Annotated in this window: 95 protein-coding genes and 7 pseudogenes (2 of these 102 only partly in view); 14 read left to right on the top strand and 88 right to left on the bottom strand. The window is 40.3% G+C overall.

The window, feature by feature from the left end:
* Window positions 1-1,010: pseudogene (locus OVN21_RS02475) on the top strand (transposase) (it extends 51 nt beyond the left edge of the window).
* Between the two features lie 226 nt (window positions 1,011-1,236).
* Here the strand turns inward: OVN21_RS02475 and OVN21_RS02470 are convergent.
* Both OVN21_RS02470 and OVN21_RS02465 read right to left on the bottom strand, forming a co-directional pair.
* Window positions 1,237-2,415: a pyridoxal phosphate-dependent aminotransferase gene (locus OVN21_RS02470; protein ID WP_267247132.1), complete on the bottom strand. Its 1,179-nt coding sequence runs from the start codon at window positions 2,413-2,415 to the stop codon at window positions 1,237-1,239.
* A gap of 9 nt (window positions 2,416-2,424) precedes the next feature.
* Entirely contained in the window at window positions 2,425-2,901 is a 477-nt protein-coding gene (locus tag OVN21_RS02465) for a DUF5590 domain-containing protein (protein WP_267247131.1), read from the bottom strand.
* A gap of 118 nt (window positions 2,902-3,019) precedes the next feature.
* On the opposite strand from OVN21_RS02465, the gene OVN21_RS02460 reads away from it, so the two are divergent.
* Window positions 3,020-3,466, top strand: coding sequence for a MarR family winged helix-turn-helix transcriptional regulator (locus OVN21_RS02460; RefSeq protein WP_267247130.1), 447 nt, complete (start codon window positions 3,020-3,022; stop codon window positions 3,464-3,466).
* A 91-nt stretch (window positions 3,467-3,557) separates the two neighbouring features.
* Complete coding sequence (locus OVN21_RS02455; RefSeq protein ID WP_267247129.1) at window positions 3,558-4,106, top strand: NADPH-dependent FMN reductase; 549 nt, start codon at window positions 3,558-3,560, stop codon at window positions 4,104-4,106.
* Window positions 4,107-4,137: 31 nt separating this feature from the next.
* Here the strand turns inward: OVN21_RS02455 and yaaA are convergent, their stop codons facing one another.
* From yaaA to OVN21_RS02420, 7 genes are all read right to left on the bottom strand, one after another.
* Window positions 4,138-4,866, bottom strand: a complete 729-nt coding sequence (gene yaaA, locus OVN21_RS02450) for a peroxide stress protein YaaA (RefSeq protein ID WP_267247128.1) — start codon at window positions 4,864-4,866, stop codon at window positions 4,138-4,140.
* Between the two features lie 79 nt (window positions 4,867-4,945).
* Window positions 4,946-5,110, bottom strand: a complete 165-nt coding sequence (locus OVN21_RS02445) for a DUF3953 domain-containing protein (RefSeq protein WP_267247127.1) — start codon at window positions 5,108-5,110, stop codon at window positions 4,946-4,948.
* A 66-nt stretch (window positions 5,111-5,176) separates the two neighbouring features.
* A complete protein-coding gene (locus tag OVN21_RS02440; protein ID WP_267247126.1) occupies window positions 5,177-6,772 on the bottom strand; it encodes a hypothetical protein in 1,596 nt (531 codons plus the stop codon).
* A gap of 11 nt (window positions 6,773-6,783) precedes the next feature.
* The gene (locus OVN21_RS02435) at window positions 6,784-7,194 is read right to left on the bottom strand and encodes a peptide deformylase (protein WP_267247125.1); all 411 of its coding nucleotides are present in this window, start codon (window positions 7,192-7,194) and stop codon (window positions 6,784-6,786) included.
* A 104-nt stretch (window positions 7,195-7,298) separates the two neighbouring features.
* Window positions 7,299-9,995 (bottom strand): cation-translocating P-type ATPase, encoded by a 2,697-nt coding sequence (locus OVN21_RS02430; RefSeq protein WP_267247124.1) that lies wholly within the window; start codon window positions 9,993-9,995, stop codon window positions 7,299-7,301.
* A gap of 226 nt (window positions 9,996-10,221) precedes the next feature.
* A complete protein-coding gene (locus OVN21_RS02425; protein WP_267247123.1) occupies window positions 10,222-11,193 on the bottom strand; it encodes a glycosyltransferase family 2 protein in 972 nt (323 codons plus the stop codon).
* 1 nt (window position 11,194) lies between these two features.
* Window positions 11,195-12,637: a hypothetical protein gene (locus tag OVN21_RS02420; protein ID WP_267247122.1), complete on the bottom strand. Its 1,443-nt coding sequence runs from the start codon at window positions 12,635-12,637 to the stop codon at window positions 11,195-11,197.
* A gap of 149 nt (window positions 12,638-12,786) precedes the next feature.
* Here OVN21_RS02420 and mntE point away from each other — a divergent pair, with 149 nt between their 5' ends.
* Window positions 12,787-13,971, top strand: a complete 1,185-nt coding sequence (gene mntE / locus OVN21_RS02415; protein ID WP_267247121.1) for a CDF family manganese efflux transporter MntE — start codon at window positions 12,787-12,789, stop codon at window positions 13,969-13,971.
* A 36-nt stretch (window positions 13,972-14,007) separates the two neighbouring features.
* Here mntE and OVN21_RS02410 read toward each other — a convergent pair whose 3' ends face one another.
* From OVN21_RS02410 to cdaA, 8 genes are all read right to left on the bottom strand, one after another.
* Window positions 14,008-15,879 (bottom strand): ABC-F family ATP-binding cassette domain-containing protein, encoded by a 1,872-nt coding sequence (locus OVN21_RS02410; RefSeq protein WP_267247120.1) that lies wholly within the window; start codon window positions 15,877-15,879, stop codon window positions 14,008-14,010.
* Window positions 15,876-17,075, bottom strand: a complete 1,200-nt coding sequence (locus OVN21_RS02405; protein WP_323743845.1) for a CCA tRNA nucleotidyltransferase — start codon at window positions 17,073-17,075, stop codon at window positions 15,876-15,878. The genes OVN21_RS02410 and OVN21_RS02405 overlap by 4 nt, the downstream gene beginning before the upstream one ends.
* Window positions 17,072-17,839: a 4-hydroxy-tetrahydrodipicolinate reductase gene (gene dapB / locus OVN21_RS02400; RefSeq protein ID WP_267247119.1), complete on the bottom strand. Its 768-nt coding sequence runs from the start codon at window positions 17,837-17,839 to the stop codon at window positions 17,072-17,074. The genes OVN21_RS02405 and dapB overlap by 4 nt, the downstream gene beginning before the upstream one ends.
* A gap of 277 nt (window positions 17,840-18,116) precedes the next feature.
* A complete protein-coding gene (locus tag OVN21_RS02395) occupies window positions 18,117-18,965 on the bottom strand; it encodes a DegV family protein (RefSeq protein WP_267247118.1) in 849 nt (282 codons plus the stop codon).
* 1 nt (window position 18,966) lies between these two features.
* On the bottom strand, window positions 18,967-19,341 hold the full coding sequence (locus OVN21_RS02390) for a DUF1149 family protein (RefSeq protein WP_001050088.1): 375 nt from the start codon (window positions 19,339-19,341) through the stop codon (window positions 18,967-18,969).
* Window positions 19,342-19,414: 73 nt separating this feature from the next.
* Window positions 19,415-20,767, bottom strand: a complete 1,353-nt coding sequence (gene glmM / locus OVN21_RS02385) for a phosphoglucosamine mutase (RefSeq protein WP_267247117.1) — start codon at window positions 20,765-20,767, stop codon at window positions 19,415-19,417.
* Between the two features lie 24 nt (window positions 20,768-20,791).
* On the bottom strand, window positions 20,792-21,571 hold the full coding sequence (locus OVN21_RS02380; protein ID WP_267247116.1) for a YbbR-like domain-containing protein: 780 nt from the start codon (window positions 21,569-21,571) through the stop codon (window positions 20,792-20,794).
* The gene (cdaA, locus tag OVN21_RS02375; RefSeq protein WP_267247115.1) at window positions 21,558-22,415 is read right to left on the bottom strand and encodes a diadenylate cyclase CdaA; all 858 of its coding nucleotides are present in this window, start codon (window positions 22,413-22,415) and stop codon (window positions 21,558-21,560) included. The genes OVN21_RS02380 and cdaA overlap by 14 nt, the downstream gene beginning before the upstream one ends.
* 135 nt (window positions 22,416-22,550) lie before the next feature.
* Here cdaA and OVN21_RS02370 point away from each other — a divergent pair, with 135 nt between their 5' ends.
* Window positions 22,551-23,519: an NAD(P)/FAD-dependent oxidoreductase gene (locus tag OVN21_RS02370; RefSeq protein WP_267247114.1), complete on the top strand. Its 969-nt coding sequence runs from the start codon at window positions 22,551-22,553 to the stop codon at window positions 23,517-23,519.
* A gap of 206 nt (window positions 23,520-23,725) precedes the next feature.
* Complete coding sequence (locus OVN21_RS02365; protein ID WP_267247113.1) at window positions 23,726-24,397, top strand: hypothetical protein; 672 nt, start codon at window positions 23,726-23,728, stop codon at window positions 24,395-24,397.
* A gap of 6 nt (window positions 24,398-24,403) precedes the next feature.
* Here the strand turns inward: OVN21_RS02365 and whiA are convergent, their stop codons facing one another.
* The 10 genes from whiA to OVN21_RS02315 form a co-directional block, all read right to left on the bottom strand.
* Entirely contained in the window at window positions 24,404-25,315 is a 912-nt protein-coding gene (gene whiA / locus OVN21_RS02360; protein WP_267247112.1) for a DNA-binding protein WhiA, read from the bottom strand.
* The gene (locus OVN21_RS02355) at window positions 25,312-26,289 is read right to left on the bottom strand and encodes a YvcK family protein (protein ID WP_267247111.1); all 978 of its coding nucleotides are present in this window, start codon (window positions 26,287-26,289) and stop codon (window positions 25,312-25,314) included. The genes whiA and OVN21_RS02355 overlap by 4 nt, the downstream gene beginning before the upstream one ends.
* Window positions 26,286-27,176, bottom strand: a complete 891-nt coding sequence (gene rapZ, locus OVN21_RS02350) for an RNase adapter RapZ (RefSeq protein WP_267247110.1) — start codon at window positions 27,174-27,176, stop codon at window positions 26,286-26,288. The genes OVN21_RS02355 and rapZ overlap by 4 nt, the downstream gene beginning before the upstream one ends.
* A gap of 51 nt (window positions 27,177-27,227) precedes the next feature.
* Entirely contained in the window at window positions 27,228-27,608 is a 381-nt protein-coding gene (locus tag OVN21_RS02345) for a RidA family protein (RefSeq protein WP_267247109.1), read from the bottom strand.
* A 10-nt stretch (window positions 27,609-27,618) separates the two neighbouring features.
* Window positions 27,619-28,206 (bottom strand): ribosome biogenesis GTP-binding protein YihA/YsxC, encoded by a 588-nt coding sequence (yihA, locus tag OVN21_RS02340; RefSeq protein WP_267247108.1) that lies wholly within the window; start codon window positions 28,204-28,206, stop codon window positions 27,619-27,621.
* Window positions 28,207-28,214: 8 nt separating this feature from the next.
* Window positions 28,215-29,447, bottom strand: a complete 1,233-nt coding sequence (gene clpX, locus OVN21_RS02335) for an ATP-dependent Clp protease ATP-binding subunit ClpX (RefSeq protein ID WP_267247107.1) — start codon at window positions 29,445-29,447, stop codon at window positions 28,215-28,217.
* A 31-nt stretch (window positions 29,448-29,478) separates the two neighbouring features.
* On the bottom strand, window positions 29,479-29,649 hold the full coding sequence (locus OVN21_RS02330) for a hypothetical protein (RefSeq protein WP_084881700.1): 171 nt from the start codon (window positions 29,647-29,649) through the stop codon (window positions 29,479-29,481).
* A complete protein-coding gene (locus OVN21_RS02325; protein WP_267247106.1) occupies window positions 29,649-30,155 on the bottom strand; it encodes a dihydrofolate reductase in 507 nt (168 codons plus the stop codon). Before OVN21_RS02325 ends, OVN21_RS02330 begins: the two co-directional genes overlap by 1 nt.
* A 118-nt stretch (window positions 30,156-30,273) precedes the next feature.
* The gene (gene cmk / locus OVN21_RS02320) at window positions 30,274-30,948 is read right to left on the bottom strand and encodes a (d)CMP kinase (RefSeq protein ID WP_267247105.1); all 675 of its coding nucleotides are present in this window, start codon (window positions 30,946-30,948) and stop codon (window positions 30,274-30,276) included.
* A gap of 9 nt (window positions 30,949-30,957) precedes the next feature.
* Window positions 30,958-31,464, bottom strand: coding sequence for an SAG1386/EF1546 family surface-associated protein (locus OVN21_RS02315; protein ID WP_267247104.1), 507 nt, complete (start codon window positions 31,462-31,464; stop codon window positions 30,958-30,960).
* Between the two features lie 45 nt (window positions 31,465-31,509).
* Between OVN21_RS02315 and OVN21_RS02310 the strand changes: the two genes are divergently transcribed.
* Entirely contained in the window at window positions 31,510-31,716 is a 207-nt protein-coding gene (locus OVN21_RS02310) for a ferredoxin (protein ID WP_023945469.1), read from the top strand.
* 50 nt (window positions 31,717-31,766) lie between these two features.
* Here OVN21_RS02310 and OVN21_RS02305 read toward each other — a convergent pair whose 3' ends face one another.
* The 5 genes from OVN21_RS02305 to OVN21_RS02285 form a co-directional block, all read right to left on the bottom strand.
* Complete coding sequence (locus OVN21_RS02305) at window positions 31,767-32,750, bottom strand: glycosyltransferase family 2 protein (protein ID WP_267247295.1); 984 nt, start codon at window positions 32,748-32,750, stop codon at window positions 31,767-31,769.
* Entirely contained in the window at window positions 32,734-33,753 is a 1,020-nt protein-coding gene (galE, locus tag OVN21_RS02300) for a UDP-glucose 4-epimerase GalE (protein WP_267247103.1), read from the bottom strand. The genes OVN21_RS02305 and galE overlap by 17 nt, the downstream gene beginning before the upstream one ends.
* A 102-nt stretch (window positions 33,754-33,855) precedes the next feature.
* Window positions 33,856-34,959, bottom strand: coding sequence for an NAD(P)/FAD-dependent oxidoreductase (locus OVN21_RS02295; protein ID WP_267247102.1), 1,104 nt, complete (start codon window positions 34,957-34,959; stop codon window positions 33,856-33,858).
* 16 nt (window positions 34,960-34,975) lie between these two features.
* Entirely contained in the window at window positions 34,976-35,773 is a 798-nt protein-coding gene (locus OVN21_RS02290) for a Nif3-like dinuclear metal center hexameric protein (protein WP_267247101.1), read from the bottom strand.
* Window positions 35,760-36,437: a tRNA (adenine(22)-N(1))-methyltransferase gene (locus tag OVN21_RS02285; RefSeq protein WP_267247100.1), complete on the bottom strand. Its 678-nt coding sequence runs from the start codon at window positions 36,435-36,437 to the stop codon at window positions 35,760-35,762. Before OVN21_RS02285 ends, OVN21_RS02290 begins: the two co-directional genes overlap by 14 nt.
* Before the next feature lie 549 nt (window positions 36,438-36,986).
* On the opposite strand from OVN21_RS02285, the gene OVN21_RS02280 reads away from it, so the two are divergent.
* From OVN21_RS02280 to OVN21_RS11115, 3 genes and pseudogenes are all read left to right on the top strand, one after another.
* Window positions 36,987-39,488 carry a lanthionine synthetase LanC family protein gene (locus tag OVN21_RS02280; protein WP_267247099.1) on the top strand — a complete coding sequence of 834 codons (2,502 nt, stop codon included), beginning with the start codon at window positions 36,987-36,989 and terminating at the stop codon, window positions 39,486-39,488.
* A gap of 1 nt (window position 39,489) precedes the next feature.
* Window positions 39,490-40,728: a hypothetical protein gene (locus tag OVN21_RS02275; RefSeq protein ID WP_267247098.1), complete on the top strand. Its 1,239-nt coding sequence runs from the start codon at window positions 39,490-39,492 to the stop codon at window positions 40,726-40,728.
* Window positions 40,729-41,021: 293 nt separating this feature from the next.
* A pseudogene (locus tag OVN21_RS11115) lies at window positions 41,022-44,170 on the top strand (SNF2-related protein).
* A gap of 233 nt (window positions 44,171-44,403) precedes the next feature.
* Here the strand turns inward: OVN21_RS11115 and OVN21_RS02255 are convergent.
* Window positions 44,404-46,461: pseudogene (locus OVN21_RS02255) on the bottom strand (HAD-IC family P-type ATPase).
* A 130-nt stretch (window positions 46,462-46,591) separates the two neighbouring features.
* On the opposite strand from OVN21_RS02255, the gene OVN21_RS02245 reads away from it, so the two are divergent.
* Window positions 46,592-47,341, top strand: a complete 750-nt coding sequence (locus tag OVN21_RS02245) for a lysophospholipid acyltransferase family protein (protein ID WP_267247095.1) — start codon at window positions 46,592-46,594, stop codon at window positions 47,339-47,341.
* Window positions 47,342-47,368: 27 nt separating this feature from the next.
* On the opposite strand, the gene OVN21_RS02240 is transcribed toward OVN21_RS02245, so the two are convergent.
* From OVN21_RS02240 to OVN21_RS02205, 8 genes and pseudogenes are all read right to left on the bottom strand, one after another.
* Complete coding sequence (locus OVN21_RS02240) at window positions 47,369-48,034, bottom strand: alpha/beta hydrolase-fold protein (protein ID WP_267247094.1); 666 nt, start codon at window positions 48,032-48,034, stop codon at window positions 47,369-47,371.
* A pseudogene (locus OVN21_RS02235) lies at window positions 48,015-49,010 on the bottom strand (ABC transporter substrate-binding protein). Before OVN21_RS02235 ends, OVN21_RS02240 begins: the two are co-directional and overlap by 20 nt.
* A gap of 19 nt (window positions 49,011-49,029) precedes the next feature.
* A pseudogene (locus OVN21_RS02230) lies at window positions 49,030-49,784 on the bottom strand (ABC transporter ATP-binding protein).
* Window position 49,785: 1 nt separating this feature from the next.
* Entirely contained in the window at window positions 49,786-50,793 is a 1,008-nt protein-coding gene (locus tag OVN21_RS02225) for a FecCD family ABC transporter permease (RefSeq protein ID WP_267247093.1), read from the bottom strand.
* A gap of 300 nt (window positions 50,794-51,093) precedes the next feature.
* The gene (locus OVN21_RS02220) at window positions 51,094-51,714 is read right to left on the bottom strand and encodes a CadD family cadmium resistance transporter (RefSeq protein WP_267247092.1); all 621 of its coding nucleotides are present in this window, start codon (window positions 51,712-51,714) and stop codon (window positions 51,094-51,096) included.
* Between the two features lie 988 nt (window positions 51,715-52,702).
* On the bottom strand, window positions 52,703-52,972 hold the full coding sequence (rpsO, locus tag OVN21_RS02215) for a 30S ribosomal protein S15 (RefSeq protein ID WP_001018251.1): 270 nt from the start codon (window positions 52,970-52,972) through the stop codon (window positions 52,703-52,705).
* A 144-nt stretch (window positions 52,973-53,116) separates the two neighbouring features.
* On the bottom strand, window positions 53,117-55,822 hold the full coding sequence (locus OVN21_RS02210; RefSeq protein WP_267247293.1) for an FtsX-like permease family protein: 2,706 nt from the start codon (window positions 55,820-55,822) through the stop codon (window positions 53,117-53,119).
* On the bottom strand, window positions 55,818-56,519 hold the full coding sequence (locus OVN21_RS02205) for an ABC transporter ATP-binding protein (protein WP_267247091.1): 702 nt from the start codon (window positions 56,517-56,519) through the stop codon (window positions 55,818-55,820). The genes OVN21_RS02210 and OVN21_RS02205 overlap by 5 nt, the downstream gene beginning before the upstream one ends.
* A gap of 140 nt (window positions 56,520-56,659) precedes the next feature.
* Between OVN21_RS02205 and OVN21_RS02200 the strand changes: the two genes are divergently transcribed.
* Window positions 56,660-57,232, top strand: a complete 573-nt coding sequence (locus OVN21_RS02200) for a TetR/AcrR family transcriptional regulator (protein WP_267247090.1) — start codon at window positions 56,660-56,662, stop codon at window positions 57,230-57,232.
* A 123-nt stretch (window positions 57,233-57,355) separates the two neighbouring features.
* Here OVN21_RS02200 and OVN21_RS02195 read toward each other — a convergent pair whose 3' ends face one another.
* From OVN21_RS02195 to pbp2b, 16 genes are all read right to left on the bottom strand, one after another.
* A complete protein-coding gene (locus OVN21_RS02195; RefSeq protein WP_267247089.1) occupies window positions 57,356-58,048 on the bottom strand; it encodes a phosphoglycerate mutase in 693 nt (230 codons plus the stop codon).
* A gap of 152 nt (window positions 58,049-58,200) precedes the next feature.
* Window positions 58,201-63,594, bottom strand: coding sequence for a ZmpA/ZmpB/ZmpC family metallo-endopeptidase (locus OVN21_RS02190; protein ID WP_267247088.1), 5,394 nt, complete (start codon window positions 63,592-63,594; stop codon window positions 58,201-58,203).
* A 251-nt stretch (window positions 63,595-63,845) separates the two neighbouring features.
* Entirely contained in the window at window positions 63,846-66,638 is a 2,793-nt protein-coding gene (gene ileS / locus OVN21_RS02185; RefSeq protein WP_267247087.1) for an isoleucine--tRNA ligase, read from the bottom strand.
* Window positions 66,639-66,891: 253 nt separating this feature from the next.
* On the bottom strand, window positions 66,892-67,686 hold the full coding sequence (locus OVN21_RS02180; RefSeq protein ID WP_267247086.1) for a DivIVA domain-containing protein: 795 nt from the start codon (window positions 67,684-67,686) through the stop codon (window positions 66,892-66,894).
* Between the two features lie 8 nt (window positions 67,687-67,694).
* A complete protein-coding gene (locus OVN21_RS02175; protein ID WP_267247085.1) occupies window positions 67,695-68,486 on the bottom strand; it encodes an RNA-binding protein in 792 nt (263 codons plus the stop codon).
* Window positions 68,483-68,743 carry a YggT family protein gene (locus OVN21_RS02170; protein WP_267247084.1) on the bottom strand — a complete coding sequence of 87 codons (261 nt, stop codon included), beginning with the start codon at window positions 68,741-68,743 and terminating at the stop codon, window positions 68,483-68,485. The genes OVN21_RS02175 and OVN21_RS02170 overlap by 4 nt, the downstream gene beginning before the upstream one ends.
* Window positions 68,743-69,273 carry a cell division protein SepF gene (locus OVN21_RS02165; protein ID WP_267247083.1) on the bottom strand — a complete coding sequence of 177 codons (531 nt, stop codon included), beginning with the start codon at window positions 69,271-69,273 and terminating at the stop codon, window positions 68,743-68,745. The genes OVN21_RS02170 and OVN21_RS02165 overlap by 1 nt, the downstream gene beginning before the upstream one ends.
* Before the next feature lie 9 nt (window positions 69,274-69,282).
* Complete coding sequence (locus OVN21_RS02160; protein ID WP_267247082.1) at window positions 69,283-69,954, bottom strand: YggS family pyridoxal phosphate-dependent enzyme; 672 nt, start codon at window positions 69,952-69,954, stop codon at window positions 69,283-69,285.
* Between the two features lie 3 nt (window positions 69,955-69,957).
* Window positions 69,958-71,214 (bottom strand): cell division protein FtsZ, encoded by a 1,257-nt coding sequence (gene ftsZ, locus OVN21_RS02155; protein WP_267247081.1) that lies wholly within the window; start codon window positions 71,212-71,214, stop codon window positions 69,958-69,960.
* Between the two features lie 16 nt (window positions 71,215-71,230).
* Window positions 71,231-72,601 carry a cell division protein FtsA gene (gene ftsA / locus OVN21_RS02150; RefSeq protein WP_267247080.1) on the bottom strand — a complete coding sequence of 457 codons (1,371 nt, stop codon included), beginning with the start codon at window positions 72,599-72,601 and terminating at the stop codon, window positions 71,231-71,233.
* Between the two features lie 232 nt (window positions 72,602-72,833).
* Complete coding sequence (locus OVN21_RS02145; protein ID WP_267247079.1) at window positions 72,834-73,538, bottom strand: TIGR02206 family membrane protein; 705 nt, start codon at window positions 73,536-73,538, stop codon at window positions 72,834-72,836.
* 194 nt (window positions 73,539-73,732) lie between these two features.
* On the bottom strand, window positions 73,733-74,344 hold the full coding sequence (locus tag OVN21_RS02140; RefSeq protein WP_267247078.1) for an NUDIX hydrolase N-terminal domain-containing protein: 612 nt from the start codon (window positions 74,342-74,344) through the stop codon (window positions 73,733-73,735).
* Complete coding sequence (locus OVN21_RS02135) at window positions 74,331-75,704, bottom strand: UDP-N-acetylmuramoyl-tripeptide--D-alanyl-D-alanine ligase (RefSeq protein WP_267247077.1); 1,374 nt, start codon at window positions 75,702-75,704, stop codon at window positions 74,331-74,333. The genes OVN21_RS02140 and OVN21_RS02135 overlap by 14 nt, the downstream gene beginning before the upstream one ends.
* Before the next feature lie 83 nt (window positions 75,705-75,787).
* The gene (locus OVN21_RS02130; RefSeq protein WP_267247076.1) at window positions 75,788-76,831 is read right to left on the bottom strand and encodes a D-alanine--D-alanine ligase; all 1,044 of its coding nucleotides are present in this window, start codon (window positions 76,829-76,831) and stop codon (window positions 75,788-75,790) included.
* Window positions 76,832-76,930: 99 nt separating this feature from the next.
* A complete protein-coding gene (gene recR, locus OVN21_RS02125; protein WP_267247075.1) occupies window positions 76,931-77,527 on the bottom strand; it encodes a recombination mediator RecR in 597 nt (198 codons plus the stop codon).
* A 10-nt stretch (window positions 77,528-77,537) separates the two neighbouring features.
* Window positions 77,538-79,580, bottom strand: a complete 2,043-nt coding sequence (gene pbp2b, locus OVN21_RS02120) for a penicillin-binding protein PBP2B (protein ID WP_267247074.1) — start codon at window positions 79,578-79,580, stop codon at window positions 77,538-77,540.
* 256 nt (window positions 79,581-79,836) lie between these two features.
* Between pbp2b and OVN21_RS02115 the strand changes: the two genes are divergently transcribed.
* Window positions 79,837-80,688: a MurR/RpiR family transcriptional regulator gene (locus tag OVN21_RS02115; protein ID WP_267247073.1), complete on the top strand. Its 852-nt coding sequence runs from the start codon at window positions 79,837-79,839 to the stop codon at window positions 80,686-80,688.
* Window positions 80,689-80,929: 241 nt separating this feature from the next.
* Here OVN21_RS02115 and OVN21_RS02110 read toward each other — a convergent pair whose 3' ends face one another.
* The 29 genes and pseudogenes from OVN21_RS02110 to OVN21_RS01970 form a co-directional block, all read right to left on the bottom strand.
* Complete coding sequence (locus OVN21_RS02110; protein ID WP_267247072.1) at window positions 80,930-81,400, bottom strand: GNAT family N-acetyltransferase; 471 nt, start codon at window positions 81,398-81,400, stop codon at window positions 80,930-80,932.
* Between the two features lie 402 nt (window positions 81,401-81,802).
* Window positions 81,803-82,687: an ROK family protein gene (locus OVN21_RS02105; RefSeq protein WP_267247071.1), complete on the bottom strand. Its 885-nt coding sequence runs from the start codon at window positions 82,685-82,687 to the stop codon at window positions 81,803-81,805.
* A 17-nt stretch (window positions 82,688-82,704) separates the two neighbouring features.
* On the bottom strand, window positions 82,705-83,622 hold the full coding sequence (locus OVN21_RS02100) for a dihydrodipicolinate synthase family protein (RefSeq protein ID WP_267247070.1): 918 nt from the start codon (window positions 83,620-83,622) through the stop codon (window positions 82,705-82,707).
* A gap of 68 nt (window positions 83,623-83,690) precedes the next feature.
* The gene (locus OVN21_RS02095; protein WP_000241736.1) at window positions 83,691-84,794 is read right to left on the bottom strand and encodes a Gfo/Idh/MocA family protein; all 1,104 of its coding nucleotides are present in this window, start codon (window positions 84,792-84,794) and stop codon (window positions 83,691-83,693) included.
* Window positions 84,795-84,806: 12 nt separating this feature from the next.
* Window positions 84,807-86,900, bottom strand: coding sequence for a neuraminidase NanB (gene nanB / locus OVN21_RS02090; RefSeq protein ID WP_267247069.1), 2,094 nt, complete (start codon window positions 86,898-86,900; stop codon window positions 84,807-84,809).
* 16 nt (window positions 86,901-86,916) lie between these two features.
* Window positions 86,917-87,750 carry a carbohydrate ABC transporter permease gene (locus OVN21_RS02085; RefSeq protein ID WP_138336665.1) on the bottom strand — a complete coding sequence of 278 codons (834 nt, stop codon included), beginning with the start codon at window positions 87,748-87,750 and terminating at the stop codon, window positions 86,917-86,919.
* A complete protein-coding gene (locus OVN21_RS02080) occupies window positions 87,750-88,634 on the bottom strand; it encodes a carbohydrate ABC transporter permease (protein WP_050073359.1) in 885 nt (294 codons plus the stop codon). Before OVN21_RS02080 ends, OVN21_RS02085 begins: the two co-directional genes overlap by 1 nt.
* 78 nt (window positions 88,635-88,712) lie before the next feature.
* Complete coding sequence (locus tag OVN21_RS02075; protein WP_267247068.1) at window positions 88,713-90,050, bottom strand: ABC transporter substrate-binding protein; 1,338 nt, start codon at window positions 90,048-90,050, stop codon at window positions 88,713-88,715.
* 18 nt (window positions 90,051-90,068) lie between these two features.
* Entirely contained in the window at window positions 90,069-90,521 is a 453-nt protein-coding gene (locus OVN21_RS02070) for a YhcH/YjgK/YiaL family protein (RefSeq protein ID WP_267247067.1), read from the bottom strand.
* 77 nt (window positions 90,522-90,598) lie between these two features.
* A pseudogene (locus tag OVN21_RS02065) lies at window positions 90,599-90,676 on the bottom strand (N-acetylmannosamine-6-phosphate 2-epimerase); the annotation flags it as partial.
* A 141-nt stretch (window positions 90,677-90,817) separates the two neighbouring features.
* Window positions 90,818-91,462: a YesL family protein gene (locus tag OVN21_RS02060; protein WP_267247066.1), complete on the bottom strand. Its 645-nt coding sequence runs from the start codon at window positions 91,460-91,462 to the stop codon at window positions 90,818-90,820.
* Window positions 91,463-91,888: 426 nt separating this feature from the next.
* Window positions 91,889-92,232, bottom strand: a pseudogene (locus tag OVN21_RS02055) (hypothetical protein).
* A gap of 314 nt (window positions 92,233-92,546) precedes the next feature.
* Window positions 92,547-92,999, bottom strand: coding sequence for a YhcH/YjgK/YiaL family protein (locus OVN21_RS02050; RefSeq protein WP_267247065.1), 453 nt, complete (start codon window positions 92,997-92,999; stop codon window positions 92,547-92,549).
* 489 nt (window positions 93,000-93,488) lie between these two features.
* Window positions 93,489-94,331 carry a carbohydrate ABC transporter permease gene (locus OVN21_RS02045; protein WP_267247064.1) on the bottom strand — a complete coding sequence of 281 codons (843 nt, stop codon included), beginning with the start codon at window positions 94,329-94,331 and terminating at the stop codon, window positions 93,489-93,491.
* A gap of 15 nt (window positions 94,332-94,346) precedes the next feature.
* Window positions 94,347-95,213 carry a carbohydrate ABC transporter permease gene (locus OVN21_RS02040; protein ID WP_267247292.1) on the bottom strand — a complete coding sequence of 289 codons (867 nt, stop codon included), beginning with the start codon at window positions 95,211-95,213 and terminating at the stop codon, window positions 94,347-94,349.
* A 219-nt stretch (window positions 95,214-95,432) separates the two neighbouring features.
* The gene (locus tag OVN21_RS02035; RefSeq protein WP_267247063.1) at window positions 95,433-96,761 is read right to left on the bottom strand and encodes an ABC transporter substrate-binding protein; all 1,329 of its coding nucleotides are present in this window, start codon (window positions 96,759-96,761) and stop codon (window positions 95,433-95,435) included.
* A 71-nt stretch (window positions 96,762-96,832) separates the two neighbouring features.
* Complete coding sequence (locus OVN21_RS02030; protein WP_267247062.1) at window positions 96,833-97,048, bottom strand: hypothetical protein; 216 nt, start codon at window positions 97,046-97,048, stop codon at window positions 96,833-96,835.
* A complete protein-coding gene (locus OVN21_RS02025) occupies window positions 97,014-100,178 on the bottom strand; it encodes an NPCBM/NEW2 domain-containing protein (protein WP_267247061.1) in 3,165 nt (1,054 codons plus the stop codon). The genes OVN21_RS02030 and OVN21_RS02025 overlap by 35 nt, the downstream gene beginning before the upstream one ends.
* 250 nt (window positions 100,179-100,428) lie before the next feature.
* Window positions 100,429-101,946, bottom strand: coding sequence for a PTS transporter subunit EIIC (locus OVN21_RS02020; protein WP_267247060.1), 1,518 nt, complete (start codon window positions 101,944-101,946; stop codon window positions 100,429-100,431).
* A gap of 19 nt (window positions 101,947-101,965) precedes the next feature.
* Window positions 101,966-102,664 (bottom strand): N-acetylmannosamine-6-phosphate 2-epimerase, encoded by a 699-nt coding sequence (locus OVN21_RS02015; protein ID WP_267247059.1) that lies wholly within the window; start codon window positions 102,662-102,664, stop codon window positions 101,966-101,968.
* Between the two features lie 199 nt (window positions 102,665-102,863).
* Complete coding sequence (locus OVN21_RS02010; protein ID WP_267247058.1) at window positions 102,864-103,844, bottom strand: acetylxylan esterase; 981 nt, start codon at window positions 103,842-103,844, stop codon at window positions 102,864-102,866.
* A 317-nt stretch (window positions 103,845-104,161) separates the two neighbouring features.
* A complete protein-coding gene (gene recG / locus OVN21_RS02005) occupies window positions 104,162-106,177 on the bottom strand; it encodes an ATP-dependent DNA helicase RecG (RefSeq protein ID WP_416370406.1) in 2,016 nt (671 codons plus the stop codon).
* 17 nt (window positions 106,178-106,194) lie between these two features.
* Window positions 106,195-107,298 carry an alanine racemase gene (alr, locus tag OVN21_RS02000; protein WP_138336652.1) on the bottom strand — a complete coding sequence of 368 codons (1,104 nt, stop codon included), beginning with the start codon at window positions 107,296-107,298 and terminating at the stop codon, window positions 106,195-106,197.
* Window positions 107,288-107,650 carry a holo-ACP synthase gene (gene acpS / locus OVN21_RS01995; protein WP_267247290.1) on the bottom strand — a complete coding sequence of 121 codons (363 nt, stop codon included), beginning with the start codon at window positions 107,648-107,650 and terminating at the stop codon, window positions 107,288-107,290. Before acpS ends, alr begins: the two co-directional genes overlap by 11 nt.
* Before the next feature lie 44 nt (window positions 107,651-107,694).
* A complete protein-coding gene (locus OVN21_RS01990) occupies window positions 107,695-108,726 on the bottom strand; it encodes a 3-deoxy-7-phosphoheptulonate synthase (protein ID WP_267247057.1) in 1,032 nt (343 codons plus the stop codon).
* A 1-nt stretch (window position 108,727) separates the two neighbouring features.
* Entirely contained in the window at window positions 108,728-109,759 is a 1,032-nt protein-coding gene (locus OVN21_RS01985) for a 3-deoxy-7-phosphoheptulonate synthase (protein WP_267247056.1), read from the bottom strand.
* A gap of 79 nt (window positions 109,760-109,838) precedes the next feature.
* Complete coding sequence (gene secA, locus OVN21_RS01980; protein WP_267247055.1) at window positions 109,839-112,352, bottom strand: preprotein translocase subunit SecA; 2,514 nt, start codon at window positions 112,350-112,352, stop codon at window positions 109,839-109,841.
* A 144-nt stretch (window positions 112,353-112,496) separates the two neighbouring features.
* A complete protein-coding gene (locus OVN21_RS01975) occupies window positions 112,497-112,784 on the bottom strand; it encodes a hypothetical protein (protein WP_267247054.1) in 288 nt (95 codons plus the stop codon).
* Entirely contained in the window at window positions 112,778-113,353 is a 576-nt protein-coding gene (locus tag OVN21_RS01970; protein ID WP_000849721.1) for a hypothetical protein, read from the bottom strand. Before OVN21_RS01970 ends, OVN21_RS01975 begins: the two co-directional genes overlap by 7 nt.
* 454 nt (window positions 113,354-113,807) lie before the next feature.
* Between OVN21_RS01970 and rgg1518 the strand changes: the two genes are divergently transcribed.
* Window positions 113,808-114,659, top strand: coding sequence for an Rgg/GadR/MutR family transcriptional regulator Rgg1518 (gene rgg1518, locus OVN21_RS01965; RefSeq protein WP_267247053.1), 852 nt, complete (start codon window positions 113,808-113,810; stop codon window positions 114,657-114,659).
* A 238-nt stretch (window positions 114,660-114,897) separates the two neighbouring features.
* Here the strand turns inward: rgg1518 and OVN21_RS01960 are convergent, their stop codons facing one another.
* Together OVN21_RS01960 and der are read right to left on the bottom strand one after the other, a co-directional pair.
* Window positions 114,898-115,230, bottom strand: a complete 333-nt coding sequence (locus OVN21_RS01960) for a hypothetical protein (protein ID WP_267247052.1) — start codon at window positions 115,228-115,230, stop codon at window positions 114,898-114,900.
* An 84-nt stretch (window positions 115,231-115,314) separates the two neighbouring features.
* On the bottom strand, window positions 115,315-115,343 hold the 3' portion of the coding sequence (gene der, locus OVN21_RS01955; RefSeq protein WP_267247051.1) for a ribosome biogenesis GTPase Der. The gene runs 1,282 nt beyond the window's last position; 29 of the gene's 1,311 nt are visible here — the last part of the coding sequence; its start codon lies off the right edge, out of view — the gene reads right to left on this strand; it ends in the stop codon at window positions 115,315-115,317.

Here is a 115,343-nt window from a genome sequence, read left to right as displayed (position 1 = left end):
GGCTTAGAGCGCGGTGAAACCTTCAAAACTATTGGACAATCCATTCTAAAAGACCCAACTACTGTTTCAAAAGAAGTCAAAAGAAATAGACAAGGCCGAGAGTCTACGTGTGATAACCTTCCTTGCACTTTACTCGATAAGGCTCCCTCTGTCTGTAATGATTGCCCTAAAAGAAGACAAAATTGCGGATTTAAAAAAATCTTCTGCCTTGCTAAACAAGCTCAAAAGCAATACGAACAAACTCTTGTCGAGGATCGTGAAGGAACTCCTCTCAATTCCAAGACTTTCTGGGACTCCGAAAAGGATACCTATCTATCGCTCCTATTGACCTAGCCAGAGCCGTTAAATTTAAAGAAAGACGGAAAAATAAGCTACCTTCCATCCCTAAAGAAGCTAAAAAACCGTTCCTCTGAGGATTTTCAAATCTATTTAGCCCTGAATCAACTAGACTCATGGCTGGAAATGGACACGGTTATGGGCAGAATGGGAGGTAAAATCCTAGTCACCTTCAATCTTTCCTTCTGTAACTTTATCTTCGCTAGGCTGCTGGAGAATAAAACTGCCCTTGCGGTTACCAAACACCTCATGATATTAAGAACACTCTTCACCAAGCGAACAAAGACTTTTTCCAACTCTTTCCCGTCATTCTTACCGATAATGGTGGAGAGTTTGCCAGGGGCGATGATATCGAAATGGATGTTCGAGGAGAAAGTAAACTTTTCTTTTGTGACCCTAATCGCTCTGACCAGAAAGGGAGAATTGAGAACATTCACACGCTGATTCGCGACCTTCTACCTAAAGGAACTTCCTCTGATAACTTCATTCAAGAGGACATCCATCTCGTCTGTTCGCATGTCAACAGTGTCAAACGAGCTGCTTTGAATGGAGAGTCAGCCTATGAACTCTTTGCCTTTACTTACGGAGAAGGGATTCCTAAGCTTCTCGGCATTTCTAAAATACCTGCAGAAGACGGCTGTCAATCTTCTAAATTGCTTCAACAGTGGTTCTAAAAACGAACCTTCAACCCCATTCAAACGTCTCACTCTAACTTCCACCATAGCGGAACTTAATCTGAAATGCTTTCAGATGAGGGGATTTTGTGCCCTCTTTTTTCGATTCCTTTTGGCTACAAAAGCGATGAAATCAAGCATGAGTAAAACCAGTGGAACTTAGTTTGGGAATTTAGCAGATTTTCGATACAAAAAATCTTCACCGAAATGACGAAGATTCTAAGTTTTATTTTTTCATAAATTGATGCAAACGGTGAATGGCTTCTTTTAATGTATTTAAGTCTGTAGCATAGCTGAGGCGAACATTTTCTGGTGCTCCAAATCCAGCTCCTGTAATCAAGGCAAGACCAACTTCTTCGAGGATAGCTGTTGTAAAGTCCGTCACATCGGTATAACCCTTCATCTCCATCGCTTTTTTAACATTTGGGAAAAGATAGAAGGCTCCTTGTGGCTTGACAACTTCAAATCCTGGCACTTGGCACAAGAGTGGATAAATGGTATTCAAACGCTCTTCAAAGGCTTGGCGCATGGTTTCAACAGAGTCTTGCGGTCCAGTCAGCGCCTCAATCGTTGCATATTGAGACACTGCCGTCAGATTTGAAGTTGTTTGTCCTGTTAGTTTGCTCATAGCAGCGATAATTTCAGGATTTCCCACAGCATAACCTACCCGCCAACCAGTCATAGCATAGGCCTTAGATACACCGTTAATCACGATGGTTTGCTTGCGAATAGCTTCTGACAGACTAGAGATTGGAACAAATTCGTTCCCGTTATAAACCAGACGACTGTAAATATCATCTGCTAGGATAAGGACATCATGTTCAACCGCCCAATTTCCGATAGCCAAGAGTTCCTCACGAGAGTAGATCATACCGGTCGGATTGGATGGCGAATTGAGAACCAAAACCTTGGTCTTATCTGTTCGGGCTGCTTCTAGCTGCTCTACTGTTACTTTAAAGTGATTGTCTTCCTTGGCCAGGACAAAGACTGGCACTCCTTCTACCATCTTGACTTGATCCCCATAACTGACCCAGTAAGGAGTAGGGATGATGACCTCATCGTCTGGATTGACCACAGCCATAAAGAAGGTGTAGAGGGAGAACTTGGCACCAGTGGCAAAGGTAACCTCGTTAGCTGCTACAGAATACCCATAGTAGCGTTCAAAATAGGTATTAACCGCCGCTTTTAACTCTGGTAGACCCGATACAACTGTATAGAAGGAAGCTCGCCCATCTCGAATTGCTTCTATCGCTGCATCCTGAATGTTTTCAGGAGTATGAAAATCAGGCTGTCCCAAGGTTAAGAAAAGAACATCCTTTCCTTGAGCTTTTAATGCCTTGGCTCTTGCATCACTGGCTAGAGTGACGCTTTCTTCCATTTCTAGTACACGCTTGGGTAGTTTCATATGCCCTCCTTATTGGATCACTGCTCCTGTTTCAAAGTCAACCAGATAGTACTGTTTTCCTGACTTGACTTCCCAAATCGGCTTGTCCTGATAGCGACCAAAGGTGATTTTGTCAATGTCGCTAGCTCCTTTTTCCCTCGAAATCGTCGCCGCCTTGTCTTGAGAAATCCCCTTGTCAAGCTGATAAACATAAATCTTGTGGTCATTCTTTTCAATCAGTACGGCAATGGCCTCTTGCTTTTTATTATGCCCCAGAACGCTGTAATAACCTTCTAGTCCATTATAGAAATCAATCTGATCTGCCTTTTCCAATTCTGCATACTGCTTGGCTAGTTTTTCTCCCTCAACTCTAGCATCTTGATAGGGTTTCATACTGAGAGATATCAGATAAAGGAAGGAAGTGGTCATGACTAGTACTACCAGAGCAATGCCGATTCCATACTGTAAAAGTAGCTTGTTTTTTGCGTTTTTCTGTCTTAGTTTCACTCGTCTATTTTACCATCTCTCCTCCTTTATTACAAGTGAAGACAGGAACATTCTAAGAATCTTTTCCTATAAAATGTAAGTTCTTGTTTTTCTGCCTAATTATTGATAAAATAACCTTATGAAACAATATTTGAAAAAGAAAATTTCCGATAATCAATTAGACTTAAAAATGGCTATCGTCCTCAATAAAGCCATACGAACTTTTAAACCATATGAAGCCAAGGCTGCTAAAGAACACGGGCTAACACCCACTCAATTTTCAGTTTTGGAAACCCTCTATAGCAAGGGGGAACTGCGCATTCAGGATTTGATTGAAAAAATGCTAGCCACTTCTGGAAATATGACTGTTGTTATTCGAAACATGGTTCGAGATGGGTGGATTTCTAGAACTTGTGACCCCAAGGATCGTCGCTCTTTTTTCCTGAAATTAACACCTGCAGGACGCATAAAAATCGAAGAGGTTCTTCCTGACCATATCGATTCTATCGTAGAAGCACTCAGCATCTTGGAAGATGGCGAAAAGGAAGACTTAATCCAGATTTTAAAAAAATTTAAAAATTTGTGAGCAAAATTATTGCTAATTAGTATCATTTGTTGTAACATATATGGTAACAAAAGAGTTCGCTCTTTGAATTTTAAACTAAAGGAGACATATCATGTCTAAAAAAGTATTATTTATCGTCGGTTCGCTTCGCCAAGGTTCTTTCAACCACCAAATGGCCCTCGAAGCTGAGAAAGCACTTGCCGGAAAAGCGGAAGTCAGCTATCTTGATTACTCAGCTGTTCCTCTCTTCAGCCAAGATCTTGAAGTTCCAACTCATCCAGCTGTAGCTGCTGCTCGTGAAGCAGTCCTTGCTGCGGATGCGATCTGGATCTTCTCTCCAGTCTACAACTTCTCTATCCCTGGAACAGTGAAAAACTTGCTTGACTGGCTCTCTCGTGCGATTGATTTGTCTAATACACGTGGTGCTTCTGCCCTCCAAGACAAGTTTGTTACTGTCTCATCTGTAGCCAATGCCGGTCACGAACAACTCTTTGCGATTTATAAAGACCTCTTGCCATTTATCCGTACACAAGTCGTTGGCGACTTTACAGCTGCTCGTGTCAATGACTCTGCTTGGGCAGATGGAAAATTGGTGTTAGAAGAAGCAACTGCTTCATCACTTGCAAAACAAGCGGACGACCTTCTTGTAGCCATCAACTAATCCAGCAAAAACCAGCTCATTCGAGCTGGTTTTATGCTTGTTTCACAAAGACAAGTTCTAAGTCACTTGATAAATCAGGTCGGTAGTCAAAACTTGCAAAACTGAGCTGGCGAGCTTGTTCGACTGTTTGGACTTGCCCCTCTATCAAGGCGGTCAAAAAGGCACCACGGGCTTTTTTTGAAATGGTTGAGTGGATTTTCAACTTACCTGCCTTGTCCTCCATAAATTTGAAGGTCACCATCTTTTCTCTGATTTCCTTCGAAAATACGGTTTCAAACTCTGATGATAGGAGGGAGAATATCAAATCCTCATCCTCTAGCGCCTCATCGTAGACTGACTTCCAATGACTCTTTAAAGTCTTACCAGTGACTTTTAACTTCATCAAGAAGTCCAAACGGTGAGGAGCCATGGGCGATAAGGCGGGGATAACACCGTATAAAGCCGAGGTAATCAGGACATGATTTTCAAGATAGGTTTGTTCGGCCTCGGTTAACCCATCTCGTTTGATGTGGCGATACATGAGACCATCAAAGAGTTTCAAGGCTGGATAATGTTTAGCTCTTTGATCTTTTAGAACTTGAATACGAGCGTGCTCTTCTTCTGCTTTCGCGGCAGATACCTTATAAAAGGTCTCTAATTCACTAGCTGAGTAGTACGCCAGTGAGTCAAGAACTGCCTGACTTTCTTTCCTCAAGGGAAGTGCTTCGATACAAGGATGGTCTGTGTTCATTTCTTTTGCTGTTGGGATTAAAATTTTCATATTGTTAGTGTAGCATATTTTTCGATCACGACCAAGAATTTCATCTTAAAAACCTCGGTTCATACCGAGGTTTCTCTGTTTATTTTGGCCATCCCAACCAGATAGCCACAAGAACAAGGGCTACGCCAGCTAAGCTTGTTAAGATAGATAAGAAGTTAACATTTTTCTCCTTAAACTGAGAAGAACCTATCTTCAAAGCGAGTAGTCCGAGTAACATTGAAACAACCATCAAATAAAAACCCATTTGTTTGTCCTCCATTAGTCCTTCATTTACTTCATTATAACATATACTTTCTAAATAAAGCTGTTTTTACTTGACTTTAAAGGTCTTGAGATAGTTATCTTTTCCAACTTGACCTTCGAAGGATTGGCCATTTTCGAGGTAAGGAAGGTCGTCTGACACTGAGGCCTTGACTTTGTAAATCTTGCCATCAACTTTGAAGAAGTAGACGGTATCCCCCTTGATAACAGCTGTTTTAAGGTCTGAAACCACTCCCTTGATGTTTTCTACCGTTTCATTATCCAGCTCGAGGTCATTTTTATTGGCATATTTGCTAAGGAGTTCATCTACCGTAGTTGCTACAATGACGTTTTGGTACTCCACGGCATCGACCAATGCGTACTCCTTGACCAAGCCTGCGTTGTCCTTCAAGCCCATGATATAGAGCGGTTTGTCATTGAGATTGACAAGGATAGGGAAGGTAGCCTTGTAGGCCTTCTCTTGCACTGCTCCTTCTGCGGAAGCACGGGCTGATTCTTCGGTTGCTGAAGCTAGATTGTACTTGGTGATTTCACCAGTGCGCATATTTTCAAGGATAAATCCTAGATTACTTTCATCAGCATTGGCTGAAGTCACCCCCGTATAAAGATAAATGTCATTTCCGATAGAAAGATAGTTATAGCCCTCTGTCGTTTGGGTAACGTTTTTCTTAGATATCAAGGCATTCCAGAAGCCGTCTTTATACTTGCCGTTGTAGTTGATTTGCTCGATAGTTTCTTCCGCAGGATAGACACGATCCACCCATTCTGGGACTTCATCCAAACTGTATTCCTTGGTTTCTCCACTGGTAGCATCTAAGATAATAACAGATGAAGGACGAGGGACTCCTAGACCAAACTGCTTTTGATAAACGGTTGCTACATAGAAAGGATTGCCTTCATCATCCACCTCAAAGGATGGCGTTTTAAAAATCTTGGTTGGGTACTTGATCCGAAGATGACGTTTGACGTCTCGGTTAAAATACTCGGAGTCCGAATACTTCATCGGTGTTTTCAAGTCTACCAATTCAGCGTTCCCTGTCACCATATCAACCTTGATATACTCACCAATTCCCTTGGACTGATTATTGAACCATTTAATCGGATCAGCATACTCCAAAGGTGTCACCCGATAGGGTTTGCCATCAACCGTCAGCTGGGTATAAGTATCTGCTGCTACGTACTGGGAGACCTTATCCGTCAGAGAGCCCAGGTAACGGTCACCAATCTTTTCTGCGGTGCTCCGATCTAGGATTGGAACCTTACTGGTATCACTCTTAGGAAAATCTTTAAAGTCTTTTTCTGTGATGGACACCACATTAGCATAATTTTTTGCTTGGAAAAAGCTAGAGGTCACTAGACTTACCAGACCAGCAAGGGCAAAGATAAGGCCTGCAGCCAGCAATAATCCTCCACCTAGTCTATTAAAATGAAATCCTTCTAGATTGAAATCTTTGGTAGCCTTGCCATGACGTACGTGAACTGTCTTGAAAGGATTGGTATCCCTTCGAAAACTAAACAAAATCCCCATCACCACCAAATGTCCACATAGGAAAAAGATAAATTCCCAACTGGTAAAATTGAAGGGCGGTAAAAAGATATACCAGGTCGTTGCGATAAAAATAAGTTCAAAAAGTATTCGTTTCATTTGCTTTCCTCCTAAATCATTCGTCCTTCCAAGTGATCCAGTTCATGCTGGCAAATCTGAGCTGGGAAGCCTTTCAAAGTCATGGTCTGTTTTTGCCACTTGCTGTCACGACAGGACACCGTAATCGTTTCATAACGGGTCGTCGGTCGCACCCCAGTCAAGGACAAACAACCTTCTTCTGTCTCATAAGGTTCGTCAAAGGACAGGAGAACTAGGTTAAACATGACCACGGGAACCAAGCCAAGATTAAAGACAATCACGCGCTTCTGCACCCCAATCATATTGGCAGCCAGCCCAACACAAGTCTCACGATTTTCCAAGAGCGTATCCTGTAAATCTCTAGCTAGATAAAGGTCTTCCTGACTTGCAGCTTTCGAAACTTGCGACAAAAATAAGGTATCTTGGACAATTTTCTTTTCCATTCTCTTACGCTCCTGGCTACCTTACTTTATTATAGCATAAAAGTGGATAACTCCCAACTATTCTCCTCAAATGCAAAAAAAGCCATCCGAAGATGACTTTCTTTTTAAATCGCATTCTTGTCAAAACCGAGTTTGCGTTGAATAAACTTAACAATTTCGACGATAATAATCATTGAGAAGCTTCCGCCCATAACGATTCCCCATTGTGATAAATCTAGTTTGGTTACGTGGAAGATTTCTTCAAGTGGTTCTACGACGATAGTTGCCATGAGAAGGATGAAGGATACCAAGATAGACCAGTTGAAGGTCTTAGACTTGAATGGGCCAACTGTCAAGATGGATTGGTAGACAGATTTGACATTATAAGCATGGAAGAGCTGAATCAAGCCAAGGGTTGCAAAGGCCATAGTAAGAGCATCAGCGTGAATAGCTTGATTGTCACCCACATGAACTGGGTAAAGAAGGGCAAGGCCATAAACAGCCAGAACAAGGGTACCTTGAAGGAGACCTTGGTAAATAATCGAACTCATGACCCCACCTGAGAAGAAGCTTGACTTGCGTCCACGTGGTTTGTGGGTCATAACACCCGGCTCAGCAGGTTCAACACCAAGAGCGATAGCTGGGAAGGTATCCGTTACCAAGTTAATCCACAAGAGATGAACTGGTTGTAAGACATCCCAGCCAAACAAGGTTGATAGGAAGATGGTTAATACTTCAGCAGTATTGGCAGAAAGTAGGTACTGGATCGTCTTTTGAATGTTTGAGAAGACCTTACGTCCTTCTTCAACTGCGACGATGATAGTCGCAAAGTTATCATCCGCAAGAATCATGTCAGAGGCACCCTTAGAAACCTCTGTACCAGTAATCCCCATACCAATACCGATATCTGCTGTTTTCAGAGCTGGCGCGTCATTGACCCCGTCACCTGTCATGGCAACGACCTTACCTTGTTTTTGCCAAGCCTTGACGATACGAACCTTGTGTTCTGGAGATACGCGCGCATAAACAGAGTATTGACCAACAACTTTTTCAAATTCTTCATCAGACAGTTCGTTGAGCTCAGCACCAGTTAAAACATGCCCTTCTGTATCGTTTGCATCAATGATTCCCAAACGTTTAGCAATAGCTTCTGCTGTGTCTTGGTGATCACCCGTAATCATGATTGGACGGATTCCAGCTTCCTTAGCCACACGAACAGCCTCAGCAGCTTCAGGACGTTCAGGGTCAATCATCCCAATCAAACCAGTAAAGATTAAATCATTTTCAAGTTCTTCAGAAGTGAGATTTTCTGGAATGCTATCAATAATCTTATAAGCACCTGCAAGGACACGCAAGGCTTGGTGAGCCATTTCAGAGTTGTTTGTATGAATGAGGTTTGTAACCTTCTCATCAATCGGAGCAATATCCCCAGCCTTGTCTCGAAGAACACAACGTTTCAAGAGTTGGTCTGGAGCACCCTTGACCGCTACAAGGAAACGATCATCTGGCAATGGGTGAACTGTTGACATGAGCTTACGATCTGAGTCAAACGGCAATTCAGCTACACGAGGATATTTCTCTAAGAAACCTTTAACATCGTAGCCCTTGTCCAAGGCATACTGGATAAAGGCTGTTTCTGTTGGGTCACCAATCAGGTTGCCTTCCACATCAATTTTCGTATCATTAGCCAAGACAACTGAACGAAGTAGTGGCATTTCAAGACCTAGTTCAATATCATCAGCTGAGTCATGTAGAACCGCATCGTAGAAGACTTTTTCGACTGTCATCTTGTTCATAGTCAGCGTACCAGTCTTATCAGAAGTGATGATTTCTGTTGAACCAAGCGTTTCAACTGCTGGCAACTTACGAACGATAGAGTTTCGTTTGGCCAAAACTTGAGTACCAAGGGAAAGAACGATGGTAACGATAGCAGGAAGTCCTTCTGGAATGGCTGCAACGGCAAGGGCAACAGAAGTCAACAACTCACCAAGTGGATTTTTGCCTTGGATGAAGACACCAACTACAAAAGTAACAAGGGCAATGACTAAAATTGCATAGGTCAAGACCTTAGAAAGGTTATTCAAGTTTTGTTTGAGTGGTGTATCCGTCTCATCCGCATCTTGGAGCATGCCAGCGATATGACCAACTTCCGTGTACATACCTGTATTGACAACAACACCAAGACCACGACCATAAGTCACATTTGAGTTTTGGAAGGCCATGTTGACACGGTCACCAATACCTGCATCTGCAGCAAGATCGATTGTCAAGTCTTTTTCAACTGGCACAGACTCGCCCGTCAAGGCAGCTTCTTCGATTTTAAGAGAATTGGCTTCTAGCAAACGTAGGTCTGCTGGCACCACATCACCTGCTTCAAGGGCAACGATATCTCCAGGCACCAATTCTTTAGAGTCAATCTCCGCCATGTGTCCATCACGAATAACACGAGCAGCTGGACTAGACATAGACTTGAGAGCTTCGATAGCTTCTTCTGCTTTTCCTTCTTGGTAAACACCAAAGGCAGCATTGATGATTACCACGGCTAAGATGATAATGGCATCTGCGATATCTTCCCCACCAGAAGTCACGACTGACAAGATGGATGCCGCAACTAGGATGATAATCATCAAATCCTTAAATTGCTCGATGAACTTGACCAAGAGAGTTTTTTTCTCTCCCTCTTCCAGTTCATTGCGCCCATATTCAGCTAGGCGCTTTTCCGCCTCGCTTGATGACAAACCTTGCTCGGTCGCATCCACAGCCTTCAAGACCTCTTCAGGGCTTTGAGTGTAAAACGCTTGGCGTTTTTGTTCTTTTGACATGTGTCTCCTCCTTGACATTGTGTGCAAAACAAGTTCTCTTTTAGTTTTATGACAAACAAAAAGAGACCTGTTAATCATAACAAGTCTCGCTGTTTAAGATAGTGCCGGAAAACATACTTTTCAGTATAAAATTCGGAATGACGACACTATCACAGGTTTCTGCCAGCTACTCCCTTGAGTAGTACTATTATACCAAATTTTGAAAAATTTTCAAAGAATAAAGATTCTATAAAATTCTATCCTTATCAAAAGTACGTTCACTGATAATATATCTAGGACGACGTTTTGTTTCCAGATAAATTTTTCCAATATACTCACCAATTACTCCCAAACTAATCAATTGAACTCCACCAAGTAGGCTAACTATTGCATAGGTGCTTGTCCAGCCAGCCACGACTGTACCAGCAAACTTACTCAATATAACCCAAATAATCAATAGAAAACTAAAGAGTGACGTCAAAACACCAAGGCTTGTAATCAAACGAATCGGTTTGATTGATAAACTGGTAATACCATCCATAGCCAAACCAAGCATTTTAGATAGTGGATAATGGCTCTCACCAGCAATTCGTTCATGGCGCTTATATGAAACGTAAGAATATTTAAAGCCAACTAAAGGCATTAAACCACGAAGAAATAGATTCACTTCAGTGAATTTTTCTAATTCCTTCAAGAATCTTTTAGAAACCAATCGATAGTCTGCATGATTAAAAACAACTTCTGCTCCAAATAGGCGTAGCACTTTATAAAAACCTTCAGCTGTAATTCGTTTAAAAGCAGAGTCCGTGTCACGGTTATCACGTACACCGTAGACAATTTCAGAGCCACTTTTATACTCCGAAACCATCTTGTCCATGCAATTAATGTCATCTTGTCCATCAGCATCAATGGTAATGACAATATCAGCAAACTGAATGGCCTCATACATACCTGCAAGGATACTACTTTGATGCCCCCTATTACGACTTTGTGATACACCAACCACAGAAGGAACGGAATTAGCATAACTTTTTATCAGTTCCCAAGTCCGATCCTTACTACCATCATTTACATACATAATTTTACTAAGAGAATGGATTTCTTCTTTCTTCACTAATTGTTCAATTTTTTCAACAAACATTGGATTAGTATGTGGTAGGACTTGCTCTTCGTTGTAACACGGAATAACTATGTATAAAATCGGCTTTTTCCTACTCATACTATTCTCCTCCTTTTCTATAAATCATAGCCGTATCAATCTGTTTTTCTAAGTGATAATTGATTTTAATATAATCCTTGATAAAAGAGTCAGTTCTCTTACCATAATCCCATTCAGTATCAAATACAATGTAGATAGGAGGATTTTCTTGTATAGATTTTTTAAACTCATCAATAATAACTCGATCATCTGTCACCGCAGGGATAAAGAAAAATTTTGTACTAGCTAACCGTTCACTGTACAAATAAATTGTTCCATTTTGACGATGGGTATAAATTCGGTCATCCATCGACGTATTTTTCTCTATATAGCTAGCAACACGTTGCTGTTTCTCAGAATTATTCAGATATCTAGTATACATATTCTTCATGATGTATTTCACATCATTCTGGTATACAATACTTAATCCTAAGAACAAGATAAGAAATACTTGAAAAGACATTTTCTTTGATATGCTATGAAATACATAGGAAATATATGGAATCAAAATCGGAAGCATCACTAAAATGTAATGGCCATAGCTTCTTTTCGAGATAAGAGCCAGAAGTAGACAAATAATAAAAACAAAATGATAGAAGATTGATTTTATTCCAAATTTCTTCCATAGTGGTATCAAGGAAAATAACATCAATAAATTAAGACTTAAGAGATTTGTTTGGGAAATGTACCATCTGATAATCTCATACATCGAAACGTTATTTGACTCTGTAGTATAAATAAAATTAATTCCAATCGACTGGTATATCATTTCAAAAAAGATACCTTTTGATAACAGATATAAGCACAAAGGGATAGTTGGTATTAATATCCCAAGGAAAAATAATCCAATCAAAGAAAACAAGTCCCTGTATGCCTTCTTAAGTATGAAATCAATCAATACATAAATACAAAATACAAGCCAAATCCCTATCATATTTGCTTTCGTAAAAAATACAATAGAGAAAAATGCACCTGATGCTATGATATCATTTTTGCTGAAATCATTTTGTATAAACAGTTTTAAAAAAACGTATAATGAATAAGCCAAAAAAGGTAAAATAAAACCTTCTAAACTCCAACCGCCATCAAAAAAATACTCATAAATTATAAAGATAATTGCTAAAGTTAAAATTGTTTGCTTATTTCCAGTAAATAACCTTGAAATCTTATAGCTAGCTATAAAGAAAAGAAATGTGCAAAATAGGTATAAAAATTTAATTCCTAACGCACCACCAATAAGATATCCTAGGTAATTCAGTAAAAAAACGACTGGCCCCTTATGATCAAATAGGTTTGCATACATCAATTCTCCTCGATTCATTGCATACCCAAAATATTCAAAAATACTAGCATCTGAAAACGGTATTCCCTGTTTGACATTTGTTACCATCGAAAACCAGACTAAAACAGTAAAGAGTAAAGAAATACTCGTCACTAAAATACTCATTTTTTTCAATTTATTCACCTCAACTTCTCACTTTATCAGTCTATCATATTTCCTAAAAAAAAAAAGCATTTCTGCTTTGTATTTTCTTACTTTTATCCATCCTATTTGAATTTTCTCTTGAAAACCAGTATAATGGTAGAATGCTATGTGACTAGAAAGGAAGTTGAATGAAGCAATCTATTTCAAATCTCAAGTTAGCTGAGCGTGGGGCCATTATCAGCATTTCAACCTATTTGATCTTGTCTGCAGCGAAATTAGCAACTGGTCACCTCCTTCATTCGTCCAGTTTGGTAGCCGATGGTTTCAACAACGTATCCGATATTATCGGAAATGTTGCCCTCTTGATTGGGATTCGTATGGCGCGCCAACCTGCAGACCGTGACCACCGTTTTGGCCACTGGAAGATTGAGGATTTGGCTAGCTTAATCACTTCCATCATCATGTTCTATGTCGGTTTCGATGTTCTAAGAGATACCATTCAGAAGATTCTCAGTCGTGAAGAAACGGTCATTGATCCTCTGGGTGCAACTCTAGGAATCATTTCTGCAGCGATTATGTTTGTGGTCTATCTATACAATACTCGCCTCAGTAAGCAATCAAACTCCAAGGCACTAAAGGCTGCCGCCAAAGACAATCTTTCTGATGCTGTTACCTCACTTGGAACCACCATTGCCATCCTGGCTAGCAGTTTCAATTATCCCATTGTGGATAAACTGGTTGCCATCATCATCACTTTCTTTATCTTAAAAACTGCCTATGATATCTTTATCGAGTCTTCCTTTAGTCTTTCGGATGGCTTTGACGACCGTCTGCTTGAGGACTATCAAAAGGCTATCATGGAAATTCCTAAAATTAGCAAGGTTAAGTCTCAAAGAGGTCGTACCTATGGTAGCAACATCTACCTGGATATCACGCTAGAAATGAATCCTGACTTATCTGTTTTTGAGAGTCATGAAATCGCGGATCAGATCGAGTCTATGCTGGAAGAACGTTTTGGAGTTTTTGATACCGATGTCCATATCGAGCCAGCACCTATCCCTGAGGATGAAATTTTAGACAATGTCTATAAAAAATTGCTGATGCGTGAACAATTGATTGACCAAGGAAATCAACTGGAAGAACTCTTGGCTGACGATTTTGTCTATATTCGCCAAGATGGAGAACAGATGGATAAAGAGACCTATAAAGCCGAAAAAGAGTTAAATTCTGCTATCAAGGATATTCAGATTACTTCTATCAGTCAAAAAACCAAACTCATCTGCTATGAGTTAGATGGTATCGTCCATACCAGTATCTGGCGTCGCCACGAAACCTGGCAAAATATCTTTCATCAAGAAACCAAAAAAGAATAGAGAAATCCTGTCATGAGACGGGATTTTTCTATTCTTCTAGTTGTCAAAGTCACTGAGGTATTCATAGCGTTCGTATTTTTCAAGGAGTGCTTCGTTTTTCTCATCTAGTTCTTTTTGAAGAGTAGCCAGTTTGCCAAAGTCAGAACCATTGGCTTGCATTTCCTCTTCAATAGCAGCGATACGATTTTCCAAGGTTTCAATATCGCCTTCAATGCTTGCCCACTCCTGCTTTTCTTGGTAGGTCATGCGTTTCTTGTCTTCTCTAACCTTGACGACTTTTTCCTTTTCGGCCTTTTGCACTTGATTGGCCATATCTGTTTCAAAAGCTTTTTTATCAAGATAGTCGGTGTAATGACCAAAGAATGGCCGAATCTTGCCATCCTCAAAAGCGAGAATCTTGGTCACTACCTTATCCAAGAAATAGCGGTCGTGACTGACTGTTAAAACGGGGCCTGCAAAACCTTGCAAGAAATTCTCCAAAACTGTCAAGGTTGCAATGTCCAAATCATTTGTTGGCTCGTCCAAGAGGAGAACATTTGGTTTTTCCAAGAGTAATTTGAGGAGATAAAGACGCTTTTTCTCTCCACCTGACAATTTCTCAATCAAGGTTCCATGCGTCGAACGTGGGAAGAGGAATTGCTCCAGCAACTCAGCGATGGAAGTCGTAGAACCACCGCTGGTCTTGACTTCTTCAGCCACTTCCTGCAGGTAATTGATAACTCGCTTGCTTTCATCCAAGCCCTCAATTTGTTGGGAGAAATAGGCGATACGAACTGTTTCTCCAATCACAACTTGCCCTGCTGTCGGCTCAAGACTTCCTGCAATCAGGTTAAGCAGGGTTGACTTCCCAACACCGTTGTCCCCAACGATTCCGATACGATCTTTTGCCTGCACCAAGAGATTAAAATCTTGCAAAATAGGCTTGTTTTCATAGGAGAAGGAAACATCCTGAAACTCGATGACTTTTTTACCGATACGACTGGTTTCAAAGTTCATGGTCAAGTCTGTCTCAGCAGCACCACCTGAAACTTCTTTCTTCAAGTCATGGAAACGATTGATACGAGCCTGTTGCTTGGTCGCACGCGCCTGCGGTTGTCTGCGCATCCATACCAATTCTTGCTTATAAAGTTGTTCTTTTTTGTGGAGAAGAGCCGCATCTCGCTCGTCCTGTTCCGCCTTAAGACGGACATAGTCCTGATAATTTCCCTGATATTCTGTCAATCCAGCTCGATCCAACTCGAAAATCCGTGTTGACAGCGCATCTAAGAAATAACGATCGTGGGTAATAAAAAGGACGGTTTTCTTGGAATTTTTCAAAAAGAGGGTCAGCCACTCAATAGTCGCAATATCCAGATGGTTGGTCGGCTCGTCCAGAAGCAAGAGGTCGTGGTTGCCAAGAAGGACTTGCGCCAACTGAACTCGTCTTCTCAGACCACCTGACAATTCCCCAACTGGAGTGGACAAGTCCTGAATCCCCAACTTGCTGAGGACCGTTTTGACCTGGCTTTCAATTTCCCAGGCTTGGAGAGAGTCCATCTCCGCCATAACCCGTTCTAAACGAGCTTGCTTATCCTCACTGTAGTTGAGCATGATTAACTCATAGTCACGAATGAGCTGGATTTCCTTTAGGTCGCTGGATAGGACCGTATCCAAAACTGTCTTGCTATCATCAAAATCAGGATCCTGGGTCAAGTAGCCAATCTGGTAATCATTCTTAGCTGAAAAAGGACTGACATCCCCATCAAAGCCAGACACACCAGAAAGGACATCTAAAAGGGTAGTCTTGCCTGTTCCATTGACACCGATTAAACCAATTCTATCCAAGTCATGAATAATAAAGGAAATATCCTTAAAAACGGTCTTGTCACCGACGGATTTACTTAGTTTTTCAACGATAAAATCACTCATTTTTTCTCCCTCAGATAAGCATGGATGGCTTGACGGTCATTTTCCAATTCTCCATCGACAATGGCATATTCAATCTCTGTTAAAATCTCTCCCAAGTCTGGCCCTGGTTGATAGCCATATTCCTTAATCAGAATACCGCCATTGATCTGAATTTCTTTCTTATCATGAATGGTCAAACTCTGGTAGGTTTCTGTGATGGCTTGTGGATTAACTTCTTTTCCTTGAGCCTGACGAAGATTTTCAGCTTGTAAAAGCAAATCCAATTCAAAGCGGTAACAATCGCGCTTGCTCAATTCTCCCTTTTCACGCAAAGCCAAAATAGTCAGCAAATCCTGTACCTGCTTGGCAAATTGGCGTGAGGTCTTCCAATGTTTCAAAAATGGCTGCGCATTTTCAATCTCCAAAGCCCACAAAAGAGCTGACCAGGCTTGTTCAGAGGATTCAAAAGTAAAATCAGTCTCCAAATCAAACAGTCTGTTGAGCTTATCCTGGCTAGCTGCCATATCAGGGAGATAATCATAAGCTTGACTCTCAATCATGGAAGCCAAGCCTCTTCTCCAAAACGGAGCCAGTAAGAGTTTATCAAACTCAACGAAGGTACGCTCTACAGAAATTTTCTCCAAAAGTGGCGTCAAGGTCTTCATAGCCTTAAATGTTTCTGGCTCAAGTTCAAAGCCGAGGATGGCCTGAAAACGGAAGCCACGCATAATCCGCAAAGCATCTTCGTTGAAACGCTCACTAGCCACTCCAACTGCTCGCAAGACTTGCTTTTCCAAATCCTCTAAACCATGGAACAAGTCAATGATTTCCCCTGTCTCGTCCAAGGCAAAGGAGTTGACTGTAAAATCACGGCGCTTGAGGTCTTCCTCTAGCGAACGCACAAAGGAAACCGCGCTGGGTCTGCGATAGTCCACATAGACATCTTCTGTCCGAAAAGTAGTCACCTCATACTCCTCGTCCCCATCTAAAACCAAGACAGTTCCGTGCTCGATTCCGATATCAGCTGTTCGCGGAAAAATCTGCTTGGTCTCTTCTGGATAAGAAGACGTTGCGATGTCCACATCATGGATAGGGCGATTGAGGAGGGCATCTCTGACGGAGCCCCCAACAAAATAGGCCTCAAAGCCTGCTTCTTTAATTTTTTCTAATACTGGTAAAGCCTTCTGAAATTCAGAAGGCATTTGCGTTAATCTCATAATAAGTGTTCTAATCCATAGACAAGCTCATGACGCTTGACAACTTCTTTGATTCCCAAATTGACCCCTGTCATGAAGGAGCTACGATCATAGGAGTCATGACGGAGGGTCAATCCTTCTCCCTGATTGCCAAAGATGACTTCCTGATGGGCTACCAAGCCTGGTAGACGGACTGAGTGGATACGCATGCCATCAAAGTCAGCACCACGAGCACCCGCAATCAATTCTTCCTCATCAGGCGCACCTTGCTGAATAGACTCTCGAACTTCCGCCATTAACTCGGCAGTTTTGATAGCTGTTCCACTCGGAGCATCCTTTTTCTTGTCATGATGGAGCTCGATAACCTCCACATTGGGGAAATATTTGGCAGCCTGCGCCGCAAATTGCATCAGCAAGACAGCTCCCAAGGCAAAGTTAGGTGCAATCAAACCACCCAAATCTTGTTCACGGGAAGATGCTTTTAGCTCTGCAATTTCTTCACTAGTGAATCCTGTTGTTCCTACGACTGGGGCAAAGCCATTTTCAAGAGCAAAACGTGTATTTTCATAGGCAACGGCTGGTGTAGTAAAGTCTACCCAGACATCCGCTTCAAAACCGGCTAAATCAGCCTTATCCTTGAAAACAGGAACTCCCTGCCATTCTGACTCAGACTCAAAGGGATCCAAAACTGCTACCAAGTCCAAGTCTAAATCAGCCAAAACCATCTGACAGGCAGCTTGGCCCATCTTTCCCTTAAAACCGGCAATAATTACTCGAATACTCATCTCTACTCCTGTCTAAGATACAAAGCCTGTAGGAACACAAAGTGAAAATAGGAGTTCTGATCAAGAAGTGTCTACTCCTTGGAAGAACTATCTTTTTCACACAGGGTTCCAGGCATGTTCAATTATCAAGATACAAAGGACGTTAGCTGCCCATGAAAAATAGGGAATGGCGCTAACTTTCCACGAAAGATCAGACAGGCATCTTTTTTCAAGAGGCAGGTAGCCCGTGTTCAATTGCTAAGATACAAAGCCTTCTCAACTATTCTAGAAGTACTAACTAAATCACTGGAATATAACCTAGAGCAATACTTCCTGCTCCTAGATGTGTCCCAATGACACTACCAAATGTAGCTAGTGAAATATCCGTACCCACTCCAGATTCAAGCAAGTGATGACGCAATTCCTCAGCCTTTTCAGGAGCATTGCCGTGAATGACAATGACCCGGTATTGACCTGAAGCCGTTGTTTCCTTAATGATTTCAATTAAGCGCTTGGTGGCCTTCTTTTCAGTACGAACTTTTTCGTAAACTTCAATCACACCTTGATCATTGAAATAAAGGATTGGCTTAATGCTAAGCAGATTTCCCAAAATAGCAGCCCCATTTGAAAGGCGCCCACCTTTTACCAAGTGGTTCAAGTCATCCACCATGATAAAAGCTGATGTACGGCTGATTTGAGTGGCTAGCTTATCCTGAAGGCTGGCAAAATCATCGCCATGGTCACGCCAATTAAAGACGCTTTCAACCATGATACCCAGAGGAGCACTTGTAATCAAAGTGTCTGGAAAAGCAATGGTTAAGCCCTCATAGTCATCCACCATATACTGGATATTTTGGTAAAAACCTGAAATTCCAGAAGATAGGAAAAGCCCCAAGGCATGTGTATAACCTTGTTCTTTGAGCGAAGTTAAGATTTCATCTAACTTGGCAATACTTGGCTGACTAGTCTTAGGCAATTCAGAAGCCTGAGCCATTTTTTGGTAAAATTCCTCAGCAGACAGATTGATACCTTCGACATACTCCTCACCATCAATATTGACAGGAATATCCAAGACAAATAAATCTTCTCTTTGCAAGGTCTCTGCACTGAGATAAGCAGAAGAATCTGTGATAACAGCTAGTTTCATATTAGAACTCCAAATTGATTCCTGGTAAGTCTAATGCAATTTCAGTTACTTCGTAAGTCAAACGGTTGAGCATGTTCAAACTTGGACGAGCCAAAGTTTCCACTTCTTCTTGGCTCAATTCACTTGGTTCATTGACAATACGGCCATCGATATGGTTTACCTGTGAAATAGTTCCACTAATGACAAACTTATCAAATACAATCATAAAGGTCAAGATGACAATCAAGGAAGTCACTTGATTTTCTTGATCATGTTGGAGCAATTGGAAATTCACATCCACCTTGGTTTCAGGAGCTCCATTTTCATTTTCCCATTCAAAATTACGCGCATCAAAATGATACTGACTAACAAATTCTTGTTCACGTTTAAGATTCATGTCTTTCTCCCTCGGCTACAATATTATAAGCTATTGTACCATAATTTTTAATTTTCATCTAGTTTTCTCGGATTTAGTCAATCCCGATTTCAGCTCGAACTACGTCTGCGATGGTATCAACATAGTAGTCCACTTCTTCTGTCGTAGGCGCTTCTGCCATAACACGCAAGAGAGGCTCTGTTCCACTTGGGCGAACAAGAATACGGCCATTCCCTGCCATTTCTTCTTCCATCTTCTCGATGATATCCTTGATAGCTGGCACTTCCATAGCCTTTTCCTTCATGGTATTTTCCACTCGGATATTGACTAATTTTTGTGGATAGATGGTTACTTCTGCTGCCAACTCTGACAAGCTCTTACCAGTTTCCTTCATGATTTTTGTCAATTGGACAGCGGATAATTGACCGTCACCTGTAGTATTGTAATCCATCAAGATAACGTGACCCGACTGTTCACCACCAAGGTTGTAGCCTGATTTTCTCATTTCTTCAACAACGTAACGGTCGCCGACTGCAGTGACTGCCTTGTTAATGCCTTCGCGGTCCAAGGCCTTGTGAAAACCAAGGTTAGACATCACAGTTGTCACAATTGTATTTTGGGCCAATTGTCCTTTCTCAGAAAGGTATTTCCCGATGATGTACATAATCTTGTCACCATCGACGATGTCGCCATTTTCATCAACAGCAATCAAGCGGTCACTGTCTCCGTCAAAGGCCAAACCGATAGCTGATTGGCTTTCTTTGACTACTTCTTGAAGGGCTTCTGGGTGGGTTGAACCAACATTCAAGTTGATATTAAGACCATCTGGTGTTTCCCCTATAACAGTTAATTGAGCACCGAGGGCTGCAAAGATTTGACGGGCACTTGTAGACGCTGCACCATTAGCTGTATCCAAGGCAACTTTCATTCCTTCAAGAGGAGTTCCAGTTGAAACAAGGTAGCCTTCATACTTACGCAAGCCTTCTGGATAATCTACCAAGGTTCCCAAGCCTTCTGCACTTGGACGAGGAAGAGTGTCTTCCGCAGCATCTAGCAAGACTTCAATTTCTGCTTCTTTTTCATCATCTAGTTTGAAGCCATCACCACCAAAAAACTTAATCCCATTATCAAGGGCTGGGTTGTGGCTAGCAGAAATCATGACACCGGCACTTGCTCCCTCAGTTTTAACCAAGTAAGCTACTGCTGGTGTTGCCAAAACGCCTAGTTTATAAACGTGAATTCCCACGGACAGTAGACCTGCCACCAAGGCCGATTCCAGCATTTCCCCTGAAATACGTGTGTCACGTCCTACAAAGACTTTCGGCGCTTCCGTTTCATGTTGGCTAAGAACATAGCCTCCAAAACGACCTAGTCTGAAGGCCAATTCTGGTGTTAATTCTACGTTAGCTTCTCCACGGACTCCATCAGTCCCAAAATATTTACCCATTTTTATAAAATCCTTTTTCTATTTTTAATTCGTTTTTGAACTAGTTGCTTTCGTTGGCGAAGATGTCTCCGATGAACTGCTTGTACTTGAATTTGATGTGCTTGAACTTGGTGCTACTGGTTTTGTAGTCACCTTCATTGTTGTATCAAACGGAGTGATAACTGCCGGTAAGACAACACCATTGCGGTCGATTGCCTGCAAAGGTACTGAACCACTGTAATTACCTGTAATCCGTTCGCTAGTTGGCAAGACAGCGATAATCTTATCAATTCTATCCAATATCTCTTGGTCACTCGTAATCGACACTTCTTCATCTGACACCGTGACATTTTCAATCTGTACCCGACTATCAATTTGACTAGGGTCAATCTCTGGTACAACCTTTACCTTATCCTTCTGAGCCTTCTTACCAATCTTGACTGTAATTTTTTGCGGAGTCGCCACAGCGGTCAGCCCATTGGGTAAATCTTCAATGCTCAAAGGAACTTCAATCGTTCCAACACTGGCATCTGTTAGGTCAGCAATAACCTTGAATTTACGTGTACTTTCTTGCATTTCACTAGCTAGCGATAGGCGATTTGCACCAGTCAAGACCACTGATACTTCTGAAGCAAAACCGCTAATAAAATACTCATCACTATTATAGCGTATGTCAATAGGGACATTTGTTACTGTATTAGTATAGGTTTCCGTTTTTACCTGCCTAGCACTGGTACTGTTTTGAAAATTCGTCGCCGTAGCATAGACAAATAAGACACAAGCAAAAAAGAGTGAGGATATGATATATAAACTATTTTTTCTCATGTTTCCATCCTCCTAGCAATCGTTCTTTAAAACTAAGACCTGCTTCCTCTTTTGGAAGTAAGATTTCACGTAATTCTGTTTCAAATTCATCAAGTGTTAGGTTGTGCTTAAAGCTTCCATTATAGGTTATCGAAATTCCTCCCGTTTCCTCTGATACGACAAAAGTCAAGGCATCTGAGACTTCTGATAAACCGATAGCCGCCCGGTGTCTGGTTCCAAATTCCTTGGAAATTCCTGTACTTTCTGTCAAGGGCAGATAGGCAGACGTCACAGCGATACGTTCTTCTCTGATAATCACCGCACCATCATGTAGGGGAGTGTTGGGAATAAAAATGTTAATGAGAAGTTCTGCAGAAATCTTAGCATCCAAGGGAATTCCTGTCGAAATATACTCCTGCAAGGTACGGACACGCTGAATAGCAACCAAGACCCCGATTTTACGAGGACTCATGTATTCGACGGACTTAACAAAGGCACGAATCATCTGTTCCTCAGCACTAATAGGGGCATTGGAAAAGAAATCTGTCGCTCTTCCCAAACGTTCCAAACCAGTCCGAATCTCTGGAGAGAAGATAACAACCGCCGCAATAACCCCATAAGTAATAATTTGATTGATTAACCAAGAAATCGTAGTCAAGTCAATCATATTTGCAAGGATTTGAGCTAAAATAAACACCAAAACTCCACGTACCAAAATCATAATCTTGGTTCCTGCAATAGCTTTTGTAAAATGGTATAAAATATAAGCAACAATCAAAATATCAATCAGATTGATAGCTATCGTCCATGGACTTGCAAATAAACTGGTCCAATATTGCAGATTGGATAATTGTTGAAAATTCATCTCTGATATCCTCCCTATCAAAACACTTTCGTCCTATTATACCATTTTCTGGCATTTTTTTCCCTATCCTAGTCCATTTTACATTGAGCAAAAATATGATAAAATAAACTGACTAGAAAAAACAAAGGAGAAAACATGTCTCAACTCTATGATATTACCATTGTAGGTGGTGGTCCAGTCGGGCTTTTTGCGGCCTTTTACGCCCACCTACGCCAAGCCAAGGTTCAAATCATCGACTCTCTTCCCCAGCTAGGTGGACAACCTGCTATTCTCTACCCTGAAAAGGAAATCCTAGACGTACCAGGCTTCCCAAACCTGACTGGAGAAGAGTTGACTAACCGCTTGATTGAACAGCTAAACAGCTTTGATACCCCCATTCATCTCAATGAAACAGTTCTTGAGATTGAAAAACAAGAAGAAGGATTTGTCATTACAACTTCTAAAGGAAGTCACCTGACTAAAACAGTTATCATCGCTATGGGGGGCGGTGCCTTCAAACCACGTCCGCTGGAACTTGAAGGCGTTGAGGGCTATGAAAATATCCATTACCACGTTTCCAACATTCAGCAATACGCTGATAAGAAAGTGACGATTCTTGGTGGGGGAGACTCAGCAGTGGATTGGGCTTTGGCTTTTGAAAAAATTGCACCAACCACCCTTATTCACCGTAGAGATAATTTCCGTGCTTTGGAACACAGTGTCCAAGCCTTACAAGAATCATCTGTAAGCATTAAAACACCATTCGTCCCTAGCCAACTCCTTGGAGATGGAAAAACGCTTGATAAACTTGAAATCACAAAAGTTAAATCTGATGAAACCGAAACGATTGACCTAGACCACCTCTTTGTCAACTATGGTTTCAAATCTTCGGTCGGTAACCTTAAAAACTGGGGGCTCGACTTCAACCGCCACAAGATTATCGTCAACAGCAAGCAAGAATCTAGTCAAGCAGGTATCTATGCTATCGGAGACTGCTGCTACTATGACGGAAAAATTGACTTGATTGCGACAGGCCTCGGAGAAGCTCCAACTGCTGTCAACAATGCCATCAACTACATCGACCCTGACCAAAAAGTGCAACCAAAACACTCAACAAGTTTATAAGAAAAAAAGTCTGGGACAATAGTCTCTTATCTCCAAAAAAGCAAGGGACAAGTTTTCCGTCAAACTGCAAGAACAGATCCAGATTTATTGTCAAGAAGAAATCATTCCTCTTATCCATCAAGCTATAGAACTAGATACACAAGAGCCTATCTCCTCAGGGCAGTTGATTGAACTCTCTCACGTCCTTGAAGAAGAATTGCCAAGACATGGAGGAGACACCCCTTAAAGGAAAAGATGAGCGTAAAACCAAAGGTCGGAAACTCAAGAAAATCTTGCCTAAAGTCAAAGATGATTTTTCAGTACGTGCTGAAAAAGAAGAGAGCCTCCTTCGTTTAGATGAAAAGGAGGTGAACCATCTGATGAAATATGCCATGTTTGATCAGGAACAGAAGAGAGGGGATACACAGTCAGCTAGAAACTTAGGGAATTGGTACTATAATGGCAAGGAGGATAGCTACACACATCCTGATGGCTGGTGCTATCGTTTTCACCATACCAAACATCAGAAAACAGAGACGGACTTTCAAGAGGAAATCAAGGTTTACTACGCTGATGAATCTGAATCAGCTCCTCAAAAGGGACTGTATATGAATGAAGGCTATCAGCACTTAAAAAATAAAGAATGCCAGGCGCTTTTATCTCCCCAAGGTAGACAGATTTTCGCTCAACGCAAGATTGTCTTTGGGCAGATAAAGGCTTGTTTGGGGTACAAGAGAGGTAATCTGAGAGGGATGCGTCAAGTGAGAATTGACATGGGATTGGTACTTATGGCAAATAAGCTCCTAAAATACAATAAGAGAGCCCTTAAAATGAAAAAGCTAGAGTTCTGCAATTGGAAATCTCTAGCTTTTTTGTGGTTGAGAACTATTTTGTCCTAGGTTCGTTTATAATTCATCAGCAATCTTGTTTATTTTTCTGAGTCTGTGGTTAACACCACTTTTGGTTAGGGGATTGCTCAGGCTATCTGCCAACTGCTGGATAGAGTAATCTGGGTGCTGGATTCGCAACTGCGCTACCTCCTGCAAATCTACTGGTAAATTTTCCAAACCTATTCTATCTTTGATTTTACTGATATTGTTGATGGTCTTCATACTGGCAGAAACCGTCCGAGCGATATTGGCTGTTTCAGCATTATTAGCTCGATTGAGATCGTTACGAGTTTCTCGTAAAATCTTAACCCGCTCAAAATCATCACGCGCCTGCATGGCTCCGATTACTATCAAGAAGTCCATAATGTCTTCGGCTCGCTGGAGATAGGTCACAGCTCCCTTCTTGCGCTCAAGCACCTTGGCATCCAGTAAAAACTGCTGGAGAAGAGAGGCAATCCCTTGCGCATGGTCCAGATAAACAGAACTGATTTCCAGCTGGTACTTACCTGATTCAGGGTCACGAATACTTCCATTTGCCAAGAAAGCGCCACAGAGATAAGCACGCCCCGCTTCCTCGTCTGATAAAATCGCCCCATCAATACCTGTTTCTAGGTCAAAGAAAGAATCTGCCAAATGCAAATCACTTAACAAGTCCTGCACTTTTTCATCTGTAAAAACAGTATAGACTCGATTCTTACGAAGATTACTCCTCTGGTGGTGTCGGATTTCCGATTTGATTTCATAGAAATGGAGAAAGGACTCATAGAGGTGACGAGCCAGTTTGGCATTTTCTGTCACGACTGACAAGGTCAAGCCCGAAGTCGAAAGACCGATACTGCCAGACATCTTGATAATGGCAGATAATTCATGCCGGCTCAGATGGTGCTGACCTAAGATTTCTTCTTTTACTGCTACTGTGAAACTCATTTTCTCACCTGTATGATGCGCATCAACTCGTCCACAATCAAATCTCCATCGTGGAAGGCACCTCCATTTTCAAGATGAAGGAAGTTGGATGAAATCACGCGCGGAACCTGCTGACAAAGACCAGCAAAGTCATGTTCCACCTGCACCAAGTATTCATCAAACCGGTTGGAATTCATGTATTCCTGTGGCACTTTTTCGATATTTACCAAGACAGTATCGATAAAAGGTCGGCCAAGGTGGCGATGCAAGACTTCCACGTGATCGCTATCTGTAAAATGTTCCGTCTCCCCACGTTGGGTCATGATATTGCAGACATAGGCGACTTCTGCCTTGGTTTCCAAAAGCGCCTGACCAATTTCCTTAATCACAATATTGGGCAAAATCGAGGTAAAGAGAGAACCAGGTCCTAGGACAATCATGTCACTTTCAAGAATGGTCTGCACTACTCGACGACTGGCCAGAGGCGTATCATCGTTGAGGGTATTGGTCACATAGACATGGTCAATCATGCCTGGATGGTCTGCAATATGGCTCTCTCCAGCCACTTCTGTCCCATCCTGAAAGACTGCATGAAGGGTCAAGGGATGGTCACTGGAAGGATAAATCTTCCCAGTTGTATGGAAAAACTTGCTCAATAACTGCATGGCATTATAGGTCGAACCCTGCATTTCTGACAGACCAGCGATAATGAAATTGCCCAGCGGATGACCAGCAAAGGCTCCTGCATCCTCGGAAAAGCGGTACTGAAAGACCTTCTCATAAAACTTAGGCATATCCGACATGGCCACAAGGACATTACGAAGATCACCTGGCGGTGTCAATTGTTGCATATTTTTTCGGAGTTCACCTGACGAACCACCATCATCTGCCACCGTCACGATAGCAGCGATTTCCACATCTTTTTCCCGCAGACTTTTTAGAATGACAGGGATTCCAGTCCCTCCACCAATCACCGTTATCTTTGGTTTTCTCATGAACGGTTTACCGTTTCCTTTCTTCGGTCTTTGTCGCGATGCCCTTCATTGACAGGCCAATTCTTGGATAAGTCCTGCGCCAAGCGTTTAGCAAAAGCCACACTACGGTGTTGCCCACCCGTACAACCCATGGCAATGGTCAAAACAGACTTCCCTTCCTTTTGGTAACTTGGCAAAATCGGCTCAATCAAGGCCAACAAATGTTGATAAAAGTCTTCTGACTCAGGATGGTTCATGACATAATCATAAACAGGTTCGTCTACACCCGTTTGATTACGCAGTTCTGGTAGGTAGTAGGGATTTGGCAAGAAACGGACATCAAAGACTAAATCTGCATCAATTGGGATTCCATATTTAAAGCCAAAAGACATGACTTCGATACGGAAAGACTGGGCCTGTTCTTGGTCTGAAAATTGCTCTGCAATGGTTTTACGAAGCTCACGCGGAGTGAGTTCGGTCGTATCCACCACATTTTGACTCATGTTTTTCAAAGGTGCCAAGAGCTCGCGTTCCAGCTTAATTCCATCTAAAATCCGTCCGTCTGCTGCTAGTGGGTGACTCCGTCTGGTTTCCTTGTAACGAGCGACCAATTCCTTATCAGCCGCGTCCAAAAAGAGAATTTTGAAGGCCAATTCTTCCTTGTTTTCCAACTCATCCAAAACAGCTTGAATCTCTGAAAAGAAAGAACGGCTACGCATATCCACTACCAAGGCCAACTTATGGTCGTCTTCCTTTGTTTCCACCAACTGCAAAAATTTAGGCAAGAGGGCTGGTGGCATATTATCAATGGTAAAATAGCCTAAATCCTCGAAGGACTGAATGGCTACAGTTTTGCCTGCCCCACTCATCCCTGTCACAATCACCAAATGAAGTTGTTTCTTTGTCATCTTTTTCTCCTTATATCAAAAGAAGTTTGGCAGAACCAAACTTCAACTAGCTTATCCAAGCTCTGCGATCACTTCAATTTCGACTTTTACATCACGAGGAAGACGTGCAACCTCTACAGCTGAACGAGCTGGGAACTCCTCTTTAAAGGCCGTTTGGTAAACCTCATTAAAAGGAACAAAGTCGTTCATATCGCTCAAGAAGCAAGTTGTTTTGACAACATGGTCAAAATCTGTTCCTGCTTCAGCCAAAATAGCACCAATATTTTTCAAGACTTGTTCTGTCTGTTCTTGGATGGTTTCTCCAACGATTTCCCCAGTTTCAGGAGATAGGGGAACTTGACCACTAGCAAACAAAAGGTTGCCAACGATTTTTCCTTGAACATAGGGTCCGATAGCCTTTGGAGCCTTATCTGTATGAATTGTTTTTGCCATTTTCTTTTCCTCACAATTTTTCTAAGATTGCATCCCAAGCTTGGTCCATCCCTACCTTGCTTACAGATGAAAAGAGGATGAAGTCGTCACTTGGGTCAAAGTTTAATTTCTTTTTGATTGCTGATTCGTGCTTGTTCCATTTACCACGAGGAATCTTGTCCGCCTTGGTCGCAACGATGATAACTGGAATCTCATAATACTTGAGAAATTCGTACATCTGTACATCATCTGCTGACGGGTCATGACGAAGGTCAACTAAACTAACTACCGCACGAAGATTTTCCCGAGTCGTTAAGTACTCCTCAATCATGCGGCCCCACTTTTCACGTTCCTTTTTAGAAACACGAGCATAACCATAACCTGGTACATCCACAAAGCGCATCTTGTCATCAATATTAAAGAAATTGAGAAGCTGGGTTTTACCAGGTTTTCCTGATGTACGGGCGAGATTCTTACGGTTCAGCATGGTGTTGATAAAGCTAGATTTGCCAACATTTGAACGACCCGCAAGGGCGATCTCTGGCAAGTCATCCTGCGGATAGTGGGATTTATTAGTCGCACTGAGCAAGATTTCAGCATTGTGTGTATTGATTTCCATAGTCACCTCTAGGCTGTTTCTAGGATTGGTTTATCCGTTCCATCGACAGCTTCTTTTGTGATGCGGACCAATTTCACATTTTCCTGACTCGGTACTTCAAACATGACATCTAGCATGGTTTCTTCGATAATCGAGCGAAGACCACGCGCACCCGTTTTACGTTCGATCGCTTTATTGGCTATCTCTTGTAAAGCCTCGTCGTCAAATTCCAACTCGACATCATCATAAGAAAGCAAGGTTTGGTATTGTTTAATCAAGGCATTTCTTGGCTCTTTCAAAATACGAACCAAGTCATCAACGGTCAATTGCTCAAGAGCCGCAAAGACAGGCAGGCGTCCAATCAACTCTGGAATAATACCGAATTTTTGAATATCTTCAGCGATGATTTCTTGCATGTATGAGCTGTTTTCGTCAATTGCTTTGTTATTTTGACCAAAACCGATGACTTTTTCTCCCAGACGTTGTTTGACGATTTCTTCGATGCCATCAAAGGCACCACCCACGATGAAGAGGATATTTTTAGTATCCACTTGAATCATCTCTTGTTGCGGATGTTTGCGTCCACCTTGAGGTGGTACGCTAGCAACAGTTCCCTCGATAATCTTGAGAAGTGCTTGTTGTACCCCTTCACCAGAAACGTCACGCGTGATAGACACGTTCTCGCTCTTCTTGGCAATTTTGTCAATTTCATCCACGTAGATAATCCCACATTCTGCACGTTCGATGTTAAAGTCAGCAGCCTGCAAGAGTTTGAGGAGGATGTTTTCAACGTCCTCACCCACATACCCAGCCTCAGTCAGAGCTGTCGCATCCGCAATAGCAAAAGGCACGTTCAAGCTCTTAGCCAAGGTCTGAGCCAAGAAAGTTTTCCCGGAACCAGTTGGGCCAATCATCAAGATGTTTGACTTCTGCAAATCCACATCTTCTGACTCTTCATGCATATCGTGGAAATTGATGCGTTTGTAGTGGTTGTATACAGCCACTGCCAAGGCGCGTTTGGCACGATCCTGACCGATAACATAGTGGTTCAAGATATGGAGGAGTTCGATTGGTTTTGGTACTTCAGACAAGTCTACCAAGACTTCCTCAGCCAACTCCTCACGAATGATTTCCTGGGCTAACTCCACACATTCATTACAGATAAAGGCGTTGTTCCCAGCGATTATTTTCCTTACTTCTTCTTGGCTTTTGCCACAAAATGAGCAATAAACCATCATATCATTTTTCCTATTTGTAGGCATGATTTCCTTCCATTCTAATTTATCATTCTATCTAAAATAAGGTCATGTAAAAGGCATGAATACTGTTTACCAGATTGGTAAAGGCATTCAGCCAGAGTAAGGCAGACAGTCCATAGCGCTTCTTACGAAAAGCCTGTGCTCCAGTCAAAATACAGATTACACACAAAAAAGCTGTAAAAAATCCAAATATACTGCGCTCCATTAGACTTCCTTTCTATCTCGGTATTCGATGGTAAAATCATAGTCGTTTTTCTCATCTCGGGTGTAGGATTGGCTTGCAACTGTCTCAAAACGAGACAAGTCAAACTCCTCAGGAAAATAAGTATCTCCCTCTACCTGAGCATGAATCTGTGTCACGATGATTTCATCTAAATACGGCTCAAAAGCCTGAAAAATCTGCTTTCCGCCAATGATATACAGATTTTTTTCCTGACTCTGATACCACGCTAAAACAGATTCCACATCTTGAAATACGAGTGCCCCATCTATGATTTCTTCGCTATTGCGCGTTAAAATCAGGGTTTGCCGTTTTGGAAGCAGACGACGTCCCATGCCATCAAAGGTCACTCGTCCCATCAGTATAGCATGATTTAAAGTTGTTTCCTTAAAATGTTGCAACTCTGCTGGCAAATGCCAAGGGAGACGTTCTTCCTTCCCAATCACACCTTTTTCATCTTGGGCCCAAATGGCTATGATTTTCTTTGTCATGCTTCCGTCCTTTTTATTGATACTACTATTTTATCAAAATTCTCCCAAAAAGACTGTTTTGAAACGCGCGCAAAAGAGAGAAAAGGAGCAGGCATCACCTAGCCTGCTCCTCTCATCCCTAGGACATATATTTTTTTGCTTCTGATTCAATTTTTTCGACCACTTCTTGGATACTTAGTCCAGTTGTGTCAAGGTAAACTGCATCCTCAGCCTGTTTGAGAGGCGAGGTTTCACGATGACTATCTTTGTAGTCACGTGCCGCAATTTCTTCTTTCAGCATTTCCAAGTCAGTTTCAATCCCTTTAGCAAGATTTTCCTTGTAACGACGCTCTGCTCTTTCATCAACAGAAGCTACTAGGAAAATCTTGAGTTCAGCTTGTGGTAAAACAACTGTCCCGATATCACGGCCATCCATGACAATGCCACCTTGCTGAGCAATCTCTTGCTGAAGTGAAACCAGTTTCTCACGCACTTCAGGAATAGCAGCAATGCTTGAAACCTTGTTGGTCACTTCATTTTCACGAATCGGATGAGTAATATCCACATCCCCTACAAAAACAAGTTGATCACCTATTTCTGAACGACCAAAACTAATGGGGTATTGATCAAGCAATTCCAAAAGTTGCTCTATTTTTCCTGCATCCAACTGGTGTTTGAGAGCTATATAAGTCGTAGCACGGTACATAGCGCCCGTATCGAGATAAGTATAACCAAAATCTTTAGCGACAATCTTTGCAACCGTACTCTTACCACTGGAAGCTGGACCATCAATAGCAATTTGAATTGTCTTCATTTCCGACTCCTATCTTGTCTTGATCACATCACCTGGATTGGCAAACCAAGCTCCAGATGACATATGAGAAGGATTTAACGCTTCCAACTGGGCAATGGAAATCCCTGCACGCTGAGCAAGAGCTGCCTCACCCTCTCCAGGATGCACTGTGAGTGTTCCTTCTCCTTCTGTGTGCTCTTCTGAACTGCTCTCTGAGGGAGTTGTTTCAGAAGAGGATGTTTCTTCTACCTTGCTACTTGAAGAGATTGACTCTTCCACTTTAGAACTTGAGCTTGTAGAAGGAGATGATGCATCATAAAAGTCCTTCAAAGCTGCTGTGCGATTGCTTCCTCCGGTTGATAGGTAAATCAATACAACCACCATCACCACAACGACTACAAAAAAGAGGCTGGCTAGAACTGTTAAGACACGATTGGCAACAGCGCCCTTTCCTTTTTGTTTACGGCGACGACGCTCTAATCTTGATTCTTCCTCACTATTTTCATAGATATCTTCTTGCCATGGTTCCTTTGCCATACCTTACTCCTTGTTTTTTTTAACTTTTCTTATTACAATATAAATATGAAAATCACACTTATACCTGAACGATGCATCGCCTGTGGGCTTTGCCAAACTTATTCTGAATTATTTGATTACCACGATAATGGAATCGTACGTTTTTACGATGATCCTGATCAACTGGAAAAAGAAATTTCTCCTAGTCAGGACGTCTTAGAGGCTGTTAAAAATTGCCCAACTCGCGCCCTGATTGGAAATCAGGAAGCCTAAATCAATGTCGACAATCCACTCCCTCTAGTTTAGCACATTTCCTTGTAAAATTATAGTCTTTTCTCTCTATTTTTTTCTATAAAATCAGGAAGGTCACTTTTTTCTTTGATGAGATAAAGTGGTCTTTTTTTGGTCTCTAGATAAATCTTACTAATATACTTGCCGAGAATCCCAATGGTCAAGAGTTGAATACCACCAAGAAAGAGAATGACAGCCATCAGAGAGGTCCAACCTGATGTCGGATTGCCCAAAATGAGGGTTCGAACCACGACAAAAAAGGTCATGAGCAGAGAAATAAAACAAGATAGGATACCAGCTACGAAGGCTATAATCAAGGGAAAATCTGAAAAATTTACAATACCCTCAATGGAGTAGAAAAAGAGTTGCCTAAAACTCCAACTGGTCTTGCCAGCCTGCCTTTCGACATTTGGATATTCCAGATAGTGGGTTTTAAAGCCGACCCAAGCAAAGAGTCCCTTTGAAAAACGATTGGACTCAGTCAAACTTAAAATGGCATCGACCACAGACCTTCTCATCATGCGAAAATCACGGACACCTGACGGCAGGGCTACTGGACTGATTTTTTGCATGAGGCGGTAAAAGATGTCAGCACAGAAACTGCGAAAGAAGGGTTCTCCCTCCCGACTAGTTCTCCGTGTTCCTACGCAGTCCAAGTCTGTATTTTGTTCCAGTAAAGTTTTCATATCAAGCAACATACCAGGAGGATCCTGGAGGTCTGCATCCATTACCACCACCAGATCTCCTGTCGCATACTGCAGGCCTGCATAGAGGGCTGCTTCTTTGCCAAAATTTCGAGAGAAAGAAATATAATGCACTGCCGGATTTTGTTCCCGATAGACCCTTAAGAGTTCCAAGGTCCCATCACTCGATCCATCATCGACAAAGACATACTCGATTTCTGTTTCCAAATCTGGAAGTAAATCTTCCAAAGCCTGATAAAAAAGAGGAAGTACTTCCTCTTCGTTTAGACAGGGGACAATGATTGACATCCCCATCTTAGTCTTCAAATCCATTTGGATGCTTACTTTGCCAACGCCATGCGTCTTCACACATTTGGGTGATATCTAGTTCTGCTTCCCAACCGAGTTCTGCTTTGGCTTTTGCTGGGTCTGAGTAGCAGGCTGCGATGTCACCTGGGCGACGGTCTACAATGCGGTAAGGAATCGGACGCCCCACTGCTTTTTCCATATTTTGGATAATTTCAAGAACAGAGTAACCTTTACCTGTCCCAAGGTTATAAACATTTAGACCTGAACCTTTTTGAATTTTTTTCAGAGCTGCAACGTGACCTTTAGCCAAGTCGACAACGTGGATATAATCACGAACACCAGTTCCGTCTTCCGTATCGTAATCATCTCCAAACACCTGCACTTGCTCTAGTTTACCAACGGCTACTTGAGTCACATATGGCAAGAGATTGTTTGGAATACCATTTGGATTTTCTCCCAAATCTCCACTCTCATGGGCTCCGATTGGGTTAAAGTAACGAAGCAAGACCACATTCCATTCTGAGTCTGCCTTGTAGATATCCGTCAAAATTTCCTCAAGCATAAGCTTAGTACGGCCATATGGATTGGTAACTGAAAGTGGGAAATCTTCCAAGATAGGCACTGTATGAGGATCTCCGTAAACTGTCGCAGAAGAACTGAAAATGATGTTTTTACAGTTGTTTTCTTCCATGGCTTTCAAAAGGCTAACAGTTCCAGCGATATTGTTATCATAATAGGCAAGTGGGATACGGGTAGATTCACCGACAGCCTTCAAACCAGCAAAGTGAATGACCCCTGTTGGTGCTTCTTGTTTGAAAATACCTCTGAGAGTATCGGTATCACGGATATCTGCCTCATAGAACGGCACTTCAACTCCTGTAATTCTCTCAACAACTTCTAAACTTTTTCTGTTACTATTAACAAGGTTATCCACCACAACAACTTGATGACCTGCTTGGATTAACTCAATAACTGTGTGGGTTCCGATAAAACCTGCTCCACCCGTTACCAAAATCTTTTCTTGCATCTTCTTTCCTCGATTCTCGGATTATTTTTTCTTATTTTATCATTTTTGATAGGGAATGTCATTTACCATCCTAGAGGGGAGGTTAAATTTTCAGTCAAATGCTTATTCGCGTTTTACTCGTTTGACATAGTTTGCAATTGGATAGTTTGCTGGGGCCAGGGTCAACTCCTTGTCTTGAACCAATTGGGCTAGATGGTAACCAATAATAGGCCCAGTTGTGAGACCTGACGAACCTAGTCCACTGGCTGCATAGACACCTGCTAAGCCAGGTACTTGCCCAAAAAACGGGGAGAAATCACTGGTATAGGCTCGGATTCCTACACGCTCACTTGATGATTTCGCTTCTGCCAAGGCTGGATAGTGAGGAAAGCCCACCTCCTCCATTTGCTGGAGCAAGGTTTCATCCACCGTCAAATCAAATCCCATATCATTTTCATGGGTAGCGCCTAAGGACAATTTCCCACCTGCAAAAGGTATCAAATCCCACTCCCCTTCTGGCATAACAACAGGGTAAGATTCCATGTCTTGGCCAAGCTGATAATCTCGGAGTTGTCCTTTTTGAGGACGAACATCCACAGTATAACCCAAGGGTTCTAATATGTGTCCCAACCAAGCTCCAGTCGCCAAAATAACCCGATCAAACACCTCTTCACCAATCTGATAACCTGATGCTAAAGGTGTCAGAGTTACTTTTTCTTTGACCAGCTTGACATGACTGGCTTCTATCAAACGAGTCACCAAGAGTTGGCCATCTACTCTCGCTCCACCAGAAGCATAGAGCAGGCGATCAAATCCCTGCAAACCAGGGAATAATTCATTTGCAGACGCTTGATCCAGAATTGCTAACTGACCTATCAAGGGAGATTCTTCTCTGCGCTGGAGGGCTAGTTCATAGAGTTCTTCCAACTTGGATTCATCCTTTTTCAAGAGAAAGACTCCCGAACGCTGGTAAAAGTCGATTTCTTGTCCTGATTTCTCTAAATCAGCTAATAAATCCACATAAAAATCAGCCCCCAAGCGCACCATTTTATACCAGGCCTTATTGCGGCGTTTGGAAAACCAAGGACTGATAATTCCTGCTGCTGCTTTGGTAGCTTGACCCTGTCCATGGTCAAAAACGGTCACCTCTAGGTCACTTTCTTTCGAGAGATAGTAGGCTGCTGTTGCTCCCACAATTCCTGCTCCGATAATGGCAACTTTTTTCATTGTCTTCACCTTCTAACTAGATATGGTGGAAAGGATTGGTCGATGCTTGACTAGGTAAAATCTCTAGTTCCCAGCCTTTTTTCTCTTTCCATTGAGTAAGGAGTGCTGCGATTTTTTCCACAAAAAGCACTTCGATATAGTGGCCTGGGTCCAATGCTAACAAGCCATCAGACAGCATATCCTGAGCAGTATGGTAGTAGATATCACCAGTGATATAGACATCTGCCCCCTTTGCCAAAGCATCCTTATAGAAAGACTGCCCGCTTCCACCACAAATTGCTACTCTTGAAATAGGCTTCTGCAAATCATTCTCTTGATAATGCACCATTCGAAGGCTATCTAGGTCAAAGACTTGCTTGACCTGTTGGGCCAATTCCCAAAATGTCTGAGGCTGAATATTCCCAATACGTCCAATTCCACGTTCTGGACCTGTTTCCTGCAGATAAGTCGTCTCCTCGATTCCTAGCATCTGACAAAACCAGTCATTGAGCCCATTTTCAACGATATCAATATTGGTATGGCTGACATAAACTGCGATGTCATGCTTAATCAGGTCGATGTAAATCTGATTTTGCGGACGGTTGGCTACTAAGTCCTTGATAGGACGGAAAATCGGCGCGTGTTTGACGATAATCAAATCCACACCCTTTTCAATGGCCTCTGCCACCGTCTCTTCTCGAATATCGAGGGCAACCATGACCCTTTGGATATCCTTGTTCAAAATGCCGATTTGCAGACCACGACTATCACCCTCCATGGAAAATTCCTGAGGGCAAAAGGCTTCATAAACTCTGATTACTTCACTTGCTAGCATGGAGAACCTCCTTGATGGCTTGAATTTTATCTGCTAGGACTTGACGCTCTTCCAGATTTTTTTCTGGGATTTGTCCGAGGGCAAACTCTAGCTTATCCGCTTCTTTTTGCCACTTTTGGACAAAGACTGTGCTGACTTCTTTGGACAAGAAGGGACCAAAGCGAACATCACTGGCTGATAACTTCATTTGTCCCGCTTCCACAACTAGAATTTCATAAAACTTGCCAGTTTCTTCTAGAATGCTTTCTGCTACAATCTGAAAACCATTGTCTTGCAACCAAATACGCAAGTAGTCTTCGCGATTATTGGGCTGGAGAATCAAACGCTCTACATTAGCTAGCTTGTTCAAGCCCTTTTCTAAAATCCTAGCAATCAAACGGCCTCCCATACCAGCAATGGTGATAACCGACACTTGGTCAGCCTCTTCAAAAGCTGCTAATCCATTGGCTAAACGAACTTGGATTTTCTCATTTAGACCATGAGCCTCAACATTTTTAACCGCAGACTGGTAGGGGCCTTCCACCACCTCACCTGCAATGGCGCTTTTGATTTGGCCTCTTTCAACCAAGTCTATCGGCAGATAAGCATGGTCACTTCCCACATCTAGTAGAATGGCTCCCTGTGGCACAAAGGAAGCCACCAATTCTAATCTCTTTGAAATCATCTTCTCTCACTTTCCAAACTCTGTTACCTTTTATTATACCACATTTCAATCCTCAACTTTCCAGTAATATAAGTAGCTCCAGCGAAAGAAGTTTCAATGACCTAACGCAATAGATGGAGGAAATTAAAAGATTTTAAACAATTTACAGAAATATTGGAAAATAAGAAATAAAAAGTTTATTCAGAAAATTCTTGACATATAAGAAAGTTCATGTTATAATACATTTAGAAAGTTAGAAAAAATAAAAAGTTTAACTAAAATTTGTATTTGAAGGTGGTGTTCAGATAGGAAATTTTAGTCAGACGAACCACGAATTTGCCTCTGCTTTCTGGAATTTATTATAACAGGAGGATACAGTCATGGAACAAACATTGTTTGAATTAGAATTACTTCCAGAGGAAGATGTTATTGTCACAGGTCTACCTAAATATTGTTCTCTTACTTGTTTAATTACAGGTCACTAGTTATGCTTTGTATAAAATAGGTTTCTTTACTTACAGAATAGGCTAGTGCTGTGTCTCTAGCCTATTTTAATGATAGGAGTTTGTTATGGATTTATTAGAGAAAGAATGTTTAAAATGTGATAAAAATTTCCAACAGGGTGATATTTGGAATTACTATTATTTATCAGATAAGGTACCTGCACAAGGGTGGAAAATACACATAAGCTCCCAAATAAAAGACGCTGTAACTATTTTTAAGATTGTGTATAAACTATCCCAACTAAATAATTGTAGCTTTAAAGTTGTTAAAAATTTAGAGGAATTAAAAAAAATTAATTCCCCTAGGGAAATGAGCCCTACTGCAAACAAATTTATAACTCTATATCCTAAGTCAGAATCTGAAGCTAAGAGTATGATTTGTAATCTTACGAATAAACTGTCAGAATTTAAGGCTCCAAAAATACTATCTGATTTTCAATGCGGACTGCATTCTCCAGTTCATTATAGATATGGGGCTTTTTTAAAAAAACAGGCTTATGATGAAAAAAATAAAAAAGTCATCTATTTATTACTAGATGAAAATAGTAATAGCTATGTAGAAGATAAGAGACAAAATTTCCCTAGTCTTCCTAGCTGGAAAATGGATTTATTTTCAGAAGAAGAAAAAAGGATTTATTTTCAAACCACATGTGAAATTTCAAGTAAGGACTCTGCAATAAATAAATACAAAATAGAAAAAATTATTAAGAGATCAAACAAAGGGAATGTTTATCGGGCAATTAGAAAATCGGACGGGCAAAAAGTAATCATCAAGCAGTCAAGACCTTTTGTGAATTATGATGCTGAAGGAGAATGGACAGCTCTTGATGATATAAAAAATGAAGCTCACATGCTAAAAAAATTAGCCGATAAAAGTTATACTACTAATTTAATTGATGAATTTTATATCGTGGATGATTATTTTCTTGTTCAGGAACAAGTTGACGGGTTAAACTTTGAAGAATTTATTCAAGAAACAGAATACTCCTTAAATATTAGAGAAAAATCACTGGACAACATTGTGAATATAGTAAATGATATCCATAAACTGGGATATAAAATTGTAGATATAGCTCCTACAAATTTTATATACACCACAAAAGGTGATATAACATTAATAGACTTGGAGACAATGACTCCTATCAAGGATAAGGTAAGACGAGTTAAAACACCAATGATGGTTAACCCAGATACTGACCTAACTATCAGCTCAGTTCAACAAGATTATTTTAGTTTAGCACTAATTGGATTTTCTTTGTTAACAGGTGATCTTTTATCTTTTTCAAAAGGTGATCAAAAAACAGGATTATCAGCCTTTATAAAAATAGGTCATCTAATAAAAATAGCTAGATTAAACAATAAAATAACTAAACAACAAGAATACTGGCTATACGATTTATTAATGATGAGCCAGGGAGAAAAAATCCAAAAAATAAAGCAATTGAAACAAATTCCAAGTGACATTCTTTTAAATACTCCAGATTTTTCAAGTTATTTTGAAAAATATAATTTTAAAGAGGAGGCTGAGAATATAAAATCATACTTACTGACTAAATCTATGGACAAATCTGGTCGTTTGTTTCCGTCAAATGAATTTGGTGAGTTCGTAAGTCCTGTTTCTTTCCAACATGGTTTTGGAGGAGTTTTATTTTTTATGAATAAATATTATGTTGAGGAAGATGAAGATACCGTTAAAGAATGGCTTACAAAATTAGAAAATTATGAGGCAACTAATTTCTTACATGGCTACTCTCTACTATTTGGAGAAGCAGGTTTGCTATTTGGAATCCTAGATAGGTATGAAAAAACAAAGGAGAGATATTTAATAGACATAAGTAAGAGATTGGTCAAGCATTTAATGCAAGGTTATGGCAATATTGATAGTTTAGATTTTGCTTTAGGGAGGTCTGGTGTTCTACTCAGTTTGATAAAGCATTATACCATTTTTCCTGATAAAAATTTAGGAGAATTTATCAAAAATAAGATAAATGATGTATATAGTTTATTAGAATCTGATAGGGATGAAGATATATATTTTAACAATTTTGCTCACGGACGTTCAGGTGTTGCCTATGTATTAAAAACGTATGCTGATATTTTTGTAGATAGTCGCTATCAAAATCATTTACAAAAATTTTCCGATGGGATATCTGAATTGCTAGAAGAGAGGCTTTCAAGCTTTTCTAAATTAGATAATTTAGGTCTTTCTTGGTGTGAAGGTGTTTCAGGATTAATATTGTATCTTTGTTTGATTGATAAAGAAAGATACTCTGAGATAATCTATAAATCACAACTTGAAATGGTGCGACAATATGAAGCAATGGGAACTAGTTTTTGTCATGGTTTAAGTAGTTTATTGCAAACTGCAATATACAATAAAAATCAAAAAGTTGAACAATTGATAAAAAGAATCTTATTGACTCGTTCTTATCGTAATGATGATAGATTATTACAATTTCAAGGGGAAGATGGAATAAATAGTTATTTTGACTTTGGTGTGGGAAATCTGGGTATTTATTGGACTTTACTGGGTTATACATTTCCATTTGAATTAAGTAAAGGAGATTAATATGCATATTTTTCTTAAAAATCGAGCTTTTCGTCAGCTAACAGTGAATGAGTGGATTTCAAGTTTTGGAGACACTATTTTTTACTTAGCTTTTATCAACTATGTCTCTTCCTATACGTTTGCTCCCTTAGCTATATTTTTGATTAGCCTGTCAGAAACCATTCCACAGATCTTGCAGCTTTTTACTGGGGTTATAGCTGATTTTCAAAATAATCGAATTAGCAAGTATATTTCTATTCTCTTTATCAAGGTTCTTCTTTATTCTGGAGTGACTTTGCTCCTGATAAGTACCGAATTCTCTCTCTTTTCTGTTTTCTTTATTTGCAGCATGAACTTGATTTCAGATACGATTGGTTTTCTTGCAGGATACATGCTGACACCGATTTACATACGGCTGATAAACGATGATGTGACGGAGGCTATGGGTTTTCGGCAGTCCACGAGTTCTATTATACGTTTGGTAGGTAATCTCAGTGGAGGACTATTTTTAGGACTGTTTAGTATTTCCACTCTAGCTTTTATAAATGTTTTAACCTTTTTATTTGCCTTTATGGGGAGTCTCCTTATCCGCAACCGCTTGAAAAAAGAGGAAGAAAAAATCGAAGTTTCCCCCTATGTAGGGATGAGTAACTTTTTCCAACATTTAAAAAAGTCTATGAAATTGTTGGTAACTATGGAAGAAGTTATGGTATTGCTTTGGATTTTATCCATTAGTCAAGCTGTTTTGATGGTGGTAGAGCCTGTCAGTGCGATTCTACTGATTCATCACCCTTTCATGGGTTTGTCAACAGGGCAAAGTCTAGCAATTTTAATAATGATAAGCCTTATTCATGTTATTTTAGGTGGGCTTATGAGTGGAATTATGTCTAAAAAAATTTCTATTCGCCTAAATATTTGTATTTGTCTATTGATGGAAACTCTCATTGTTATAGGTTTCCTACGTGGAAGTTTTTTACTCATTTTACTAGGAAGTGCAGGAGATGCTCTCTCGACAGGAATTTTGAGTCCTCGCTTGCAAGCCATGATTTTTGGAATGATTCCCGAACAGTTAATGGGAACTGTTCAGTCCTCTATCAATGTTATTAATATGCTTATTCCAGCTGTTCTATCCCTTGCTCTCGTATTTCTTGCAACAAGTGCTGGTCTGGAAGTTGTTGCTTTTGCTTTGATGATTTTACTGCTCCTAGCAGCCTATCTAGTTCACCAGATGAAGAACCTACCAAATCAAGAAGAAGGTTAGCTAGAATGTTATGGGTAAGTCAGTTTTCACTTGATATTTGAAATAAAATAAAAAACTAAACAAATTAATCAGGGAATTCAAATCAATTTCTAACAATGTTTTAGAAACCTCGGTGGACTATTCCAGATCCAAGGTGCTATAATTTATTTGCAATTGTAGTCTCCTTGTAATTGATTGTCGATATTACATACAACTATCTTGCAACTACAAATATTTTCAATCCCTATCAAGATGCAATTTATGTAAGATAAGTCTATTCTTTTTCTATAAAGTCTGATAAGATAGAGAAAAGAATGATTAGAACAGAGGTTACTTCAATGGCGGTTCCCGATAGTCTACCTGCTCGTATGAGAATGGATGGACGAACTATTTTCCAACAGATAAAAAACTATTTTGATACTGAAAACAAAGAATATTTTAAGCATCCCAATACCTATAATGGCATCTCCATGTATCTGGAACCCAACATCCTGACCAGTATGGAGCACTTCGATTTGACTGGCTTTCATTGCGAATGTAATGATTTCCAAAATCAGGAAGTCTGTAAACACTGGGTTGCAATGGATCTCTACTTTCGTAGTCTTCCCCCAAGTTATTCAAGAACGCATTGGTAAAGCGAGTCATAAACCAAGTTTTGCCTGCCAACTGATTCCTACCTTGCCATCTGATGAGCTCCAAGATGAACTGGTAGAAGAAAAAGCGGCGGCGCCTTTACTTGCCCTTCACGGACAAGCCGAAATTCAAAATCATAGCCTAGCTTGAACCCTAAAACTACAGGTTGAACAAGCTTCTCGTGCCTATGTTATCAAGGATATAGCCCACTTCATTTTTCTCATTTTTCAACAGGAAGATTACTTTGTTTCACAAAAAATCGGAACAATCAACTTATCATTAGACCAGTTTAATCAGGCGTCCAAAAACCTACTCCTCTATATCAAAAAATATTTCATCGATAGAAATGAACATTCTTATTTCAACTTCGGTTACGATATTAGCCCTAGAGATTGTGGACGCTATTTAGAGGCTCCTGTTAGCTATTTAAACGACCTCGTCCCACTTTTTCAAGCTTTGGATGTCTTCCAATATATAACATCAAAGGCAGAATACCCTCTTATATTCTTAGATGATAATCCCTTTATCCCAGAAGAAGAAATTTTTAAAGTTGTCAAATCTGATAACCATTATAAAATCATCAATACAGCTTATTTTGGTTTCATTATTCAAGAAAAACTTTGGATTCGACACAATCACTTCCACATCATCAAAGAAGAGCACCGTTACTTTTTAGATAAATTAGCTACTTGGATCTACCATTATCAGTCTTATTTTCCTCTTATCTTTTCAAAGGAAAATAAGACTGAACTTATGCAAATCTGTACTATCATCTCAAACTATGTTCCTATCAGTATCCCAGATGAATTACAAATCCATGACTTTATCCCCACCTTTGCCTTCTCCAAGACTAGAAATGAAATTGCTCTCAACATGGTGTGGTCATTTGGAGAAAAGCAAGTCCACTCTAAACAAGAACCCCTATCCCTCCCCTATACTTACCAAGCTAGCAAAGATAGAAAAATCTATCATCAACTGCTTTCTGCTGGTTTCAAAGAGGAATTTCATAGTCTTTCTAAAATCAAAGTCGTTGATTTCTTCCTAAAAGAACTCCCCCGTTTTCGTACTCTGGGTCAAGTTCAACTAGATGAATCGCTTGAAAAACTCTTAGTAGAAGATTCTGCTGTCATTGACATTTTTGACGACGAAGGCTTCCTTTCAGTTCAGTTTGATTTTTCTATGATTTCAGAAGATGAGGTTAAAAAAGCTATTCAAGCTTTATGGAATCAAGAAAGCCACTACCAAACCAAGCAAGGAAAGGTTCTAGTCTTTGACGATGAAAGTCTCAAGGTTGCCCAAAGTCTCCAAGAGCTTCGTGCTAAATTTTCAGACGGAAAAATCAAAATGCACAAATCTCGTGCCTTTAGCCTTTCTGAAACCTTCAAAGACAAGGAACATGTCAATTTTTCTCGTGATTTCAAAAAGATGGCTTATGATCTGACTCACCCTGAAGAATTTGATATCAAGCCTTATGAAGTCAAGGCCAAACTCCGCTCCTATCAAAAAGAAGGAGTCAAGTGGCTGAGTATGCTGGATCATTATCATTTTGGAGGAATCCTGGCGGACGACATGGGACTAGGGAAAACCTTGCAAACCATCACTCTTCTGGAAGCCAACCTTAAACCAGACCAGAAAGCTCTTATCCTAGCTCCAGCCAGCCTTCTTTATAATTGGAAGGAAGAATTCCGAAAATTTGTACCTCACAAATAGGTTGAAGTAGCCTATGGTACAAAAACTGAGCGTATCAAACAAATTGAAAAATCTGCCACTATCACTATTACAAGCTATCCATCTTTTCGATCTGACCTTGAACACTATCAAAAGCAGTCTTACGACTACCTCATCTTAGACGAAGCACAGATGATAAAAAATAGTCAGACCAAAACAGCACAAGCTTTGAGAGAATTTGATGCCAAAACCTGCTATGCCCTATCTGGAACTCCTATTGAAAACCGTCTCAAAGAGATTTGGTCTATTTTCCAGATAGTATTACCAGGACTCCTACCAAGTAAAAAGGAATTTTCAAAATTGTCACCTCAACTCGTTGCTAAACTGATTCAACCTTTTTTCCTACGTAGGAAAAAAGACGAAGTTCTGACAGAATTGTCTGAACTGAGCGAGCTCCTCTACAGCAATGAACTCAGCAGTTCACAAAAAACGCTCTATCTAGCTCAACTCCGACGCATGCAAGAAATGGTTGCAGGAGCCAGCGCTGATGAGATTAAACGTCATAAAATTGAAATCTTAGCAGGACTGACCCGACTTAGACAAATCTGTAATACCCCTGCTCTCTTTTTAGAAGACTACAAAGGAGATAGTGGAAAAATGGACAGCTTATTCGAGCTTCTGGACACTATTCGTGAAAAAGGATCACGACCACTTATCTTTTCACAATTCACCTCTATGCTTGATCTCATTGAGCAAGAACTAGAGAAAAAAGAAATGTCTCACTTTAAAATAACAGGACAAACACCTTCAGATAAACGTCAAGAAATGGTCAATCTCTTCAATCAGGGTGAAAAAGACTGCTTCCTCATTTCCCTAAAAGCAGGTGGAACAGGACTGAATCTAACAGGAGCTGATACCGTCATCCTCTGTGACCTCTGGTGGAATCCAGTAGTCGAGATGCAAGCTATCGGTCGAAGTCACCGCCTTGGCCAGACCAAACAAGTGGATGTCTATCGCCTCATCACCCTTGGAACCATAGAGAAAAAAATCCAAGAACTCCAAGAAAGTACAAAAAGAACTCTTCAACACCGTCCTTGAAGGACAAGAAAACAGAAGCAATCTGAGCGTTGATGATATTAAAGAAATCTTGGGTGTTGAATAAACGAAAATCAAAGAGCAAACTAGGAATCTATCTGCTTTGAAGAGCATTATTTCTTGCGTCAAACTTCAAATAGTCTAACCGCAGACATTTGAATCTGCTACCTCAATCCAAGCCGGGCTTGAGAGTCTCTCTTGGATTCACCGATAGATGCTCGGCACATAGGTCTTACATATCAGATGTACGATAGACTCGTTTTATAAGAAAGACTGCAATCCACAGATTGCAGTCTTTCTTTATTTTCTGGCTTGATAACGACTGGTCAAGATGAAAATCACGGTAAAGAGCAACATCATGACTCCATAGACCAGCAGTGTTTGTCCTGTTAAGATCGAAATTTCAAGGAGTTTTTGAATTCTTGGGAAGAGATCTGTAACTAGGAAGCCTCCTACTGACCAAACAATCAAGAGGACTCGCCAGAGGGTGAATGGCATGCAGGCTCTAAATACGGATAAGAAACCAGGAGACTCCAGGTGATAATAGAGGAGAGTTGAGATTTCTAACTCAGACCAGCCTTGACTACTTCCAAATATTTTCACAAAAAGAACGCTGAACACGACCATAAGAGCACTTGGTAGGGTGCGAAGCATGGACCTTCTGAGGAAATTTGGCTCAACAGGTTTGATATTTCGCTCAAAAGTCAGAACGAATGGTGGGAAACCTTCCACAAACTGGTCAATCATGGTAATCTGGATTGGAATGAAGGGAAAAATTAAGATCCATTCAGACCTACCTAGTAAAGCACTGGCGATACAGATAACTGCGAGCAAGAAAGAATAGATGGTCTTTATCAAGAAAATCGGAGCGATGTGGGCAATGTTATTGACCACGCGACGACCTTCAAAAAGAATCTCAGGAACATCATTAAAGTCAGAGTTCAAGAGAACCAGATTGGCAATCTGACGAGTCGCAGGATCTCCCTCAGCCATCACGATAGAACAATCCGCCTCACGAAGGGCCAGGATATCATTAACTCCATCCCCTGTCATAGCTGTTGTATGCCCCGCTTTTTTCAGTGTTTGAGTGTTTGGATGATGAGTTTTTTTGATGAGGGGAAACACGTCCGAAAATAGCTGTCTCCTCAGTCATAGCAATCAATTCCTCATCCGTGATTTTGTGGAGCAATCTACATAACTATCATAGTCCGCAAAACCAGCCTTCTGGGCAATACTGGACACCGTAACTGGATTGTCACCAGAGATAATCTTGAGTCCCACTTCCTGAGAACGGAGATAGTCCAGCGTCTCTGCTGCTCCCTCCCGAATGGGGCCCAAGATTTCCAGCAAGGCTAGAGCCTGAATATCAGATGGTTTCTGTGGCTTGTGATGGTCTAATTTCTCCTGACTGAGAGCTAAGACCAAGACACGTGAACCTCTCTCCAAGGCCTCTCTGGCTTCAAGGACTTCATTTTCTAGCAACATCTCAGGTGCACCTAAGAAAACTGTTCCCAAACCTTCTAACTCCATGGCTCCCCACTTGCGGTCGCTTGAGAAAGGCAGATTAGAGATCATAGGATAGACTACCTGACCTTGGAAACGCTGGCGAATAGCTTGGGCTGTTGGATTTTTATCCTCACTATGGGCCATATAGCTAGCCAAGATGCTGGCAATAGTCTCTTCACCATAAGTTTCCATCAGCGGAAGGACAGCCTCCACCTGCATCTTTCCTTGAGTGATGGTGCCCGTCTTGTCCAGACAGAGCATATCCACGCGCGCCAAGGTCTCAACAGAATACATCTCCTGCACCAAGACCTTTTTCAAGCCCAACTTAATCACCGCAGTCAAGAGCGAAGTAATGGTCAAAAGGGCAATTCCCTTAGGTAACATCCCCAAAAGGGCTGTCGACGAATTTACAACGGATGACTTAAGAGGCAAGCCTTCCAAAACCAAGGCATCACTGGGAATCTGCTCTCCAGCAGACAGACGAATCACATCTCCTAACACCAATTCTTCAGGATTCAGAGCCACTTCTTAGCCATCACGAATGGTTTTGACCTTTTCCTTGGTCATGAGATTGAGCTTGTCCACCATGTGTTTAGCCCGCAGCTCGGTCACAATCCCAGAAAAAGCGTTAAAGCAGATAACAGCAAAGAAGACCAGATTGCTCCAAGCCTGCACAAAGGCTAGTGCCAAAGCAATGGCAAAGTTCAAAGCGTTAAAAAGGGTAAAGACATTTCGTTTAACGATTTGCCAAGTGCTAGTACTGCCCGAAGCAGTAAAATCATTGACCAAGCCCTTAGCCTGTCTTTCCTTGACTTCTCTTTGGGTTAATCCCATAATCTTATTTTTATCCATAAATTCTATCATATCATTTTTTTAAAGAATTCTAATCTCGTCTAAAACTGTTGGCTGACAACTGAAAAAGTTTGCCAGTAGTCTTTTGATAAGGTATAATAATAAAAGCAATACAATCGAAGGAGATCGCATGTTTTATACTTATTTACGTGGATTGGTTGTCCTGCTCCTCTGGTCCATCAATGGCAATGCCCACTATCATAATACTGATAAAATTCCTAATCAAGATGAAAATTATATTCTGGTTGCACCTCACCGCACCTGGTGGGACCCTGTTTACATGGCCTTTGCGACCAAGCCAAAACAGTTCATCTTTATGGCCAAAAAAGAACTCTTTACCAACCGTATCTTTGGTTGGTGGATTCGTATGTGTGGTGCCTTTCCCATCGACCGTGAAAATCCAAGCGCTTCATCCATCAAATATCCTATCAATGTCCTCAAAAAAAGTGACCGCTCTCTCATCATGTTTCCAAGTGGTAGTCGCCACTCAAACGATGTCAAGGGTGGCGTAGCCTTGATTGCCAAGATGGCCAAGGTTCATATCATGCCTGTTACTTACACAGGTCCCATGACCTTGAAGGGCTTGGTTAGCCGTGAGCGTGTCGATATGAACTTTGGAAATCCAATCGATATCTCAGATATCAGGAAAATGAATGATGAAGGTATTGAAACAGTCGCTAATCGCATTCAAGCAGAATTTCAACGCTTGGACGAAGAAACGAAACAATGGCATAATGATAAAAAACCAAACCCACTCTGGTGGTTTATCCGCATCCCTGCCCTCATCCTTGCGATTATCCTCGCTATCCTAACCATCATCTTTAGCTTTATCGCAAGCTTCATCTGGAATCCAGATAAGAAAAGAGAAAAACTTGGTTAAATAAAAGATTTTCCATTTTTGGGCCAATCAGCTGGAAAAAGCTAGAAATCTATCAGCTACTTGTTCATGGTGTCCATAAGGATCAAAGACAAACTGACCGTTCGGATAGCGTTCCTGAAGACTGGTATGGATCTGCTCAGCATAGACTGGTGCTTGAGCCAAGCGATTGGTATGATGGGCTCCTTCTGTTTGACCATTCTGTAAATACAGCAAACAATCTAGATTTCTCACATTCTCATCCCTGCAATAAGTCGTAAAATCAGGATACCAAAAGGAACCGCAGATAGAGAAGATACAGGAGATCTTATCAAAACGGAAAAGACTGTATACTGCCGCCAAACCACCTAGTGAGTAACCTCCATAAGCAAGGCGATTTTTGTCTAGGCGATAAAGTGACTGCAACTTGTCTAAAAGACCTCCAAATAAATGACCATGATAGGCATTTGCTTGACCGCCAAAATCTGGAGTCCCATCTCTCAGAGCAGATGCCTTCCATGGAGTGTAGTCGTCTAGGCAATTTTTAGAGGTCAAGCCCACTAAAATCACAGATTCTGAAAGGGAAGATAGAAAATCCAAGTTTCCATCATTCAAGAGAATCGCTGGATAGGTTTGATTGGGATCATAAGTCGAAGGAAGGCTGACCTTGACTTGGATCCCTTCCCAATCAAACTCATTATTTATTGATAAAGTCATTGATTTTCTCAAGGGAATCAATCACTGCTGGACCATAGTCCATCAACTCATCGTAAGAAATGGTCATGATTTTTTGATTCTTAATTGCAGGGACATTTTCTAAAACTTCATTTGCCTTCATCAACTCTACTGCGTTGGCATCCAATTTTTTATTGCGGTCGCTGGTCACATAGATAATCAACTCAGGATCCATTGACACGAGATTTTCCAAGGTCAAGCCTGATGTTCCCGTTGCAACGTTGGCATAACCAAGTTGATTCAACAAGCTTTCTTACAAAGCAGACTTGTAAGCACCGAAGGTTTCGTTATTATAAGCAACCATAATCAAAACTTTTTTCTTTTCACCTTGGCTTGTTGGATTTGCTTTCTTAACAGCGTCAATTTTAGCTTGTAATTGGGCTGCGTATTCATTAGCCTTGTCCTGAACATTGAAAATCATTCCAAGATTTTTAACGTCTTCTACAATATTTCCCAAATCTTGCTGAATCGTTGAGAGAGAAGCTTTTTGCGTATAGACTGGGATTTTGTTTTCATTCCAAGTGCTAACTGTCCCCAAGGATTTTTCAGAAAACATCATGTTTCGCCCTATCACAGCGTCTGGCTCATAAGAAAGGACTGTTTTTTTATCCCCAATTTGAGGAATCGTCGCACTCGCGTCCTTGTATTTGTCCGTCACAGCATTATCAGGGTTAAGCATGCCAGCAATTTTATCCTTCAAGCCTAACTCCAATAAGATTTCAGTGGTTGAAACATTGTTGGTGATAACTTTTTCAGGTGCCTTGTCAAAGACTTGTTCGACTTCATTCCCTTTGGCGTCATAGGTTTTGACCGTTAGTGGATAAGTCGTCTCTGTGCTCGCCTTTTGACTTGTTTCTGTGCTAGATTGTGTGGTAGCTTTTTCTGTAGTAGTATTGCCACAAGCTGCCATGGTTAGGGTAGCTACTGTTATGAGTAAAATGCTTAGTGTTTTTTTCATCTTGTTTTCCTTTTCATTCTTATAAATAGTGAATCATGGCTTGCTGGTCCTCGGTCCAAGTCACTTGACTTTGAACTTCGTATACAGTTTGCAATGACTCAGGGGTGATGGTCTCCTTTGGAGTCCCTTGCTAAAGGATTTCTCCCTCTTTCATCAGATAGAGATAATCCGAATAGAGACAAGCAAGTTGAATATCATGTAGGACAGCTAGAACATTGACCTTGAGATTTTTCACAATAGCCAACAAGTCTAGCTGATACTTGATACCCAAGTGATTGGTTGGTTCGTCAAGGAGCAAGAGAGTCGGTTCTTGCGCCAAGGCGCGGGCTAGTAAGACTCGCTGTTTCTCTCCCCCTGACAGAGACGAATAGAGACGAGTTTTCTTCTCAAGCATATCCACCTTGACGAGAGCATCTTGAACGAGGGCATAATCCCTTTCCCTTTCCTTCTGTAAAAAAGAGAGGTGGGGAGTTCTTCCCAGCAAGACGATTTCTTCAACTGTACAATCAAACTGCAATTGGTTAAACTGGGTCACAACTGCCATTTGCTTGGCTGTTTCTTTGAGCGTCCATTGTTCCAGAGGCTTTCCATCTAGGCTTATCAAGACTTTGTCCGCCTTTTCCTGACGATAGAGGAGTTTAAGTAGACTGGTTTTTCCACTTCCATTTGGTCCTAGTATCGTGTGAAATTGATGCCCCTCAACCTTAAGAGAGACTCCTTTGAGGATTTTTTCTCTCCTAGTCCAAAATGGATATCCTGACAAATCAAGTCCATATCAGACCCTCACCTCCCTTCTCCTACCTCCAACAATGTAAATAATAAAGAAGAGAACACCTACCAAGGCTGTGAAAATACCAATAGGAAGCTCTGCGTTTGGAATGATGATACGAGAGAGTACGTCTGCCCAGATGACAAAGAGGGCACCCAGCAAGGTTACAACAGGAAAAAGTCTCTTGTAATTCGTTCCTACTAACCCTCGAGCTAAATGTGGAGTAATCAGACCGACAAATCCAATAATCCCACAGGTTGCCACTAAGACTGCTGTTAGCACAGCCACCATGGTCACATAAAGATACCAATAAAAGCGTAAGGGAATTCCCAAAATTAAAACAGCCTCATCTCCCATCATCATCGCATTGAAAACACGATACTGAGTAGAGAAAAATAGAAAGGCTATTCCTACTACTATAGTTGGTAAGAATAAGTCAGACCAGGTAGTCCCTGCAAGCGAACCCATGGTCCAAAACTTAATGGTCATCACACTGTCCGCATTAGCGCCGACTGAGATAATAAAGTTGGAAAAAGCTAGAAAAAGAGCGTTGACTACCGTTCCCGATAAGATTAGACTAGAAGTCGTCATCCTTCCCTGCATAGAGGCAATGATGAGGACAGCAATTGTTGCCAAAATAGCTCCAAGAAAAGCTCCAAGGCTAATCATCACTTTTAAACCAAGAATGATGCTCAAGGTTGCACCTAGAGTTGCACCCGCGGATATTCCTAAGACATAAGGCTCTGCGATGGGGTTGTTCACTGTAGACTGCATCACGCTACCACACATAGAGAGACCTGCTCCTACTATCAGACCTAACAATACTCGAGGGAATCTCATGTTCCATACAATGGCAAGAGTAGACTTGGAAACCTCTCCTATCTCCAGAGGAAATCCCAACCTGCTCAAAATAATCCGATAGGTATCTCCTAGATTAATCGCAACGGATCCTATAGAAACTGCTAGAAAGAGAGAAATCCCTAAAATACCTAGCAAAATAACTAAAAGTAACACAAATTGCTGGTCTTATCGGCTTCCAGAAAATTTGGAAAGCATGCAAACCTCCTTTGATAGAATCTTAAAAATTCAGAAAATTCTCATAAAAAATATACCATATTTTCAACTGTGTAACAAGCTATGGAAAAAATACAATTAAAATCAGAAAAATTATGGTTGGTTTTTTCCATACAGTGCTAATAATCGTAACCGAAGATTATACTTGAGTATATCGAGGTAAAGTGACAACATAAAAAGCCCTCTAAAATTAGAGAGCTGATTTGAGATTGGGATAAAATCCTAGTGAAACAAAAAAATCTACACGGTCAGAAAAGTCTCTATCGTGCCATTTTCATACATGATGTATAGTCCAAGTAGAATGAATACTAAGGGCACAATGATTCGCTCGTATTTTTCAATTGTCTCGAATATTAAGGGAATAGAGGATAACACCCGACTAATCTCGCATAAGATAATTATGCCGATTACAAACACAAGCAAGGCCACGAGGGTCTGTGACCAATCTAATGAAGCAAAATAAGGTATATAGATACCTAAATTATCTCCGCCAGACGCAATTGTCAGCAATGTAACTGTCCAAAACAGTTGATTTGCCTTGCTTTGTTCTAATCTTTCAATAATTTCTTCCTCTTCTTCCTCTTCTTCCTCACCTTCTCCAATAATTGCAAAGCGAATCCCTAAATAGATAGGGATTAAACCAAGCAATCCAACCATCCATTCTTCAGGCACGAAATTAACGACATAAGCAGCAACTAAACTCACCCCTACAAGTAAGCCTGTGCCTAGATATTGCCCCGCATAAATATGCCATTTTTGTTTATTCTGTGATAGCTGTGCAAATAAAATAAATAAAATAATTAAATAATCGATACTGGTGGAAATATAAACACCAATAGCAGATATGATTGTCTGTCCCATAAAAAACCCTCCTGTATTAGTCAGTAATAAATCAGCAGATTTTAGGAGAGCACAGACACATTAATTTAGCTATCGCTAGTGGGTAATTTCGAACATAGGAAAGCATTTTACTCCTCCTCAAAACGTAGTTACAAAGTAATTTCTAACTGGAATTCGGTGACTACTTCCATGTAAAGTATAACATATTATACTTTACTTCGTAAAGTGTGGGCTCTCCGAGGGGGGTTGCATACAGCTACTCGGCTTTTCAAGCCGAGTAGCTGCGCACCTTTATGGTGTAATTAGCTGATACCATTTGAGGTTTTTGTAGTCTCCAAAATTGTAACCGATAAAACCTCAATGAAAAAGCCCTCTGAAGTCAGAGAGCTGATTTGAACCCAGGCTAAAATCCTAGTGAAAAAGATGAAACTCCTTGCACTCATCGAACACTATGTCCTTTCCCTATTTTCATACGGATTTCTTACGCCCTTAGCATCATGATTCCTGCTGGATAAACCGTTTATAGACTAGGCGACGAGGCAAAGGTTGTACGAAACTTTCAGTGAAACAAAAAAATCTCCCCGAAGGGAGAAGATCTGGTTTATTTTACCTTACAGTGCTAGAAACTGTAACCGAAGATTATATTTGAGTATATCGAGGTAAAGTGACAACATAAAAAGCCCTCTAAAATTAGAGAGCTGATTTGAGATTGGGATAAAATCCTAGTGAAAAAGATGAAACTCCTTGCACTCATCGAACACTATGTCCTTTCCCTATTTTCATACGGATTTCTTACGCCCTTAGCATCATGATTCCTGCTGGATAAACCGTTTATAGACTAGGCGACGAGGCAAAGGTTGTACGAAACTTTCAGTGAAACAAAAAAATCTCCCCGAAGGGAGAAGATCTGGTTTATTTTACCTTACAGTGCTAGGAACCGTAACCGAAGATTATACTTGAGTATATCGAGGTAAGGTGACAACGCAATGTAAGTGGAAAATAAGGCAGATTAGCGACGAAGTCCTAGAGAGTTGATCAACTCACGGTAACGGTTAACATCGTTTTTACGCAAGTATGCAAGCAAGTTACGACGGCGACCGATTTTCTTCATCAATCCACGGTATGTAGCGTGGTCTTTTTTGTGTTGTTTGATGTGTTCGTTAAGGTGGTTGATTTCCCAAGTAAGGACAGCAACTTGAACCTCTACTGAACCTGTATCACCTTCGTGACGTGCATATTGCGCAATGATTTCATTTTTTTTCTCTTTTGAGATTGCCATGATGTTTCTCCTTTTTATTTGGCTTCATCCGAGTGACAGGTTGGCATGCCTGCAACCAAGAAGAAGTTATTTGTCTTTACGACAGTTCTTATTCTACCAAGAAGCAGGGACTTTGTCAACTGATTTACTGTTTAAAAACTTGACTTACTCTACTGATTTCAGGGCTTCGAGCATATCCACTTTTCTTAAGTGGTGATTGACAAAGAGGCCCAGTAAGGCTAAGATTACAGTCACTGCGACGATTGGAAGAGCATAGACTTCCCAGCTGACTCGTGGATAAAAAAGTATGGTGGCAGGTGAAATCATTTGTATCAAAAATTGATGTAAATAGTAGCCTGCTACCAAACCTAGAACAATCCCCACAAGGGATAACACTATGGTCTCGCGGTAGATATAGAGGGTCACTTCTTTATTGTGGAAACCGAGAACCTTGATAGTGGAAAGTTCACGGATACGTTCTGCTACATTGATATTGGTGAGATTGTAGAGAATGACAATGGCTAGTAAAACGGAAACAAGGACAAGGATGGCCATGGTTTTATTGAGCGAACTAGCCACGGATTCAAAGAGATGGATGGCTGTCGCATTTTGGACGACCCCAGAAACAGCAGCTTTTCCCATGAATCTAGCCGCTTCTTTCTCGATATTGGAAGGTGTTGGATCTTTTAATTTTACTAGGTAGGTATTGTCTTGTGGACTAGTGCCGTAGACTTGTTCGTAAGTCGCTCTGTTGAGATAAACAAAGTGTCCAACATAGTTTTCAGAAATAGCCGCGACCTTGATTTCCTTCCCATCAAGCTCCAGCTTATCCCCAACCCTAACACCTACTAGTTGGGCTAATTTTTGACTCACGACCGCTCCATCAGTGACTTGCACCTCTCGCCCATTTTCCTCTAATGTGATAAAAGGCTTGAAGTCTTCTCCACTAGTAACCATCATGGTGATGGTTTGAAGTCCTGCTTTTCCTTTAAAATCTTTTTCAATGGATTTTGAGTAAATCTTTTGAGAAGCATGGATAGATTCAGCTTGCAAGGCATTTTCTAGATCTGCTTTTTCTTGCTCACTGGCACTGCTTTTTTCTGCTACAATCATCTGGTATTGCTGGATTTGTTCAAATTGACGCTCAGAGACTCGTCCTACAGAAGACTGAATGCCAAGACCTGCAAATAAGAGAGCCACCGAGCCGGCAACTCCAAAAATGGTCATCAACATCCGTTGCTTATATCGGAAAATATTTCGCGCCGTGACCTTATGAGTGAAGCTCAGACGACTCCAAATAAAGCTCAAGCGCTCCAGCAAAATCTTTGATCCTTTAACGGGAAGTTTGGGAAGTAAGAGTTGGGCTGCTTCATCGTGTAGTTCCCTTCGTGCAACCAAGTAAGCCGGCAAGACACTGGATACCCAACTCAAGGCTAGGGCAAGGAGGCTATAAGACCAGTAGAAATACTCCTGACTTTTCCCAACGACCATCCCAGCAGTTATAACATCTGAAATCACTCCTGCAAGAAGATAATGTCCTAGAAGCGTTCCTAAAATGGTTCCTACAGTTCCTGCAAGAAAACCATAGAGGACAAACTTGGCAATTATATCTTGATTCCGGTAACCTAGGGCCTTGAAAATACCGGCATTGGTACGTTCTTCATCCACAAAGCGAGTCATTGTTGTAAAGGTCACCATTGCAGCGACCATATAAAGCACCACTGGGAAGATATTCCCGACTGAACGAATGCTTGAAGATGCATTGCTGTACATGAGGTAGCCTTGACCACCTGGCATGGTTTGGCGATTGTATACGTGGTATTTCGGCTCTACCAGTTCATCAAGCTCTTTCTGACGCTGTTCAAGCTGCTCTTTTTCCTTGGCTAGATTACTCTCTGTCTGAGCCAGTTTTTCTTTTTCTGTAGCCAATTCCTCCTTAGCTTTTGTCAATTGCTCCTTGATTTGACTCTTTTGAGGCTCAGGCAAAGCGGTCACTTGTTCTTCTTGGATTTTCAATCGACTTTCAGCCTGTTCTAACTGACTCTTTCCTTTTTGAAGCTTACTTTCAGCTGTTTGAAGCTGCTCTTTTCCATCTTCCAAGCTCTTTTGCCCATTTGCTTTGATACTTGCCAATCTTTTTTGACCATTATCGGCAAGTAAGTCTTGCAATTCTTCCTGGTGTTGGGTTCGTTTTCTCTTATAATCTGATGAAAAAGCATCCAGATTTTTTAAATCATCATAGCTCACACGCGCAATACTGTAGACTTCTGTATCAAACTGACTGGGTAAAATCACTCCATAACCAGCCAAAGTTCCATTTCCACTACTAGCACTTCCTAAATCTTCTTTAGAAAGAATTTCACCCGACTGAACAAATCCAGTAATTGTGAAAGTTTGGGATTTTAGGACGGACTTTTCTTCTTTCTTAGTAAAGGTAATGGTCTGCCCAATCTGATAGCGGTCTTTCCAGAAATCAGCCAAGGCAATTTCCTCATTAGCTTCTGGCAGTCGACCTTCCGTCACTTGGAAGGTTGAAATGCTCTCTGGTTTGGAAGAAAGTCGAACCGCTTCTTCACTATTTTCAACGGTTAGATCTGCCATATAGCCAAACTCAACACTTGCTCCTTGAAGAGTCTTTAGTTCGTCTTGGTCCTCTTTATCCAAGCCATAATCAGCAATCACTGCCAGAGCCAGGGTATTGGCTTTACGGAGATAATCCCCTGCCGTACGTTCCATATTTGGACTGGCTACTTTAAGACCTACTAGGGCCAGGGAACCCAGCATCATCAAGGTCAAGATAGAAACAAAACGCCCCTTAGAAGCAGTTACCGACTGGAGTAAGTCTTTCCGATATGTTTTTTTCATGCTAATACTCCAATGTATCAATATCCTGCGGATGCTCATTGATCGTCATGCTCTTAACCGTAGCATCACGCATATGAATCACACGATCTGCAATAGGAGCTAGCGCGCCATTGTGGGTCACGATAATCACCGTCGCTCCTTTTTGACGAGACATGTCTTGGAGAATCTTCAAGACTTGCTTCCCCGTCTGATAATCCAAGGCACCTGTCGGTTCATCACAAAGGAGGATTTTAGGATTTTTGGCTACTGCCCGTGCGATGGAAACTCGCTGTTGCTCCCCTCCAGAAAGCTGTGCTGGAAAGTTATTCAGGCGATGACCTAGCCCTACATCTTTGAGCACTTGCTCTGGATCTAGGGCATCCGCTACGATTTCTGAGGCCAACTCCACGTTTTCCTTGGCTGTCAGATTAGAGACCAGATTGTAAAATTGAAAAACAAATCCTACATCTTCACGACGATAATTTGTTCGTTGGTGTGAAGTGTAGTTAGCAATATTGGCACCATCAATCCAAATCTCCCCCTCATCATTGGTATCCATACCTCCTAGGAGATTGAGAACGGTTGATTTTCCAGCACCTGAAGCGCCAAGGATAATAACCAGCTCCCCCTTTTCAATTTCAAAATTCACATCACGATTAGCCACAATCTCCGTATCCCCAACCTGGTAACACTTGTAGCTGTGTTTCATTTCAATATAAGCCATATCATTTATCTCCTTTTCAAAGCTCGTTTTCTTAAATCAACAAGGTGTTGATTCTAAATCACTACTATTATATAATTGACTAAGTCAAAAAGCAATAATCAAAAATCAACAAAGTGTTGATTTAAGAAAAAGGAAGAGAAATGGTTCAGAAACGAAAAACTACTACTAAGGAAGACATCAAAGAAGCTTTGATTCAGTTGCTATCAGAGGAGAAATTTGAAAATATATCAATTAGTAAGCTTTGCAAACGGGCAGGAATTAATAGGGGAACTTTCTATCTACACTATGAAGACAAATATCAAATGAATGAGAGTTTTAGAAGTGAGATCATTTCCCAGCTCTACATTTTTTTAGAAAAAGAAAGAGAATCGCCTAGAAAATTTATGTTAGCGAACTTTTATATATTACGTTCTAACAAACGCCTTATCAACGCCTTGTCCCAAAGTCATTACATAGACTTTCGTGATGCAATTCGTGAATTTCTGAGTAACATTATTCTAAGTGAAAATCAAAAAGAAACGACTCATCATTTCTTATCAGAAAACTTCCAAATTCCTCACAAATATGCTTTGGAAATCTTCTTATCAAGTATTGAAGGGATTATTTCTCTTTGGATTGCTGGGGGAGCTCAAGAAGAATCGGAAGAAATCACGGATATAATTTTATCAACCTATAACTACGAATACTGGCGCTACGAATCAAAAGAAGATTAAATCATACAACCCACTACATCATAAGCTATATCCTCTCATTTCATACTTTTTCAATTTGCTAAATCGTCTTTTTTAAACTTAGATACAAAAAAGCCTAGGAATCCTAGGCTTTCTGTTTATAGATTATTTTCCAAGATAGTATTCAGAAACTACGTTCAATTTTTCGTCGAATTCGAATACCAATGGTGGGAAGTTAGGGATTTCTACACCCATAATCTCATCATCTGACAAGTGTTTGATGTGTTTTACAAGGGCACGGATTGAGTTACCGTGAGCTCCTACGAATACGTTTTTACCATCTTTAAGTGCTGGAGCGATTTTATCTTCCCAGAATGGAAGGGCACGTTCCAAAGTCACTTTCAAGTTTTCAGCATCTGGGATAACTGAGTCGTCAAGTGAAGCGTAACGACGGTCGGTGTGAGCTGAGTGCTCATCATCACGGTCCATGTTTGGAGGCAATACATCGTATGAACGACGCCAGATGTGAACTTGCTCATCACCAAATTGTTCAGCAGCTTCAGCTTTGTTTTTACCAGTCAAACCACCGTAGTGACGTTCGTTCAAGCGCCATGATTTTTCAACTGGAACCCACAATTGGTCAGCAGCTTCAAGAGCCAAGTTTGTTGTTTTGATTGCACGTTTCAATACTGAAGTGTAAGCTTGGTCAAATTCGATACCAGCTTCTTTGATCAATTTACCAGCGTCAATCGCTTGTTGTGTCCCTTTTTCAGACAAGTCAACATCAGCCCAACCAGTGAAAAGGTTAGCTTTGTTCCATTCAGACTCACCATGGCGAGCAAAAACCAATTTTACCATTAGATGGATTCTCCTTTAAATTTTCCGAGGTTTCCCCTCGTTTATCTATTCTATTTTACACAATTTTTCACAAAAAAGCTAGTTAAAATCGACAAGTCCTACGAGTCAGAAAGCAAATTGCTCTCATCCTGCCTAGGAACTTCTATAATTCATTACTTTTTATTTGCAAAAATAGAGGTTCTGAAATCGTTTGTTTGGTCAAGATAGGCCTTAAAGATTGCTCTCTTCAACTTATGAACGGCACTGTCAATCTCTGGCTTATAGTCACTCCAACGAGGACCTTCAGCATCCTTCAAAACAGCTTGATCCATCAGTTCTTGCAATTCTTTTACTCTTTGAATGGTCTTGGTGGCATTGCTCATCCATGATTGCGTCGGATCTTTAAAAGTAACTTTATTCAAATGTTCAAACTGATCCACACGCTCTTTATACATGGCTTTCTTAAAGGCAGCCCAAGAAGAATACTTCCCTTCAAATACCTTGTCCAATACAAGTTCATCTGTCACCAATCCGCGTTCTTTACCATAGAGATTGATAGTTTTACCTTTTTGTTTGGCAATTTCTTCGTATTGGTTGGAGATATAAGGTACCATTCCATCCTTAAAGCCTTTGGCAGCCAAAAGTTCGTAAGCGATCCGACGTCCCATAAGGTCCCCTGGCGTGCCTTTCTCACTGCTGAGAGCTGAAAAGATTGGGGCAAAGAGTTTAATCGTATAGTAGCCATTTCGTTCATAGTCACCAGATTGGTACTCGCGAGCAGATAAGATGTTATGGTCAATCAAACTATCAAAACTATTTAGGTTTCGGGCCTCTTCTTCTGTCAATTCTTTGACTACGTTAGTGGCATAGACCTCATTTCCATCTGCTGGATCTTTCACATACTTGTTCTCAATTTTTCTGAGAGCCGCCATTTTCTGGTAAACATTTAGTTTCTTAACGATTGATTGCCCTTCGAGGTATTCCAGCATGTAAATAAGGTCAAACATGTTATGGACATAGTTCTGAAGATCTGTTGCGTTTTGGAATCTCTCTGTCGGATCCAAGACTTGCAGACGGGTGTCCTCTGTACTATCTGATTCTGAGTGTTTCAAGATAGAATTGATGGTAATGGTTGCGTCACTTGGTTGGTCAGGGGCTTGCAATAAGCCTTTTGCGAAGAACTCTGGTCCCAAGCCACTTCTTCGACCATAGCCACCAAGGTAAATATCCTGATCTGAATCATGGGTCATCTCATGGGTATATGTAATGGCTCCATCCTTGTCTAGCATACGGTAAGACATGTAGTAGACGCCATCCCCTGTTGCGTAGGCTCCATGCTGGTTGTGTACTACCTTATTGCCAACTGGACCAAAGAAGTTCTTCATGGCTGGATTGGAACTATCAAACTTAGCCTCCACTGTAGCTTTTCCAGAGGTTGTATCATCACCAAACTTATAAGCATCATAAAGGAGAATTGTACGATAGAGTTTTTCACGTGATTGTTCATCTAAAATGCGATACCAATAATCGTAGTGATCTCGCTGGCGTTTGGCTGTTTCACGCGTATTTTCTTCAACAAAGTCATTGAGATTCTTGCCTGCTTTATGGTCACTATTGCGGTAGCGATCATAGGCTCCAAATCCTAGACTAGACATGGTCGAGATGACAAAGACTGATCTTTCTGGCAAGGTTAGGAGAGGCAAGAGCATATTGCGGTATTTCCATGTGGCACTCGTGATGCGATCATAAACACCGATAGAATACTTGGTGCCAGCTAGTCCCTGCTTAGTTTTGACTTCTTTAATATTAGATTTTTCTTCAACGATGTAAGCCTTAGTCTCTGATTTAAACCAGTCATTGTTGCTTTTCTCTGGTAGAAAGACTTTTCGGTAATGTTCTAGCGTACTAAACAAATCTGTCGTTCCATGATTGTTGGCAAGACTGATACCATAAGTATCGACATTATTCTTAGCTAGAAGATTGTTAAAGCCAGATTTACCTAACTCGATTAGAGTATCTAGTGGCGAAGCATTTCCCTTACCAAAGAAGTCTGAACGATACATAACCAGGTCTTTGACATTCACCTGACCATAGCTGAAGTTATACCAACGTTCCAGATAGGTCAAGCCAAGTAGCAAGGCTTCCTTATTGCGCTTGATTTTATCTACAAGATAGCCCTTGGTAACTTGGTTGTCACCAGCCAGTCCAGCATCCGCTGACAAGAGTTTTTTCAAACTATCTTCCAAATGTTCCTTGGTTTTGGCGAACTGGTCTTCTAGATAGAGCTCCGTTTGCTTGACGTTTGGAGAAATACCGAGTGTCTTTCTGATGGCTTCTGAATGGTAGTCAACCTTTTGTAAGTCAGGTAAGACTTGCTTGATGATAGGGCTTTGGCCATACAAGAATTGGTTTGGCGTATAGAGAAGCCCCGTATTTCCTAGACTATATTCTGCTAATTTGGCAAAATCAGCTTGGTACTTGAGATCAAGCTTCTCAGATGAATGATCCTTGTAGTGAAGTAAGAGTTTGTTTGCAGTCTGTTTGTTAGAAACAATGTCTGTGATGACTTGGTTATCCTTCATCATGACTGCTGACAAGAGTTCTTTTTGATATAAAAGACTGTTCTTATTGACCAAGTTTCCGTATTTGACGATGGTTGCCTTGTTGTAGAAAGGTAGCAATTTTTCAATGTTCTTATAAACCAAGTCGCGCTTAGCTTGATAATGAGCCACCTTAGAAAAATCACTGTCTTTTTTGCCACTTGTTGAGAGGGATTCCACTGTTGGTAGAGTGAGAGGATTGATGGCTGCTTTTTTGCTTTCGATTTGGGAAGCATCTAGCATTGTTCCTCTTTCTTCAAAGGATTCCTTGCTGACGACCTCATCCTTGACCAAGGTTACATTGTAGACTCTGTTCGCCTTACTGCTGAATGTGTCCTTCACCTTCATTCCATTATAGTGGTAACCGGTAATAGCATTTCCGTTGGTTACATTGACATCGCTGAGAACATTGGTCAAGCTTCCAGCATGCTTTTCATCTCCAGAAGTTCGATCCCACAAATTGCCTGCTACTCCCGCGACTCTACCAAAGTGCTTGACATTGTTAATGTCACCCTCAGCATAACTATCATGGATTTGTGCATCCTGATCTACTAGACCTGCAAGACCACCCACAGTCTGATCTGAACTATTTGTGTTGGATGAAATGGCTACTGTCGCTTTTGACTTCGTCAGCAAAGCCCTGTTTCCTGTCAAATGACCGACCAAACCACCGATATTGTAGGCAGCTGTCGTTTCATAAGTGTTGATAATTCTTCCCTTGAAACTGCTCTCTGTGATGCTTGATTGATCAGCCTTAGCCAGCAAACCACCGATACCACGTTCACCTGCTAGAACACCATCGACGTGAACTTGTTTAATCTTTGTGCCATTCTGGGCTTTATAAGCCAGTGAACCGATATCATCTTTCCCTGAAATAGAGACATTTTTCAGACTCAATTTTTCTACTGTGGCGCCACTCAAGGTTTCAAACAGAGGCTTTTTCAAGTTGTAAATAGCATACTGCTTGCCATCTTTTTCACCGATTAATTGACCTGTAAATGTTTGCTTTATATAAGATCTATCATCTTGCCCTAATTCTACTTCGTTGGCGTTTAAGCTAGCTGCTAGATGATAAGTTCCAGCAGGATTCCGATTTATAGCTTCAACTAGATTACTAAAGGAAGTAAAGTTTGTCGTTTCCTCTGTAGCCTTCTTAGAAAGATAGAAGCTGAAATTGTCAACATATTTATTGTCCTGCTCTTGCTGCAGTCTCTCAGCTTTGGCTGTAATTTTATAAACTGTCTGACCATTTTTTATTTCCTCAGTTATTGAAGCAACTGGTAAATAGACATCTTTAAATGACGAAGATTTAACCTTTACAAAGTAAGTTTCTGAATTACTTGGAACACTATCCAAAGAAATATGTTGTTTGTAAGTACCATCGGTCTGACTATACAACTCCAGATCCGAAACATTTCTTAATTCAAGTGTTTTTTCTGGATCTTTTTCTTGTGGTTTTTCAGATGGGGTTTCCGGTTCTACTTTCTCGATATTGCCAGTATATTCTGGAAGAGGGGCAACTTGTTCGGGTTCAACTATTGCTCCCGATTGGGTGCCTGTATAGGTTGGCTTCTCAGCCGTTGCTGGTTCGACAATTGCTCCAGATTGACTGCCTGTATAGGCTGGTTTTTCAGTTGTTTCTGGTTCTACCAAAGCACCTGACTGGGCACCTCCAACCTCTGGTTCATGCTTTTCTGGTTCAACAATGGCACCAGATTGAATCCCTTTGTACTCTGGCTGTGGGGCAACTTGCTCAGGTTCGACAATAGCACCTGATTGAGTTCCTCTATATTCTGGTTTTTCGGCTGTCTCTGGGGCTACAATAGCTCCCGATTGCTCACCTCTATATTCTGGCAAGGAAGCCTGAGACTCTGGCTCTCCTTTTCTTGCAGAGAATGGTGTTTCACTCGAAGCGACTGCTTTCTTTGTTCCCTTTTCTACTACACGTGGCAAGGCTTCTTCTACTTTAGTTGAGAGAATCTCTCGAGCAATTTCTTGCTTATCAACAGTGAAAATGCGAACAAGTTCAATCTTCTTCCCAGCACGACCTTCTTGTTTGACATGGATGGTTCCCTCTGCTAGTTCTGGATTTTCTTGAACCACTTCAGCAAAGTCTAGTTTGGTTTCAATCTCTTGATCTTTGTATAAGAGCTCTGGTTTGTTCACGCGACCATCTAAGACTTCATCCTGAGGATTCACACTAGCAAGACCTGACGGTTTTTGATTGGACAAATCTCGAGAAGGAATTAATTGCTCTACTGGACGGATTTGAGACGGTTCTTTCTGATTATCTAGTATATTTTGACCAGCCTCCTTGTTCTGGAGATGAGAGTGAACCGTGTCGTCTAGTTTCTGACCTCTAGTAGTAATTTCTTGAAAAATGCCGTTCTTGTCTTGCTTAATATAGCCTAAATAGGTATAACCTGACAGAACTCGTGGCAGAGGCAGACTATCTCCTTGTGATAATTGATATTCTTGATTGTATTGGAGTAAGAGTTGATTTTCAATAGCCTGAACCGAAGAAAGCAAGCCACTCCCCATTCCTGTTATCAAAACAACTTTCAACAGTGCTTTCTTTTTGCCTTTATTTCTCGAAATAGCAAAAATAAGGAGTCCAACCGAAGCGAGGGCTCCACCAGTGAGGACGGTAACCAGATTACTGTGCTCACCGGTATTAGGCAACTGACCTAGTTGGGCTTTCTCATCCATACGGTAGACTAGATAGTAAGTGCTCTCACTATCTTCAGCCACTTTAGGAATATCCTTTACAATCAAGTCTTTTTCTTGCCCACTCAGCTCCGTATCCGTCATATATTTGTAGTGAACAGCTACACTTTCTTGAGCAAATACGCTCCCACTGCTTGCAATGGACACAAAAAATAAGCTCGAGATAGAAGCAGACACAAGACCAATCGCTAACTTTCGTAAGGAAAAACGATGTTGCTTCTCTCCAAAAAACTTTTTCATTCTATATCCTCTCTATTGTTTTATCCATTTCAAAATAGAAGAAGCATTTTGCCTCCTCGCTCAGATAAACTTACAAGAAACAAAAATACTTCTATATCTATTCTGATCTATTTAATCTACAACCGTCATTATACTATAAATTCTCTAACTTGTCCCAAAATAATACCAGCATTCTTTAATTCTTTTGAACTGCTTTTCTTCTCATTTATAAATATAGAAAAACCACAAGAAAATCCTTGTGGTTACATAACTTATTTCTCTTCAAATCCTTCTGCGACTGCATCCGCAAAGTTTTCTTCTACGATGCTTGCACAGTGGTCACAGATGACTGCGTTGTAGCTGCGTTCTGCTGTTGTTGGGTCGATACGACGGCAACGGTCACATACTTTACCTGCAGCACGTTCAACAGTGAAGGCTACATCTTCGAAGCTAACGGTAGCTTCTGGAGCTGGTCCTTCTGCGATGGTCAAGTCTGACACGATCAAAAGTTGAGCTACATTGCTGTTTACTGCTTCGAGTAGAGCTTTCACAACTTCGTTTGGATAAACTGTCAAGTGAGCTTCAAGTGATTTACCGATTAATTTTGCATTACGAGCCTCTTCCAAGGCTTTTTGAGCTTGTCCACGGAAGTCCATGAAGGCAGCCCATGTATCCAAGATTTCCTCTTGATTAGCAAAAGTTTCCGCTTCTGGTAATTCTGACAATTGGACGAAGTCTTCTGCTTCAAACTCAAGATATGACCAGATTTCCTCTGCTGTGTGAGGAAGGATTGGTGTCAAGAGTTTGGTGATTTTCACAAGAATGTCATAGAAAACAGTCTGCATTTGACGGCGTTCCAATGATTTGGCACCTTCGATATAAACAACATCTTTGGCAAAATCAAGGTAGAAGGCTGACAAGTCAACGTTGATAAAGTTTACCAAGGCCTTGTAGATTGTCAAGAATTCAAAGTTTGCGTAAGCATCACGAATGGTCTTAACAAGCTGGTTAAAGCGAATCGTCATGTACTTATCAACTGAACGAAGCTCATCGTAAGCTACTGCGTCTTGAGATGGGTTAAAGTCAGATGTATTGGCAATCAAGAAACGAAGAGTATTACGAATCTTACGGTAAGTTTCAGAGACTTGGCTCAAGATATCCATAGAGATACGTACGTCGTTGCTTGAGTCAACACTTGTTACCCAGAGACGCAAGATTTCCGCACCAAATTGTTTTTCAACATCACTTGGAGCAATAGTATTACCAAGAGATTTAGACATCTTCTCACCTTTCCCGTCAAGAGCAAAACCTTGTGACAAGATTTGTTTGTAAGGTGCTACGCCATGGTTGGCAACAGATGTGATGAGTGATGAGTTAAACCAACCACGGTATTGGTCTGAACCTTCTAGGTAAAGGTCTGCTGGGTAAGTCAATTCAGGACGGTTTACCACAACTCCATTCCATGATGAACCTGAGTCAAACCAAACGTCCATGATATCTGTTTCTTTTTTGAACTCGCCATTTGGTGAACCTGGATGCGTAAATCCTTCTGGTAAGAGGTCTTTGGCATCACGTTCCCACCAAATGCTTGAACCGTGTTCTTCAAAAAGTTGAGCTACGTGTTCAATCGTTTCAGCTGCCATAATAGCTGTACCATCTTCTGCGTAGAAGATTGGAAGTGGAACACCCCAAGCACGTTGACGTGAAATAACCCAGTCGCCACGGTCACGAATCATGTTGTAAAGACGCACTTTCCCCCATTCTGAGTGGAACTTCACTTTTTCAATTTCGTCCAAGATTTCTTGGCGGAATTTAGATACAGAGGCAAACCATTGTGGAACTGCACGCCAAATGATTGGTTTTTTCGTACGCCAGTCAAATGGATATGAGTGAGAAATTTCTTCTTGGGCTAGAAGGAGGTTACCAAGTTTTTCAATAACAGTTGGTACAACCTTGTCGTAGAACTGGCCTTCAAAGTCAGAGCCAGCATTTTCCATCATAATACCGCGTTCATTGACAGTGACAAACACTTCCAAGCCGTTAGCAACACCGACATTGTAGTCGTCCTCACCAAAACCAGGGGCTGTATGGACAATACCAGTACCAGAGTCAGTGGTAACGTGATCACCAAGGATCACCAACTCATCTACAGCTGTATCCCAAGGGTGAGCTGTCACGATTTTATTCAATTCTTGACCACGGTAGGTCGCCAAGACTTGAACATCCGCCCAACCAAATTTCTCAGACAAGCTATTCAACAATTCTGCAGCAACCACAAACTTACGAGATTCACCAGCAGGTTGAACCAAGACGTAATCAATATCCGCTCCGACAGTTAAACCACGAGAAGCTGTGATAGTAAATGGAGTAGTTGTCCAGACAACGATGTAAGTATCTGTATCTAGAACACCTTTACCATCTTTGACCTTGTTGGCATAGTAAAGGGAAGTTGAAACCAAGTCATGGTATTCAATCTCTGCTTCAGCAAGGGCAGACTCAGATGACCAAGACCAGTAAACTGGCTTGGCACCACGGTAGATATAACCTTTATTAGCCATCTCACCAAATACACGGATTTGAGCCGCTTCATAGTCCGGAGTCAAGGTCACATATGGATTTTCCCAGTCACCAGAAACACCCAAACGTTTGAAGTCTTCGCGTTGTTTATCTACTTGAGAAAGAGCGTATTCACGGCAGAGTTTCAAGTACTCAACCAAGTCCATTTCTTTACGTTTGACACCTTGTTTTGCCAAAACTTGCTCGATTGGCAGACCATGAGTATCCCAGCCTGGAATAAATGGTGCGTAAAAACCTGACATAGATTTTGAACGAACAATGATATCTTTTGAAATCTTGTTCATAGCGTGTCCAACGTGGATATTTCCGTTCGCGTATGGAGGACCATCATGCAAGGTGAAATGCGGTTTTCCTTGGTTCAATTCTTGACGACGTTGATAAAGTTTTGCATCTTCCCATTTCTTTTGCCAAACCGGCTCTTTGGTAGGAAGGCCTGCACGCATTGGGAAAGCTGTTTTCCCAAGGTTAAGGGTATCTTTGAGTTTCATGGCATCTCCTTTATAAATATTAACAAATTAAAAACCACGACTTCCAAAAAGGACGAAAATCGTGGTACCACCTTTGTTCGAAAAAAGACAGCGTCTCTTTTCCTCTTTTCCCGTAACGTGGGGGACGTCCAGTCTTACTGTTTTCAGACTGGATTCGTTGAGAGGATAATCTAACGACTAGGGATTGCAGGGCTCACACCATCTCCCGCTCGCTGAAAATATAGTTGGTTAGATTTTGTTCTCACATTTACTTTTATAGGATAAGAACAGATTCTTTGTTTGCATCTTCCTCAGTTGCTGCAGTAGTTTCTACGTCAACTGACTCTTCATGTTGTTCACTTTCATCTGTTTGTTGATTTTGTTGAGCTTCAAACTCAGCCAATTCTTTGTTGCCAGCCTCGATACGAGCTTGCAACAAAGCAACCTCTTCTGGTGTAAATTGACGAGTCATATCAATTGGCTCTTCCTCAGGTTGTGAAGGAATAGTTTCACCAAGAACTTCACCCACCACTTCTTTAAAGGCTTCATCGCTTGTTTGAAGATACGTTGCTGTTGGGCGAAGAATGTCTTCCCAATCTGATGACTCGACAATAGCCAACTGACTTTCAATCGTAGACTTGAGGCGTTGATGGAATACACGGCTCTTGTTCTTCAACTCTTCTGTCTCAACAGCCACTTTCTTAGCATTATCTGTTGCCTGACGGAGAATTTCATTTGCCTTGTATTTTGCTTCTTCTAGCAAACGCTGAGCGTCTTGTTCAGCTTGTTGAATAATATTGTTCGAACGTTCTTGAGCAGCCTGTTTGACACGCTCCGCAGTATCTTGGGCAATCAAAACTGACTGACTCAAGGAATCTTTCATCTCATCAAAGTAAGACAAACGTTCTTCCAAACTCCTGATGTGTATCTCTTTGTCGTGATTACTACGAACCAAATCTTCATAGTCACGAACAACGATATCAAGAAATTCATCTACTTCTTCTGGGTCAAAACCTCTAAATCTTGTACCAAAGGTTTTATCTTTAATTTCTAACGATGTAATTGGCATACTTTTCCTCACTTACTTAATAATAATTGAATGCTTAATTTTATCTTGTCTTTTTTTGTCTGTCCATTGTCTTTGACAACTTTTAGACGACCAAACTTTCTCACACTGATCAAATCGCCAACGGCAACCTGGTAATCAGATTTTTCAATCAGATGATAGTTTACTTGGACAGATTTTTTCTCAATCAGTTGACTGGTTTGATTTCTAGATAATTTCAAGGCACTTGATAAGAGGGCGTCCAATCGAAAACTCGAAACTAAAATTTCTCGTTCTCTAAAGTCAATTTTAGATATAATCCTATCGGTAAAAGGACGTTCCTCCAGCGATACAGGAAGTCTGCCAATCTTTCTTATCCCATCCTGAAAAAGAGAAATAAAATCACGATTGACAAAAATCTGTGCTCTCTTTTCATCTACCAAGATATCACCAAATAATTTACGGTCAATTCCTAGCTGGTTGATGATTGTTCCCAATATTTTTCCATGGCTCAGCTGTTCAAACTTGCTCGGATAGCAAATTTCCAACAAGGCCATTTCAAAGTCTGATATTTCCGGTTCAAAATAATCTGGATAGAGAAGAACACGAACCGACTCCGTCAGAAGAAAATCACCACTACTTTGGCAACCCAGCCCATATGTCCCAGTAAGCACCCTTAAAATCTGTTCCTGATGGGGATTGATAAAAGGAGTAAGCACCGGTACATATGTATCTTCTACCCGCCTTATCCACTCTAATCCCTTATCAATAAAAGGAATATCATCTTGGAAGAAATGCTGATAAATAGCTCGATTTACTGTCATAGTAATAGTACTAGTCGTGTTAAGATATTTCCAAGAAGCTGGATCAGAATCAGCGCGGTCCAGACCGTAAAATCAAGACCAGCAAATTGTAAATTGAGCTTACGAAGTGGCTCGATAACTGGACGAGCAAGTCTGATGACTAAGCGACCTAGTTGACTTTCATAGGCATTTGGAAACCATGAAAGAAGAGCAAATGCAACGAGAATGATGGAGTAAATGCTAACTGCATTCTGAATTAAACGGATTAAGAAAATCATTATCTTGCTCTATTTCGTTTAATATCAAAGCCAAACTCGGCACCTTGTGATTCATCTGGAAGTTTGATATCTTCAATATTCACGATAACGTTGACAGGCGTCAATAGATACATCGTACTCGCAACTTTCTTCATATTTCCAGCCAAGACGTGACGAGCTCCATCCAAGTAATCAAGACAGCGACGCGCTTGTACTTCTGTCATGTATTGGAAATCAATCAAGATACTTTCATTTCCAGTTAACAAATCAACAATCTCAGTTGCATCCTCATACTTTCTTGGATAACGAACATCAATCGTCACTTTCTCATCTGAGTGATGGTTTTGCTTTGCCAACTCTTGTTGACGAGCATGGAGGCGAGTAATATTCGTATCTTTTACTGATCCCGGCTGAGCAGATGCTGGTAATTCTTTAGAAGATGAGATGGTTGGACTAACAGTCTCCTCTTGTTGAATTTGGTAGTTGGTCACGTCTTCTCCATCTTCTGTAAAATAATCTATAAATTTATCGAATCTATCTTTTAAAGACATAGCTCTCTCCTATTTAAAAAATGCTGTACCGATTCGAACAAAGGTCGAGCCGAACTGAATCGCTTCTTTAAAGTCACGACTCATTCCCATGCTTAGCTCTGTCATCGGCATATTAGGGATTTGTTTTTCTCTAATTTCTGCTTGCAGAGCCTGCGTATCCTTGAAAATTTCTTTCAATTCATCACTGTCTGCCTCAAAAGGAGCCATGGTCATTAAACCAACATACTCAATCTGATCTAACTTAGCCAATTCTGGCAAAAGTTCTAGCAATTCTCCTTTTGAAAACCCATGCTTGCTTTCTTCCCCAGAAATATTAACCTGCAAGAAACACTTGATAACATGAACTGTTCTCTTTTGAATTTCCTGTGCTAACTTTAGGGAGTCTAAAGCATGAAAGTAATCCACATATGGGATTACTTCTTTTACTTTCCGTCTCTGTAGTGTTCCTATTAAATGCCAAGTGACTGGGTAATCTTTCAAGACCTGATATTTTTCTAAAAACTTATCAACTCGATTTTCACCGATATGATGGATACCAAGCGGAAGCAAGGCTTCCGCTGTTTGTACATCTACATATTTTGTCACTGCGATTACTGAAACAGCATCTAGATTACGGTTGGCTTTTTGACTAGCATCAGCAATTTGCTGAAAAACTAATTCAGTATTTTTTTTCAAATTCATTGATTAACGATTTTTGAAGAATGGAGGTGTATCCAATTCATCCTCATCTTGTGAAACTGGTGTTTCAAAGCGTTCAACTGGTGAAGCAACGGGAGCTGTTTGGCGAACAATTGACTCACGGCGTAAGTTCCAACCTCCAAAAGCAGATGCTTGGTTAGTTTCAAAGCGACGCGGACTTGATTTAGGCAGTTCTGCTGTCTCTTCCAAGTCGAATTGACGGTCAAATGTGTGTGCTTGTGGAGTTTTAGTTGATGGTCGACCAACTGGTTGATTGGTAGCAGACCCGACTACTTTTTCTAGTCGTTCTTGACGAACACCTGTCGCTACAACAGTCACACGTATTTCATCCTTCATGCTTTCGTCAATAGATGTTCCAAGCCAGATGTTTACACCTTTGCCAGCTGCTTGATTGACAATTTCTGAAGCTTCTTCTGCTTCAATCAAAGTCAAATCAAGACCACCAGTAACGTTGACAATCACATCCTCTGCACCATCAATAGTTGTTTCAAGAAGTGGAGAGTAAATCGCTTTACGAGCCGCTTCAACAACGCGCTCTTCACCACTACCGATACCGATACCCATAAGGGCATTCCCTTTGTTTGCCATTACAGTTTTTACATCAGCAAAGTCAAGGTTAATCAATCCTGGATTCGTGATCAAGTCAGTAATTCCTTGAACACCTTGGCGAAGAACGTTATCTGCTTCACTAAGAGCTTCAAGAAGCGGTGTTTTCTTGTCAACAATTTCAAGCAAGTTGTTGTTAGATATAATCAACAAAGTATCAACATGCTCGCGAAGTTCATTGATTCCTTCTACAGCGTACTGACCACGTTTGCTTCCTTCAAATCCGAAAGGACGTGTCACGACACCAACTGTGAGAGCATCAAGATCTTTAGCGATACGTGCAATAACAGGGGCAGCACCTGTACCAGATCCACCACCCATACCAGCAGTGATGAAAACCATGTCTGCACCGCTGATTGCTTCAGTCAGAGCTTCTTCGCTCTCCTCTGCAGCTTTACGTCCAACTTCTGGACGACCTCCAGCACCCAATCCACGAGTCAATTTTGGACCAAGTTGGATAACGGTTTCTGCTTTCGTACTGCTAAGGGCTTGTACATCAGTGTTAGCTGCGATAAATTCTACACCAGCAACACCTTCGTCAACCATACGGTTGATAGCGTTACCACCACCACCACCGACACCAATTACCTTAATAACTGCGCCTTGAGCTGCTGCTGTATCAAATGAAAATGTCATAATTTCTTATCCTCTTTTATTCATCAAACATGCTTCCGATTAAACCACGGAAACGTTCTATTAGCTTCGGTTTACTTTGAGAACTTGCTTGGAATTCTTCCTTGGGAGCAACTGGAGTTTCCTGCACAGTTTCAGCTGGAGCTGTTTGTGCCGGACTTGGTTGCGCTACAGGATTCAAACGTTGATTTGGAATACCAAAGTTGATTGGTTTTTGACGAAGGAATTCATCTCCTTTAACTGCTTTTTGAGCAAGAAGATTGACTTCGGTCAATTTACCAGCAAACTCAGATAAACTAATCACGTGAGCAAATGCAGGGTTGCGAATTCCAACCTGATTTGGTACATAGAGTTTTACTCGAACACCAAATACTTCTTGGGCTAATTCAACAACTCCCGGCAAAATTGCATTTCCACCGATAAGGACGATACCTCCTAGCAAATCTAACAAGTGTCTTCTTTCCAACTCTTGTTTGATTTGGTCAAAGATATGTTTGATGCGTGCTGAGATAATTTCTGCTAAGTAGCTCTCTGTCACTTCAACAGGCTCTACTTCACCAATTACTTCAACTTGGAAAGTTTCATTACTTGCTAGTGGAACATAAGCTTCACCATAGTTCAGTTTCAAACTTTCTGCAATCTTTTGAGATGTTTTCAAGACTTTAGAAATGTCTTTTGTAACGTAATCTCCACCTTCTTGGTAGATGTTGGTAAATTGCAATTCTTGGTTGCGGATAGTCGCTACAGTAGTCTGACCTCCACCCATGTCAATGACAGTCGCACCAAATTCACGTTCGCCTTCATTGAGGACTGAGTTCACAATTGCCAAAGGTGAAATAATCACATTATCAACCTGGATACCTACACACTCAACTGTCTTGCGGAGATTGTGTAGAATCGTACGAGGTCCTGTGTAAAGCAGACCGCGCATTTCCAAGCGAACCCCCATCATACCACGAGGGTCACGAATTCCTTGGAAACCATCCACGATGAACTCTTCTGGAATAAAGGTAATTACTTCACGATCAGGAGTCATGCTCTTTGTCAAAGCTGACTTAACAACATCTTCAACATCCTGATCTGTGATTTCTTTTGTATCTGATGTTACAGAAATCATTCCTTGTGTTGGTTCGACCTGCAAGAGATTTGCTGGAAGACCAACGTTGACAGACTTGATAGAAATGCCTGCTTTCTCTTCTGCCTGTGTGATTGCAGATTTGATTGCTGAAGCAGCTGCTTCAATATCAACAATAATTCCGTCCTTTACACCTTTACTTTTGGCATTACTAACACCAATTACATTTACTTCGCCATCCCTATGCTCAGCAACTAACACCTTAATGGAGCTAGTTCCGATATCTAAGCCTGTAAAAAAACCATCTCTAGTCATTGCATCGCATCCTCTCTATCTTCCAAGTTTCTCACTTCTATTTAATAACTATGTTTGGACATAGCTATTCAAAGAATATTATAACACAAAAAAACTAATCATGCTTAGTTTTTCGTAAATTTCCTACATGTTTTTTGAGAAAATATTAGAAAATTTTTCTTCTAGAAAAAGTTTTTGATGTTCTTGTCAACAATTCGATAATATTTATAACCCATCAAAAAAGAAGGTCTATTTAGACCTTCTCTTGAATAAATTCTTGCGATTTTTGCTGTAAAAAAATCTCTAGCAATTTTGCTGTTACGCAAATTGCTATCACGATAACGCTCGAAACAATGAGGTAATTCAAAAGTTGTCCGTGATTTCCAACAAGTGGCGGTCTCGTTAAGAAACCATAATCCCCACTGACAACTAAATTAACAACCCATATCAAAGCGTTCAAGGTGAAGGTAATCACCGCCACATTTTTGAAGTTGAGCAGGGAAGCTTCATAGTTTTTAAACAAGTATAAGAGTGCATTTCCCAAAAGTGCCACATGTCCGATAAAGAAGGACAGGATGGTCACATGTGGAAACGGATAAGGATCAAATAGTGGATAAGTCAGAGCCGCTGTTACCCCAAAGGTTCCTAGAAGGGCAAAGTATTGCTTGTACTTAGAGGCTCCCGGGATCAGGAGCAAGGCAAACATGGCTACACGGCAATGATAGAAGGGTAAACTTTCTGACAAGGGTAGATGGTTTCCCCAATACCAGCTATACAGAACAATCAATTGAACAGATTGAAGAATCTGAATAAATCGTTGGTAGGCCACTTTGTCACGAAAACGATAAGAAGCATAAATAGTAAAGGCCAGTAAACATAACAAACCAATATACCAATGGAGTTCAATCTGGGGCGGTTCTGATATCTGCGTGGTAAACAATTGATCCCACAAATTCATATTCTCTTCCTCATTCATCTAGCCAGAGCAGTATAAAAGTCGCCGCTCGACCTTTTTAATTTTTTGAAAATACTTGATTCTATACTATGCATAGAATACTTGCGTCTTAAATTCGCAACCTATTATATCATTTGTATTGCAGAAATGCACTTTACAAACACCCTTTTTTGATTTATCGACTTCTCTAGCATAAACTAATCGACATATTGGTCTCTTTGTCCTTTATGAACCTGCCAAAGAATCTCCATTTGCTCCTTGGTGATGCGTTTTTCAGATAAGGCTGGCAGTTGGTTAATGGCAAAAAATTGAAGCTCAGCAATTTCTTGATTCTCTTGAAATTGTCCATCAAGAAGCTTACATTCAAAGACAAATTTTGCATATTGTTTGCTCTGTAGTTGGAAACGATTGGTGTCAAAAACTGCAAGTAACCTTTCAGCTTTTGCTGTAAAACCGGTTTCTTCTTCAATTTCTTTAAGAATATTTTCAGTTGGTGAATAACCGACCTCACCAAAGCCACCTGGCAAAGCCCAACTATCCTCTCCTTGTCCCCTAACCAGACAAACCTTTTCGTCCTCAACAATCCAAGCACGGACGTCCATTAACGGAGTTGCATAAGCGGACATTGGCTTCAAGACTTCTGCCACTTCTTCGGAATCAAGGTCTGATGCTTGATTCAACATTTCAGATAACAGACTTCGCAAGTCTTCGTAGCGCTCACGGTCAAAAGGATCTTTTGTAAAGGTTAATCCAGTATCTGTAATGGCAATCATTCTTTGAAGATACTTAGCAAAATCACTTGCATTCATTTTCTAAACTTTCTACCAACTTGGCTAGATTCATAGAGTTAGAGCCTTTGAGCAAAATTTGGTCATTGGCACTGAGGCTTTCCTTAACCTGCTTGACTAGGTCTTCAAATTGGTCCTCGTCGGCTGTTTTTTTGAAGTAATAAACGTGACCGATTGGGAACATTTGACTAGCCAGTTGTGCCAATTCGGCAATGTCTTCTCCGTAGAAAATGACAGTATCCAACACATCTGGGGAAAGACTTAAAATCATCTGGTTATGGAGCTGAATAGACTGGTCGCCCAGTTCCTTCATATCCGCCAACACTACAATTTTCTTGCCACCTTCATTAGCTGGAATAGCCGAAAAAGTCTCTAAAATCAACTTCATAGCAGTTGGATTGGCATTATACACATCTGACAGGATATCTGCTCCATTGGCTACTTTCTTCCACTCAGTACGGTTACGCGTCAATTCAAGATCTTGGAAGACCTGACCAATCTGTTCCTCTGACACTTCTTCTTGTAGGGCAACATAGGATGCAATCATGGCATTAGTGGCATTGTACTTACCAGTCACTGGCAAATCGAGGGCTTGTTCCAAGAAATTAGCCTTAAAGGTCAGACTATCCTTGCGCTCAACCAAGTCTGTAATTTCCAACTCTGCTCCTTGCCCAAAACGGACCACCTTTTTATCAGTTGGCAAGTAATCCTCTATAATGGAGTCGGCTGGTGCCAAAAGCAAAGAACCTGAAGCCATACCGTCTGCAATTTGCATCTTCCCTTTAGCGATCTCCGAACGGTCTTTGAAAAAGGCCAAATGAGCCTCTCCAACCAAGGTCACAATGCCTGTTTTTGGGTGAGTCAATTCAGACAAGAGATGGATATCACCTAAGTGATCCTGCCCCATCTCCAAGACCAACTTTTCTGTTCCTTCAGGCATATGGAGAACTGTGTAAGGAAGACCTATCTCGTTATTATAATTGCCTTGTGTTTTGTAGGTTTTGTAGGTTGTTGATAGCAAGTGCGCCAACATATCCTTGGTCGTTGTCTTGCCATTTGAACCCGTGACTGCAAAGACATCAACAGCTGTTTTCTCAAGATAGTAGGCAGCGAGGGTTTGAAAGGCAGTCAGCACATCATCTACTAGAATGTAGGGATGATTTGCAAGCTCTTTCTCAGACAGGGTTACAGCAGCGCCATTTTCAAAGGCTGTTTCGATAAAGTCATGACCATCACGCGCACCTTTTAGAGGCACAAACAAGTCCCCTGTCGTAATCAAACGACTGTCAAACTCAGCCTTTTCTAACTGGGTGTCCTCAAAGATGCTGATATCATTTTTAGCTCCAACAGCTTGGGCAACTTCGTGAATTGTAAGTTTCATTTCTACTCCTTTAAAAAGGGTCGAAGTCCGAGAACTCTGATCACCTTACAGTGATGGTTCTGGCTTCTACCCTCTCTTTCATTTTATAGCAAATGCGCTTCGCGCTTGTCAAAACTTTCCTTGGCAAGATCAACCAAACGCTCGATTAGGTCTGGGTAACTGATTCCCATTTTATCCCAAAGTAGTGGATACATAGACCACTGGGTGAAACCTGGCATAGTATTGAGCTCGTTTAGGAAAATCTCTCCCTTATCTGTATAGAAGAAATCGCAACGAGATAGACCAAGGCCACCAATGGCACGGAAGGCTGTTTCCGCATTTCGACGCATGACAGCTACCACATCATCACTGACTTTGGCTGGAATATCCATAGTAATCTTGTTATCAATATACTTGGCATCGTAGTCATAAAAGGCAACATCCTTGACCACTTCTCCTGGTAGCGTACTTTTGACATCGTAGTTCCCCAAGAGACCAACCTCGATTTCACGAGCATTGACCCCTTGCTCTACTAAGACACGGCTGTCATATTGGAAGGCAAGTTTCAAAGCTTGGCGGAGTTCTTCTTGATTTTCTGATCTGGAAATACCGACACTAGAACCCATGTTTGACGGCTTAGTGAAGACTGGATAAGTTAATTTTTCTTCCACTTCAGCGATTCTAGCAGTCACATCGTCACCTTCAACGATAGCCACATAAGGAACTTGGGCAATACCAGCAGATTCCAGAACACGTTTAGTCGTGATTTTATCCATGGCAAGACTGGATGACAAGATATTACAGCCGACATAGGGCATTTTCAAAACTTCCAAGAATCCTTGAACAGAACCATCTTCTCCCATCGGACCGTGAAGAACTGGAAAGACCACTGCACCTTCTTCGTAGATGGCACTTGGTGCAACCTGCTTATCCCAATCAATGGTTTCATTGGTCATGAGACGATCCTCTTGCCCTGGAGTCTGACTAAATTCTTGCGTTTTGATAAAGTCACCTGACTGGCTGATGAAGAAATTCTTGACTGTGAAACGCTCGTAGTTGACCGCACGCATAACACTTTCCGCTGAAAGGACAGAGACTTCACGCTCTGCACTCCGTCCACCATATAAAAGAATAATCGTTTGTTTCATATTATTTGTCCTAATTCTACTAGAATACTCGCTCTTTAGTATATCATATTTGCTTGGTTTTTTAAAACTTGAAAATGAAGTTCGTAAATTTGTCTACACTTACAACTCTGTCCGATTTTCAATAGCCCGTAAGAGGGTCACTTCGTCCGCATACTCGATATCTGCTCCCACAGCGAGGCCTCGCGCCAGGCGAGTGACCTTGATGCCAGCTGGTTTGAGCAGGCGAGAAAGATACATCGAAGTCGCTTCCCCATCTGCTGTAGCATTTGTGGCTACAATCACTTCTGAAACCTCACTATCCATAAGACGGGTCATGAGACTCTTGAGATTGATATCATCTGGACTAATGCCATTCATGGGAGAAATAAGGCCATGTAAGACATGATAGAGTCCATGGTATTCTTGGATATTTTCCATAACCGCCACATCACGACTATCCTCTAGCACCAAAATCGTTGTCTGATCACGAGTTGGATCGGTACAGATAGAACAAGGATCGTCGTCTGTCAAACGACCGCAGACGGAACAATAGGTCAACTCTCGTTTAGCAGACAGGAGATTTTTTGCAAATTCATTGACATCATCATCAGACATCCCAATCGTATAAAAAGCCAGACGCGTAGCCGTCTTAATCCCGATACCTGGTAACTTTGAATAGCTATCAATCAGTTTGGCAATAGGTGTTGGATACAGCATATGTTCCTTTCTAATTCATTGGATGGTGTTGATGATAAAGATTGATAATGTCGCGCGCAATTGAAGGTCCGACACCGTTTGTTAGGTTGGTGTTATGAGGAAAGACGACTGCGACAGCGATTTGGGGATTTTCAGTCGGAGCATAGGCGACTGCGTTGGTATTATTGGCTTTTTGACCGCCATTAACGTAACTTTCGGCAGTCCCCGTTTTCCCGCTGATGGAAACGGCTGCGCCATTTGAAAAGGCACGACCAGTTGTCAGAGCACTCGTTCCATGCGAAACTTGATAGAAACCTTGTTGCAAGATAGCCATATCTGATTCTGATATATTGACCTTATTCATCTCTGTCGGTTGCAGTTGCTGAATCAAGTCACCCAGTCCTCCCTTATCATTATTACCATAAATGCCTTCAACAATACGAGGAGCCACACGAACACCATCATTTGCAATGGTTGCGACATACTGGGCTAACTGCATCGGTGTGTAGTTGTCAAACTGACCAAAGGCATTGGTGATGTAATTGGCAAAGCTATAGTCTTTGGGAATAAATCCAGTAGATTCATCTGGTAGGTCAATACCTGTTGAAGCTCCGAGTCCATATTCCCCAAAGGTTGATCGCAATTTGCCCATTGCAGTCTTTAACTGTCCAGTTGCGATTGTCATATTTGGCTGGTAGGTCTGCCCCATGATCCCTAGCGCAGTCTGAACCATGTAGGTATTAGAAGAATACTCCAAAGCTTCAACTGCTGTGATAGGGAAGGAGCCATAGGACAAGGTATACCATGAATTGATTGGAGCCGAACCTCGGAAAACAATCGGCTGATCTGTCAAGGTTTGATTGCCTGACAAGACCCCATTTTCCCAACCAGAGCTGATGGTCGCTGCCTTAACGACAGATCCTGGTACAAAGACATTGGTTATCGTTCCAAGCGAATCTGAACTTAATTTACCGGATTCGACATCATGCTTGACACCTGACATAGCCAGAACTGCACCGGTTTTAGGATTGAGGGCTACAGCGTAGACTCCTTCAGAGTATTTGGCTCCACCGTTGCCCAACTCTGAGTTGAAGTAGCTCTTGAGTAGGTCATCTACACCATTCTGGAAAGTTAGGTCAATCGTTAGTTTGATGTTGTTTCCTTTACTTCCCTCTTCGACATTTTCTACACTTTCCATATTTCCGTGTTGGTCGAGGTGGATTTCTTTGACGGAACGTTTTCCCTGAAGAACATCTTCATATTGCTTTTCAAGATAGGAAGTTCCCACTCGGTCATTGAGAGAATACCCTTTTTTCAAATAAGCGTCCACTTCCTCCGCTGGAAGACCTGATTTTTCACTTGATACACTACCTACAATTGAAGACAAAGAAGTGTCTAGGACTTTTCTATCCCATGAGGTTGAAATACTGATGCCTGGTAATTCCTTAGACGCTGATGCAACGAGAGCAACTTGGGTATCATTCAAGGCATCCGTAGAAATGGTGCCTGTCGCAAAATTTTCAACGGCATTGAGCTGACTAAAGAGATAGATTTCCTTTTTCTGGTCATCTGTATAATTGAGTTGACTCACGTCAATACTTTCAACCGCATTATTGTAGAGAGTCGCTTCAGATAAGCGGTTCCCATCTGAAGCTAGGCGTTTATCACTTGGCAAGGATTCGACTGTTTTTTTGTAAACGTCCTGGTCCGCCAAGTAGTAGTCTACAATCTGACGGTCTGTCAGATTAGGGGAGGTTACATTCACATATGCGAGAAGTTTCTTGGCTGTCTCCTTCAATTCTGATACCGTCATTTTATTGTTTCGGGTGAAAGAAACAACTTGCTTGACAGTGTTTTCTACCAAGGGTTTCCCTGATGCATCATAGATCTGTCCACGAGCTGAACTGGTTCTTACCCTTGTCTGGCTGGCTGAAGCCAATTTTGTTTCATAGAAATCTTTATTGAGCACCTGCATATATAACAATCGACCAATAATGGCCATAAACAACAGGATGACAATGGCAAACAGTAAATTAAGCCGGATAGGAATCGAATGGCTATTGAATTTTCTCATACAACTAAGGCTCTTTTCTAGAAAAATTTCCGATTTTCACCTTCATTTACATATAAAATAATAAAGCAAACAGGTGAAGCTCAGTACTTTTTATTGTATCATATTTTACGGAGGAACTCTTGGAAAAATCGAAGCATTTTTTGACTTTCAACTGAACATGCCTTTTTATTTGGTTATCCTAACTTCTATGATATAATGATAGTAATAGCTAGGAAAGCGTTAACTTTTAAGACTTTGACTTATAAAAAGGAGCCTCATGAACAAGCTAGACATCGCAACCATAATCGACCTCCATTTTGAAGAATTAACCGAGCTTGAGCAAGAAATCGCTCACTATTTTTTGCAAGCTGAAACGATCCAAGATGATCTTTCTTCTCAGCAAGTCACCCAGAAATTGCATATCTCCCAAGCAGCGCTTACCCGCTTTGCTAAAAAGTGTGGTTTTACAGGCTACCGAGAATTCGTCTTTCAATACCAGCATCAGGCTAGTAAACAGGACACTCATTCGTACAAACATAGTCCTTTGACCAAACGTGTTTTGCGAAGCTACAGTATCATGCGAGAGCAAACGCAGGATTTGATTGACGAAGAACAACTGGAACGAGTCGCCCAGTTAATCGAAGATGCTGAGCGTGTCTACTTCTTCGGAACAGGCAGTTCCGGTCTCGTCGCTCGTGAAATGAAATTGCGTTTCATGCGTCTGGGTGTGGTCTGTGAAACTTTGACTGATCGAGATGGCTTTGCATGGACGACCAGCATCATGGATGAAAATTGTCTCGTACTCGGTTTCTCACTTTCTGGTACAACTCCCTCTATTTTAGACAGTCTATTAGACGCGAAAGAGATGGGGGCGAAAACTGTACTCTTTACAAGTGTTCCCAATAAAGATAGTCAAGCCTATACAGAGACTGTTCTTGTTGCCAGTCACAACCAGCCTTTCTACATTCAACGAATATCTGCTCAAATTCCTATGCTCTTCTTTATAGATTTGATTTATGCCTACTTTTTGGAAATCAATCGCGATAGCAAGGAAAAAATCTTTAACAGTTATTGGGAAAATAAAAAGCTCAACGGCTATCGTATACAAAAACGCGTTAGAAAATCCTAGTTTGGCTGAGCCAAACTAGGATTGTTTTGTTATGAAATAGACAAAAACCTCCTAGGTGGTCTCTCCAATTTTTCTCTTTGCGCCAATGCTTTTTTATCTATTTTTTTCAATTCTTCCATAAATTCTCCTTTCCGTTTTTGAATTTTTGACAACAAAAAAGGAAGTATCACTATTTGCTTTTACTCCCTCTCTATCATTTTATTTAATTGTTTTACTTCGACAAACTTAGATTTGCCAGAAACTAAAGTTTGCAAATCATGACATAGTCATCTTTATTTTCACGAACAACTTCAAAACCAACTTTTTTATACATACTCACTGCATAGTTTATTTTTTGAACAGATAATGAAACTTGCTTATATTTTCTATCTTTCAAGGTCAAAAGAATTTGTTTCATAAGTTCAGTTCCAATTCCCAAATTCCTATATTCCTTGAGAAGAGAAATGGAAAGAGAGGGTGTTGTGTCATCAACATGACCATAATCATTTATGATACGAGTCCATACAGCTCCTACTACCTTTCCATCAAAATCCGCCACATAACATACATCATCTTTCTTGCCAAAATCAGCAACATATATTTGTAAATCGGGATGTTCTATAATATCTTTGGACGGTGCTTGTACTCCTTCAGGAATAAAAATAGCCTCATATAGAAAAGTATCCAATAAATTGATTTCATTCTGCTTTAATTCTCTAATCACATAATCCATGATGGCCTCCGGTTTATATTCTGTAAATTTATTATTTTATAAATCTGTAGAAATTCCACACATACTATACATCCATACTTTTTGAGTTGATTCTACTACTTCTAATTTGTCAATTTCTCGTCCATCTCATTATATCACTTTTTCTTCTTGGCTTGGGTTTAGTATTTGGAAACAAAGTAGAGAGTTTGCACAATCTTCTAAGGCTATCTTAAAGGGAATCTCCTCTCATATATTTTTCGATGGTAGGAATTCTGCTCCTATCCTACTTTTTTTGTAATTCTCTTTGTCTTTCCGCTAGTTTTCATATACTGGACAGTTTTTCTATCGTCAAAAAAAGAATTAAGCAAAACAGCTTTCACTCAAGTAGTGATTAAGTGTTTTTCTTAATTCTATAGTTCCAAACTAAGATTGTTTTGTTTTGAAATGGTAATAGGCTCCCAACATCCCTGCTGTATTTTGGTGATGGGCAAATTCTAATCGTGTTTTTTCAGCTAGACTTGGTACCAAGGCCGCCTTCAAGGCTGCGCGGATCTTAGGCTTGAGGATAGCCTCTTGCCCCATGATACCGCCACCGAGAATGACCACTTCTGGATTGGCCACATAGCAAATATTTGCCAGACCTTTTCCTAGATAGTCTACCATACGGTCAATACCTGCCATACAGATTTTATTTCCTTCAGTAGATTCCTTAAAAATGCGTCGGCCATTCCACTGATCAACTGGATCGCCATGAGCTGCTGCTACATATTCTACCAAGGCTGTCGTAGAGGCGAGATCCTGGAAAGCTCCATCCTGCATGTGCATATAACCAACTTCGCAGGCTGAATTGCTAAATCCATGGAAGACCTTCCCATCCATAATCAAGCAACCACCGATACCTGTTCCAATGGTCAAGCATAGAGTGACACTCGCTCCCTTACCTGAACCAGAAACTGCTTCAGCAAGACCTGCACAGTTGACATCATTTTCAATCTCACAAGGAATAGTAAAGCTAGTCTCGATTTCCTTTTTGAACTGAGTGCCTGCGTAGTTAGGGATTTGAGGGCCAGCATAGAAAATCTCACCCTTGTCAGGATCCACCATCCCAGCAGAAGAAATGGCAACACCTGCTACTGGGCCTTTTTCTAAATAGCTGGCTACAATATCTTTGGTCTTTTGTAAGATATGAGGTCCACCCTTATGCGCCTCTGTTGGCATTTCATGCGATTCAACAAGTTGGCCTTCTTGGTCGATCAAGCCATATTTGATGTTGGTTCCACCGATATCAATTGCAACGTAGTGTGTCATAAATACCTCCTTATGGATTAGAGGAAGCGCTCCTTGGTTTCACGAATCAAGGCTGCAGCTGCTTCTACAACTGGACGATCGTCTTCAGTCACTGGTGTCAATGGCGAACGAACAGAACCAATGTTCAGACCTTCATTGATTTTCAAGACTTCCTTAATCACACCATACATATTCCCGTGAGCAGCAGTCAATTTCCCAATAATCTCATTGATAACGTATTGTAATTCACGTGCTGTTTCCAAGTCTTTGTCAGCAATCAACTGATTGAGTTTCAAGAAGAGTTCTGGCATAGCACCGTAAGTACCACCAATACCAGCTTTGGCACCCATGAGACGGCCACCTAGGAATTGTTCATCTGGACCATTAAAGACGATGTGGTCTTCCCCACCAAGGCTGACAAAGGTTTGGATATCTTGAACTGGCATAGAAGAGTTCTTAACACCGATAACACGTGGATTTTTCAACATTTCAGTATAAAGGCTTGGAGTCAAAGCAACCCCTGCTAACTGAGGAATGTTGTAAATCACGTAGTCTGTGTTTGGAGCTGCAGAACTGATATCGTTCCAGTATTTGGCAACTGAGTACTCAGGCAAGCGGAAGTAAATCGGCGGAATTGTCGCAATGGCATCTACACCCAAACTTTCCGCATGGCGAGCAAGTTCCATACTGTCCTTGGTATTGTTGCAAGCAACATGGACAATAATAGTTAATTTACCTTTGGCAACTGCCATGACTTCTTCCAAAATCAGCTTGCGGTCCTCTACGCTTTGGTAGATACATTCACCAGAAGAACCATTGACATAGAGACCTTGAACACCTTTATCAATGAAGTATTGAACCAAGGCACGTGTGCGCTCTGAACTTACTTCTCCTTGATCATCATAACATGCGTAGAAGGCTGGAATGACACCTTCGTATTTTTTTAAATCTGACATAGATTTTCTCCTAACTTATTTCCGAAATGAGGGGAGAAAATAAGTTTTTCATCCCCTTTCCATTATGTTTATTTTACAATTTCTGACAATTTTACTTTGCGATCTTCAAACATAGATTGGGTACAAGCATCTGCAGTAGCAATTGCTTCTAGAGCAGCTTCACCTGTCAATAGTTTGGCAAATTCTTCTGATACTGGAGCTCCTTGCATAATCTCATGCAAATAGCGCATTTCTTTATCAATGACAGATGATAGCCATAATGGAGTACGTTTACCTGGTTTACCATAAGCAATTGCTCCATCCATCTCTGTACTATGATAGATACGAGTACGGTCATCATCTTCTTCTTGCGATTCATGAATCAAGAAATAACTTTCTTGCCCATCTAGCTTAAGAGTTCCTTTACAGTTGAATAAGTCTAAGCGGATAGCACCTTTTGTCCCTTGAATCAAGACATAATGTTCACCCCAACGATAAGCTGAACCCCATTCTAACAAGGCAAAACGTTTATTAGAAAATTCCATATTGACAAAAATCATATCATCTTCATCACCGAAATTTTCACCTTCATGAGCTACATTACCACCTGTCATGGTTACAGTTTCAGGCATTCCACCCATAAGGAATTGTACACAATCCAATTCATGGATGTGGTGATACAAGTGACCACCTGATTTTTCACGAATTTTTTTCCATGATACTGACGGTTGTTGTTCTTCCCAACCATTACGAGCAGTGTGACAATATAGAACGTCTCCGATGACTCCTTGATTAATCAATTCTTTTGCATGATGGACACCATTAAAGAAGTTCATAATATGTCCTGCCATAAAGGTTACATTGTTTTCTTTACAAGCATCTACCATCTCACGACAATCTTGATAAGAAAGTGCAATTGGTTTTTCACAGAAAACATTTTTGCCATGTTGTGCAGCCTTAATAACTGGCTCTTTATGAAGATTATTTGGAGTTGCGACGATGACACAATCTACTTCATCGCTAGAAACCAACTCATCTAAGGAGCTTGCTACTTTTGCTCCCAATTCTTCTGCAATTGCCTCTGCATTGTCTGGATCATAGAGAAGAGTAATCTCTGCTCCATCATTCTTTTGCATATAACGAGCCAACTCAGCTCCAAAATATCCTGTTCCAACAACACCGTATTTAACCATATTTTTTCTCCTTTATTTTGTTAAATCATTAATTTCCAAATCTATATACTGAACTACATTACTTAAATGCAATTCATTTCTCGACCATGAATCATATTTTTCAAATAATACACCTATGTGATGATTTGGCAATTCTGTAATCGCAGAATAGGCATAACCATACGAAGGCAAATCAATATCATAGTGGTATTTCCAATCAATACTATCATCTTCCTTATTGACTAAACCGACAACTAATTGACCTCCCTTACGGCCATTTCTAGAATTTGGTGTACTCAAAATGACTGCTTCTTTTCCATCAATTAATTGAGAGTATTTAATTGCAGATACTTGTGTACCATATGAAGTTTGTTGGATTCCATCAATATACAAAACTTCCGACCATGTTTCCCCAGAATCTCTACTAGTCATATAAGCTATCTTACCTGTAGTAGTTCTAAAGAATGTTCTAATCACACCATCTCTCAGTTCAACCATTTGTGCTTCTGCTGTTGCATTCTTAAACGGAATTGGAGCCGAAGATTTCTTCCATGTTTGACCACTATCATCAGAAATGAGATAGGTTAGTTCTCCACTAGTATATGTTGCAAAAATCAATCTGTTACTTGATTTTAATGCTAAACCTTGTCCGGGACATAAGTAAGTTCCGTTATGTTTTTCTCCTAAGAACGGAGGCAACAACTTAAATTGTTCCCAACTCTCTCCTCTATTCTGACTAGTTGTCATTGCTATATAATTAGTAGGAGTCACTTTAAATAACGAATCTTTGTAGAAAACATTCATAGGAATCTGTTTCCCATTATGCCTTTCTCTTAAAGAGCCACTATCAAAATCAACCGAATATTGTTCGACTGTTAAAGGCTTTCCTCCCTCCAAAACTTCATACTTATCATTTATAGTATAATTTATAGGTTTATTAGTCGTTTCATCGTAAACGACACCATTTTCTCTCACTGTATAACGGAAATCGTTATCTCCATTCTTCTTTAGTTTTAAATAATAATGACCATTTATTTCTTTAAAACCTGAGTCGGCTTTATTTGCATTATTATTTCCAATACCCGCCGGCATAACATCAGCTAGTAATATCGTTTTCCCAGATTTTTTATCTTCAACAATGGATGAATCTATGAATGAAGCACTTCCACTAATTTGACTATTCTTTAATTTATTATCTCGTGACCAGTAAACTAACTGCTCCTCATAGTCATTAAACTTCATAGCAAAAATTGGCTCACTCCACGTTTTCCCATTATCATCACTATAAGAAGTGGCAATATTAATCTTACTTTTAGAATCATGAGTCCCACCATAACGTGCATCAATACTTGATAGAACTCTTCCACTACTTAATGTATATAGTGTCGGTATTCTAAAATAGTTAGCTTGAGTAGAATCTCCTGATTGGAAAATTAACTGAAATGGATTTGACAAGGGAATAGTTGAAACTTCCTGATCACTAATTGCTTTATTAAATAGACTGATTTCATCAATACTTCCTTTTGCGAGGTAATGTTCCTTACCTTCACGATTAACAGCTCCTAGTGTTGCCTTATCTATACCATTTATATTTGAAATTGGCAAAAATGTATCAACTGTTTCAGAGAACACTTCTATTCCATTAACATACATTGTGTATGTTTTATCTTTAGAATCAGATACAAATACTAGTGTAGTTTCAACTGCCTGTCCTTTATGCTTTCCCCATAATGAAGCTGGTCTAGAAAATAAATAATTTATTCCCTTTTGGGCGTCTCTTATTTCTACACCTATCTCACCAGAATCTCTCATGAAAATTGAAAAGTAATTATTTTTAAAGCCTGCTTTACTATTAGATAGGCCAAACAAAGCTTGAAGCGAGTTTGGTTTATCTGCTTTAAATTTCATTACTACTGTCTGACTCTCTCCAGACAATTTATCTAATAACAAAGGGCTGATATCTATACTCTTATTGTTCAATTGATATGAACCTCCTTGAAAAATAGGAGATATGGACAGTTGACCATAGTTTAATTCATTCGCATGAATCAAAGTGGGGACTCCCATTAAAAGACTAATGCCTACAACAGAAATTCCTAGTTTTGAATAAAGACCTCTCTTATTCATTTTTTCCTTCTTTCGTCTACTTCACAGATCCTTCTGACAATCCACTTGCAATTTTATTTTGGATGATAGAGAAGAAAATGATTGATGGAAGAACCACAATAACAGATGCCGCCATCATATCTCCCCAGTCTAAAATTTCTGAACCGTTAAGTGATCGAAGGGCTACTGCTACTGTCATCTTTCCTGTATTGTTAATCAAAATCAAGGCATACAAGAATTCATTCCAAGCATTGATAAATGTATAAATAGCTGTTGCTACAATACCTGGTGCTACAATCGGTAGTACAATTTTGTAAAAAGTCACAAATTTATTAGCGCCATCAATTCGAGCTGCTTCTTCAATTCCAATCGGAACTGTTTGGAAAAATCCAACTAAAAGCCAAACCGCATATGGAACACTAAAAGATAGATAAACCATCATCAAGCCAAATAAACTATTTGTTAATCCAACTTTAGCAATGGCAATTGAATATGGAATTGCTAACAAAATTGGTGGGAAAATGTAGGTAATGACGAGTAGTCTCGACATAATCGCTCCCAATTTAGGGAAGAATCGAACAATACCATAGGCTGCCATAGCAGAAATAATAATCGCAATAACGGTTGTAGCTAAGGCAATGATTAAACTGTTTCGAATGTTATCAATAAAGTGCAAATCGTTGATAACATGAGTGAAATAATCCAATGTAAATTGTTCAGGCCAAAATCGTGTTGGATACTGAGTTAATTCCCCTTTACCCTTGACAGAAGATATGATAATCCATACCAATGGGAAAATTGCAACGATTGTCGCACCAATCAAGAGTACATGTGAGAGAATATCTAAATAAATACTGGATTTCTTCTTCATTATTTTCTACCCTCCTTTTCCCACTTACTGATGATAGCAAAGTAGATAAAGCAAATTGCTACCAAGAAGATAAAGAGCAATACTGTAACTGCTGAAGCACGACCCAACAATTTAGTTCCCCAACCTAGGTTATAAGCAAAAATTGGAAGCGTCGTTGTAGCATTGGCTGGTCCACCACCAGTAATTAGGTAGATGATATCAAAGTTATTAAAGATCCATACAGTTCTCAAAACAACTAGAAGTCCTACAACCACTTTAATATGCGGAAAGACGATAAACTTAAACACCTGCCAACTTGAAGCACCGTCTATCTTAGCAGCCTCAAATTGTTCTTCTGGTACTGTTTGTAAAGCTGAAAGTACATTAACCATAATCATCGGTGCTCCAAACCAAATGTTGATAAACACCAAACATAGGAATGCCCATGTACTATCTGTCAAAAATGCAGGTGTATGATCCATTAAACCTAATTTTACGATTAGATTAGGTAAGTAGCCATAAACCCCGTTTAGAATCCACTGCCAAGAGAAGGCAATAACGATGGTAGGAAATGCCCAAGGAACAATCAATAAGGTCCTATATAATTTCTTGAAGTGGCGTACTCTGTGAAGAGCTAAAGCCAATACAAACCCTACTAAAACTTGACCAACTAATGAGAAAATGGTCCACTTAATTGAATTAAAGAACGCATTAAAGAAGTTGGGATCTGATAGCACAGCTTTATAGTTAGCTAAACCAACAAATTTATAATTGGGCATAATCAAATGCTTATTGGTAAAGCTATAAAAAATACTCGAGAAAAACGGATAAACAAAGAGTAATCCTACGATAATCATAGCTGGCAAAACAAATATCCAGCGAGTTAAATTACGTTCTTTAACCATTCTCCTTCTCCCTTCTTTTACAAGATTGGGCTAGGGCTTTTCAGCTCACTAGCCCACCTATTTTCTAGTCTTTTACATCTACTGAGCAGCCTCAAATAAATCGTTTAATTGTTTTTCTGCTTCTTTTGCTGCTTTCATAGGATCTGTTCCATTTGAAATGATATCTTGGAACATTTGTTCAATAATGTGTTGGTTAGTCAACATACCAGCTTGTACACTTGGTCCATTTTCATAACCAATAGCAGTACCTTTTTTAACAGCTTCAGTAATCACTTCTTCAGCATGTTTAAATTTCTTACGAGTTTCATTTTCTTTATAGGCTGCAGAATCGCTGATACCACTAATAGTTGGTAACATACCTACTGGAGTTGAATCAAGGAATTTAACATAGTCTTCTTCATTATAAAGTGATTCTAAGAATGCCTTAGCAACTTCTGGATGTTTTGAATTTTTCCAAACAACCATTGGAATGTTTGAGGTCTCAATTCCTTGGTCTTTATCAGATTCTTTGATCTTTGGAATAGGATAAGCATCAATTGAATCAATCAATTGAGGACTGTTGGCATTAATTCCTCCAATATGGAATCCAGAGTTAAAGTCAAATGCTGTTTTTCCTTGATAGAACAAGGTAGCTTGTTGAAGGACATTAAAGTTCAAAGAATCTTGAGGTGAGATTTCTTTGTACAATTTAACCCAGTATTTAATACCATCTTGAGCAAGTTGGCTTGTCAAATCTGCTTTAAGATCTTTTGTTAAGAGGCTACCGCCACCACTACGTACGTAGAAGTTCAAGAAGCGTGTTGCCATTAAGTCATTTGTTCCGAACGGAACAGACAATCCATAAACTCCAGCTTCTTTCAATTTTTTAGAAGCTTCATAGAGTTGATCCCAAGTTTTAGGAACCTCAATATTATGTTCTTTTAATAAATCAGTTCTAACCCACATAACTTGTGCATGTGAATAAAGAGGAACAGAGTAGTAATCATCTCCGATTTTCGCTTCATTTAAGGCAGTTGTGTTAAATTTATCCTGTCCAATACGCTTGATAGAATCATTTAGCGGAACCAAAGCATCTGAGTTGACCATTTCCATTACTTGGTTAGGAAGAGCTGTACTGATATCTGGCACATTGCCATTTGCTAAACCTGTAGTCCATTTAGTATAGAAGTCATTCCAAGAAAATGTTTCAATCTTGATTTTCGTTTTTGGATGCTTTTGCATGAAAGCATCTGCTGATTTTTGAATACTTTCTAAACGTGGTCCTTGAGTAAAGGAGTGCCACATTGTAATCTCACCAGATAATTCTGTCGGTGGTTCAGTACTAGTTGTAGCTTCTTTTTTTCCTGAACAAGCTACCAAGGCAACGGCTGCTAGCGCAACTCCAGCTAGACATAAAAACTTTCTCATTTTTTTCATTGTTATCCCCTTTCTACATTAAGAAATCGCAACTTTAAAGACAACTTTTTTCACAGGTTCATCATTTATACGAACCTTGGGTTGATGTAAATCTTCTGGAAAAGTGATGAGGCATTCGCCAGCTCTCAAATGAACCAACTGTTCCACTTTCCCTGTGTATAATTCAATATCCTTCTCTTCATCATACTCTTGGATAACGCTTACATTTTCCGGCGACGTAACAGCCATGGCTTCTTCGTTTTCCAAAACTAAATGAATATCCAAATATTTTTGGTGGGTTTCAAAGAAGGCCCCTGCTTGACCATCTGCTAGATAAGTAAAGCAATTCCCAAACAATCGATCTCCATCGATCTCAATCGGACCTTCTGTCAAATTTTCTAGTCCTGTTTTTTCTAGAAAATCTATTAATGTTGCAAAATGTGGATTTACTCCCACATAAGTTTCTAAACGACTAATTTTAGTAATAATCATACTCAATCCTCCTTTCTTTATTTTTTATTTAAGACCAGCAAGGGAATGACTCCTCCCGCTTCTGTATAGAGCGGTTAGTGAGGAAGGGCCTGACAAGAAACGATGATTCCATCTTTGATTTGTTCAATCAAGGCTTCTTTAGTAATCTGTGGCAGCCTCTTCCCCCTTTCTTTGTTCTTATGGGTTTATTATATATTATTTATTAAGCGCTTTCAATAGGTTGTGGTAGAATAGATTTCATTTTTAAACGTATTTTATAGAACAGCTATTTCTAAAAGTAGTTTCAGAGGGTCATCCTATTGATATTTTGCGAAAATTTTCTCCATCAATCCAGTCTGGATAAAGACCAATAGTCCAAACCCAAAAAGTAGGAAGGCTGAGCCACCTAAGAGTAGACTGAAAGCGGACAGATAAAGAACCATCACAATGAGGACAAGAATAACTAACATGAGGAAGAACCAAAGAAAGTTAAAACTTGCCAAGATAAGCCCTTTTTGTAACACTTCTTTCCAAGTCAAATCATAACGCGCAGCGATTGGATAGCTAGCCAACATCACGATAGTAAGGAAGATAAGAATCCCTAGACAAATAACTTTCACCATTTGGAAAGGCATAGCTGTCTGCCCCCAAAAGAGATAGAGGTCTAAAAGACTCAGCAAAACAATACCCAACTCGAGCAGACCTAACTGAAGACCTAGTTTCAGATTTTGCTTGAAAGCTCTCAGATAGATTTTAAAAACAGGCACCCGTCTGCTTCTCTTAATCTCAAACATGGTTTCATAGAGGCTGATTTTAGCCACTCCAATCGTCACGATTGGCAAACAAGAGACGACAAAAAGAAGATTGGCTGTGACGATATCCAAGACTTTCTCACTGAAACGCATGAGAAAGTTGTCTGTATCAAATGCTGCCTTGATAAGGCTTACTCCTTTTTGTGCCATATTTACTCCTCCATCATTTTTCTTTGTAATACTTCTTCGAAAATCTCTTCAAACCACGCCAGCGTCCATCTGCAACCTCAAAACAGTGTTTTGAGCAACCTGCGGCTAGCTTCCTAGTTTGCTCTTTGATTTTCATTGAGTATAAACTGTTTTCTTTTTTGTCAGTAAAGCTTTCATAAGTCCCTACCATGAACAAATCTATTTTTTCTTTTTTCTTTTGGACTTTTTCCTATTTTTATCTATGGACATATAATCTATATATACCCCAGACAGCGAAGCAATTAAAATAGTACTCCAAGTATGCTCATTAAATTCATCTAGCCCTCCACGGACTATCATTGCAAGCACTGTCCAAGCTAACATATTCAATAAAAAAATACAAAGTGCTTTTAATAAAAAAATACAAAGTGCTTTCATTCTCGCATTTTAAAAGTTTATACGACCATTGTTAGGAATTTTATCATGTGCATCCCAAGCTGCAGCAATATTGTAGGCAAAATTACCATATACATCAGCTGCGAGCACAGCTATTCGTAAAATCTTCCAGAAATCTTGGTCAATAATCCTACTCTTGCTGCCGCAGTTGCAGCTGCCCTACTTAAGATCGAGCGCGCCATACTAATACCATACTTAACTGCATAAGTGCCTAATTTTATGTATCTACCAATCAATCCATTCACAATGCCATTAATTATCCAGGACATCTCATCAACTGTAATTCCCTGTCCATCTAAGAAACTAGCTCTTGCAGCATACTTAGAAGATACCATTTCTAGCAATTCAATTTTACGCTCATCTGATATGTCTGGATAGGCTCCTTTGCTATCTTCCACCAGATCCTTAATTTCTTGTTCAGTTAGCAAATAATTTTGCATCTATTCGATCCATTTCTGACTGTATAGTTTGGATATTCGAAACTTCATTCGCATACACAATTGAAGGTAAAATATTACTCATTAGCAATAAACACACTGACAATAAGACACCAATTTTTAAATATTTTATTCTCATTTCTCTACCTCACAAAGATAAATTTCATGGTAGAGAATTATTAAAGCTTTACAAAAAACAGTTCATATTATTTTCAATCAATCAAAATTTTAAAGAGATATTTGCGAACCTTTTCTTCCATCCCTGCGTAGCCATTTGGCTGGCGAGGTTCTCCTGGGAAGAAAATCGCAAAATTGTGATAATCCAACAAGAGTGGGTATTTTTCATGACAATGGACAAAACCAATGTCGCTCGCTTCGTCGAATGCTACCGCTTCATCTTTGATACGTGAACCGTAGCTCGAACATTCATGTCCTTCTACCAGCAAATGCAAATCTGCATAGTTCTTATGATGCTCAAATTGATCATTTTCAGCTTGATTAAGGACATTTTCCTGCACAACTAGAAAGACCTTGTCCCCGTCAATCTCATACTTACCGAGTTCGAAAGAATCCTTACGGTGCTGATAGAGATAGTCGATAGCCTTGTCTAGATTGGGATGAATCCCTTTGTAAAAGGTGATGTTTTTCAAATCGTCAAAAATCATACTCTTTTCTTCGTTTCTGATAGTTACTATTTTTCAGTTCCGATTTATCCTTTCTCTATTTCCATGTAACAGTGCGGACGGAAGTAAATTCCTTCAGAATTTCATTCCTAATTTTTGAGCCTTTCGCTCTTTCATCGTCAGTCTCAAAAATTCCGTCTAAGATAAGCATAAGTTGCTATCTTAGATACCACTAAAGCGGGAAATAGTTACCATAAAACGAACCTACTCTAACTAGTATCATGAAAAGAGTTCATTCTTAAGTTTATAAGTGTCTGACAAAACTTCACGAAGTAACTGCACACTCTCCATTTTGTAGACACTTATGAAACTATATTTCTCTTAGTCTATAACATATACTTCTGAATTTTGATAGACAGTTTTTCCTATACTCAATGAAAATCGAAGAACAAACTAGGAAGCTAACCGCAGGCAATACTTAAGTATGGCAAGGTGATGCTGACGTAGTTTGAATTCGATTTTCGCAGAGTATTATCCTTTAACAGCTCCCATAGTGATTCCTTGAGTGAAGGATTTTTGGAAGACAAGGAAGACGGTTACGATTGGCACGGCTGCAAGGGCAGCCCCTGCCATGATCAAACCGTAGTTGGTTGCCATTTCGGCCTGCATGGTCGCAACCCCGAGTGAGATAGTCAAGTTTTGACGTGAAGTCAACATAACCAACTGCATGAAGTAATCGTTCCAAGTATTGATGAAGGTAAAGATCGCAAGGGCTGCAAATCCTGGTTTCACGATAGGGAAGGCTACGCTCCAGAAGGTACGAATCTCACCACAACCGTCAATTTTAGCTGATTCAAGCAATTCTGTTGGGATATTTTCACTGAACTGTTTCATGAGAAAGACACCGAATGGCCATCCGATCAAAGGCAAGATAACTGCCCAGAGAGTATCGTGAATTCCCATGAAGTTGACGATGCGTACCAATGGTACAAGGACAACTTGTTTTGGAAGTGCCATGGCAGCGATAAAGATTGCAAAGAGGATGCGTTGACCATAGAAACGTTTTTTAGCCAAGACATAACCTGCTAGAGAAGAGGTTGCGCAGACTAAGAACATGGTTACTAGTGAGATAAATACAGAGTTCCACATCCACTGCATAGCAGGGTTTTGCACCATGAGTTGTTGAAAGTTCTCCATGGTTGGCATTTTAGGGAACCACTGTGGCGGAATCATAATGGTATCCGGCTGTGATTTGAAGGCCCCTGTCAAGATCCAGTAGAATGGAAAGATGAACAGTACGGTCAACAAGAGCAAGATAATCGTTGAAATAACAGTAAAAGCTGTTAAGGGTTTCTTTTGTTGTGTAGGTTGCATAACTGTCCCCTTTCTTTAGTATTCTACGTCGTTTCCGAGGATCTTGAATTGAGCAAAGCTGACAATGGCAATCATCACTGCCAAGAAGACACCGATAGTATTTGCATAGCCGTATTCAGTCAATTGGAAGGCTTTTTCGTAAAGGTAGTACATCAAGGTACTTGTTGAGTAGTTTGGACCACCAGATGTCAAGAGCTGAATCAAGGCGAAACATTGGAATGAGTTGATGGTCGTAATGATTGCGATGTAAAGAGTTGTTGGAAGAAGGCTAGGCCATTTGATCTTCCAGAACACTTGGAACTCAGTCGCACCGTCAACACGCGCCGCTTCAACAAGTGAATTATCAATATTTCCCATAGCAGCGATATAAAGGATAATCGGTTGACCAACAGATGTTGTCAAAAGGATGATCATAATCGCTAGCAAAGCCCAGTTTTTATCACCCAACCAAGAAATGTTTTGGCTGATGATATGGCTTGACTTAAGGACAAAGTTTAGAATCCCTGATAGGGGGTCATAGATCCATTTCCATACAACCGTTACGGCAACACTACCTGTAACTACAGGAAGGAAGAAGACGAAACGATAGAAAGATCGAGCAATCGCATTTTGATGATAGGTTTGAGATGCTACAAAGAGCGAGAAGAGAGCCACAATCGGAACAGATCCGATAACCAGGATAACGGTATTGATCAAAGACTTCATAAAGACAGGGTCTTTAAACATGCGAATGTAGTTGTCCAAGCCCACAAACTCAAATTTAGTCATGGAGTAGTTAAAGAAACTTGTAATAAATCCCATAATCATAGGAGCCAAGACAAAGATGACAAAGAAGAATAACACTGGTGCTAGGAAAGCGTAGGAAATCACTGTTTCCCGCATACGAATTTTATTGACTTTCACAGTCGGCACCTCTCTTTCAAATAGAATAGTTTTTGATTTTCTTAAACTGTTTTAAAATCAAAATGAAATTTTTTAAGATTCGCTTATGTAAGAACTTCATTTTAATTTCGTGACAGTTCCTTACATTTCAAACAAAAGTCCCCCTTTTCTTACACCATAGTGGACAGGGAAAAGGGGGGAATCAATCTGACTTAGTGCTTATTGTTTTGTAGCTTTTTTGATGGTTTCGTTAGCTTTTTCAGTGAAGGCTTTCAAAGCATCCGCTGGTTTTTCGTCACCATTTGATACAGATTGCAACATTGGGAACCAAAGTGTTCTCATTTCAGCAAATCCATCAATAGTGTTGTAGTATGGTGAGTAGTATTTAGTCCAGCTGCTGATTGTTTCCATTCGTTTGTCTTCATAAAGTTTGCCAAATGAAGTACGAACTGGGAAGGCACCTGTACGAACAACGTCTTTTGGACCCCATTCTTTATCATCCGCGATAAATTGGATGAATTTCTTAGATGCTGCAACTTTCTTATCGTCTTTGTTGTTAAATACTGCAAATCCGTTTACAAGGTATTCAAGAGCTGGTTTACCAGAATCAGATGGGAATGGTACTTCTACCACTTCTACTTTACTTGCTTCCAAGAGTTTCGCTTGGATACCATTTTGAGCTGGTGCCCAAAGAGTAGTGTATGATGTTTGGCCGTTAGCAAAGTTTTGGATATCTGCTCCACCATCAAATTGTGAACCATTGTTCAACAAACCATCTTTAATCCAGCTAGTTGCTTTTTCAAGACCTTTAACGAATTTAGGATCATCAGTTGTATACTTAGTAACATCTTTATCAGTTACAGAAGCACCATAAAGGTTTGAAATGAAGGCGCGTGTTCCTTGGTCTCCCCCTTGACCTGAACTGAACAATGAACCTGGTGTATAGCCTTTATCTTTAAGTGCTTTCAATACTTTTTCAAAGTCGTCTGTTGTCCAGCCTTCTTTTACAAGATTCGCAACTCCAGCTTCTTCCAACATTTTCTTGTTCATAGCCATGTAGAATGGTGCTGAACTGATTGGATACATGTAGGCTTTATCTCCAGCCTTACTTGCTTGTACGATATTTTCATTGTTGACATCTTTGACAAATTCATCTGTGAAGAGGTCGTTCAACTCAGCCAATTTACCATTTTTACCGTATTGAATGATACGCCCTGGTGCGTCAAAGAGTACGTCTGGCGCTGTCCCTGCTTCGATGGCTGTTGTGATCTTTTCAGGACCTGACTTGAAGTCAATGGTTTCCAATTTCACTTTTACATCTGGATTTGCTTTTTCAAACGCTTCGATGATTGATTTTTCATATGTTCCAACACCGTCACCAGTTTTTTCTTGAGTGAAGACTGGAAATGCCCACCAAGTGATTTCTGTTTTTCCACTATCGCCACCAGATTTTCCAGCGTCTTTACTTCCACCAGAATTACCACATGCAGCAAGGCCAAGAATCGCAACACCCGCAAGTACTGTACAAGCTAGTTTTCTAAATTTCATTTGTATTCTCCTAATTGATAAGCGTATCCATATTGGATAATGAGTTCTTTGAAATTATATACGTTTTCATTTTATTCGACGCATCCATCACCCTCCTCTGTTTTTTTATTATTTAAATCTTTATAAGTGAATGTATGTTCACCATTTTTATCAAATGTATATGTACTTTCACCAACAGCTTTAAATCCTGAAGGAAGTTGTAAAGTTGCTACAATATCTTTATTGGTTAGAGAAGCTATGGAATATTCAATGCTAGGAACCCTTATAAACTTTTGTCGTATCTTCATAATAATTAAAACGTGTTCCACTTACATATTTATTTGGACCTTCCGCATTACCATACGTTTCTGTTGCTTCAATCTTTACAAACTTTGCCGGTAATGATTTATCAAGTGAAATTTCTTTTCTGTCAGTATTATTCGCCATATTTGTCTTTTCACCAGCTAAAGTCCATTCTTGACCATCCAAACTTACATAGATTTTTGCTGATTTTATTCTTCCATTTAATCCTGCTGGATCATAAGTAACTTGTGAAAGATATTTTACTTCATTGAAGCTGACGACATAGGTCTTGTCTTCGGCCACTTGTCCCCATGTTGTATGCCATGTTGTAAATGGACTGGCATCTATCATATTTTGCGCAGCATATCCACGTTGAGAACTTCCTGATGATACGTAAGAAATATCTTTAACGTAAACATATTTTTTCTCTTTATCGTTATTTTCAGTAAAGTTATATTCTGTACTATCTCCACTTAAATACACTCCATGTGCTCTGTATCGAGCAAGCACTGTTTGATTTCCTGTAATTCTCGTATCACTATCAAAAGCCTTCCATGTTTTTCCATTGTCTATACTATATTCTAAAACTTCTGTTTTTCCAACAAAGGAATCTTCATCATCATTCATCACAAGTGTTTTTGAAGAAATATTTTCACCTTCTAAAATATCAATCGTAAACACTTCATTTGACCCTGATATTTTAACTTGGATATCATTATCACCAGTAATACTGTCGATTTGTTCTTTAGATAAGATTATTTTATGTTCTAATGAGGTTTCCCAAGTATTTCCCCCATCCAAACTATATTGGACTTGGAAATCATAATCATCATATTTTGAATTCATAACGATCATACCCGCATTTTCTCCATCAAAAGAGAATGAAGCTAAATCGACTTTGTCACTTCCAAGAAGTTTACGGGCAATTTCTCTACATGCTCCTGATTGTAATACTTCATCATCTGTCGCATTTAAAGCTTTATTCAAAGCCTCTGTTCTTGATATATCAACTTCTATTGTATCTTCTCTATTCAAATAAGGATTAATCACTCTTAATAAATCTGTCATAGCCATTGGATAGTAGGTATATGTTGAAATCACTCTTTTAGCGAGTTCTAACCAATTTGCACTTGTTACTTGATCACCTTTTTGTTTATAAAGATTAAGTATTGCTTCAAAGCTGTCTAAATTGATATCTAAAATTTCTAGTGCTTTATTATAAACTTTTTCTTTTTGTGTTGCACTTTCATAAGAATTGGCAATCAAGTTATAATAAAGTGATTTTTGATAAGCTTCATAGTTATTTAAAGCAGCTTGTCCTAATAATTGATATCCACCGTTATTTCCTACATCCGATTTCACTCCATTACCTAGATCAACCTTTAATCCCATATGTGCACGTGTAAATGATTTATTATTCCAATTTAATAATAAACGTGTTCCATTTCCACCATACCATTTTGACGAACTTTGTCCCCAACCAAAAATATTATTTCCAATACTCCAGGTACCTTTACCGTCACTATTTTGTGAATAAGTAAAATAAGATTCATGAGCTGGTTGATAGACACCTACTGTTGGTATTCCATAAACGCGATTTAAGTTTTGTCCTAATCTTGAAATATTCCAACAAATACCTCCAGCTTCCATAACCATCCATGTTCTTGAGGTTTTTGTTCCATCACTGTTTAATCCATAAGGAATGTTATATTTACTTAATTGATATTTCGTATCATATGTTTCTCTATTGTTTGCATCATAAAGTTTATCTTGAGTATATTTTGGTGAAGCATAATTCGTATAATTATAAGGGTTTAAAGCTTTATTGAGATCCGTTCCATAACGTGATTGCGAGTAATGTCTTAACCAATAGATTTCATCATTACTAATAGAATCATTCATTACCATTCGAATAAGTTCCATAGAATATGTACTAAATTCATCTTTTCTAGCAAACAGACCTGAATCATATAAATCTTTTATAATTTCATATCTTTCTACAGCATCATAGGAATTCGGTTGCATATTGAAACTCAACGGTGAACCATTTCTATCTGTACTATAAGCAATTGCTAAGGCAATCACCATCTTTTTATAAACGTCACCTTGTGTTTGATCATTAAGATCATCTTTGTGCTTACTATATAATTCTTTTAATAGACTAATACATTTTAAAGAATCTCCTACATTTCCAGCTTCAATAAATAGTTGTAAGTTTTCTTGATCATTAAAAATCCATTTAATAGCTTCTTTTGATTCACCAGTATCATCACCTTTGATACTGTTTTGTAAATTCCAATAACCCATGCGATTGATAAATTCTCTTTTTAATACTGTATCGAAATGATTTTTATAGTTTTCTTCTACTGTATTTTTAGAAAGAATTTCATCATAGTAAGATACCTTTTTGATATCATCAAAAATTTCTGATGAAAGATCATAGTTTTCTTTTACAATTCGCGAATCTGCATAAACAGCATGATCTACCGCATTTGAGCCATTTTTATCTGCATATAATCTTAAATATTTATAATCTTTAATATTTAAATCCACATCTAAGGCATTGTCTTTTGAAGTTACTGGATTTGATTTATAAAGTTCATCCCAATTTGTTCCATCCTTTGAAGCAAAAATTTTAAACCAGACTTCTCCTCGACCATTTTTAGAAGCATCGACTCCCATTTTAGAAACAAATCGAGTATATGTACCTGAAAAACCAGAAACATCATAGGTAAGTCGTGAAGAAGCATGCGCTCCCATACCTTTACTGAAATAGACTCTTGTTCCATCAACAAGCAAACTGATTTGTCCATTTTCAATATTCTTGTCTTTTTTAATTTCTCCCCATCCTGCATAAGACCAATTATTTTCTGTAATATAATCTAAATCAGAAAGATATTTATAGTCTTCGCTTTGGTGAGCAGCCGTAACAACGATATTTTCTTCATCTTCTGAAGAATCCTGAGCACTGTTATCTTCGTCTTTACCAGTGTTTTCATCCAACACTAAGCTTTCATTCGTCGTTTCTTGTCCACCATTTTCTATTGCATAGGAAAAAACTGGACATACCATTTGAAACAACACAACTAAAACTAAAATACTACTTATTACTTTTTTTGATTTTTTCTTATCCATTTATCTCCTTTGCCAAAAGCAAATAAACTTATAAACTTAAGTTTATCTGTCTCATAAATCTATAAAAAATACTCTTTGTCGATTGCATTGTCTGTTGCTTTACATAAAGGTTTCATTACCATTAATAAAAACAGGTAAAGAGCATATAAAAACCTTCTTTTTCTAGTTCAGTTAAATTCTTTTCAACTTAGAGATTTTTTCTACAATTATTTGTTGCACTATATTTTACAATTTATCATTAAATAAGTTATTAATCATCAACACCTAAAATTTCATTAATACTATTTTTATATAAGATTGCTTTTGCTCCATAGATTGCTTGAATTCCACCCTTCACTTCTAAGACATCAACTGCACCTATTTGTTTTAAAAGTGCTTTATCAACTTGATCAACTTCTTTTACAGCTACACGTAAACGTGTTACACAAGCATCTACATCTTCTATATTATTTGATCCACCCAAGGCTCTAATAATTTGTATACTATCCTGTTTTAAATGATTTGTAGTATTCGGAGTTGAGTCTGTAGGTTCAGAAATTTCTTTAGAATCCACTTCTTCTCCTCGTCCTGGGGTTAACACATTGAACTGAGTAATGAACCATCTAAAAATAATATAATACAAAACACTCCAAATAAGTCCAAATGGAATCTGAAAAAACCAATTCGTTTTATCATTCCCCTGCAAAATTCCAAATAAGGTGAAATCAATTACACCTCCTGAGAATGTGTTTCCTATTGAAATATTTAAGACGTCTGCGACAAAGAAACTGACACCATCAAGAAATGCGTGAACAATATATAAAACGGGACTGACAAACAGAAACATAAATTCAATTGGTTCAGTAATACCGGTAATAAAAGATGTCAAAGCAACCCCAAAAAACAAACCTGCGTATTTTTTACGACGATTTTTAGGGACACTATGGTACATCGCTAGACAAGCAGCCGGTAAACCGAACATCATTGTTGAAAAGCGACCTGCAAAAAACCTTGTTCCTTCTGTAAACAATCCAGAATGAGCTGGGTCAGCTAATTGAGCAAAAAATATTTTTTGAGCTCCAACCACTGTTTGTCCTGCAACAGTTTCAACACCACCAAGTTCAGTATACCAAAACATTGGGTAAATCATATGATGCAAGCCTACTGCTCCAGAAAGTCTCATTAAAAATCCATATAGAAAAGTTCCAATTGGTCCTGCCTGAGAAATATATCCACCTGTAGAAACAAGAAGTTGTTGGAAAGGTGGCCAAATAACAAAGAAGACAAAACCAATTAAGATAGAAGAGAATGATGTAACAATAGGAACGAAGCGTGAACCTCCAAAAAATCCTAGAGCCGAAGGTAATTGAATATTGTTATATCGATTGTGCAAATATACAGCAATCATTCCGACAACTAATGCTCCAATAACTCCAGTATCAATTGCAGATCCTTCTGACATAAAAAGTTTTACCAGAGCTTTGATAGTTGCAGTCATAACTAAGTAGCCAGTTACTCCTGCTAACGCAGCAGTTCCTTTATCTCGTTTCGCTAAGCCAATACATAGTCCCACGCATAGAAGTAGTGATAAATTACTGAATACAACTTCTCCCGCAGAGCTCATTACTTGGAATATCGACTGGAAAATACTATTGTTCAATATTGGATAAGTTGCTATCGTGGTGGGATTTGAAAGCGCTCCACCAATACCTAAAAGTAGACCTGCTGCAGGAAGTATAGCTATAGGTAACATAAAAGCTTTTCCAATTTTTTGTAAAACTTTAAACATAAAACTCCCACCTTACCTCTTATTTAAGTCCAGCAACAAAGCGTTCTGTAATCTCTTTTGGTCTAGTAATAGCGCCACCGACAACGACACCTCGCACCCCATATTCAAGGATTTGCTTGGCTTGTTCTGGTGTATGAATTTTCCCTTCAGCGATGACATCTACCCCTGCTTCACACAGTTTTTTGATCAGTTCAAAGTCTGGTCCATCTACTTTCGGACTGTAAGATGTATAGCCTGATAAGGTTGTTCCGACAAAGTCAATTCCTGCTTCAACAGCTGCTAGTCCTTCCTCGAAAGTACTTGTATCAGCCATCAAGAGTTGATGCGGATATTTTTCTTTGACTTGTCGGATAAACTCCTGAATCTCTAAACCATCGTAGCGTTCACGTTTGGTACAATCCAGTGCAATGACCTCGATGTCTAGTTCAGCCAGTTCATCAACTTCTTTCATAGTAGCCGTGATGAAGGGCTCTTGCGGTGGATAATCTCGTTTAATTATCCCAATGATTGGAAGGTTGGTGACCTCCTTGATCTCTTTGATATCGCGAACACTATTGGCTCGGATACCGACTGCTCCACCTTGCTCAGCCGCTTTGGCCAGCAAGGGAATCACCCCTCCCGCTTCTGTATAAAGCGGTTCATGAGGAAGTGCTTGACAAGAAACGATGATTCCATCTTTGATTTGTTCAATCAAGGCTTCTTTGCTAATCTGTGGCATTCTCTTCCCCCCTTTCTTTGTTCTTATGTATTTATTATATATTATTTATTAAGCGCTTTCAATAGGTTGTAGTAGAATAGATTTCATTTTTAAAATTATTTTATAGAACAGCTATTTCTGAAAGTAGTTTCAGAGGATCATCTATTTTAAATCATTTTTACTGAACTATAAAAAGAGAGCTACTGGGCTCTCTCATTCATTATCTTACGTACTTAAAAGGAATCTCACTGCCACAGAGCCAGTTGTAGACTTGGTCATTGACAAAAACATTCATGGCTTCGTGAGCATACTCAGGCATGATGCGATAGGCCTTCTCGCAGGTTAGACGGTTGTAAATCGCAAACTGGGTAATAGGATAGCAAACATCGTCATCCAAGCCCGTAATCATCTTAACCTCACCTTTAATACGATGGGCAAGATTTTTCACATCGATATAGGCAAGGGTCGCCATGATTTCCTCCTCTGTTTCATGGAAGGGATCATGAAACTTGAAATAACGGAAAAGCTCATCATAGGCCTCACTGGTATTGCCAATCTCAAGCACCCGTCTAAAGTCTGATAAGAAAGGATAGATGGCAACTGTTTTCTGAATTCGTGTATTGAGTGCTGCCGCAACCAAGGCTAGAGCCCCTCCTTGTGAGGCACCATAGCTAGAAAGTCTTTCCTCATCTACCTGAGGCATATTGGCAACAATTTCGATTAACTGGTAAATATCCAGATAGACATCCTTATAAAAGAGGTGGTCTCGACCTTCAACAGCACCACGGATGATATGCCCCTTAACTGTATTTCCTAGAGGAGAGCGCAAGCCATCTTGAGAATACCCCGACTGGCCTCGAACGTCCATAGAAACAACACCGTAACCAGCCACAGTGAAGGACAGCATATCTGCCCAATCCCAACCACGTCCCATATAGCCGTGAAAATGGAAAATTAGGGGAACTCTCCCCTCACTTTTTGGAAGGACGACGCGTGCGTAAACCTTGCCTTCCTTGGTTCCCTCAAAAGTGAGTTCATAGCACTTGACTTGAGGAATATGGAAATCTCTTTCCTCCAACTGGTAGGCTGGAAGTGCGGATACTTTTTTCACTTCCTCATCCCAGAAAGCATCAAAGTCTTCTGGAATCTCATCCCGTCCTAGGTAGGTCTTAATTTCTTCTAGCAAAGCTGGATTTTTCATAGCATGCTCCTTTTAATCTGTAATCGCTATCACAACTATAGCATATCTAGAAAAACAATGCAAGAAAGAATGGTAAATAGAAAGTGGTTTTAGATTCTCTAACTTCAAACAGAGTGCCTGAAAGTAGTTTTAAAATAAAAAGAGCGTTTCCGCTCTCTGTGTATCAATAGGTGCTAGCTCCTTTCTCTTGCTTGACGGTTTGGAATTTCTTTTGGTAGGTTACTTTAATAGTCATGTGAGAGTCCTCGTTTCTTTTTGATGACTCTAGGTATAAGACCCAAACCTAAAAGCTAGCTTATAGATTTCTTAGAAAAGGCTTAATCCAGATGTTTTCTCTTTTCTAGGTGGAGAGCAATCATGCGCCATTCTGGATCCTCTCGCCAACCTTCTATCGAACTAATGTAGCTGGCAACCTTTCTAGCTTCTTCTAAAATCGGAAAATCTTCGATAATATCAGCCACTTGGAATTCTGGGAGTCCTGACTGTCTGGTTCCAAAAATCTCACCAGAACCACGCATTTTCAAATCTTCCTCTGCAAGGACAAATCCGTTGGTGGTTTCTGTCATGATGCGCATGCGGTCTTTACCAGAATCCGTCTTGGGATTGGCAACGAGAACAGCATAAGACTGCTTGTCCCCCCTACCGACACGACCCCTGAGCTGGTGAAGCTGACTGAGACCGAACCGATCAGCATCCATGATAATCATGACAGTCGCATTGGGAACATTGACCCCGACCTCGATAACCGTCGTCGAAACCAGAATATCCGTTTTTCGCTCTTTGAACTCCTGCATAATCTGGTCTTTTTCATCACTCTTCATCTTACCATGTAGAAGAGCCACTTCTGCCTTACCTGCAAAATGAGCCGTCAACTCCTCAGATAAAGCAATGGCATTTTTCAAGTCCAGAGCTTCAGATTCTTCAATCAAGGGAGAGATGACGTAGGCTTGAGAACCTTTTTGAATTTCTCCCTCTAACCAGGTCAAGACCTGAGGCAGCTGCTCATGCTTAATCCAGCGCGTCACAATAGGCTTCCGCCCTGCTGGCATCTGGTCGATAATGGAAACATCCATATCTCCAAAGGCTGTGATGGCCAGCGTCCGTGGAATGGGAGTCGCTGTCATCATGAGAACGTCAGGATTGTCACCTTTTTCCCGTAAAATCCGCCTTTGCCCCACACCAAAACGGTGTTGCTCATCGATGATAATCAAGCCAAGACGAGCATAATCCACCCCATCCTGAATCAGAGCGTGGGTTCCGATAATCAAATCAGTCTCACCCTTGGCAATGGTCTCCAAGACTTCTCTTTTTTCTACAGCTTTTAAGGAACCTGTCAAGAGAGCCAGTTTCAAGTTCGGAAAGAGACTCTGTAGGCTGTCAAAATGTTGCTCTGCTAAGATTTCTGTCGGTACCATGAGGGCTGCTTGATAACCAGCCGTCACCGCCGCAAACATGGCCAAGCCAGCGACCACCGTTTTTCCGCTCCCCACGTCCCCTTGTAGAAGACGATTCATGTGGCGATCAGACTTCATATCAGTTAAAATTTCCTGCAAACTCTTTTCCTGAGCAGGGGTCAGGGCAAAAGGCAGGCTTTCTTTGACAGCCGTCACTTTTTCCTGAGACCAATCCAGAACCAGACCACTTCCTTGAACTCTATTTTCAGACTTAAGCGTCTGCAACTGCATCTGAAAATAAAAAAGTTCTTCAAACTTGATACGACGAAGTGCCTGCTTGTATTCTGCCAAATCCTTAGGAAAATGCATAGCTCGGACAGCCTGGCAACGGGACATGAGTTTGTATTTATCAAGTAAAGACTGGGGAAGATTTTCCTCTATCAAGAGGTCCAACCCCTGATCAAAGGCCGTCTTAATGACCTTGACCAGCCCTGCCTGACTGATTCCCTGAGCCAGACGATAGACAGGCTGGAGGTCATCTTCTACCTGAGCCAGAACCTTCATCCCTGTCAAACTTGCCTTGGCGCGGTCCCATTTTCCAAATACAGCCAGGGTAGCTCCCAACTCTATCTTATCAGCCAGATAGGGCTGGTTAAAGAAATTCACCGCAAAAACGACTTCTCCCTGCTTGAGACTAAAGCGCAGGCGATTGCGCTTGAAACCATAATACTGAACACTGGCAGGAGTCACAACTTGACCAGACAGAACCGCCTTTTCACCGTCTTCCAACTCCAGCACCTGCTTGGTTTTGAAGTCTTCGTAACGGAAAGGAAAGTAGAGCAAGAGGTCTTGCAAGTTTTCAATTCCTAGTTTGGTGTATTTCTCTGCTGACTTTGGTCCCACACCAGGTAAGACATGCAAGGGTTGATGTAGATTCATGCTCCACTCCTTTCTTTTTAATAATATTCTCTCGGAATGCGATCGCTCAGAAGACAGACCACCTCATAGTTAATAGTGCCACGGTAGGCAGCTACCTGAGTAGCTGTGATTTCCTTGTCACCGTTGGTGCCGATCAGGGTGACTTTTGTTCCCAGCGGATAAAGCTTAGGCAGACGAATGGTGATTTGGTCCATAGAAACCCTGCCGACGATTGGGCATGCTTGCCCATCTACCAAGACAGAAAAATTCTGCATGTCTCGCGTCCATCCATCCGCATAGCCGATTGGCACGGTCGCAATGACTTGCTCGCTATCCGCCTGATAGGTTGCTCCATATCCCATGCAAGCTCCAGCTGAAACTGTCTTGACATGAACCAGGGCAGATTCCAAGGTCAAGGCTGATTTCAAGTCATAGGGCAAGTCCAATACCTCTCCACTTGGGTTAAGACCATACATGGCATCTCCCATACGGACCGCATTGAAAATAGTCTCTGCATGCCAGAGGGTCGTTGCCGAGTTGCTGGCATGAACCAGCTCTGGAACTTCCTTCATACTTGCCAAAATAGCTTTAAAGCATTCTAACTGCTCATTAAAGTAGGTATCTGATTCCTCATCTGCAGTCGCAAAGTGGGTAAAAATTCCTTCAACATGCACACCGTGTTGTTGGAGCAAGTCTTGAGCCTGATTAGCCTCACCGGCCTCTCTAAATCCAATCCGTCCCATCCCTGAGTCAATCTTGAGATGGACTGTCAAACCTGATAGGTCTGCTTCCTTAACTAAGAGTGCTTGAATCCACTCCAATCCAGCTACTGTCAAGGTGATGTCGTATTCTTTAGCTAGAGCAACAGCTTCGATGTCAGAAACTCCTAAAATAAGGATTTTCTTGCTGAGTCCAGCCTGTCTGAGTTCAATGGCCTCATCAATATTCGAAACGCAAAAACCATCGACATCATCTTGAATAGCTGTCGCAACGGTAACAGCCCCATGGCCATAAGCATTAGCCTTGACTACTGCAAATCTGAGCGTTCCCTCAGGGATATGAGCTCCCATTTGTTGAATGTTTTGTCGAATAGCTCCCAGATGAATCAGAGCCTTGGTTGGTCTATGTGGACTAGCTTTCATGATTTTCCTCCAAAATGACACTGGCTGTCACAAACTGATCTGTATGGCTGATCGACAGCCAAATCTTTCCTGAAAATGGCGACTGACTAAAATAAGGCGCCCCACGTTCATTATTCAAAACTTCCAAATCCTGAAAACTGAGCTTGCCAATGCCAGTTCCCATAGCCTTGGAAAAAGCCTCCTTAGCTGACCAGCGACCAGCCAAATATTCAATCTGTCTGCGCCCTTTGAGACTGGTAAAGCGCTCCATTTCTTTAGCAGTCAGCACGCGATTGGCAAAGCCCTCACGTCGTGTAACTGCATTTTCTATCGAAGCCAATTCTTCGATGTCAATTCCGTGTCCAACTATCATACTCACAAAAGGAGCTGAGATTCCCCCAACTCCATCCTTTTCACTTATTTTGTTAAGGTAGTATAAATTTCTTCTACCAAGGCTACTGTATTTTCCCAACCTAGACAAGGGTCGGTTATGGAGCAGCCAAAGACCTCTGGTTGATTTTGGCGACCATCTGCTAGGTAGGATTCAATCATAAAGCCTCTAACCGTCTTTTTAATCTTTTCATTCCAGTCACGATTCAACAAGGCTTGGCGAACAATGCGAATTTGTTCCATATACTGCTTGCCAGAATTGTCATGATTGGTATCAATGATAATGAAGGGATTTTCAAGTCCCATAGTCTCATAACGTTCAATGGCATTTAGCAAAGTTTCATAGTAAAAGTTAGGCTCATTTTTCCCATATTCATTAACTGCGCCACGAAGGATGACGTGGGCCAAGGGATTTCCTGAAGTCTCCACTTCTTGACCATGGAAGAGGAAGGTCTGTTTGTTCTGAGTGGCATAGATAGCATTAAACATGACACCCAAATTTCCAGAGGTTGGATTTTTCATCCCTACTGGTGCATCAATCCCTGAAGCCACAAAACGGTGTTCTTGGTCCTCCACGGAACGAGCCCCCACAGCATGGTAGCTGACCAAATCATCTACCAAGACCAGATTTGACGGATAGAGCATCTCATCAGCTGTCGTCAAGCCCGTCTCCGTAATCACACGGTAGTGCAGCTGACGAACAGCCTGCAAGCCATTAATCAGGCTTGGAGCTTTAGAAGTATCGGGCTGATGAACCAAACCCTTATAGCCATCTCCATTGGTACGAGGTTTAGCCGTATAGACACGCATCACGATAAAGATTTTGTCCGCAACTTTTTTCTGCAAGTCTGCTAAGCGACGAGCATATTCAAGCACTGCTTCTTCATTGTCTGAAGAGCAAGGTCCCATCACCAAAAGGATTCGGTCATCCTCACCCGAGATGATGGCTGCCAGCTCTCTATCACGGCGCTCCTTTAATCGCAAGGCTTCCGCAGACAATTGAGTTTCTGCCTTGATTGCTTCAATATCAATTTCTTGACCTTTTTCGATAAATGCCATCTTACTCTCCTAGCGTTTGGTAAATTTCGCGAACAAGTGCTTCTGTGTTGCCCCATCCGAGACACGGATCTGTAATGGACTTACCAAAAACTTCGGGTTCACTTTGACGTCCATCTTCCAGATAGGACTCAATCATAAAACCACGAACGTATTTCTTGATTTTCTCATTCCAGTCACGGTTAATCAAGGTCTGACGAACGATACGGATTTGCTCCATATACTGCTTGCCTGAATTGTCATGATTGGTATCGATGATGATAAAGGGATTTTCCAAGCCCATCTTTTCATACTGGGCAATGGTATCCATCAAATTATCATAATAGTAGTTAGGAATATTTTTCCCGTATTCATTCAAGGCACCGCGAAGAATGGCGTGGGACAATGGATTCCCAGTCGTTTCCACCTCTTTACCAAGGAAAAGGAAACTCTGCTTATTTTGCGCTGCGTAAATCCCGTTAAACATAACATTGAGATTTCCTGAGGTTGGATTTTTAAAACCAGTCGCAAAATCTGCACCACTTGCCACAAAGCGGTGTTGCTGGTCTTCAACTGAACGGGCACCAACTGCCATGTAAGAAATCAAATCATCCACCAACGGAAGATTTTCAGGATAAAGCATCTCATCCGCTGTTGTCATACCAGTCTCAGAAATAACGCGGTAATGTAAATGACGAACAGCCTTGATTCCATTGATCAAGCTAGGTGCTTCTTTAGTATTTGGTTGATGAATCAAGCCCTTATAGCCATCTCCATTGGTACGAGGTTTAGCCGTATAGACTCGCATGACCATAAAAATGCGATCTTTGACCTCTTCTTGCAAAGCAGATAGACGCTTGGCATACTCGAGAACCGCCTCTTCGTTATCAGATGAACATGGTCCTATCACCAAGAGAATACGCTGGTCTTCCCCACGGATGATGGCTTCCAATTCCTGATCACGTTGTTTTTTTCTCGTAAAAGCTGCCCCCTCTAATTTGGACAAGGCGCGAACTTCTTCAATGTTAATTTTAGGACTTTTAGCTGTAAATACCATGATTCATCTCCTTATAAAGCAAACGGACACCAAGCAAAAAATGACTTTTACCAGGTATCCGCCTGTATCTTATTTCATATTATTGTCTCTTACCATGACAGTTCTTGAATTTCTTACCAGATCCACATGGGCATTGATCATTTCGTCCGATTCGGCTCAAGTTCACATCTTTTGGAAGCTGAGTCTGCTGCGCCGCGATATTACGAGTCGCAGTTGTACTGATATTGTGTTCAGTTTGAGGACGTTCCTGTTCGTGGATTTGTGCTTTCATCATCAAGCGGGTCACATCAAATTCAATTGATCCAATCATATCGTTAAACATGCGGAAACCTTCTGCTTGATATTCTACGACAGGATTGTTTTGGGCATATCCACGAAGACCGACAGCATTTCGCAACTGGTCAAGAGCATCGATATGGTCTGTCCACTTGTTGTCTACAACACGTAGAATCAAGACCTTCTGGAACTCTTTCACTGCTTCTTCATCACGAAGTTTGGCAACTTGGCTGTCATAGACTTTCAAGGCACGTTGGAAAAGTTCATCTTTGATAGCTTGGTCTGACAAACCTGCAAGATCTGAACGGCTAATTGAATCTTCTGGAAGCAAGTTATACTTAGCAAAGTTCAAGATTGCTTCTAGTTTTTCATCTTCTTTCGAACGAGAATGTGCATCTACGATTCGGCCAATTGTACGACGAATCATCGCATGGATTTCTGGTGCCAAGTCACGATCTGCAGTAATGACATCATAACGTTGTGCATAGATGATTTCACGTTGTTCACGCATAACGTCATCGTATTGGAGGACTTGTTTACGAGTATCGTAGTTGTTTCCTTCGACACGTTTTTGAGCCGCTTCAACTTGACGCGTTAACATGCGAGATTCGATTGCTTCATCAGACATGTTAAGACGTTCAAAGACACCTTTCAAACGTTCCGAACCGAAACGTTTCATCAAATCATCTTCAAGAGATAGATAGAATTGTGACTCACCTGGGTCTCCTTGACGCCCTGAACGTCCACGAAGCTGATTATCAATACGGCGGCTTTCATGGCGTTCTGTACCAATGACACAAAGTCCACCCAATTCACGAACCCCTTCACCAAGCTTGATGTCGGTACCACGACCGGCCATGTTGGTTGCGATAGTAACTGCGCCACGCTGACCAGCGTTCATGATGATTTGCGCTTCTCTGTAGTGGTTCTTCGCATTCAAGACTTCGTGAGGAACACCCGCCTCTACCAGTTTCTTAGAGAGGAAATCACTCGTTTCAACCGCTACTGTACCAACCAAGACAGGTTGACCTTTTTGGTAGCGAGCCTTAACATCTTCGACAACCGCCTTAAACTTAGCCTCAATACTTGCATAAAGAAGGTCTGAGTGGTCAATACGTTGAACAGGACGGTTTGTTGGGATTGGAATAACACGAATGTTATAAATTTCACGGAATTCTTCTTCCTCAGTCTTACCTGTACCCGTCATACCTGACAATTTCTTGTACATACGGAAGAGGTTTTGGTAAGTGATTGAGGCAGATGTCTTGGTTTCATCCTGGATTGGCACACCTTCTTTAGCTTCAATCGCTTGGTGCAAACCATCAGAATAACGACGACCTTCCATGGTACGACCTGTAAATTGGTCGACAATCAAGATTTCTTGCTCTTCGCTCACCACATAGTCAATATCGAGAAGCATGATATAGTTGGCACGAAGGGCGTTATCTATAAAGTGTGTAAGAGCTACGTTTTCGATATCATAGAGATTTTCAAGCTTGAAGTAGCTTTCAGCCTTGTCAATCCCTGAATCAGACAAACCAATAGTCTTAGACTGCACATCGATGATGTAGTCGTCTTTGTCCAAAGATTTTACATAGTGGTCTGCCATGTGGTACAACTGACTGGTTTCAACCGCGTTAGCACCTGATACAATCAATGGTGTACGGGCTTCGTCAATCAAGATAGAGTCAACCTCATCGACCAAGGCATAGTTGAGCGGACGTTGTACCATGTTTTCAGCACGAACGACCATATTGTCACGAAGGTAATCGAAACCAATCTCTGAGTTGGTTGAGTAGGTAATATCACAGAGATAAGCTTCTTTTTTCTCCATTGGAGATTTAGCTGCTAGGTTAATCCCTACTGACAGACCGAGCCATGAGTACAACTCACCCATCTCAGTCGCGTCACGTTCTGTCAGGTATTCATTGACTGTAACTACGTGAACTCCTTTACCTGCAAGGGCATTGAGGTACACTGGCATGGTCGCCGTCAAGGTTTTTCCTTCACCAGTACGCATCTCTGGAACGTCACCATGGTGAAGAACAATCCCACCCATGACCTGAACCTTATATGGGAAGAGACCTAGGACACGTTGTGCACCCTCACGGACAACCGCAAATGCTTCATAAAGCAATGAATCCAGTGATTCTCCATTTTGATAACGTTCTTTAAATTCAACTGTTTTTGCTTTTAGCTCTTCGTCCGACATTGCGGCCATTCGGCTCTCATAGTTTAGAACCTTATCAGCCATCTTTTCTAGACGACGAAGTTCTCCTTTATCATTTTCGATAATTGTTTTTAAAATATTAGCCATGTTTTTCCTTACTTTAATTCCGAATATTTTAGAATGTTCTTTTTATTTTAGCACAATTACTGATTATTTTCAAGGAAGAATCCCCATTTTGAAAAGGAAAAAGAGGTTAGTTTCCAAGCTAACCTCTCTGACTTTTATGATACTTTAATTGCCAAAAATCGGCAAAATAGCAAATAGGATAAATAGGTTAATCCAAAGAGAAAGACAGCAGATCAGTCCAAAAACAAAGAGACTGACTTTCTTGGACAGCAAGGCCATCAAAATGGACAGAATGCCAAAAACTAGCAAGACTTTCTGTATGCTGAAGAGGTCAATCTTCCCCCCCAGAATCGGACTGCTCCAAGGAAGAAAGAAGAAAGCAATCCAGATCAACAGAACTAAACCAATATAGACCTTAGAATAGCGTGTAATAAATGATTTTAGATTCAACATCCTATAGCTCCAATCGTTTCAAAATAAACTCTGATAGCATCCGCAACCCATAAGGCACTTTCTGGTATCCAACGTCTGTTAACTTTTATAAAATCGACTAACTGACGATTACACTCACAATTAGCTCCAATACCAGCTCCCCACTTGTAACATCTATCATGATTTTGGCAACCTTGATCCAAAACGTCTACCACAGGTAAAGTAAATCCTTCCCCGTTGTAACCAGGACCACAGTAATTCCCGTGAACAGGCAATCCTGCCTTAAAATATTTAGCAGGTGTAAACGTATTTGAACTATAGTCTTCGCTTATTGTCTCTACCAATAAACCCATGTCAATTACATCTTTCGCTTGTTTATCTTGAACCGCTTTATCATAATCAAAATAAATCCTATCTTTATCTTTTACAAGATAACTCTTCAACAATTCTCCGTTACGAAAACTTCTATCGCTAACTTCCAAAGAGTTTAAGTTATCATGTGAATTAGAGTCTGCAAAAACATTTTTTCCAGCAAATAAAAGTAAAAAGGCAGATAAAGCAACTAAACAAATTTTAACGATAGTTTTCATGACTACTCCTCCTAATAAACATAAGTTATAAGCTAAATACACAAACAATATTTTTACCAAAAGAAAGTTAATTTTTGGTAAATGTACTAAATACACATAAACTTAAAGCTTGTCAAATGAGTTTAAGAAATATATTTTATATTATTCTAACAAATGATATTTCATATACTCTCCTCCTTATTTATAAAATATTCAAGTTTCACTATAATAAAAACACAACAATAAGTATATTAATGTTTGACTAAAGAATATAAATAACACATTAATTAGTCACTCCCAAAACCATATATCAAACCATGGGATCAGAGACTCCCAATCATTACAATATATGACAAAATTAAGTGAATTTTGTATTTCCATGACTTTTTTTCTCCTTTTTGATATAATGATACCACCTTTTTCTACATTTTTTTATAAATGTAGAAAATATTCACATTTGCCTAGGAGGAACAATATGAGATGGGATTATGGACAAATTTTTAAAGAAATTCGAAAGTCAAAAGGATTGACCCAACAAGATGTATGTGGACATGTCATACATCGGACAACTCTAACAAATATTGAACACGGTAAAGTTATTCCCAGTTTTGAAAACATGGTATTTCTTCTTGAACAAATTGATATGAGCTTAGCAGAATTCAAGTATATATGCAACGAATACCATCCTAGTGAAAGGCGAGATATTATTGTAGAGAGCCAAAATCCATCTACTTTTCAAGATACTAGAAAAATAATTGAACTCACTGAGAAATGTCAAAAATATCTTAAGACACATCACGATGTTCCTATTCAAAATATCTATCGCCATACAAAAATTGTCACAGAGTTACGAACTAAAGGATTCAAAAACAACCAAGTCTTGAAAGATTTGTTTGAAGAAATTTGGGACTATCTTGAACCTATGGATACATGGTACATTAGTGATTTGAAATTGCTAGGAACCATTCTCTTTTTCTTTCCTTCAGAAAATCTTCCCTTTCTTATTGATAGAATTATGAAAACCATCGAGAAATATAAATACTTCCGAGAAACAAAAGTATTTTTATCATCTTTTTTAGCCAATCTCTCCACTGTATATTTTCAACATCATTTACTCAAAGAATGTGAAACAATCACCCTACAACTTTTGGTATTAGCAGAAGAATTAAAAATATACGATATTCTTGGATTTTCTCAAGTACGCTTGGGAATACTGCAACATAACTCCGATTTGATTAACAAAGGAATAACTTTATTACGACTAACCAAAGAAGAGGCATTAGTTAAAATACTCGAAAAAGAAATTAATGATTTTTCAAACCTATAATTTGCAATAACTCTCATCACTTTATTATAGCAAATCGAAATAGAATGTGAACGAATCAATTAGGGGTCTAAAGCATTTTATTCCAATGTTTTATAAGTTGTATTGTATTATTTCATATTCAATACACTATACAAGATGAATGTTCCTCTCAAGTTTCATAATCAAAATAAAAACGACTGTATCTATAGCTGTATAAATAAATCATAGATATTGTCATTTTTTAGTTCCTACCCTTTTCTTAATTCACACCCTTAGACTTTCCTAACTCCTTTCTTAGTCTAAGCATTTTTTTGAAGAATACATAGGTTAACCAATCACTGGCAAAAGCAATAAGTAGTAATAATAGCCAAATGCCCCAAAGCTTGATGTCTACCACATTTTTCAAGACGATATTGAAAAACAAGACTGAAAAAACTGTCCAAGCAAGACTAAACAGAGCATAGAGGGTGATGTAAATCCAGTAAAAATAGTAAAAAATTGGGAAAAATTTACTAGCTCTATTAGCCTTGTCAATCCAGCTGAAAAAGTAAATACAGGGAAATATGAGCACGAATTTAAACAAATGTTTCATCACCAGCCCCCTCTATTTGATAGCGTTTTCTTCACCTTCATTCTATCAAAAAAATCTGGAAATGTCATTCCAGATTCTACTTTTTTATTTACGTTTTCTTGCGATGAGATGGA

Origin of the sequence: Streptococcus sp. Marseille-Q5986 (assembly GCF_946902915.1) — a bacterium.
Lineage (GTDB): Bacteria > Bacillota > Bacilli > Lactobacillales > Streptococcaceae > Streptococcus.
Note: the sequence above shows the minus strand (reverse complement) of the source record. Positions and strands in the feature narration are given on the sequence as shown.

Coding starts and splice junctions, on each gene's coding strand:
- OVN21_RS02060 (WP_267247066.1), bottom strand. CDS start 91,462: ATGGCACAAAAAGGAGTAAGCCTTATCAAGGCAGCATTTGATACAGAC.
- OVN21_RS02435 (WP_267247125.1), bottom strand. CDS start 7,194: ATGGAAAAGAAAATTGTCCAAGATACCTTATTTTTGTCGCAAGTTTCG.
- acpS (WP_267247290.1), bottom strand. CDS start 107,650: ATGATAGTTGGACACGGAATTGACATCGAAGAATTGGCTTCGATAGAA.
- OVN21_RS02115 (WP_267247073.1), top strand. CDS start 79,837: ATGAACAAGCTAGACATCGCAACCATAATCGACCTCCATTTTGAAGAA.
- OVN21_RS02015 (WP_267247059.1), bottom strand. CDS start 102,664: ATGCCACAGATTAGCAAAGAAGCCTTGATTGAACAAATCAAAGATGGA.
- OVN21_RS02410 (WP_267247120.1), bottom strand. CDS start 15,879: ATGAGTGATTTTATCGTTGAAAAACTAAGTAAATCCGTCGGTGACAAG.
- OVN21_RS02395 (WP_267247118.1), bottom strand. CDS start 18,965: ATGAAACTAGCTGTTATCACAGATTCTTCTGCTTATCTCAGTGCAGAG.
- OVN21_RS02180 (WP_267247086.1), bottom strand. CDS start 67,686: ATGCCAATTACATCGTTAGAAATTAAAGATAAAACCTTTGGTACAAGA.
- ftsZ (WP_267247081.1), bottom strand. CDS start 71,214: ATGACATTTTCATTTGATACAGCAGCAGCTCAAGGCGCAGTTATTAAG.
- OVN21_RS02425 (WP_267247123.1), bottom strand. CDS start 11,193: ATGAGTAGGAAAAAGCCGATTTTATACATAGTTATTCCGTGTTACAAC.
- OVN21_RS02085 (WP_138336665.1), bottom strand. CDS start 87,750: ATGAAGAAGAAATCCAGTATTTATTTAGATATTCTCTCACATGTACTC.
- OVN21_RS02380 (WP_267247116.1), bottom strand. CDS start 21,571: ATGAGAAAAAATAGTTTATATATCATATCCTCACTCTTTTTTGCTTGT.
- OVN21_RS02170 (WP_267247084.1), bottom strand. CDS start 68,743: ATGATTTTCTTAATCCGTTTAATTCAGAATGCAGTTAGCATTTACTCC.
- OVN21_RS02470 (WP_267247132.1), bottom strand. CDS start 2,415: ATGAAACTACCCAAGCGTGTACTAGAAATGGAAGAAAGCGTCACTCTA.
- OVN21_RS02020 (WP_267247060.1), bottom strand. CDS start 101,946: ATGTTTAAAGTTTTACAAAAAATTGGAAAAGCTTTTATGTTACCTATA.
- OVN21_RS02330 (WP_084881700.1), bottom strand. CDS start 29,649: ATGGAGCGCAGTATATTTGGATTTTTTACAGCTTTTTTGTGTGTAATC.
- yihA (WP_267247108.1), bottom strand. CDS start 28,206: ATGGAAATCAATACACACAATGCTGAAATCTTGCTCAGTGCGACTAAT.
- OVN21_RS01960 (WP_267247052.1), bottom strand. CDS start 115,230: ATGAAACATTTGTTTAAATTCGTGCTCATATTTCCCTGTATTTACTTT.
- alr (WP_138336652.1), bottom strand. CDS start 107,298: ATGAAAGCTAGTCCACATAGACCAACCAAGGCTCTGATTCATCTGGGA.
- OVN21_RS02025 (WP_267247061.1), bottom strand. CDS start 100,178: ATGGATAAGAAAAAATCAAAAAAAGTAATAAGTAGTATTTTAGTTTTA.
- OVN21_RS01970 (WP_000849721.1), bottom strand. CDS start 113,353: ATGAAAACTATCGTTAAAATTTGTTTAGTTGCTTTATCTGCCTTTTTA.
- OVN21_RS02195 (WP_267247089.1), bottom strand. CDS start 58,048: ATGGTAAAATTGGTTTTTGCTCGCCATGGTGAGTCTGAATGGAACAAA.
- yaaA (WP_267247128.1), bottom strand. CDS start 4,866: ATGAAAATTTTAATCCCAACAGCAAAAGAAATGAACACAGACCATCCT.
- mntE (WP_267247121.1), top strand. CDS start 12,787: ATGAAGCAATCTATTTCAAATCTCAAGTTAGCTGAGCGTGGGGCCATT.
- OVN21_RS02315 (WP_267247104.1), bottom strand. CDS start 31,464: ATGGCAAAGGAACCATGGCAAGAAGATATCTATGAAAATAGTGAGGAA.
- OVN21_RS02130 (WP_267247076.1), bottom strand. CDS start 76,831: ATGAAACAAACGATTATTCTTTTATATGGTGGACGGAGTGCAGAGCGT.
- OVN21_RS02045 (WP_267247064.1), bottom strand. CDS start 94,331: ATGCAACCTACACAACAAAAGAAACCCTTAACAGCTTTTACTGTTATT.
- OVN21_RS02405 (WP_323743845.1), bottom strand. CDS start 17,075: ATGAGATTAACGCAAATGCCTTCTGAATTTCAGAAGGCTTTACCAGTA.
- clpX (WP_267247107.1), bottom strand. CDS start 29,447: ATGCCTACAAATAGGAAAAATGATATGATGGTTTATTGCTCATTTTGT.
- dapB (WP_267247119.1), bottom strand. CDS start 17,839: ATGAGTATTCGAGTAATTATTGCCGGTTTTAAGGGAAAGATGGGCCAA.
- OVN21_RS02290 (WP_267247101.1), bottom strand. CDS start 35,773: ATGCTAGCAAGTGAAGTAATCAGAGTTTATGAAGCCTTTTGCCCTCAG.
- rpsO (WP_001018251.1), bottom strand. CDS start 52,972: ATGGCAATCTCAAAAGAGAAAAAAAATGAAATCATTGCGCAATATGCA.
- OVN21_RS02145 (WP_267247079.1), bottom strand. CDS start 73,538: ATGAATTTGTGGGATCAATTGTTTACCACGCAGATATCAGAACCGCCC.
- OVN21_RS02460 (WP_267247130.1), top strand. CDS start 3,020: ATGAAACAATATTTGAAAAAGAAAATTTCCGATAATCAATTAGACTTA.
- OVN21_RS02100 (WP_267247070.1), bottom strand. CDS start 83,622: ATGTCAGATTTAAAAAAATACGAAGGTGTCATTCCAGCCTTCTACGCA.
- OVN21_RS02165 (WP_267247083.1), bottom strand. CDS start 69,273: ATGTCTTTAAAAGATAGATTCGATAAATTTATAGATTATTTTACAGAA.
- OVN21_RS01990 (WP_267247057.1), bottom strand. CDS start 108,726: ATGGCATTTATCGAAAAAGGTCAAGAAATTGATATTGAAGCAATCAAG.
- OVN21_RS02365 (WP_267247113.1), top strand. CDS start 23,726: ATGGAGGAGACACCCCTTAAAGGAAAAGATGAGCGTAAAACCAAAGGT.
- whiA (WP_267247112.1), bottom strand. CDS start 25,315: ATGAGTTTCACAGTAGCAGTAAAAGAAGAAATCTTAGGTCAGCACCAT.
- OVN21_RS02205 (WP_267247091.1), bottom strand. CDS start 56,519: ATGGCTTATATTGAAATGAAACACAGCTACAAGTGTTACCAGGTTGGG.
- OVN21_RS02105 (WP_267247071.1), bottom strand. CDS start 82,687: ATGACACACTACGTTGCAATTGATATCGGTGGAACCAACATCAAATAT.
- galE (WP_267247103.1), bottom strand. CDS start 33,753: ATGCAAGAAAAGATTTTGGTAACGGGTGGAGCAGGTTTTATCGGAACC.
- OVN21_RS02220 (WP_267247092.1), bottom strand. CDS start 51,714: ATGGGACAGACAATCATATCTGCTATTGGTGTTTATATTTCCACCAGT.
- recG (WP_416370406.1), bottom strand. CDS start 106,177: ATGAATCTACATCAACCCTTGCATGTCTTACCTGGTGTGGGACCAAAG.
- OVN21_RS02440 (WP_267247126.1), bottom strand. CDS start 6,772: ATGAAACGAATACTTTTTGAACTTATTTTTATCGCAACGACCTGGTAT.
- OVN21_RS02050 (WP_267247065.1), bottom strand. CDS start 92,999: ATGATTTTTGACGATTTGAAAAACATCACCTTTTACAAAGGGATTCAT.
- glmM (WP_267247117.1), bottom strand. CDS start 20,767: ATGGGTAAATATTTTGGGACTGATGGAGTCCGTGGAGAAGCTAACGTA.
- OVN21_RS02295 (WP_267247102.1), bottom strand. CDS start 34,959: ATGAAAAAAGTTGCCATTATCGGAGCAGGAATTGTGGGAGCAACAGCA.
- OVN21_RS02275 (WP_267247098.1), top strand. CDS start 39,490: ATGCATATTTTTCTTAAAAATCGAGCTTTTCGTCAGCTAACAGTGAAT.
- OVN21_RS02095 (WP_000241736.1), bottom strand. CDS start 84,794: ATGGTTAAATACGGTGTTGTTGGAACAGGATATTTTGGAGCTGAGTTG.
- ftsA (WP_267247080.1), bottom strand. CDS start 72,601: ATGACTAGAGATGGTTTTTTTACAGGCTTAGATATCGGAACTAGCTCC.
- OVN21_RS02080 (WP_050073359.1), bottom strand. CDS start 88,634: ATGGTTAAAGAACGTAATTTAACTCGCTGGATATTTGTTTTGCCAGCT.
- rapZ (WP_267247110.1), bottom strand. CDS start 27,176: ATGACAAAGAAACAACTTCATTTGGTGATTGTGACAGGGATGAGTGGG.
- OVN21_RS02445 (WP_267247127.1), bottom strand. CDS start 5,110: ATGGGTTTTTATTTGATGGTTGTTTCAATGTTACTCGGACTACTCGCT.
- OVN21_RS02075 (WP_267247068.1), bottom strand. CDS start 90,050: ATGAAAAAAATGAGAAAGTTTTTATGTCTAGCTGGAGTTGCGCTAGCA.
- OVN21_RS02280 (WP_267247099.1), top strand. CDS start 36,987: ATGGATTTATTAGAGAAAGAATGTTTAAAATGTGATAAAAATTTCCAA.
- OVN21_RS01985 (WP_267247056.1), bottom strand. CDS start 109,759: ATGGTATTTACAGCTAAAAGTCCTAAAATTAACATTGAAGAAGTTCGC.
- OVN21_RS01975 (WP_267247054.1), bottom strand. CDS start 112,784: ATGTTGAATCTAAAATCATTTATTACACGCTATTCTAAGGTCTATATT.
- OVN21_RS02285 (WP_267247100.1), bottom strand. CDS start 36,437: ATGATTTCAAAGAGATTAGAATTGGTGGCTTCCTTTGTGCCACAGGGA.
- OVN21_RS02390 (WP_001050088.1), bottom strand. CDS start 19,341: ATGAATCTTAAACGTGAACAAGAATTTGTTAGTCAGTATCATTTTGAT.
- OVN21_RS02370 (WP_267247114.1), top strand. CDS start 22,551: ATGTCTCAACTCTATGATATTACCATTGTAGGTGGTGGTCCAGTCGGG.
- OVN21_RS02175 (WP_267247085.1), bottom strand. CDS start 68,486: ATGACAGTAAATCGAGCTATTTATCAGCATTTCTTCCAAGATGATATT.
- secA (WP_267247055.1), bottom strand. CDS start 112,352: ATGGCTAATATTTTAAAAACAATTATCGAAAATGATAAAGGAGAACTT.
- OVN21_RS02305 (WP_267247295.1), bottom strand. CDS start 32,750: ATGGATTTGAAGACTAAGATGGGGATGTCAATCATTGTCCCCTGTCTA.
- OVN21_RS02430 (WP_267247124.1), bottom strand. CDS start 9,995: ATGTCAAAAGAACAAAAACGCCAAGCGTTTTACACTCAAAGCCCTGAA.
- OVN21_RS02040 (WP_267247292.1), bottom strand. CDS start 95,213: ATGCGGGAAACAGTGATTTCCTACGCTTTCCTAGCACCAGTGTTATTC.
- OVN21_RS02010 (WP_267247058.1), bottom strand. CDS start 103,844: ATGAAAAATCCAGCTTTGCTAGAAGAAATTAAGACCTACCTAGGACGG.
- OVN21_RS02345 (WP_267247109.1), bottom strand. CDS start 27,608: ATGGCAAAAACAATTCATACAGATAAGGCTCCAAAGGCTATCGGACCC.
- nanB (WP_267247069.1), bottom strand. CDS start 86,900: ATGAATAAGAGAGGTCTTTATTCAAAACTAGGAATTTCTGTTGTAGGC.
- OVN21_RS02325 (WP_267247106.1), bottom strand. CDS start 30,155: ATGACAAAGAAAATCATAGCCATTTGGGCCCAAGATGAAAAAGGTGTG.
- OVN21_RS02035 (WP_267247063.1), bottom strand. CDS start 96,761: ATGAAATTTAGAAAACTAGCTTGTACAGTACTTGCGGGTGTTGCGATT.
- ileS (WP_267247087.1), bottom strand. CDS start 66,638: ATGAAACTCAAAGATACCCTTAACCTTGGGAAAACAGCTTTCCCAATG.
- OVN21_RS02310 (WP_023945469.1), top strand. CDS start 31,510: ATGAAAATCACACTTATACCTGAACGATGCATCGCCTGTGGGCTTTGC.
- OVN21_RS02240 (WP_267247094.1), bottom strand. CDS start 48,034: ATGACTTTATCAATAAATAATGAGTTTGATTGGGAAGGGATCCAAGTC.
- cdaA (WP_267247115.1), bottom strand. CDS start 22,415: ATGAATTTTCAACAATTATCCAATCTGCAATATTGGACCAGTTTATTT.
- recR (WP_267247075.1), bottom strand. CDS start 77,527: ATGCTGTATCCAACACCTATTGCCAAACTGATTGATAGCTATTCAAAG.
- OVN21_RS02355 (WP_267247111.1), bottom strand. CDS start 26,289: ATGAGAAAACCAAAGATAACGGTGATTGGTGGAGGGACTGGAATCCCT.
- OVN21_RS02140 (WP_267247078.1), bottom strand. CDS start 74,344: ATGAATGCAAGTGATTTTGCTAAGTATCTTCAAAGAATGATTGCCATT.
- rgg1518 (WP_267247053.1), top strand. CDS start 113,808: ATGAGATGGGATTATGGACAAATTTTTAAAGAAATTCGAAAGTCAAAA.
- OVN21_RS02200 (WP_267247090.1), top strand. CDS start 56,660: ATGGTTCAGAAACGAAAAACTACTACTAAGGAAGACATCAAAGAAGCT.
- OVN21_RS02135 (WP_267247077.1), bottom strand. CDS start 75,704: ATGAAACTTACAATTCACGAAGTTGCCCAAGCTGTTGGAGCTAAAAAT.
- OVN21_RS02455 (WP_267247129.1), top strand. CDS start 3,558: ATGTCTAAAAAAGTATTATTTATCGTCGGTTCGCTTCGCCAAGGTTCT.
- OVN21_RS02110 (WP_267247072.1), bottom strand. CDS start 81,400: ATGGATTATGTGATTAGAGAATTAAAGCAGAATGAAATCAATTTATTG.
- OVN21_RS02245 (WP_267247095.1), top strand. CDS start 46,592: ATGTTTTATACTTATTTACGTGGATTGGTTGTCCTGCTCCTCTGGTCC.
- OVN21_RS02030 (WP_267247062.1), bottom strand. CDS start 97,048: ATGAAGATACGACAAAAGTTTATAAGGGTTCCTAGCATTGAATATTCC.
- cmk (WP_267247105.1), bottom strand. CDS start 30,948: ATGAAGACAATTCAAATTGCTATTGATGGTCCAGCTTCCAGTGGTAAG.
- OVN21_RS02070 (WP_267247067.1), bottom strand. CDS start 90,521: ATGATTATTACTAAAATTAGTCGTTTAGAAACTTATGTGGGAGTAAAT.
- OVN21_RS02160 (WP_267247082.1), bottom strand. CDS start 69,954: ATGAATTTGAAAAAAAATACTGAATTAGTTTTTCAGCAAATTGCTGAT.
- pbp2b (WP_267247074.1), bottom strand. CDS start 79,580: ATGAGAAAATTCAATAGCCATTCGATTCCTATCCGGCTTAATTTACTG.
- OVN21_RS02190 (WP_267247088.1), bottom strand. CDS start 63,594: ATGAAAAAGTTTTTTGGAGAGAAGCAACATCGTTTTTCCTTACGAAAG.